At 44.5% G+C, this 115,343-nt stretch carries 103 protein-coding genes, 2 tRNA genes, 3 rRNA genes and 1 pseudogene (1 of these 109 only partly in view); 74 read left to right on the forward strand and 35 right to left on the reverse strand.

All coding sequences use genetic code 11. The features are described 5' to 3' along the window. Positions 1-16 precede the first annotated feature (16 nt). A complete protein-coding gene (locus tag CGRAC_RS02115; protein WP_005869564.1) occupies positions 17-517 on the reverse strand; it encodes a hypothetical protein in 501 nt (166 codons plus the stop codon). A gap of 68 nt (positions 518-585) precedes the next feature. Between CGRAC_RS02115 and CGRAC_RS12180 the strand changes: the two genes are divergently transcribed. The 21 genes from CGRAC_RS12180 (at position 586) to CGRAC_RS02220 (ending at position 20,628) form a co-directional block, all read left to right on the forward strand. Next, positions 586-1,773 (forward strand): lipid-A-disaccharide synthase, encoded by a 1,188-nt coding sequence (locus CGRAC_RS12180; RefSeq protein WP_005869562.1) that lies wholly within the window; start codon positions 586-588, stop codon positions 1,771-1,773. Between the two features lie 48 nt (positions 1,774-1,821). Beyond that, positions 1,822-2,313 (forward strand): transcription elongation factor GreA, encoded by a 492-nt coding sequence (greA, locus tag CGRAC_RS02125; RefSeq protein WP_005869560.1) that lies wholly within the window; start codon positions 1,822-1,824, stop codon positions 2,311-2,313. A 1-nt stretch (position 2,314) separates the two neighbouring features. Beyond that, positions 2,315-3,322 (forward strand): N-acetyl-gamma-glutamyl-phosphate reductase, encoded by a 1,008-nt coding sequence (gene argC / locus CGRAC_RS02130; RefSeq protein ID WP_040303430.1) that lies wholly within the window; start codon positions 2,315-2,317, stop codon positions 3,320-3,322. Between the two features lie 42 nt (positions 3,323-3,364). Continuing rightward, complete coding sequence (locus CGRAC_RS02135; RefSeq protein ID WP_005869558.1) at positions 3,365-4,099, forward strand: UDP-2,3-diacylglucosamine diphosphatase; 735 nt, start codon at positions 3,365-3,367, stop codon at positions 4,097-4,099. A 31-nt stretch (positions 4,100-4,130) separates the two neighbouring features. Further along, positions 4,131-4,754, forward strand: a complete 624-nt coding sequence (gene serB, locus CGRAC_RS02140) for a phosphoserine phosphatase SerB (RefSeq protein WP_005869556.1) — start codon at positions 4,131-4,133, stop codon at positions 4,752-4,754. Beyond that, positions 4,747-5,754 (forward strand): transaldolase, encoded by a 1,008-nt coding sequence (locus CGRAC_RS02145; RefSeq protein ID WP_005869554.1) that lies wholly within the window; start codon positions 4,747-4,749, stop codon positions 5,752-5,754. The genes serB and CGRAC_RS02145 overlap by 8 nt, the downstream gene beginning before the upstream one ends. Continuing rightward, positions 5,754-6,971, forward strand: a complete 1,218-nt coding sequence (locus tag CGRAC_RS02150; RefSeq protein WP_005869553.1) for a type IV pilus twitching motility protein PilT — start codon at positions 5,754-5,756, stop codon at positions 6,969-6,971. Before CGRAC_RS02145 ends, CGRAC_RS02150 begins: the two co-directional genes overlap by 1 nt. Before the next feature lie 255 nt (positions 6,972-7,226). Further along, positions 7,227-7,763, forward strand: a complete 537-nt coding sequence (locus CGRAC_RS02155; RefSeq protein ID WP_005869552.1) for a 50S ribosomal protein L25/general stress protein Ctc — start codon at positions 7,227-7,229, stop codon at positions 7,761-7,763. A gap of 8 nt (positions 7,764-7,771) precedes the next feature. Further along, positions 7,772-8,329, forward strand: coding sequence for an aminoacyl-tRNA hydrolase (gene pth, locus CGRAC_RS02160; RefSeq protein WP_005869551.1), 558 nt, complete (start codon positions 7,772-7,774; stop codon positions 8,327-8,329). Continuing rightward, positions 8,326-9,372 carry an LptF/LptG family permease gene (locus CGRAC_RS02165; protein ID WP_005869550.1) on the forward strand — a complete coding sequence of 349 codons (1,047 nt, stop codon included), beginning with the start codon at positions 8,326-8,328 and terminating at the stop codon, positions 9,370-9,372. Before pth ends, CGRAC_RS02165 begins: the two co-directional genes overlap by 4 nt. 45 nt (positions 9,373-9,417) lie before the next feature. Further along, positions 9,418-10,731: a diaminopimelate decarboxylase gene (gene lysA, locus CGRAC_RS02170; protein ID WP_005869549.1), complete on the forward strand. Its 1,314-nt coding sequence runs from the start codon at positions 9,418-9,420 to the stop codon at positions 10,729-10,731. Further along, complete coding sequence (locus CGRAC_RS02175) at positions 10,728-11,057, forward strand: hypothetical protein (RefSeq protein WP_005869548.1); 330 nt, start codon at positions 10,728-10,730, stop codon at positions 11,055-11,057. The genes lysA and CGRAC_RS02175 overlap by 4 nt, the downstream gene beginning before the upstream one ends. Beyond that, positions 11,041-12,117: a prephenate dehydratase gene (gene pheA / locus CGRAC_RS02180; RefSeq protein WP_005869547.1), complete on the forward strand. Its 1,077-nt coding sequence runs from the start codon at positions 11,041-11,043 to the stop codon at positions 12,115-12,117. Before CGRAC_RS02175 ends, pheA begins: the two co-directional genes overlap by 17 nt. After that, positions 12,117-13,226, forward strand: a complete 1,110-nt coding sequence (hisC, locus tag CGRAC_RS02185; protein ID WP_005869544.1) for a histidinol-phosphate transaminase — start codon at positions 12,117-12,119, stop codon at positions 13,224-13,226. The genes pheA and hisC overlap by 1 nt, the downstream gene beginning before the upstream one ends. Next, complete coding sequence (gene dxs / locus CGRAC_RS02190; protein WP_005869542.1) at positions 13,216-15,048, forward strand: 1-deoxy-D-xylulose-5-phosphate synthase; 1,833 nt, start codon at positions 13,216-13,218, stop codon at positions 15,046-15,048. The genes hisC and dxs overlap by 11 nt, the downstream gene beginning before the upstream one ends. 65 nt (positions 15,049-15,113) lie before the next feature. Next, positions 15,114-15,524 (forward strand): Fur family transcriptional regulator, encoded by a 411-nt coding sequence (locus CGRAC_RS02195; protein WP_005869540.1) that lies wholly within the window; start codon positions 15,114-15,116, stop codon positions 15,522-15,524. A 48-nt stretch (positions 15,525-15,572) separates the two neighbouring features. Then, positions 15,573-16,991 carry a CYTH and CHAD domain-containing protein gene (locus tag CGRAC_RS02200; RefSeq protein ID WP_005869538.1) on the forward strand — a complete coding sequence of 473 codons (1,419 nt, stop codon included), beginning with the start codon at positions 15,573-15,575 and terminating at the stop codon, positions 16,989-16,991. 9 nt (positions 16,992-17,000) lie between these two features. Then, positions 17,001-17,729 carry a bifunctional demethylmenaquinone methyltransferase/2-methoxy-6-polyprenyl-1,4-benzoquinol methylase UbiE gene (gene ubiE / locus CGRAC_RS02205; protein ID WP_005869537.1) on the forward strand — a complete coding sequence of 243 codons (729 nt, stop codon included), beginning with the start codon at positions 17,001-17,003 and terminating at the stop codon, positions 17,727-17,729. Beyond that, on the forward strand, positions 17,722-18,888 hold the full coding sequence (gene xseA, locus CGRAC_RS02210) for an exodeoxyribonuclease VII large subunit (RefSeq protein ID WP_005869535.1): 1,167 nt from the start codon (positions 17,722-17,724) through the stop codon (positions 18,886-18,888). The genes ubiE and xseA overlap by 8 nt, the downstream gene beginning before the upstream one ends. Before the next feature lie 10 nt (positions 18,889-18,898). Next, positions 18,899-19,975 (forward strand): 3-phosphoserine/phosphohydroxythreonine transaminase, encoded by a 1,077-nt coding sequence (gene serC / locus CGRAC_RS02215; protein ID WP_005869533.1) that lies wholly within the window; start codon positions 18,899-18,901, stop codon positions 19,973-19,975. Positions 19,976-20,388: 413 nt separating this feature from the next. Beyond that, complete coding sequence (locus CGRAC_RS02220) at positions 20,389-20,628, forward strand: DUF333 domain-containing protein (protein ID WP_005869529.1); 240 nt, start codon at positions 20,389-20,391, stop codon at positions 20,626-20,628. A 446-nt stretch (positions 20,629-21,074) separates the two neighbouring features. On the opposite strand, the gene CGRAC_RS02225 is transcribed toward CGRAC_RS02220, so the two are convergent. From CGRAC_RS02225 to CGRAC_RS11720, 3 genes are all read right to left on the reverse strand, one after another. Then, positions 21,075-21,287: a hypothetical protein gene (locus CGRAC_RS02225; protein ID WP_005869525.1), complete on the reverse strand. Its 213-nt coding sequence runs from the start codon at positions 21,285-21,287 to the stop codon at positions 21,075-21,077. A gap of 42 nt (positions 21,288-21,329) precedes the next feature. Next, positions 21,330-21,761 (reverse strand): hypothetical protein, encoded by a 432-nt coding sequence (locus CGRAC_RS02230; RefSeq protein WP_005869524.1) that lies wholly within the window; start codon positions 21,759-21,761, stop codon positions 21,330-21,332. A 326-nt stretch (positions 21,762-22,087) separates the two neighbouring features. After that, on the reverse strand, positions 22,088-22,225 hold the full coding sequence (locus tag CGRAC_RS11720; RefSeq protein WP_005869522.1) for a hypothetical protein: 138 nt from the start codon (positions 22,223-22,225) through the stop codon (positions 22,088-22,090). Between the two features lie 129 nt (positions 22,226-22,354). On the opposite strand from CGRAC_RS11720, the gene CGRAC_RS02235 reads away from it, so the two are divergent. Continuing rightward, positions 22,355-22,924, forward strand: a complete 570-nt coding sequence (locus CGRAC_RS02235) for a hypothetical protein (RefSeq protein WP_005869520.1) — start codon at positions 22,355-22,357, stop codon at positions 22,922-22,924. A gap of 753 nt (positions 22,925-23,677) precedes the next feature. On the opposite strand, the gene CGRAC_RS02245 is transcribed toward CGRAC_RS02235, so the two are convergent. Genes CGRAC_RS02245 through CGRAC_RS02270 form a run of 6 tightly spaced genes read right to left on the reverse strand, consistent with a single transcriptional unit; the run spans position 23,678 to position 28,098 of the window. After that, positions 23,678-24,181 (reverse strand): flavodoxin family protein, encoded by a 504-nt coding sequence (locus CGRAC_RS02245; protein ID WP_005869519.1) that lies wholly within the window; start codon positions 24,179-24,181, stop codon positions 23,678-23,680. After that, the gene (locus CGRAC_RS02250; RefSeq protein ID WP_005869517.1) at positions 24,178-25,395 is read right to left on the reverse strand and encodes a radical SAM protein; all 1,218 of its coding nucleotides are present in this window, start codon (positions 25,393-25,395) and stop codon (positions 24,178-24,180) included. The genes CGRAC_RS02245 and CGRAC_RS02250 overlap by 4 nt, the downstream gene beginning before the upstream one ends. Then, positions 25,396-26,178, reverse strand: coding sequence for an ABC transporter substrate-binding protein (locus CGRAC_RS02255; protein WP_050346291.1), 783 nt, complete (start codon positions 26,176-26,178; stop codon positions 25,396-25,398). Continuing rightward, complete coding sequence (locus CGRAC_RS02260) at positions 26,175-26,948, reverse strand: ABC transporter ATP-binding protein (RefSeq protein WP_005869514.1); 774 nt, start codon at positions 26,946-26,948, stop codon at positions 26,175-26,177. Before CGRAC_RS02260 ends, CGRAC_RS02255 begins: the two co-directional genes overlap by 4 nt. Further along, entirely contained in the window at positions 26,945-27,913 is a 969-nt protein-coding gene (locus tag CGRAC_RS02265; protein ID WP_005869513.1) for a FecCD family ABC transporter permease, read from the reverse strand. The genes CGRAC_RS02260 and CGRAC_RS02265 overlap by 4 nt, the downstream gene beginning before the upstream one ends. After that, positions 27,910-28,098, reverse strand: a complete 189-nt coding sequence (locus CGRAC_RS02270; RefSeq protein WP_005869510.1) for a hypothetical protein — start codon at positions 28,096-28,098, stop codon at positions 27,910-27,912. Before CGRAC_RS02270 ends, CGRAC_RS02265 begins: the two co-directional genes overlap by 4 nt. Positions 28,099-28,469: 371 nt before the next feature. Here CGRAC_RS02270 and CGRAC_RS02275 point away from each other — a divergent pair, with 371 nt between their 5' ends. Then, positions 28,470-30,551, forward strand: coding sequence for a carbon starvation CstA family protein (locus tag CGRAC_RS02275; RefSeq protein ID WP_005869507.1), 2,082 nt, complete (start codon positions 28,470-28,472; stop codon positions 30,549-30,551). Continuing rightward, positions 30,538-30,753 (forward strand): KCU-star family selenoprotein, encoded by a 216-nt coding sequence (gene kcuS / locus CGRAC_RS02280; RefSeq protein ID WP_005869506.1) that lies wholly within the window; start codon positions 30,538-30,540, stop codon positions 30,751-30,753. The genes CGRAC_RS02275 and kcuS overlap by 14 nt, the downstream gene beginning before the upstream one ends. A gap of 375 nt (positions 30,754-31,128) precedes the next feature. On the opposite strand, the gene CGRAC_RS02285 is transcribed toward kcuS, so the two are convergent. The 6 genes from CGRAC_RS02285 to CGRAC_RS02310 all read right to left on the reverse strand — a co-directional run bounded on the left by CGRAC_RS02285 (position 31,129) and on the right by CGRAC_RS02310 (position 37,760). Beyond that, positions 31,129-32,367 (reverse strand): WD40 repeat domain-containing protein, encoded by a 1,239-nt coding sequence (locus CGRAC_RS02285; RefSeq protein ID WP_005869502.1) that lies wholly within the window; start codon positions 32,365-32,367, stop codon positions 31,129-31,131. 353 nt (positions 32,368-32,720) lie between these two features. After that, positions 32,721-32,855, reverse strand: coding sequence for a hypothetical protein (locus CGRAC_RS12680; RefSeq protein WP_256640061.1), 135 nt, complete (start codon positions 32,853-32,855; stop codon positions 32,721-32,723). A 104-nt stretch (positions 32,856-32,959) separates the two neighbouring features. Next, positions 32,960-35,029, reverse strand: coding sequence for a DEAD/DEAH box helicase (locus tag CGRAC_RS02295; RefSeq protein WP_005869500.1), 2,070 nt, complete (start codon positions 35,027-35,029; stop codon positions 32,960-32,962). Then, positions 35,029-35,952 carry a HamA C-terminal domain-containing protein gene (locus tag CGRAC_RS02300; protein WP_005869499.1) on the reverse strand — a complete coding sequence of 308 codons (924 nt, stop codon included), beginning with the start codon at positions 35,950-35,952 and terminating at the stop codon, positions 35,029-35,031. Before CGRAC_RS02300 ends, CGRAC_RS02295 begins: the two co-directional genes overlap by 1 nt. 20 nt (positions 35,953-35,972) lie before the next feature. Continuing rightward, positions 35,973-37,508 (reverse strand): glutamine-hydrolyzing GMP synthase, encoded by a 1,536-nt coding sequence (gene guaA / locus CGRAC_RS02305; protein WP_005869498.1) that lies wholly within the window; start codon positions 37,506-37,508, stop codon positions 35,973-35,975. 54 nt (positions 37,509-37,562) lie between these two features. After that, positions 37,563-37,760: an LptM family lipoprotein gene (locus CGRAC_RS02310; RefSeq protein ID WP_005869497.1), complete on the reverse strand. Its 198-nt coding sequence runs from the start codon at positions 37,758-37,760 to the stop codon at positions 37,563-37,565. Between the two features lie 27 nt (positions 37,761-37,787). Between CGRAC_RS02310 and CGRAC_RS02315 the strand changes: the two genes are divergently transcribed. From CGRAC_RS02315 to CGRAC_RS02430, 27 genes are all read left to right on the forward strand, one after another. Continuing rightward, positions 37,788-38,198, forward strand: a complete 411-nt coding sequence (locus CGRAC_RS02315; protein WP_050346292.1) for a hypothetical protein — start codon at positions 37,788-37,790, stop codon at positions 38,196-38,198. Then, on the forward strand, positions 38,179-39,981 hold the full coding sequence (gene uvrC, locus CGRAC_RS02320; RefSeq protein ID WP_005869493.1) for an excinuclease ABC subunit UvrC: 1,803 nt from the start codon (positions 38,179-38,181) through the stop codon (positions 39,979-39,981). The genes CGRAC_RS02315 and uvrC overlap by 20 nt, the downstream gene beginning before the upstream one ends. Before the next feature lie 165 nt (positions 39,982-40,146). Continuing rightward, complete coding sequence (locus CGRAC_RS02325; RefSeq protein WP_005869490.1) at positions 40,147-44,700, forward strand: ATP-binding protein; 4,554 nt, start codon at positions 40,147-40,149, stop codon at positions 44,698-44,700. Positions 44,701-44,714: 14 nt separating this feature from the next. Continuing rightward, entirely contained in the window at positions 44,715-45,095 is a 381-nt protein-coding gene (locus tag CGRAC_RS02330; protein WP_005869488.1) for a response regulator, read from the forward strand. 12 nt (positions 45,096-45,107) lie between these two features. Then, positions 45,108-45,184: transfer RNA gene (locus tag CGRAC_RS02335), tRNA-Arg, on the forward strand. Positions 45,185-45,558: 374 nt separating this feature from the next. After that, positions 45,559-47,574, forward strand: a complete 2,016-nt coding sequence (locus CGRAC_RS02340) for a ShlB/FhaC/HecB family hemolysin secretion/activation protein (RefSeq protein ID WP_005869484.1) — start codon at positions 45,559-45,561, stop codon at positions 47,572-47,574. A gap of 255 nt (positions 47,575-47,829) precedes the next feature. Next, the gene (locus CGRAC_RS02345) at positions 47,830-55,728 is read left to right on the forward strand and encodes a two-partner secretion domain-containing protein (RefSeq protein WP_050346294.1); all 7,899 of its coding nucleotides are present in this window, start codon (positions 47,830-47,832) and stop codon (positions 55,726-55,728) included. Beyond that, positions 55,725-56,021: a hypothetical protein gene (locus tag CGRAC_RS02350; protein WP_005871002.1), complete on the forward strand. Its 297-nt coding sequence runs from the start codon at positions 55,725-55,727 to the stop codon at positions 56,019-56,021. The genes CGRAC_RS02345 and CGRAC_RS02350 overlap by 4 nt, the downstream gene beginning before the upstream one ends. Before the next feature lie 23 nt (positions 56,022-56,044). Then, positions 56,045-56,341 carry a hypothetical protein gene (locus CGRAC_RS02355; RefSeq protein WP_005871001.1) on the forward strand — a complete coding sequence of 99 codons (297 nt, stop codon included), beginning with the start codon at positions 56,045-56,047 and terminating at the stop codon, positions 56,339-56,341. Positions 56,342-56,682: 341 nt separating this feature from the next. Next, positions 56,683-57,069 (forward strand): hypothetical protein, encoded by a 387-nt coding sequence (locus tag CGRAC_RS02360; protein WP_156187199.1) that lies wholly within the window; start codon positions 56,683-56,685, stop codon positions 57,067-57,069. 62 nt (positions 57,070-57,131) lie between these two features. Further along, positions 57,132-59,702, forward strand: coding sequence for a hemagglutinin repeat-containing protein (locus CGRAC_RS02365; RefSeq protein WP_050346295.1), 2,571 nt, complete (start codon positions 57,132-57,134; stop codon positions 59,700-59,702). Then, the gene (locus tag CGRAC_RS02370) at positions 59,699-60,160 is read left to right on the forward strand and encodes a hypothetical protein (protein WP_005869945.1); all 462 of its coding nucleotides are present in this window, start codon (positions 59,699-59,701) and stop codon (positions 60,158-60,160) included. Before CGRAC_RS02365 ends, CGRAC_RS02370 begins: the two co-directional genes overlap by 4 nt. Positions 60,161-60,168: 8 nt before the next feature. Next, positions 60,169-60,315, forward strand: a complete 147-nt coding sequence (locus tag CGRAC_RS11730) for a hypothetical protein (RefSeq protein ID WP_005869946.1) — start codon at positions 60,169-60,171, stop codon at positions 60,313-60,315. A 50-nt stretch (positions 60,316-60,365) separates the two neighbouring features. Continuing rightward, positions 60,366-60,500, forward strand: coding sequence for a hypothetical protein (locus CGRAC_RS12685; protein WP_256640052.1), 135 nt, complete (start codon positions 60,366-60,368; stop codon positions 60,498-60,500). A gap of 132 nt (positions 60,501-60,632) precedes the next feature. Next, the gene (locus CGRAC_RS02375) at positions 60,633-60,884 is read left to right on the forward strand and encodes a colicin E3/pyocin S6 family cytotoxin (protein ID WP_227940502.1); all 252 of its coding nucleotides are present in this window, start codon (positions 60,633-60,635) and stop codon (positions 60,882-60,884) included. Further along, on the forward strand, positions 60,881-61,609 hold the full coding sequence (locus CGRAC_RS02380; RefSeq protein ID WP_005869459.1) for a hypothetical protein: 729 nt from the start codon (positions 60,881-60,883) through the stop codon (positions 61,607-61,609). The genes CGRAC_RS02375 and CGRAC_RS02380 overlap by 4 nt, the downstream gene beginning before the upstream one ends. A gap of 77 nt (positions 61,610-61,686) precedes the next feature. Continuing rightward, positions 61,687-62,100, forward strand: a complete 414-nt coding sequence (locus tag CGRAC_RS02385; protein WP_005869458.1) for a hypothetical protein — start codon at positions 61,687-61,689, stop codon at positions 62,098-62,100. Positions 62,101-62,376: 276 nt separating this feature from the next. Beyond that, entirely contained in the window at positions 62,377-62,691 is a 315-nt protein-coding gene (locus tag CGRAC_RS02390) for a hypothetical protein (protein WP_040303309.1), read from the forward strand. A 46-nt stretch (positions 62,692-62,737) separates the two neighbouring features. After that, positions 62,738-63,106: a polymorphic toxin type 30 domain-containing protein gene (locus tag CGRAC_RS02395; protein WP_040303307.1), complete on the forward strand. Its 369-nt coding sequence runs from the start codon at positions 62,738-62,740 to the stop codon at positions 63,104-63,106. Continuing rightward, positions 63,096-63,482 (forward strand): hypothetical protein, encoded by a 387-nt coding sequence (locus tag CGRAC_RS02400; protein ID WP_040303305.1) that lies wholly within the window; start codon positions 63,096-63,098, stop codon positions 63,480-63,482. The genes CGRAC_RS02395 and CGRAC_RS02400 overlap by 11 nt, the downstream gene beginning before the upstream one ends. A gap of 35 nt (positions 63,483-63,517) precedes the next feature. Further along, positions 63,518-63,907, forward strand: coding sequence for a hypothetical protein (locus CGRAC_RS02405; protein ID WP_040303303.1), 390 nt, complete (start codon positions 63,518-63,520; stop codon positions 63,905-63,907). A gap of 37 nt (positions 63,908-63,944) precedes the next feature. Next, positions 63,945-64,331, forward strand: a complete 387-nt coding sequence (locus CGRAC_RS02410; RefSeq protein WP_005869449.1) for a hypothetical protein — start codon at positions 63,945-63,947, stop codon at positions 64,329-64,331. A gap of 21 nt (positions 64,332-64,352) precedes the next feature. Then, positions 64,353-64,538, forward strand: coding sequence for a hypothetical protein (locus CGRAC_RS11735; RefSeq protein WP_005869447.1), 186 nt, complete (start codon positions 64,353-64,355; stop codon positions 64,536-64,538). Between the two features lies 1 nt (position 64,539). Continuing rightward, on the forward strand, positions 64,540-64,941 hold the full coding sequence (locus CGRAC_RS02415; RefSeq protein ID WP_005869445.1) for a hypothetical protein: 402 nt from the start codon (positions 64,540-64,542) through the stop codon (positions 64,939-64,941). Between the two features lie 219 nt (positions 64,942-65,160). Beyond that, positions 65,161-66,342, forward strand: a complete 1,182-nt coding sequence (gene trpB, locus CGRAC_RS02420; RefSeq protein ID WP_005869443.1) for a tryptophan synthase subunit beta — start codon at positions 65,161-65,163, stop codon at positions 66,340-66,342. Beyond that, the gene (gene trpA, locus CGRAC_RS02425; RefSeq protein WP_005869441.1) at positions 66,335-67,081 is read left to right on the forward strand and encodes a tryptophan synthase subunit alpha; all 747 of its coding nucleotides are present in this window, start codon (positions 66,335-66,337) and stop codon (positions 67,079-67,081) included. The genes trpB and trpA overlap by 8 nt, the downstream gene beginning before the upstream one ends. A 10-nt stretch (positions 67,082-67,091) precedes the next feature. After that, positions 67,092-68,228, forward strand: coding sequence for a hypothetical protein (locus tag CGRAC_RS02430; protein WP_005869439.1), 1,137 nt, complete (start codon positions 67,092-67,094; stop codon positions 68,226-68,228). Between the two features lie 239 nt (positions 68,229-68,467). On the opposite strand, the gene CGRAC_RS12660 is transcribed toward CGRAC_RS02430, so the two are convergent. Continuing rightward, a complete protein-coding gene (locus tag CGRAC_RS12660) occupies positions 68,468-68,740 on the reverse strand; it encodes a TonB-dependent receptor (protein WP_005869435.1) in 273 nt (90 codons plus the stop codon). Positions 68,741-68,790: 50 nt separating this feature from the next. Then, on the reverse strand, positions 68,791-70,563 hold the full coding sequence (locus tag CGRAC_RS02440) for a TonB-dependent receptor domain-containing protein (RefSeq protein ID WP_050346297.1): 1,773 nt from the start codon (positions 70,561-70,563) through the stop codon (positions 68,791-68,793). A 478-nt stretch (positions 70,564-71,041) separates the two neighbouring features. Here CGRAC_RS02440 and yedE point away from each other — a divergent pair, with 478 nt between their 5' ends. Next, on the forward strand, positions 71,042-72,103 hold the full coding sequence (yedE, locus tag CGRAC_RS02450) for a YedE family putative selenium transporter (RefSeq protein WP_005869427.1): 1,062 nt from the start codon (positions 71,042-71,044) through the stop codon (positions 72,101-72,103). A 299-nt stretch (positions 72,104-72,402) separates the two neighbouring features. On the opposite strand, the gene CGRAC_RS02455 is transcribed toward yedE, so the two are convergent. The 6 genes from CGRAC_RS02455 to CGRAC_RS02490 all read right to left on the reverse strand — a co-directional run bounded on the left by CGRAC_RS02455 (position 72,403) and on the right by CGRAC_RS02490 (position 80,758). Continuing rightward, positions 72,403-73,311 carry a hypothetical protein gene (locus CGRAC_RS02455; protein ID WP_005869424.1) on the reverse strand — a complete coding sequence of 303 codons (909 nt, stop codon included), beginning with the start codon at positions 73,309-73,311 and terminating at the stop codon, positions 72,403-72,405. Between the two features lie 693 nt (positions 73,312-74,004). Beyond that, positions 74,005-74,193: a hypothetical protein gene (locus CGRAC_RS02470; protein WP_005869417.1), complete on the reverse strand. Its 189-nt coding sequence runs from the start codon at positions 74,191-74,193 to the stop codon at positions 74,005-74,007. Positions 74,194-74,255: 62 nt separating this feature from the next. After that, entirely contained in the window at positions 74,256-76,037 is a 1,782-nt protein-coding gene (gene trpF, locus CGRAC_RS12405) for a phosphoribosylanthranilate isomerase (RefSeq protein ID WP_005869415.1), read from the reverse strand. Continuing rightward, positions 76,021-77,142: a DNA adenine methylase gene (locus CGRAC_RS02480; protein ID WP_005869413.1), complete on the reverse strand. Its 1,122-nt coding sequence runs from the start codon at positions 77,140-77,142 to the stop codon at positions 76,021-76,023. Before CGRAC_RS02480 ends, trpF begins: the two co-directional genes overlap by 17 nt. Next, entirely contained in the window at positions 77,143-78,756 is a 1,614-nt protein-coding gene (gene trpD, locus CGRAC_RS02485; protein WP_040303328.1) for an anthranilate phosphoribosyltransferase, read from the reverse strand. It abuts the gene before it with no gap. Between the two features lie 289 nt (positions 78,757-79,045). Next, positions 79,046-80,758, reverse strand: a complete 1,713-nt coding sequence (locus tag CGRAC_RS02490; RefSeq protein ID WP_050346298.1) for an anthranilate synthase component I family protein — start codon at positions 80,756-80,758, stop codon at positions 79,046-79,048. 126 nt (positions 80,759-80,884) lie between these two features. Between CGRAC_RS02490 and CGRAC_RS02495 the strand changes: the two genes are divergently transcribed. Further along, the gene (locus CGRAC_RS02495) at positions 80,885-81,616 is read left to right on the forward strand and encodes a YaaA family protein (protein WP_005869410.1); all 732 of its coding nucleotides are present in this window, start codon (positions 80,885-80,887) and stop codon (positions 81,614-81,616) included. 122 nt (positions 81,617-81,738) lie between these two features. Here CGRAC_RS02495 and CGRAC_RS11740 read toward each other — a convergent pair whose 3' ends face one another. Together CGRAC_RS11740 and CGRAC_RS11745 are read right to left on the reverse strand one after the other, a co-directional pair. Then, entirely contained in the window at positions 81,739-81,948 is a 210-nt protein-coding gene (locus CGRAC_RS11740) for a hypothetical protein (protein ID WP_005869407.1), read from the reverse strand. A 273-nt stretch (positions 81,949-82,221) separates the two neighbouring features. Next, positions 82,222-82,386 (reverse strand): hypothetical protein, encoded by a 165-nt coding sequence (locus CGRAC_RS11745; protein WP_005869405.1) that lies wholly within the window; start codon positions 82,384-82,386, stop codon positions 82,222-82,224. 115 nt (positions 82,387-82,501) lie between these two features. Between CGRAC_RS11745 and CGRAC_RS02505 the strand changes: the two genes are divergently transcribed. Both CGRAC_RS02505 and CGRAC_RS02510 read left to right on the forward strand, forming a co-directional pair. After that, a complete protein-coding gene (locus tag CGRAC_RS02505; protein ID WP_005869404.1) occupies positions 82,502-83,233 on the forward strand; it encodes a sulfite exporter TauE/SafE family protein in 732 nt (243 codons plus the stop codon). A 353-nt stretch (positions 83,234-83,586) separates the two neighbouring features. Further along, positions 83,587-83,967, forward strand: a complete 381-nt coding sequence (locus tag CGRAC_RS02510) for a fluoride efflux transporter FluC (protein WP_005869401.1) — start codon at positions 83,587-83,589, stop codon at positions 83,965-83,967. A gap of 574 nt (positions 83,968-84,541) precedes the next feature. Here CGRAC_RS02510 and CGRAC_RS02515 read toward each other — a convergent pair. From CGRAC_RS02515 to CGRAC_RS02540, 6 genes are all read right to left on the reverse strand, one after another. Next, positions 84,542-85,507, reverse strand: a complete 966-nt coding sequence (locus CGRAC_RS02515; protein ID WP_005869398.1) for a hypothetical protein — start codon at positions 85,505-85,507, stop codon at positions 84,542-84,544. After that, a complete protein-coding gene (locus tag CGRAC_RS02520) occupies positions 85,477-85,698 on the reverse strand; it encodes a hypothetical protein (RefSeq protein ID WP_005869395.1) in 222 nt (73 codons plus the stop codon). Before CGRAC_RS02520 ends, CGRAC_RS02515 begins: the two co-directional genes overlap by 31 nt. Before the next feature lie 68 nt (positions 85,699-85,766). Next, on the reverse strand, positions 85,767-86,756 hold the full coding sequence (locus tag CGRAC_RS02525) for a hypothetical protein (protein WP_143297825.1): 990 nt from the start codon (positions 86,754-86,756) through the stop codon (positions 85,767-85,769). Between the two features lie 76 nt (positions 86,757-86,832). After that, on the reverse strand, positions 86,833-87,426 hold the full coding sequence (locus CGRAC_RS02530; RefSeq protein WP_005869393.1) for a hypothetical protein: 594 nt from the start codon (positions 87,424-87,426) through the stop codon (positions 86,833-86,835). Between the two features lie 257 nt (positions 87,427-87,683). After that, a complete protein-coding gene (rpsU, locus tag CGRAC_RS02535; protein ID WP_005869392.1) occupies positions 87,684-87,896 on the reverse strand; it encodes a 30S ribosomal protein S21 in 213 nt (70 codons plus the stop codon). 50 nt (positions 87,897-87,946) lie between these two features. Continuing rightward, positions 87,947-88,579, reverse strand: coding sequence for a hypothetical protein (locus tag CGRAC_RS02540; protein WP_005869391.1), 633 nt, complete (start codon positions 88,577-88,579; stop codon positions 87,947-87,949). Positions 88,580-88,750: 171 nt separating this feature from the next. On the opposite strand from CGRAC_RS02540, the pseudogene CGRAC_RS02545 reads away from it, so the two are divergent. The 9 genes and pseudogenes from CGRAC_RS02545 to CGRAC_RS02595 form a co-directional block, all read left to right on the forward strand. Further along, a pseudogene (locus CGRAC_RS02545) lies at positions 88,751-91,039 on the forward strand (ribonucleoside triphosphate reductase); the annotation flags it as partial. Between the two features lie 41 nt (positions 91,040-91,080). Continuing rightward, positions 91,081-91,803 carry an anaerobic ribonucleoside-triphosphate reductase activating protein gene (locus CGRAC_RS02555; protein ID WP_005869388.1) on the forward strand — a complete coding sequence of 241 codons (723 nt, stop codon included), beginning with the start codon at positions 91,081-91,083 and terminating at the stop codon, positions 91,801-91,803. 297 nt (positions 91,804-92,100) lie between these two features. Next, complete coding sequence (locus CGRAC_RS02560; RefSeq protein ID WP_005869385.1) at positions 92,101-93,123, forward strand: ribonucleotide-diphosphate reductase subunit beta; 1,023 nt, start codon at positions 92,101-92,103, stop codon at positions 93,121-93,123. 627 nt (positions 93,124-93,750) lie between these two features. After that, complete coding sequence (locus tag CGRAC_RS02570; RefSeq protein WP_005869383.1) at positions 93,751-94,386, forward strand: protein-L-isoaspartate(D-aspartate) O-methyltransferase; 636 nt, start codon at positions 93,751-93,753, stop codon at positions 94,384-94,386. 154 nt (positions 94,387-94,540) lie between these two features. Beyond that, positions 94,541-96,343 carry a 5-methylcytosine-specific restriction endonuclease subunit McrB gene (locus CGRAC_RS02575; protein ID WP_005869382.1) on the forward strand — a complete coding sequence of 601 codons (1,803 nt, stop codon included), beginning with the start codon at positions 94,541-94,543 and terminating at the stop codon, positions 96,341-96,343. Between the two features lie 129 nt (positions 96,344-96,472). Next, positions 96,473-97,426 carry a glycosyltransferase family protein gene (locus CGRAC_RS02580; protein ID WP_005869381.1) on the forward strand — a complete coding sequence of 318 codons (954 nt, stop codon included), beginning with the start codon at positions 96,473-96,475 and terminating at the stop codon, positions 97,424-97,426. Between the two features lie 19 nt (positions 97,427-97,445). Next, the gene (locus CGRAC_RS02585; RefSeq protein ID WP_005869380.1) at positions 97,446-98,591 is read left to right on the forward strand and encodes an FAD-dependent oxidoreductase; all 1,146 of its coding nucleotides are present in this window, start codon (positions 97,446-97,448) and stop codon (positions 98,589-98,591) included. A gap of 8 nt (positions 98,592-98,599) precedes the next feature. Further along, positions 98,600-99,334 (forward strand): glycosyltransferase, encoded by a 735-nt coding sequence (locus CGRAC_RS02590; RefSeq protein WP_005869378.1) that lies wholly within the window; start codon positions 98,600-98,602, stop codon positions 99,332-99,334. Next, positions 99,324-100,244, forward strand: a complete 921-nt coding sequence (locus CGRAC_RS02595) for an aldo/keto reductase (protein ID WP_005869376.1) — start codon at positions 99,324-99,326, stop codon at positions 100,242-100,244. Before CGRAC_RS02590 ends, CGRAC_RS02595 begins: the two co-directional genes overlap by 11 nt. 21 nt (positions 100,245-100,265) lie before the next feature. Here CGRAC_RS02595 and CGRAC_RS02600 read toward each other — a convergent pair whose 3' ends face one another. From CGRAC_RS02600 to CGRAC_RS02610, 3 genes are all read right to left on the reverse strand, one after another. Further along, positions 100,266-101,549, reverse strand: a complete 1,284-nt coding sequence (locus CGRAC_RS02600; RefSeq protein ID WP_040303295.1) for a hypothetical protein — start codon at positions 101,547-101,549, stop codon at positions 100,266-100,268. 81 nt (positions 101,550-101,630) lie between these two features. Continuing rightward, positions 101,631-102,140, reverse strand: coding sequence for a molybdopterin synthase catalytic subunit (locus tag CGRAC_RS02605; protein ID WP_005869372.1), 510 nt, complete (start codon positions 102,138-102,140; stop codon positions 101,631-101,633). A gap of 15 nt (positions 102,141-102,155) precedes the next feature. After that, entirely contained in the window at positions 102,156-102,377 is a 222-nt protein-coding gene (locus CGRAC_RS02610) for a MoaD/ThiS family protein (protein ID WP_005869370.1), read from the reverse strand. Positions 102,378-102,465: 88 nt separating this feature from the next. Here CGRAC_RS02610 and nspC point away from each other — a divergent pair, with 88 nt between their 5' ends. The 10 genes from nspC to CGRAC_RS12815 all read left to right on the forward strand — a co-directional run. After that, the gene (gene nspC, locus CGRAC_RS02615; protein WP_005869368.1) at positions 102,466-103,620 is read left to right on the forward strand and encodes a carboxynorspermidine decarboxylase; all 1,155 of its coding nucleotides are present in this window, start codon (positions 102,466-102,468) and stop codon (positions 103,618-103,620) included. A 98-nt stretch (positions 103,621-103,718) separates the two neighbouring features. After that, a complete protein-coding gene (locus tag CGRAC_RS02620; protein WP_005869366.1) occupies positions 103,719-104,678 on the forward strand; it encodes a formate dehydrogenase subunit gamma in 960 nt (319 codons plus the stop codon). An 84-nt stretch (positions 104,679-104,762) separates the two neighbouring features. After that, the gene (yedF, locus tag CGRAC_RS02625; protein ID WP_005869365.1) at positions 104,763-105,359 is read left to right on the forward strand and encodes a sulfurtransferase-like selenium metabolism protein YedF; all 597 of its coding nucleotides are present in this window, start codon (positions 104,763-104,765) and stop codon (positions 105,357-105,359) included. Then, positions 105,356-106,378 carry a selenide, water dikinase SelD gene (gene selD / locus CGRAC_RS02630; protein ID WP_081451696.1) on the forward strand — a complete coding sequence of 341 codons (1,023 nt, stop codon included), beginning with the start codon at positions 105,356-105,358 and terminating at the stop codon, positions 106,376-106,378. Before yedF ends, selD begins: the two co-directional genes overlap by 4 nt. 494 nt (positions 106,379-106,872) lie before the next feature. Further along, positions 106,873-108,385 (forward strand): 16S ribosomal RNA (locus CGRAC_RS02635). Between the two features lie 129 nt (positions 108,386-108,514). Beyond that, positions 108,515-108,591: transfer RNA gene (locus tag CGRAC_RS02640), tRNA-Ile, on the forward strand. A 571-nt stretch (positions 108,592-109,162) separates the two neighbouring features. Beyond that, positions 109,163-112,596, forward strand: a 23S ribosomal RNA gene (locus tag CGRAC_RS02645). A gap of 412 nt (positions 112,597-113,008) precedes the next feature. Then, positions 113,009-113,125: ribosomal RNA gene (gene rrf, locus CGRAC_RS02650) — 5S ribosomal RNA — on the forward strand. The 16S, 23S and 5S rRNA genes sit together here with 1 tRNA gene alongside, the layout of an rRNA operon. Before the next feature lie 1,199 nt (positions 113,126-114,324). Beyond that, entirely contained in the window at positions 114,325-114,828 is a 504-nt protein-coding gene (locus CGRAC_RS12880; protein WP_069435688.1) for a ComEA family DNA-binding protein, read from the forward strand. 435 nt (positions 114,829-115,263) lie between these two features. After that, positions 115,264-115,343, forward strand: partial view of a hypothetical protein gene (locus tag CGRAC_RS12815; protein ID WP_050346299.1) — the 5' portion only. The gene runs 205 nt beyond the window's last position; only the first 80 of its 285 coding nucleotides appear in the window; the start codon lies at positions 115,264-115,266; the stop codon falls past the right edge of the window.

Raw genomic sequence — 115,343 nt, forward strand, 5'->3', positions numbered from 1 at the left:
AATTATGCGAGACTATCTATAACCCTGCTTTGCGGCATATCTCCTCGCTTACCTGCGAATCAAGTAGATGCGAGCTTGGATAATCGTAGAAAAACCGGTGCACTTCACGCACTCCGCTTCGCAATAAAGCTCGCGTACTAGGTGCGTTGCAGTCATTTTCGGTAATATCCTTGGTTAGCAATTTGAGATATGTTTGCCGATCGGAGCTTTTCAGGCTCGCCCAACCGGGGCTTAGTGAGTAGGCATAGATCAGGTCGCTTCCTTGCGCGCTAATTTCTTCGAGGAAGGCAAACTGCGCGACCTTAACGTGGGGCTTGGCGCCGCCTACATCTGCTGCGATCTCGCTAGCTGCGGCTTTAGCGACGAGTGCGGGCGAGCCTAGCTTACTAAGCGCCTCAAAACGCGCCGTTACTGCGGGATCCTCGGTGACTTGACGCTTTTGGTATTTAGCCGCGCCGCAACCGCCTAGCAACATCACGAACGCGCCGCATAGCGCTAAAATTTTAAAATTTCTCATCTTAAATCCTTTGTCGGCTTAATTTTAGCACATTTTGCTATAATTAACAAAAATTTAAAAGGCTAAATTTGAAATATTTAATCTCTTGCCTAGAACCCTCTGCGAACCTGCATTTCAAAGAGGTTTTTGAGCATCTTAAAAAGCTCGATTCCGCTTGCGAGATTTGCGGAATTTTCGATGAAAAGCTGGGCTCGCCGATATACAAAAGCAGCGAGTTTTCGGCGATGGGCTTTATAGAAATTCTGCCGCTGATTTTAAAAGCCAAGCGCGCGATAGCGCAGATGGTGCGGCTTGCGGCGGAGTGCGATCGCGTGCTTTTGATCGACTCGCCCGCGTTTAATCTGCCGCTTGCTCGCGCGATCAAAGAAAGCGGCGCGCGCGCGGAAATTTCATATTATATCCTGCCGCAGGTTTGGGCGTGGAAGCCGCACAGAGCGGAGAAGCTGAAGGCATTTTGCGACAATTTGCTCTCCATCTGGCCTTTTGAGGCAAAATTCTTCGGTGCGGATTGCGAGGGAGATAAAGGCGCTGTGCCGCAAGAAGCAGAGAGCAAAGACGCTGCACCACAAGAAACAAAAGATAAAGACGCGGCGCCGAAAGAGAATGCCGCGCACCCAAGCGAGCAAAGCGCTAAAACCGCAAAGTACTCTTTCGTGGGGCATCCGCTGCTTGATGAGATAAAATTTCAAAAAATAAGCTACGAAAAGCAGGGTAAGATCGCCTTTATGCCAGGCTCGCGCAGAGCTGAAATTTCAAGACTGATGCCGATTTTTAGAGCCCTTGTACCTAAATTTGAAAGTAGCGAGCGAGTCTTAATAATCCCGCCGCATCTGATGGATCAAAGAGATGAAATTTACGGGCCTTTAGAGGGCTTTAGCATCGCAAACGATACTCCTTCCACGCTTAAGGATTGCGATTTTGCCTTCATCTGCTCGGGTACGGCGACGCTTGAGGCAGCGTTCATCGGCACTCCGTTCGTGCTGTGCTACAAGGCTCGCGCGTTTGACGTTTGGCTCGCGCGAAAGCTCGTAAAGCTAAAGCACGTGGGGCTTGCGAATATTATTTTTGATTTTTTGGGCGAGGAGCCTCTGCACGAGGAGCTTTTGCAAGGCGAAGTAAGCGCGCAAAACCTACTTTCTGCATACGAGCGCTGCGACGCCGCGAAATTTAAACTTGCGAGCGAAAAGCTGCGAGATTATCTGAAATTCGGTTCCAGCGAAAACGTGGCAAAAATTTTAACGCAGCCTGTGAGCTAAAATTTTAAGGCTAAAGCTTATATAATTTGATAAAAAGAAAGGAAGATTATGACGACCGAACCAATGACGCTTTACGGATATGAAAAGATCACCTCCGAGCTCAAAGAGCTTCAGAGCGTAAAGCTGCCTCACATCGTGCAGCAGATCGACATCGCGCGCGGACACGGCGATCTAAAAGAAAACGCCGAGTACCACGCGGCGCGCGAGGAACAGGCGTTTCTGCTCTCGCGTATCGCCGAACTTAGCGACATCATCTCTCGCTCAAAGATCATCGATCCCTCGACCTACGAACACGACCGCGTAAAATTCGGCTCCACCGTTACCTTCATGGACGTAGAGACCGAGCGGGAGGAGACCTACGTCATCGTAGGACTTAGCGAAGCGGATATCTCGCGCAAACTCATCAACATCAATACGCCGCTCGCGCGCCAGCTTTTGGGCAAAGCAGAGGGCGATGAGGTGGTGCTTCAGCTGCCATCAGGCACACGCGACGTGGAAATTTTAAGCGTCGAATACAAGCCGATCAAATTTGAGAATTAGCGTGAAAAAAGTAGGCATCATCGGCGTTAGCGGCTATACGGGGCTTGAGCTGATTAAGGCTCTACTTCCCCACCCGAGCTTTGAAATTTCGTATTTGGGAGCTTCGACAGACGGTGAGATAAGTGAAATTTTCCCGCAGCTTCGCGGCGTGTTTGAGATGCACGTAGAAGCCGCGGATGCTCGCGTTGCGGCGCAAAGATGCGATCTTATTTTTTTGGCGCTGCCGCATGAAAAAGCGATGGAATTTGCCCGCGAAATTTTAAAATTTAAAAGCGTCAAGGTAGTCGATCTATCGGCTGATTACCGCCTAAGCCGCGAGCTTTACGAGAAAAATTACACCACGCATTTAGACCCTCGTAATTTAGCCCACGCCGTTTACGGACTGCCCGAGCTAAATCGCGAAAAGATCCGCGCGGCGCGGCTTACGGCCAATCCAGGCTGCTACCCTACCTGCTCTATTTTGGCGCTTGCGCCGTTCGTACGACTACTAGATCCGGGTATCGGCGTATTTATCGACGCAAAAAGCGGAGTAAGCGGCGCAGGCAAGGCCCTCAAAACAAGCAGCCATTTCGTAAGCGTGAACGAAAACGCAAATGCTTACTCGCCGATCTCGCATCGCCACGCAGACGAGATCAAAGAGCAGCTGCAAATTTTAAAAGGCGGCGAATTTAGCACGCTTTTCGTGCCGAATTTGCTGCCGATTACGCGCGGAATGCTAGTTAGCGCGTTCGGAGTGCTGCAAAAGAGCGTGGACGCAGAGGCGGTGCTGCGGGAATTTTACGAAAACGAGCCTTTCGTGCGCGTAAGAAATGAGCCTGTGAGTATAAAAAACGTCGTAGGGACGCACTTTTGCGATATTTTTGTAAAAACTGCGGGCGATAAAATTTGGATCAACTCGGCGATCGATAATCTTTTGCGCGGAGCTTCGTCACAGGCGGTCGCAAACGCAAATTTAATGTGCGGATTCGCCGAAGCTACGGCGCTGCCGCGCATTGCGCACGGAATTTAAGCGATGAACTTTTTGCAAAAGCCGTCACGCGCGGGGGCCTAGATGCAAAATGATCAAATTCAGACGATAAAACCGGGCGCGATCTTTATCGGCGATGCGCACGCAGGCGCAAGCAGGCCGCAATTTTTGAAATTCTTGCGCGCGCTGCGTTCTGCACAAAGCCTGCCGCCTCAAATTTTTATGATGGGCGATATGTTTGATTTTTTGGCAAACACGACCTACGTGCAGCGCTTCTACGAAGAGGAGATCGCGCTAATAAACGAGCTGTCGCGAAAATGCGAAATTTTTTACTTCGAGGGCAACCACGATTTTAATCTGCGCGAAATTTTCCCCCGCGCAAAAGTTTATCCAAACGCCGCGCAGCCCGCTAAATTTATCTGCGAGAGCGGCGAGGCGGTGCAGATCGCGCACGGCGATCTGTTTTTGCCGCGTCTGACGCAGTTTGCGCTGCTTTCGCTGCGAAACAGGGCTTTTCTAAAATTTATGGATCTGCTCGATCGCGCTTTAAAATTTAAAATTTCAAAAGTAATCTTAAAATCGCAAGAGGGGAAAAATCTATACAAAAAAATGCCAAATTTTAAGGATATAATCGCGCCGAAGATCGATTTTTACGCGGCAAATTTAATCATCGAAGGGCACTATCATCAAGATGAAATTTTATATTTCGGCGAGAAAAAATATATAAATTTGTGCTCTTTCGGGGCCGGGAGCAAAATTTACGAGGTCGCAAAAAGCGAAAAATTTACGCTAATTCCAAAAAACTTAAACTTAAATTAGCTATAATTCCTAAATTTTTGTGAGGATATTTATGATAAAGCTTTGTGTTTTCGACTTTGATTCTACGCTGATGGACGGCGAGACGATAGGTTTTTTCGCCGCTAAAATGGGCACACAGCGACAAGTTAGCGAAATTACAAAGCGCGCGATGGCGGGAGAGCTTGATTTTTTCGAGAGCCTTAGCGAGCGCGTGGCGCTGATAAAGGGAATGAAGCTTAGCGATGCTAAAGCTATCGCGGAAAGTCTGCCTTTCGTTTGCGGCGCTAGCGAGATCATCGCGTATCTGAAAAATAAAGGCATAAAGGTGATCGTCTTTAGCGGCGGATTTCATCTCGCTACCGACGCCGCGCAGAAAAAACTAGGCTTTGACGCGAGCTTTGCGAACTATCTGCATGAAAAAAACGGAATTTTAACCGGGCTTTTCGGCGGCGAGATGATGTTTGGATACTCAAAAGGCGTCCTGCTTGCACAGCTTAAATCGCTGATGGGTTTAAGAACAAGCGAAGTAATGTGTGTGGGAGACGGCGCGAACGATGTTTCGATGTTCCGCGAGGCGGGACTTAAAATCGCCTTTTGCGCAAATGAAATTTTAAAAGAGCACGCGAGCGTCTGCATTGAAAAAAAGGATTTGAAGGAGATTATGAAATATGTATGATAAAGCCCTAAATTTCAGCCTTTGGTGCGACTTTTTGGAGCGCGATTTTATCGATAAAGATTTCGACGAGCTGATCAAAAAAGGCATAATTAACGGCGCTACCTCCAATCCTGCGATCTTTAAAAACGCAATTCTAAGCTCCTCCGCATACGATGCAGCTAAAGAGGAATTTAGAAAAAAAGAGCCTAAAAAGCTGTATGAAATTTTAGCCACCGCGGACATAAGAAGCGCGGCGGAGAGCCTGCTTAAAAATTTTATTAACGGTGATGACGGCTTCGTAAGCATCGAGGTTGACCCATGTTTTGCAGACGATGCCGAGGCGATGTATCGTGAAGGCAAGCACCTATATAGCACGATCGGCATGCCAAACGTTATGATCAAAATCCCTGCGACCAAGGCGGGCTACGAAGCGATGCGCGATCTGCTAAAAAAGGGGATCAGCGTAAATGCGACCTTGGTTTTTTCGCCGGAGCAGACCGCAAAATGTATCGAGGCGATAAAAGAGGGCATCGCGGGCTTTCGTCGCTACTTTCCGAAAGCAAATTTACCAAAAACCGTAATTAGCATCTTCGTTAGCCGCTTCGATAGGTTACTGGATGAAAAAATGGCCGCGGCGGGCCTTCCTACCGGCAAAATCGGCACGATGAACGCTTCAAAATGCTACAATATCATCGCTAAAGAAAATTTAAACTACGTAAAGCCGCTGTTTGCGAGCACGGGCGTAAAAGGAGATGATCTGCCGAAGGATTATTACGTAAGCGAGCTGATGTATCCGGGCTGCGTAAACACCGCACCACTTGAGACGATAGGGGCCTTTATAAGCGGCGATCAAAAGCCCAAAATGCCGCCTAGCGATGCGCAGATAGAGGAATTTTTCGCTCGCGTAGCAGAGGCAAAGATCGATATGAAAAAGGCGTATAAAAAGCTGCTAGATGACGGACTGGCGGCTTTTGAAGAAGCATTTAAAGAGATAATAAAAACACTTAAAAAGGAGAAATGATGGCGGGTTCTATAGATTATTCGCAGTATCAAGTTGACGCTTCTACGCTGGATTTTAAGCAGCGAGATAGGCTAAATAAATATCTGGAATTTCTAATCCAAAACGGCGGTAGCGACCTTCACATAAAATCGGGCGCGGTTATCAGAGGGCGCATCCATGGCGAGCTAGTAAAATTTAGCAAGACGCCATTTTTGAAAGAAGACGCGATGACGCTAGCTAAGGAGCTTCTCATCACGCGCTTTCCTGAGCTTATCGAGAAAAAGAGCGTGGATTTTACCTACAAGCTAAACGAAGATTATCGCTTCCGCGTTAATATTTTCTTTCAGATCGACGGTATCAGCGCGGTTTTCCGAACGATTCCGGTTAAAATTCCAGAGATCGACGATCTAGGTCTACCGCCTTCGATTAAAGATATTTGCGACACTGCTATGCGCGGCGTCGTGCTACTTACGGGACCTACGGGAAGCGGAAAGACGACAACGATCGCAAGCATGATCAATCGCATAAATAGGCAAAGAACCAGCCACGTCGTTACGATCGAAGACCCCGTGGAATTTGTATTTAAAGACGATAAATGCATCATCAATCAGCGCGCTATCGGCGAGGACTGCAATAACTTCGCCGATTCGCTTCGCGCTGCGCTGCGAGAGGACCCCGACGTAATATTCGTGGGCGAGATGCGCGATTTAGAGACGATCGAGACCGCACTTCATGCCGCAGAAACGGGCCACTTAGTGTTTTCGACGGTGCACACCATCGATGCGAAAGAGACGGTAAACCGAATCATTGCGATGTTTGAGCAGGCCGAGCAGGAGCGTATCCGAATGACGCTAGCATCCGTCCTAGAGGCGGTCATCTCTCAGCGCCTTGCTCGTACTATCGAGGGCAAGCGCGTAGCCGTCGTTGAAATTCTACGCAAAAACACCCGTATTAAGGATATGATACTTGATGCGCGCGACGATGAAATTCCTGACGCGATCGCCGACGGTCGCAACACCTATGGCATGCAGACCTTCGATCAGCACCTGCTCGATCTTTACAGAGACGGCGTCATCACCCGTGAGGAGGCGCTGGATAAGGCCTCTAAGCGAAACGACCTAGATCTACAGATCAAAAACGTCGATCTTGCCAAAAAAAGGGATTTGGCGGCAGAATCCGGAGAGAGCGCCGAGGAGATGCTCGCCGGCGAAGTCGTACAGCTAAAAGAGATCCGCTAAGTCGTAAATTTTAAAATTTTAAAATTTTAAATTTTGCAATTTAAAATTTTAAAGAATTCTGCCTGCCGCCGCGCAGGCGGAATTTAATTCGTCTGTCCTATTGCGTACAAATATGCCGTGCTTTGTGGGATTTAGCGTAAATTTAATCGGCTAAATTCCGTGCGATTTTACTTCTAAATTTCATCGCGGCGCTTAAATAGATTTAAAGCAATATTTAGCTATCATCACGCTTCATTTTTTCACAAAGGAAACCTAATGTTAGAAGGTATCGTTAGAGATAGTATCGGTAAAAGGGCTTCAAAGTCCCTAAAACGAGATGGTTATCTAATCGCTAATATTTATGCGAAAGGATTTGACAATATCAACGCGGCGTTTAAAGTAAATGACTTTATCAAAGCCATGCGCGCGAAAGAGGATCTTCCTTTCGAGGTTAGCGTAGGCGGTAAGACATATCGCGTCATCGTGCAAGAATACCAAAAGCACCCCGTCACAAACACCCTAACTCACGTAGATTTGCGCGTAGTTCAGGATGATGTCGTAAGCAAATATTTAGTACCGGTTAAGGTAACTGGCGTCGCTAAAGGGCTAAAAAACAAAGGTATTTTGGTGCAATCCAAGCGCCGTATCGCCGTAAAATGCGCCGGCAAAGATCTACCGAACGATTTTACGCTCGATGTGAGTGATCTTGACGTAGGCGATTCGCTTTTGATCCGAGACATTCCGGTAAAAGAGGGCGTCAGCATCATTCTAGACGGCTCGGTAGCGGTAGTCGGAGTTACTTCGGCTAAATAGGGGCGCCTATGATACTGATCGCAGGACTTGGGAATCCTGCTCAGAAATACGCAGATACCAGACACAACGTCGGATTTATGCTAATCGACGAAATTTTAAAGACGGGCGGCTTTAGCGAGCTCGGCTCGTCTAAATTCCAAGGCGAGCTTTTTAAAAAGGGCTCGCTGCTTCTTTTAAAACCCCAAACTTTTATGAACTTAAGCGGCAACTCCGTAAAGGCGGTGAATGATTTTTATAAACCCGAGCGCATCATCATAGTGCACGACGATATAGATTTGGATCTAGGCGCCGTTAAATTTAAAAAAGGCGGCAGTAGCGGCGGGCACAACGGCATCAAATCGATTGATGCGCTAATCGGTGCAGATTACGAGCGCGTGCGTATCGGCGTGGGCAAAAAACAGCAGGATCAGGATGCGGCAAATTTCGTGCTCGGAAATTTTAGCGAAAGTGAGCGCGAAAAGCTAGGCGAAATTTTACCCTATGTCGCGCGCGCGGTAAAGGAGCTCATTTGCTCGGATATAGAGCAGGTCGCGCAAAAATTTACGATTAAAAAGGCTAGGGTGTGAAGTTATACGTAAAATACGCAGCTCTTTCCTATCTGAAGTATTTTTTTATCCTGCTAATAGCCCTTGAGTGCTTTTACGTAGGTATCGATGTGCTTACTAATCTCAAAGATTTTCCCTCAAGCGCGAATACTGCTCTTTTGTATATTGCTCTAACCGCAGCGGTCGCGCTTAGCTACACGCTGCCGCTAAGTCTTATTTTTGCGCTTATTTTGATGGGCTTTAATATGATCCGTAGCAACGAGCTGGTGAGCTTTTATGCGCTTGGAGTTAGCAAAAACGCTCTGATAATTCCTCCATTTTTGATTGCACTTGCAATTACTGCGAGCTTTATAGCTTTAAATTCCACCCCGTTTGCATACGCGTTAAAATTTCAAAAGAATTTAACTGATTTATCGCCTACGGGAGGAGATATGTTTTTGAAATTTGAGGGTAAATATATCTATATCAAAGCTCTAAACGGCAAAAACGCAAATGATATAACGATCTTTAATATAGGGGATAACTCCGTTGCTTCGCGCTCGCATGCAAGCTCTGGCGAATACGCAGGCAAAATTTGGCATCTACGCGACGTAAATACCACTACTTTACCAACGCAGCTTAAGCTTGGAGGAAGTGGATTAAAAAGTAAGCTTAGCGCGCAGAGCGAGGCGCTTAAGGGCTTTGATCCAAGCTCAATTGCAAGCGTTTATGATACGAGTAATGTATATTCAATCAGGGATGCTCTGCGTTCGATCCGCACCTTTTCGCATCAAGGTGTTAATATCTCCACTATAAAAGCAAGTCTTTATAATATGATATTTTTCCCGTTGTTTGCACCTTTGGCGGTATTGGTTCTGTATTATTACCTGCCCGTTACGGGACGATTTTTTAATCTTGCGCTACTAAGCTTTGGATTTTTTATCGCTACGCTATGCGCTTGGGGCGTTCTTTTCGTGTTGATTAGGTTTTCTCTCAACGGCGTCATCATCCCAGAATTTGGCATTATCGTGCCCATAATAGCGCTATTAGGCTTTGCGGCATTTTTGGTTTTTAAGCATCGTTAAGCCTTGATTTGTTAGAATGGCGCAAAATTTATCGGTGGAAATTCTATGGATTATTCAAGTTTAGCCCGCAAATACGGCACCCCTTTATACGTTTACGATTTTAACGAGATACAAAAGAATTTTATAGCGCTCAAAGAGGTCTTCGCAGCGCGCAAATCGCTCGTCTGCTTCGCTATTAAAGCCAATTCTAATCTTAGCGTTTTGAAGTTTTTGTCGGATCTGGGCAGCGGCTTTGACTGCGTCAGCATCGGCGAGCTGCGCCGCGCTCTGTATGTCGGCGCAAAGAGCTATAAGATCATATTCTCTGGCGTCGGCAAGCAAGATGGCGAGCTCGAATTTGCGCTAAAGTCAGACATCTTGCTAATAAATTTAGAAAGCGAAGCCGAGATGCTGCGTCTGGAGCGGATCGCGCAAAAGCTAAATAAGCCCGCTCGCATCAGCATCCGCGTAAATCCAAACGTCGATGCTAAGACCCACCCCTACATCTCCACGGGGCTAAATGAGAACAAATTCGGCGTCAACATCGAGACCGCGCGCAAGATGTATATCTACGCCAAAAAGAGCAAATTTTTAAATCCCGTCGGTATCCACTTTCACATCGGCAGCCAGCTTACGGACATCTCTCCGATCTGCGACGCCGCAAAGATCGTAAGCGACCTGCTGCGCGAACTGCGAGCCCTTGAGATCGATATAAAATTTTTCGACGTGGGCGGCGGCATCGGCATCCGCTACGAGGATGAAAAACAGATCGTGCTCTACGACTACGCGCAAGGAATTTTAAAGAGCCTAAGCGGTCTAGACGTCACGATCGTGTGCGAGCCCGGGCGCTTCATAGCAGGAGCAGCGGGAGTCTTCCTTACCCGCGTGCTTTACGAAAAACAAAACTGCGGCAAGCGCTTCGTCATCGTTGACGGCGCGATGAACGATCTCATACGCCCGAGCCTCTACGGCGCGCACCACGCCATCGAGATCATTGGCGCTTCGGAGGGTATAAATTTAAACGAACCGGACGCAAGCGAAGTAAATTTAGGCAGCAGAGGCGAGGATCAAACAAGCGGCTCTGACGCGGATCAAAAAAATTTGGGCGGCGTAAATTTAGCCGAAACTAGCCTCTGCGACGTCGTCGGTCCGATCTGCGAAAGCGGCGACTTTTTAGCCAAAGGGGTGAGCTTGCCTAGCCTGCAAAGCGGCGATCTGCTCGCGATAAAAAGCGCCGGCGCCTACGGCTTTTCTATGTCTAGCAACTACAACACCCGCTGTCGCGCTGCCGAGGTCGCGGTTTACGACGGACAGGACCGCCTGATTAGAAAGCGCGAGAGCTTTGATGAACTAATCGCGCTAGAAAAGGATCTCGTATGATCCGCGCGGTGAGCCGTCTAAAACGCAGCGCAATCTTAAATTTCAAATCCGAGCGCGCAGCGGCTTTAAATTTTAACGCAGCAGCAAGCGCGGCCCTAAATTTTAAATGCACCGCCGCTTTAAATTTCAGATCCCGCTGCGACGAATTTTATCGCGCCTTTTTAGCGCGCGGAAGTTGCGGCGCAGCTATCCTAAGCGATGAAATTTTAAGTTCGCGAGGTCAAAATTTCAAAGCGTGCGGCAAAAGAGGCGGCGTGAAATTTTTAAAATCCGCGCCGAAATTCGCGGGCGAGCAAAAGGAAGGTTGTGATGCAAAACATCGATGATCTACGCGTTTGTATCGACAGGCTGGATGATGAAATTTTGCGCCTTATCGACGAGCGCATGGGGTTTGTCAAAAAGATCGGCGAGCTGAAGCAGACCGCGGGCAGCGCGATCTACCGCCCGGAGCGCGAGCGCTCGATCATCAGCAGGCTGGACGGCGGAAAGGCGCGAAATTTAAGCAAAGAGGCGATCGAGGCGATATTTTTTGAAATTTTTTCGGTTTCGCGAAATTTAGAAAAGCCGCAGATCGTCGCGTTTTTAGGGCCTTTCGGCACCTATTCGCACCAAGCCGCCAAGAGCCGCTTCGGCGCGGTAAGCTCCTATCTGCCGCTCTCAAACATCGAGGCGGTCTTTAAGGAGCTTGATAGCGGCGAGGCCAAATACGGCGTCGTGCCGATCGAAAATAATACCGAAGGCGCGGTAGGCGCGACGCTTGATTGCTTGCGAAAATACGAAGGCGTCAAGATCGTCGCCGAAATTTATATGGATATCCACCACTGCTTTGCGAGCCATTGCGACGACGTAAGCACGGTGGATCAGATATTCTCGCATCCGCAGGGATACAATCAGTGCCTTAAATTTTTAGACGATCACGGCCTTAGCGGCGTTAAATTTACCGCGACCAAATCGACCGCGCTTGCGGCGCAGATGGCGGCTGCTACGCCGCACTCCGCCGCGATCTGCTCCAAGATCGCCGCCGATCTTTACGGCGTGCCGATGATGTTTCAAAAGATCGAGGACAACTCCGCCAATCGCACGCGCTTTTTCGTGCTGAGCGACTTTAAAAACCAAAAGAGCGACCGCAACAAAACGAGCATCCTAGCCAAAACTGACGACCGCCCGGGCGGGCTCGTGGACTTTTTGCAGATGTTTCGCAACGAGGGGATAAATTTAACCAAATTAGAAAGCCGCCCTGTCAAGCTTAGGGATTTTAAATGCGTATTTTATGTTGATTTTGAAGGGCACATCGACGACGAACGCGTGGCGCGCGTACTGCAAAACGCACAGAAAAACGGCCACGAAATCACCTGGCTGGGAAGCTATATAAACGGAGGGGAGTGATGAAATTTAACGAATTTGTAGAAAATCTGAGCAATTACGAAGCAGGCAAGCCGATCGAGCTTGTGGTGCGGGAGTTTGGTATCCGCAAGCAAGACGTGCTAAAGCTTGCCAGCAACGAAAACCCCTTCGGCACTAGCGAGGCAGTGCGGGATGCGATCGTGCAAAATGCCGCCTGTGCGCATCTTTACCCCGATGATTCGATGTATGAGCTAAAGGGCGCGCTCGCCTCGAAATTCGGCGTAGAGCCGCAAAATATCATCATCGGCGCGGGCAGCGATCAGATCATCGAGTTTGCGCTACACGCCAAGCTCAATTCGCGCCGCGCGATACTGCAGGCGGGCGTTACCTTTGCGATGTACGGCATCTACGCAAGCCACTGCGAGGCTAAAGTTTACAAAACGAGCGCGCAGGAGCACGACCTAGCCGAACTTTTAAAAATTTATAACGCGCACAGGGATGAAATTTCGGTCATCTTTTTGTGCGTGCCGAACAACCCGCTTGGCGAGTGCTTGGATGCGGAGGCGGTGTATGAGTTCGCTGGCAGCGTGGATGAAGACACACTTTTAGTGATTGATGCCGCATACAACGAATTTGCAGCATTTAAAGATGAACGCAAGAGGCTTGATCCTAAGCTTTTAATTCAAAATTTTAAAAACGTACTCTATCTAGGCACCTTCTCGAAAGTCTATGGCCTAGGCGGTATGCGCGTAGGCTACGGCATCGCGCCGCGGCAAATCATAAACGCGCTTTATAAGCTACGACCGCCCTTTAACATCACGACGCTAAGCCTCGCAGCGGCAATTGCGGCGCTAAAAGACGAGGCTTTCGTGCAAAAAAGCCTGCAAAACAACGCCGCGCAGATGAGCCGCTTCGAGGATTTTGCGCGCGAGCAAAGCTTAGAATTTATCCCTAGCTACGCAAATTTCATCACGTTTAAACTTAGCCCGCCGCTAGATAGTAGCGAGCTTTGCGAGCAGCTTCTGCGCCGCGGCATCATCATTCGAAATTTAAAAAGCTACGGGCTAAACGCCGTGCGTATCACGATCGGCACACAGGGGCAAAACGATCGCGTCTTTGGCACGCTGGGAGAGATTTTGAGTGGATATTAAAAATAAAAGCCTGGAGGAGCTGCGGGAGCTCTGTGCGCAGATCAGAGCGCGCATCATCGAAGTCGTGAGCAAAAACGGCGGCCATCTAAGCTCAAACATGGGCGCAGTCGAGCTCATCGTAGCGATGCACTACGTATTCGACGTCACGAGCGATCCGTTTATCTTCGACGTAAGCCACCAAAGCTACGCGCACAAGCTTCTGACGGACCGCTGGGAGGAGTTCGGCTCGCTTAGGCAGTTCGGCGGCATTAGCGGCTACACGAAGCCTAGCGAGAGTAAATTTGACTACTTCGTGGCGGGGCACGCCTCGACGTCGATCTCTTTAGCCGTGGGTGCGGCAAAGGCTATCAAGCTCAAAGGCGAGGATAGAATCCCCGTGGTCTTAATTGGTGACGGATCGATGAGCGGCGGCATGACTTATGAGGCGATGAACGAATTAGGCGATCTGCGCCTGCCCTGCATCATCATTCTAAACGATAATAAAATGAGCATCAGCAAGCCTATCGGCGCCTTTAGCAAATACTTAAGCCAAGCGATGGCGGGCGAGACATATCAAAAATTTAAATCCCACGTAAGAGAGCTGCTCTCTCACGCTCCGCAAAGCGCGACGTATATGGCAAAGCGCTTTGAAAATTCCTTAAAGCTCATCATCCCTGGGATGTATTTTGAGGAGCTAGGGCTTGATTACATCGGTCCCGTGGACGGGCATAATCTAGAGGATCTAATATCAGCGCTAAAGACGGCAAAAAGCGCGCGTAAGCCCGTCGTCGTGCACGCTCAAACGATCAAAGGCAAAGGCTATGACAAGGCGGAGGGCTATTTGGAGAGTTGGCACGGAGTAGGACCTTTCGATATTCAAAGCGGAGAATTTAAGAAAAAATCCGCCGCCAAAAGCGCCACGCAAATTTACGCTGAAGCTCTTTTAAATTTAGCCGCCAAGCATGAAAACGTCGTGGGCGTGACCGCTGCGATGCCAAGCGGCACCGGCATGGATAAGCTGATCGAGAAATTTCCCCACCGCTTCTGGGACGTCGCGATCGCCGAGCCGCATGCGCTAAGCTCGATGGCTGCGATGGCGCGCGAGGGTTTTAAGCCGTACGTTACGATATATTCGACCTTCATGCAGCGCGCGTTCGATCAGATCGTCCATGACGCGGCGATTATGAATCTAAGCTTAGTCCTTGCGATGGATCGCGCCGGCATCGTGGGCGAGGACGGCGAGACGCATGAGGGGGTCTTTGACGTGAGCTTTTTAAACGCGATCCCAAACGTCAGTATGTGCGCGCCGCGAGACGAGACGAGCTTTAAACGGATCATCGAGTACTCCTACGCGCACGAGGGGGTTTTGGCGATCCGCTATCCGCGCGGAAGCTTTATCTTGAACTGCGACGAGACCGGTGCATCTGCAGTAGAGCTTGCAAAATCGGTGTTTCTAAAGCGCAGCGATAGCGCGCGAGTGGCGCTCATCGGCTACGGAAACGGCGCTGGCAGAGCGTATAAAACGGCCGAGGCGCTGGAGGGGCAGATAGAGACGGACGTCGTAGATCTGGTCTTTGCAAAGCCTTTAGACGCCGAGTTTTTACGAAGTTTGGCTAGCAAAGATAAAATTTGGTACGTCTTTAGCGACAATGCCAAAAAGGGCGGCGTCGGTGAAATTTTAAGCGCATTTTTGCAAGAAAATGAAATTTCGGACGTAAAGATCGTGAGCTTCGAGTTTGCTGATATCTTTTTACCGCACGGCAAGACCGCCGACGTGGAGCGTAGCTTGGGCTTGGATATCCAAACTCTGGCCGAGCAAATATTAAGTGATAAAAAGTATTAGTTAATATCAACTTTGTTTAAAGTAAAATTTGATAATATCACTTTAAAATTTTTTGAAGGACAAAAATGAGCCACGTAGAACTACTCAAAACTTGCGGTTTGAAAGCAACTCCTCAAAGATTGTGCATCCTAAAGGTGCTCGATCGCCACGAACATCCAAGCATAGATGACCTATACGAGGGGATCAAAGAGGACTATCCATCCATTTCGCTGGCGACGGTTTATAAAAATTTAAACACCCTACTTGACGAAGGGGTCGTAGTCGAGGTCAATGCGCCGAATAAAAAGAGTCGCTACGACATTTATCAGATGCCGCACATCCACGTCGTATGCGAAAAATGCGGCAACGTCACGGATCTTTTCATGGATGATGCTTTTAATAAGGACGTTTTGAAAAACATCGAGCGCAAAGCGGGCAATTTCATCCGCAAGCTAAATATCACGGCTACGGTCGAAGACTGCGAAAAGTGTAGATAGTTTAAAGAATTTTCTGCTATCATTACCCACTTTATTTTTGGAGCGGGTATGCAAACTAAGCGTAAATTTTTATTGAGCGACGATTCGATTCTGCGGACGCTAGAGCGTGCGGGGCTGAAATGTCGCAAGGTAAAGATCGCTTGGTTTTATACTTCGTTCTACCCCGAAATTTACTACATCCGCCAAAACGACGAATGCTCTTTGCACCACAAAAAAGAGGATCTCGACAGACAAACTCTAAATTTTAAAATTTCAAAAGATGATTTCAAAGAGGCTTTAAAAAGCAGGATCGCCCGCGTCGTGCAAAAGAGCCGCTACGGCTTTGCTAACGACGAGGCGGAGTTTTGGCTAGAGCTTTACGGCGGCGAGCTAAATATGCTAGCGGTGCTGCGGGCTAAATTTAAAGACGAGCTCTCTAGCGCAAATTTTGATTTTGCAAAAACCTTCGGCAGCACCGATTTTTGCGAGATCACCGACGATTACCGCTACAAAAGCCGCTATCTGGCGCGCTACGGCATCCCGCCGCGATCTCTTGATTTCGCGCATGCACGCAACGTTTTTGAAAAATTTAGCCGAGTTAAATTTTTCGCGCCGCCCTATGCAGATAGTGTTAAGCTTGCGCGTTTGGCGCTTGAGCTAGCGTGGACGAGAGCGTGCGGCGCAAAAAGCGAGTATCAAAAAAGCCTAGCCCCCGAAGCGCTTCACGAGCTGCGCGTGCAGATCCGCAAATTTAGAGCCGTTTTGAAGCTGTCCGCGCCGCTTTTCGAAGCTGAAAAAAAGGATGAAATTTTAAAACTCCTCGCAGAATTTATGAGCCGCAGCAATCAGCTGCGAGACCTTCACGTTTTTGCGGAGTTTTTAAAGGCCGACGACGCGCCTGCGAGCTTTTTGCAGCAGCTAAATCTTATCACAAAGCGCTCGGAGGATAAAATTTTAGAATTTCTTTCTAGCGCAGAATTTACAAATTTAAGCGGCGCTATCAGCGGCTTTTTAAACGGCGCGGACGGCATCTACGCACGCAGCGAATATGAAAAAATTTCAAAAAAGTTCGCATCCGCCCGCCTTTGCAAGCTGATTAAGAGCTTGCGTGCAGAGCTAAAAAATTTAAAGCAAGGCTCGCTGCTGCAGGCATTTCACGACGTACGTATAGGACTAAAGAGGCTACGATACGCGCTTGAAATTTTTGCAAGAAGCTTTGATGAAGGCTGCGTCAGAGAGCTGTTTAAGCGCACCAAAGCTGCCTGCGAGGATTTCGGCGCGCTGCAAGATATCAGCGTGTGGCGAAATTTTATCGCGATCTATCAAAAAGCAAGCGATAAAAGCGGCGTCGCGTTTGCGTATCTGCTGGCTCTGGACGCCCGTTTAAACGACCGCCGCGCCGAGCTGGAGGAAAAAATTTTAAATGAAAAAGAGCCTCTTTTGCGCGCGCTGAAAAGATCGCTGCGTAAAATCAAAGCATACGAATAAGGAAAGCCCGTGCAAAAACAGGAAAAAATCATAAAGATGTTCGATGAGATCGCACCTACCTACGATCTGGCAAACCGCGCCATCAGCTTCGGTGTGGACGTTTCGTGGCGCAAAAAAGCGGTCGAGCTGACGCTTGAAAAGCTTAAAGGAAAGCTCGTGAGTATCGCCGACGTCGCGTGCGGCACGGGCGATATGATAAGTTCGTGGCGCGACGGCGCGGCACAGCACGGCGTGCAGATCGAGCGGATCGTAGGGATCGATCCCAGCGAAGGAATGCTCGAGGTAGCGAGGCAAAAATTCCCTAGCTGCGAGTTTATCAAAGCAACCGCGGGCGCCACGACGTTAGATGATGCAAGCGTGGATATTTTAAGCATCAGCTACGGCATAAGAAACGTCGTGGAGCTGGACGCGGCGCTTGCGGAGTTTAACCGCGTCATTAAACCCGGCGGCTCGCTCGTAGTTTTGGAATTTACCAAAGCCGCAAGCGGCGGGCTCGCGTTTAAAATCAGAGATTTTTACGTAAGCAAAATTTTACCCAAAATCGGCGCCTTTATCTCGAAAAACAAAGAAGCCTACGAGTATCTGCCAAGCTCCATCGGCAGCTTCCTAGACGCCGCGAGCTTTAGCGAAAAGCTCAAAAACGCGGACTTTGAGCTGCGCGTGCAAAAGGGCTTTAGCTTCGACGTCAGCACGCTTTTCATCGCCGAAAAAATCGCGCAAAAGAGCGATGATGCTTAGCGTAAGTGAGCTAAACGCCCAAGCCAAGGCGCTTTTGGAGACGAGCTTTAGCTTGGTCGAAGTCGAGGGCGAGATATCTAAGTTTAGAATTCAAAGCACGAGCGGACACTGGTATTTCACAATCAAAGACGCAAGTGCAGCGATCGATTGCGCTATGTTTAAGTTTAACGCCGCGCGGATAAATTTTATCCCAGCCGTCGGCGATAAGCTCATCGTAAGCGGCAAGGTTTCGCTATACGCCCCCACGGGCGCATATCAGATCCAGGTATCAAACATCCGCAAAAGCGGCGAGGGCGAGCTGGAGGCCGCGTTTGCCGCGCTAAAAGAAAGGCTTAGCAAAGAGGGGCTCTTCGATGCCTCGCATAAAAAACAGCTTCCGAAATTTGCCCAAAGTATCGCGATCATCACGAGCGCGGGTTCCGCGGCGCAGGCGGATATGCTTCGCACGGCGCAGGACCGCTTCGCGCTTTGTAAGATCGATCTGTATAACGCGCTAGTGCAAGGCGAGGGCGCGCCTGCTTCGATCATAAGCGTGCTGCGTGCAGCTGACGCGAAGGGCTACGATGCGATCGTCATCGCTCGCGGCGGCGGCTCGCGCGAGGATCTGTGGTGCTTCAACGACGAGGCCTTGGCGCGCGCGATCTACGCGACCAAAACGCCCGTCATCTCGGCGGTAGGGCACGAGATCGATTTTAGTATCAGCGATTTCGTAGCCGATCACCGAAGCCTCACGCCCACCGCCGCGATGATCGATCTGCTGCCCGATATTTGCGCGATCTTTCAGAGCTTAGACGGTGTAAGCGACGCACTTGATAGGCTGATAAAAGATAAAATTTCATCCGCACAAAACGTGCTGAGCCTCGCAGCTTTAGAGCTTAAATCGAAATCTATAGAGCCAAAAATTTCAGGCTCGCTTGCAAAGCTTTTAAATTTCGAGCTTAAATTTAAAAGCTTCATCGACTCCAAGCTAAGCGCCGCAGAGCATACGCTAAGCACTAAGGATGAGCTTTTGGCGCAAAAGGCGAAATTTTTTGAGATCACAAAGGACCTCGTTCAAATCCAAAAGGGCGGCAAAACGGTAGCCCTAGGCGAGCTTGCCGCGGGCGACGAGTTTGCCCTTTGCTCGCAGCAGCTCAGCAAAAACGCAAAAATCATCTAAAGGAGACAAAATGGATAGAGTAATAAATTTTAGCGCGGGCCCAAGCACCATCCCGCTAGGCGTGCTAAAGCAGGCGCAAGAGGAGCTGCTAAACTACGCGGGGCGCGGATTTTCGATAATGGAGATCTCGCACCGCACTAAAATTTTCGAGGAAGTTTTGCATAGCGCGATGGACCGCGTACGCGATCTCTACGGCTTTTCGGATGATTTTACGATTTTGTTTTTACAAGGCGGCGCGAGCCTTCAGTTCGCACAGGTGCCGATGAACCTATACGCAGGCGGCGTCGCAGAATACGCCAACACGGGCAACTGGACAAGCAAAGCGATCAAGGAAGCGGGCGTACTCGGCATAAACTACCGCGTGATCGCAAGCAGCGAGGATAGCAAATTCGACCGCATCCCAGAGGTTAAATTCTCTGACGACGCCGATTACGGCTACATCTGCTCGAACAACACGATCTACGGCACGCAGTATCCGCAGCTGCCGCAGTGCGGCTGTCCGCTCGTAGTCGATAGCTCGAGCGATCTGTTTTCGCGCCCCGTGGATCTTAGCAGCGTGGGGATGTTTTACGGCGGCATTCAGAAAAACGGCGGCCCCGCGGGCGTTACGATGGTGGCGATCCGTAAGGATCTGCTGGATCGCGCAAACCCCAAAACGCCGATGATCCTGCGCTATAAGACGCAGGCGGACGCGGACTCGATGAGCAACACCCCAAATACTTTCGGAATTTACATGCTAAATTTAATGCTCGGTTGGATCAAGGATGAAATCGGCGGGCTCGCGGCGATGCACGAGCGCAACAAGCGCAAGGCGGCGCTACTTTACGGCGCGATCGATGCTAGCGGCGGCTTCTACCGCGGCCACGCGCAAAAGGAGAGCCGCAGCCTGATGAACGTGAGCTTTAATATCGCAGATGCCGCGCTTGAGCCGGTTTTCGTCGCGCAGGCGGAGGCGGAGGGGATGATCGGGCTTAAAGGACACCGCGTTTTAGGCGGCATCCGCGCCTCGATCTACAACGCGATAAACTACGAGGACGTTGAAAAACTAATCGCTTTTATGAGCGAGTTTGCGCGCAAAAACGGCTAGCGACGGTTAAATTTAGAGGGTTTGGGCGCAGCTCGCGCTTATAGACGAGATTGTTTAGGATCCGCGCTTGCCTTTGCTGCTGAGCTAGTGTTTTGCCATAGCCCTCGCTTTTATAGCCGGTATTTTACGGCAGAAATAGCTTTGATGCGGCTTGGATTTCGCCGCTAGAATTTTATTGAAGGTAAAATTTTATGATGTTAAATTTTGCATTGGATGAAGTCTGATGGCTTTGATTTTGCAGCGGCGAGCGGGCTTGGTGCTGCTGGGATTTATTAGGTAGGATTTAGCATTTAAAACGCTATTATCGGTGTTCGAGGAGGGCGGTTTATTTATTTAGATGCAGATTTAGCGTATCTAGCGCCTAAAATGTAAGCTTGACCTTGAAAATGGGTAAAATAAACGAAAGGATTTAAATGAGTTTTAAGAGATTTTTTGCAGTAGCGCTTGTGGCGGGCGCTTTCGCTTCGGTGAGCGCAGAGGCTAGCGCTGCTGGGGATTTTTGTGTCAAAAACGGCGGCGAGCTGATCGTCCGCAAAGACGGCAACGGCGTGGATTACACCGTTTGTAAGCTGCCTGACGGCACTATGATCGACGCTGAAGAATTTTATAAAACGGGCGGCGATTTGAGCAAATTTAAGAGCGTAAATCGATAGAATTTTATCGATTGTGAGATTTGCGGCAGTGAAATTCCATAAAATTCTGTGGCGAAATTCTGCTTTAAAATTTAGATGAATTTCAACTAGTAAGCGTTGGCGAGAGTGAATTCTTGGGCGCCACAAACGAAGTGATGGCAGCAGAGTAATGGAAAAAATTCAATTATCCAAACATTAACGATGTGTGGAGATTTTGCTCCAGTAAGGCGCTGAAAGCGGCGGCTACGCAAAGCAGAAATTATTTTAAGTGATTTGACGCGACGCGCAGGAAACCTACTAGATTGCTTGATTAGGACGCAGATTTTTTGGATATGCGATAAGCGTTTGCGCTCATACTTGCTGAACTTAAATTTTAGCCGTTCGTGGATGTCGCTCGCTTCCTTTTTTTGAAAGGCTCAAATTTTAGCCGCTCATGAGCGCCCATTCGCTTCCTTGCCTGCGTAAATTTAGTGCGTGAAAACCACGATCTCGCCGCGCTCAAACGCGATCTGCCGCCCCGCTAGATACAGCTCGAAGTAGGGCTTCAAAAAGTCCTCCTGCGGTCTTTGCGCATAGTTTGGATACTGCAAGTACGCCGAGAGTAGGTAGTCGCAGTTGATCGAATAGTACGCCTCGCCGAGCACCCATAGCTTCGCATCAAGCTTAGGCGAATCTATCATCCACTCCGTGATCGCCTCATAGACGGCGCACGCAAGCCCCTCTTAGTGATGCGCAAAATCAAAACCTTCCTGCATGCGAGCAGATTTTATTTCGCCAAGCATCTTTAAAAGCTCGCTCTTGCCTAGAAATTCTGCGAAAATTTTTAAATTTCGAACGTACGCTAAAGCTAGGCTCTTAAGCGCTTTGTCGTCAAATTTCGGATCCTGCGGCGGGCAAAAATACCCGGGAGCCACGCCTTGATCGAACGCCTCTCGCGTCTGCTGCGCCGTGGCTACGTAGATCGGCATTATACGCGCTTGCAGCTCAGCGCCGTTTTGCAGCGGCGCAAACACCGAATCCACGCCGGCGCCGTCAGGCATAAAGCACTGAAAAAGCCCGTAAAGCTTATCCTGCAGATCGATCTCTTCGCAATCTAAATCAAGATCTAGCCCCGCAGCCTCGTTAATGCGACTAGCGTACTCGAAATTCGTCATTTTCGCCCCTTTAAATTTGACCGTCAAAGCGTTTGCGTGGAATTTTACCTAAATTTTGCGCATTTGCCGAATTAAAATTTATGTGCGATGAGACTTTTGTAGAATTTAAAATTTAGCGGTTCGGTTTGGATTCGGTATTGCGACAAAGCGGCGCGGCGATTGGCGGCGACGGGTTGTCGTGCAGGTGGTTAGCGGTGTATGGGTTGTCGCGCGGCGGGAGAGTGGCACCCGACAGCGACACCTGCGGCACGTGACGACAGGGGTAGCCGATGATCGCGACCGCAGCGCTCGCAGCCTACTTGTTCGCAAAAGCGAGTTTTTCGCGCTCAGGCCGTCGTAAAATGGCGGGCAGTGTATTGGATGACGGCAGCGCTTGTAGCGCCCGTGAGGAATGCCATGTTTTTCATAATTCCTCCTTCGGTAGGAATTTTATTAAATTTAGCTTGCCCTTTTACCGCTTGCATTAGTAGTGTCCTTCCATCTACTAGCTGTATCGCCGAAGAGGCACAAACGCAGCATGCAATGTAAAATTTTACAGATCTTTTTATTTTGGCTAATTTTAGCTAAAATAAGCGAAATTTTAAAGGAAAGATATGCTGATTTCTTACTCGCTGCAAGATAACCGGAAATTCGCTAAAATGAGAACTAGAATTTCGCGCAGAATTTATAAAGGGAGCAAGTTCATCCGCGCCGTCTGCGCGACAGATTTGCTTTTCGCTTTTGCGTTTTCGGCTTGCCTTTTTATTTTTGAGGACGATTGGATAGGGTTTGTACGTGAGTACTATGGCGATAAGTCCTGGATAAAGAGCTTAGGAGCGATCTTGCCTACTGCTTGCGCAGTTTTTTATATTTACGCTATTTGCGTTAGATCGTGGCTACTAAATTCCGCGATATATGATAAGAATAAAAATGTCACTTTCGGCGATTTTAGCATTGAAATTTCAGACGATTTAAAGGGGCAATTTATATTCGTAAGCGAGCGAGATACGCTCATTTATGATGCGGAATTTTGTGAAGTGGTAATGGAGCGCGATTTTTTGGTAATTTTGCTGGAAGGAAGTCTTTTTATCGCCGTACCCAACGAAGCGTTTAAAGAAATAAGCAAGGAGGAATTTGCTGCGAAATTAAACAAAACAATAAGCGAGGCAAAAAGCGAAATTTAAAAACCTATGGGCAGATAGAACGGATATGATTCGATCACAATGGAATCTTAGCCATAATGAAATTTTATCCGTTGCTTGCAAATCTTTTGCTATTTTTGTCTTAAAAATTTTTGCTAAAGAATTTTATTTATGCTTACGAGCGCATAGTAAAAGTACCGCACTAAAATTTATTAAGCTCGGTGATGTCCTCTTGAGAGTACGCCTAAAATATTTTTATGCTCACGCTCCGCATCGCTGCGGCGGGGCGATGAGCGGCGACGGGTTGTCGTGCGGGCGGTTAGTAGCGACGGATGGGTATCGCGCGGCGGGCGGGCGGCGCCCGATAGCGACACATGCGGCACGTGACGACAGGGGTAGCCGACGATCGCGACCGCAGCGCTCGCAGCCTACTTTGTTCGCAGAAGCGAGTTTTTCGTGCTCAGGCTGTTGTAAGGTGACGAGCGGCGTATTGGATGACGGCATCACTCGCAGGCCACTTGCTCGCAAAAGCTGGCTTTTTCGCCCCTCAGAGCGCGCATTAGCGGCGCAAAGTCGGAGGCATTATTTGATATGTTGTGCGTGAGATAAAATTTATCATCTAAATTCCAAAGAAAGACCGGTGTCCGTGGCGGCGGATTTGCTTGTAGGAATAAAATTCGTCGTTCAAATTTAGCAAAGATAAAATTTTAAATCGCGTAAATCGCAGGAGAGAGGGCGGGTAATGATTTGATTTTGTTCGCGTCGCGCAGCGGTTTGCGCGGCTTGTTTTAAAATTTATTCTATCCCCGCGAATGCTGCCTTTGCATCCGCCAGATCCTTCTCGTCGGGGTGTTTCGCAGCCTCCGCCCAGCGCGCAAGTCGCTCGGGAGTGATAAGATGGGGCGAGTTGCCGCTAGAGGCCATTTTGCGCATCGTTTCAAGCAGATTCGGATCGATCGCGCCCTGGCAGGCAAACTCCCTTATAATCTCGTTGCCGTTTGCTTTAAGCCCCTCTTCAAAGGTATCCAGGCACTTGCGCGAATGCTCGCCGTCCGGCTCCGCGCCCAGCGTCATGAAAACGCCAAGCTTCTTGCCGTGAATCTTGCGTATAAAGCGCGTAAATTTCGCCTCAGCCTCGCCCTTATCGACGTAAAAGCCCAAGGCTATAAAGTCGTAGTCATCGACCTCGCCTTCAAAGTCGCGGAAATTTAGGCTCTTGCAACCTAGTTGCTCGGCGATCGCGTCGCCTACCTTTTTCGTGTTGCCCGTTTGCGAGGTGTAAAGCACGATTTTTTTCATACAAAATCCTTTTTCATAATGTTTGCTATCTCTTCGTTGATGTTGTTACCCCAAAAAATTCCATCCAAGTTTAAGACCGATTTTTCATCCTTAAGCTCCAAAAGCCCCCAGCTCTCAAATTCTTTTAGTTTCTGCAGCGCTTCGTCATAAATGCTCGCGCTTAGGGCCTCTTTTAGCTCGTTTAAGCTTACGATCGGGTATTGAAACAGATTGCTTAGCACGCCATATTTTGCTTCGCGCTCATCGATTCGCGAGATCATCTTGTGTCCCGAAACGCCGTAAATTCCGAAGCCCGCTACGTGTCCGCCCGCGCCGTTGCCGATAGGCAGGATATCCGTGCCCTTGTGGCTTAGCTTGATGTAGCCGTAGTTGTCGCGCCCTTTGCGAGCAAGCTTGGTAAGCTCCAAAACCTCGAAATTATCGCTTCCGATAAGTAGTGCGCCCGCGAAAGCGTGGTGCAGCTTCTTATCAATCTCTAGATCGTAGTAGGATTTGTCGATCTTTTTGTATAGCTCCGAGCCCTCGAAAAACATCAGCGAGTAAAAGCTGGCGCTATCAAGTCCTAGCTCATCTACGTAGCGCGCGTCCTCTAGTGCTTCCTCCACGCTTTCGTTCGGGAAGTTGTAGATGATGTCGCAGCAGAGCATGCCGTCAAATTTTTCTCTAAGATCCTTTAGCCGCTCGATTGCGCGAGCGGGCTTATGCACGCGGTTTAGAAGCGCGCGCCCCTGTCTGCTGAAGGTCTGCACGCCGATGCTAAAGCGGTTTACGCCGAAGCTCTGCAGGGAGAGCGCTTTTTGCAGGTCTAAATTATGCAGCGTGGTCTCTACGCTGATCTCGCAGTCATCCGCAATCTTAAAATTTTTATGCAGCGCGCCCAGAACCTTTTCGAAGTGCGTCTCGCTAAAGACGCTCGGCGTGCCGCCGCCGAAGTAGATGCTTTTGATCTTTTTGGTGTCGAAGTAGGGCATCTCGCCGTAGTCTTTGATCTGGCGGATCAAAAATTTAGCGTATTCGTCCAGCTCGTCGCCGAGTTTGGAGCGCATCATCGAACAAAACGAGCAGATATTATCGCAAAACGGCACATGCAGATAGATCACGCAGTCGCTGTCTTTTGCGGGCTGCTCCAGCGCGTCAAACAGCTCGTTTTCGCTCGCGGAGACGCTCTCGAAGAGTTTGGAGCGGTGGTGGGATTTAATGCGTTCTTTAAACATCTATTTCGTTGCCTCCGCGTAAATTTCATCCACCGTCTCGCCGATCTGCGGGCTTCCGCGCAAGATAAGCGTCGGGGCCTTTAAAATTTTGCCCGATTTTACCGCTTTGGTATTTCTAAGGATCGGATTTGCTTTTAAAAAATCCTCCGTCTCACCGCCCACGACGACGATTATATCGGGGTTTTGCTCCAAGATATATTCGGCAGATACCGAAGGCGTGCTGCCTTTTAGGCCGTCTGCGATATTTTTGGCGCCGAAGCGAGCGAAAATGTCGCCGATGAGGGTTTTGTCATTGAAAGCCATCGTAGCGTTTGAGCCGAAAAATAGCGCTACTTTTTTGCCGCGAAGAGCGGGTTTGTCTGCAAAAATTCCATCCATCTGAGCGCAAATTTTATCCGCCTCGCCCTCCTTTTTTACGATAGCTGCGACCTTCTTTACGTTTTGGCAGATATCTGCGGTGGAGTTTGCATCCATCGCAAGGCTCTTAAGTCCTAGCTTTTTTAGATTCTCGCTAACGCCTGCGGAGTGAAAGCTCGTAATAACCAGATCGGGCTTGAGCTCGACGATTTTTTCTAGATTGGGCTTTACGTAGGTGCCTACGCTCGGTAGTTTCGCGGTTTCCGCCTCTGGACGGATCTTGCTCATCGAGGTAGTCGAGATCGCAGCGATCTGATCCTGCGCGCCCAAAGCGTAGATGATCTCGACTGCGGCGGGATCAAGTACGACTAGACCTTTAGCGAATACAAAGCTCGCCGAGAGCAAAGCTATAAGAATCTTTTTCATAATTTCTCCTTTTGCGGTAAGATAAATTTAGTTCCTAAATTTTCGACTATCAGGGCGTCAAAGCCGTAAATTTCTTTTATGATCTGCGGCGTAAAAAGCTCGCTCGCACTGCCGCGATATCTCACCGCGCCGTCTTTTAGCATAAAAATTTCATCGCAAAATAGCGAGGCTAAATTTAGATCGTGCAGCACGATGACGCTCGTTAAATTTAAAGAGCGCGTCAGGTTTTCGCAGATGCTCATCGCCTCGATGGCGTAGTTCATATCTAGCGCGCCCGTGGGCTCATCGAGCAGTAAAATTTCAGGCTCGCTGACGAGCGCTCTAGCAAGCAACACGCGCCCAAATTCGCCGCCGCTTAGCTCAAATGCACTACGCTCTAGGAATTTTTTCACGTCCAAAAGCTCTGCCATTTGCTCCACTTTAGCGTGATCGCTCGCATCATAGCCGCTAAAGGCGCTTTTTAATCGGCAAAATCTACCCGCAAGCAAAATTTCTTTCACGCTAAGCGGCGCGGCGAGGGCCGTTTTTTGCGGTACGAAGCCGATGAGCGCCGCAAGCTCTTTTAGGCCGTATTCGCTCGCCCTTTTGCCGTTTATTTCGATGATCCCGCTTGCAGGCTTTAAAATTTGCAATATATTTTTTAGCAAAGTGCTCTTGCCGCAGCCATTAGGGCCCAAAATCCCGTAAAATTTACCCCGTTCTAAATTCAGACATACGTCTTGCAGGATCGCCCGCTTGCCGTAGCTGAAGTTTAGCTCGCTTACTTTCATGCGTGCTTCCTAAAAGCGAGGTATAGGAAAAATGGCGCGCCGAAAAAGGAGGTCACCACGCCGATCGGAATTTCTACCGGCGATAGGATGTTTTTAGCTATGACGTCGCAAAACAAAAGAAAAAGCCCGCCCGTAAGCGCGCTAGCCGGGATCAACACGGCGTTGCTAGACGTGCGAAGCGCCATGCGAAGCGTGTGCGGAATGATAAGCCCCACGAAGCCTATCATCCCCGTAAATGCGACCGAAAAGCCGATGATGAGCGAGGAGACGATGAGCAGGCTTTTTTTGGACTTCTCGACGTTGAGCCCCAATGACTTCGCCTCCTCATCGCCGTTTAAAATGATATTTAGCTCGTGACGCTTCGCGTAAAAATACGCCATGCAAAACAGCAGCGGCGGTAGCAAAAGCGCGATCTTATACCAATTCGCCCCGCCTAGATAGCCCATCATCCACGCCGTAATCCTAAAGCTATCCTCTCCGATTAGATAGACCGCAAAGGAGGTAAATGCGCCTAAAAACGACGATACGGCGATACCTACGATCAGTAGCGTCGAGATCGAGCGGGTGTGGGCGGCGAGCTTAAAGATCACGATCGACAGCGCGCTTGCGCTTAAAAACGCGAAAATTCCGTAAAAAACGTCGCTAAGCCCCAGCAGATAGGCTATGACTGCGCCAAAAGTCGCTGCCGAGGCGATGCCGATGATGTATGGGTCTGCAAGCGGGTTTAAAAACACGCTTTGCACTACCACCCCCGAAGTTGCCAGCAGCGCGCCCACTAAGATGCCCATTACTAGGCGCGGCAGGCGCATTTGCAGCAAGATGAGCTGCTTGGTCTCGTCTATCTCGCCGAAGGTGAAAAATTTTGCGATGTCACCCAGCGAAATGCTCGCCCCACCGCTGCTAACGGCTACTAAAGCAAGCAATATGAAAGCTGCAATTAGAAAGAGATAAAATTTAAAGCTCATAGCCCACCAAGCGAACTATACGCGCAGATTTCGTCGCGGCGGATATTTTTAAAATTTAAGCGGTGCCAGGAATTTATGCGCGCGGAATTTATGAAATTTTCACGGCCGGCGCCATCATTTTTGCAGCTTGCATAGCTTTTGATATCAGCACGAAAAAGTACGTAGCCGCACACCTGATCCGGCATAAATTTCCTCCTAAAAGTATTCGCGATTTTTATTAAGAAATTAAAATCGTTATCATGGGATTTTATCGCTTGATTTCTTAAACCGCGATAAATTCCGTAATGACTAGGAGCGTGGAGTTAAATTTAGGGCGATTAAATGTTAAAATTTCACGCGTCGCCAAGCCGTCTATTTAAATTTGAAATTCAAAATTTTGGCGCTAAATTTCAATGCCGAAAGAGCTCTTTTTAATTTCGCGATTCAGCTTTAAATTATAAAAACGCCGATAAAATACGCACTAAATTTTATTTAACGAGCCCCGCTTTAAAGGCGCAAGCCGTTTGTTAAACGACGAATTGCGCCAAAGCCGCTCGTTAAGCTTTAAGGAGTGAGCATGAAATTTTGGCAAAAGATCCTTTGGGCGGCGGTCGCCGTCATAGGGGCGTGGTGTTTCGGCGTACTTGCGCTAAATAAGGGCGAGAGTATCAGCGCCGTCTGGCTCGTAATAGCCAGCGCGTGCATCTATCTGATCGGATACACCTTCTACGGGCGCTTTATCGCGTATCGCGTCTTTGAACTCGATGATCGTCGCGCAACTCCTGCGGTGATCCGAAACGACGGACGCGATTACGTCCCTACGAACAAATACGTCCTTTTTGGCCACCATTTCGCCGCTATCGCAGGCGCCGGACCGCTCGTAGGTCCCGTAGTGGCCGCACAGATGGGCTATCTGCCCGGCACTATTTGGCTTTTGGTAGGCGTCGTGCTTGCAGGCGCGGTGCATGATTTCATCGTGCTCGTGCTATCCACGCGACGCGGCGGCAAGAGCCTAGGCGAGATGATAAAAGAGGAGATGGGTAAGCTCACGGGCGGCATCGCGATGATCGGAATTTTTTTCATCATGCTGATCATCGTGGCGATTTTGGCGATGGTCGTCGTAAAGGCGCTCGCAAACTCGCCGTGGGGGCTTTTTACGATCGCGATGACTATACCGATCGCCATATTTATGGGAATTTACATGAGGTTTTTGCGCCCGGGCAAGGTCAGCGAGGCATCGATCATCGGCTTTGTTTTGTTGATGCTTGCGCTTTGGGGCGGGCATTACGTCTCGATCGATCCGTACTGGCACGACGTTTTTTCGCTAAAGGGCGAGACGCTCGCGCTTCTTACGATCGGCTACGGCTTTATCGCGGCGATTTTGCCCGTGTGGCTGCTGCTTGCGCCGCGCGATTATCTAAGTACCTTCCTTAAGCTCGGCGTCATCATCGGCATGGCGGTCGCGATAATCTTTGTCGCGCCCGAGCTTAAAATGCCCGCTACGACAAAATTTATCGACGGTACGGGTCCCGTTTTTGCAGGTCCGATATTTCCGTTTTTATTTATCACGATCGCATGCGGCGCGATTTCGGGCTTTCACGCGCTGATCTCCAGCGGCACGACGCCGAAGATGCTCGAGCGCGAAACCCACGCTCTTTTCATCGGCTACGGCTCGATGCTTATGGAGAGCCTCGTGGGCGTAATGGCGCTCGTAGCGGCGTGCATCCTAAGCCCGGGCGAATACTTCGCTATCAACTCACCCGCCGCGGTACTGGGCAAAGACGCGGTAAGCGCTGCGGCGTATATAAACTCTATCGGATTTAGCATTACGCCTGAGCAGATCGGAGCCTTGGCTTCAAACGTCGGCGAAACCACGATGATGAGCCGCACGGGCGGCGCTCCTACCTTTGCGATGGGGCTAACGATGCTTCTGCATCAGATCATCGGCGGCAAGGAGCTGATGGCGTTTTGGTACCATTTCGCGATTTTGTTTGAGGCGCTGTTTATTCTGACCGCAGTCGATGCGGGCACGCGCACCGGGCGCTTTATGGTGCAAGAAATTTTAGGCAACGTTTATAAGCCATTCTCCGATACTAAAAATTCCCTCTACGGCATCATCGCGACGGTGATCTGCGTGGCGGGCTGGGGCTATCTGCTTTACAGCGGCGTTACCGATCCTATGGGCGGAATTTACACGCTGTGGCCGCTTTTCGGTGCGTCCAATCAGATGCTCGCGGGCATCGCGCTGCTGCTTGCGACGGTGGTGCTTTTTAAAATGGGCAAGCAAAAATACGCCTTCGTCACGATCGCTCCTGCGATTTGGGTGCTTATAACCACGCTTTATGCGACGATCTTAAAGCTGATGCCGGCTAACGGCGAGCGCGTGCACGACGCGGTAAGCCACGTGGCTATCGCGCAAAATACCGCCGCCAAGCTCGCTAGCCTGAGCGATCCCGCGGCGATCGAAAAGGCACAGGCTATCATCAGAAATAACGTCATCGACGCCGTGCTATGCGCTCTTTTCGTCGTCGTTACGATCATAGTCATCGCCCAAACGATCCGAATGTGCCTTAAAATTTCAAAAGGCGGCGCGAACGAGGGGTATTTCAAACTGGCAGAAAGCGAGCACATAGATAGGGGCGTTTATGAAAAAGTTTAAATTTAATCCGCTCGCAGCCCCAAGGGCCGTGGCGAGGTTTTTGGCGCGCGCGGATGCCGCGCTTGCGCCACTCATCGGGCTCGGCGATTACGAGGGCTACCTGCGCCATTTCAGAAGCGCTCATCCTGACGAAGTCCCGCTAAGCAGGGCGGAATTTTTCCGCGCGATGCAAGATAGCAAGGCAAAAAACGTCAAGTGCTGATAGCGGCGAAAGGGCGCGGTCGCGCCATACAAATCGTTGTTGATCTGAAATTTTAAATTTGATATGGTGCGGGCGTGCGAGTCATGAAATTTATCCGGTTGCTCGGGATAAAATTTCGCGCATGCCTCTTAAGAGCGCTTTAAATTTGCTTGCACTTAGGGCGTTAAGATTTATACTTGCCGTTGCGCTGTACTCATCGCTAGCCGCGACGCTTTGCAACGACCTCGCCTGCATTTCGTAGAATTTTTAAACGGGTATTTCCGCGCCTTGGTAGAATTCTATATAAAATTTTTTTAGCAAACCTGCCTTAATTAAAGGCGTGAAATCATAGCTGCAAATTTTAAATCAGGAATATGGGTGTGCTTGGACCATGGCTTAGATCTCATAGCAGGTTAAAATTTGCTCCGCGTCCTCGTCGTAAGCGTTATCGACTAGTACGAGATCGCGGGTGCATTCGGGCGTATGTTGCCGCCATTCATTTTTCTCCGGCATGCGGTGCGCATACATTTCGTCTTTGCCTGGCGCGCGACGAGCAGATCTCTTATTTTCGTCGCGGCGGCCGCCCTCGGACGTAAAATTTTGCTCGGCAAATGCGCCCTTCTGCTTCGCTTCGTATTTTGTGCTCGCAGCCCGGCAAGAAGCAGCCGCAACGACGCCTAAAATTCTCGCGCCTTTTTGTTTAAATTTATGCGTCAAAATAGGCTTTGTCGCGAGATATCGGGCGGGATCATTTTGTTCAAATTTATCCATCGCTTCGCACCTGGATTTACTCGCCTCGCCCTGAGTAAATTCGCCCGAGCCGCCGTTCTCGAAGCCGCCCGCTTCGCTACGCATGAGATTAAGAATCCTCAGCTCATTCAGCTCGTTTATAAAGTGCCCGCGCCAGCCGTCTGATTCATCCGCCGCAAGCTCGAATTTATCGAAATCAAAGTCCAGCTTCACGCGGAATTTAACGTTAAAATTCGCGTCCGTAAAAACAAGCTCGTTAGCACCCTCTATTTCGCCGTTTTCGCCCGCTTCGCCCACGCGAATGCAGTATCCGCCGCCCGCGCGCTGCACCTGCGTCATAGGGCAAGCTTTAGCGATGATTTTAAGCTCGCAACTGCTCAAATTTAGGCGGTAAATTTGACCCGAGCGCGTAAAAATCAAGAAATTTAGCTCATCCTGCTTAAAAATCTCCGCGCAGCCCTTTAATCGCTTTCGCGTGCCCGCCTGCGTCTTAAAATCGTAAATAAAAAGCGTGTCATCGGTCGCCGTAATAGCCTTTTTATCGCCGTCCTTGCTACTTAGCGCGATAAAGTTGCCGTATTTTAGCACGCCCTTTTTGTGCTTTGAGATGAGCGCGAGATCCGCGGCGTTAAATTTATAAATCGTGTCAATAAAGCCCAAAACTACGAGCGTGCGGCCGTCATCGTCAAAGGTCGCGGCACGGGTAAAATCGCGGAAAGGCGCGCTAGCTAGCTGCTCGCCGCTTGCAAGCGAAAATTTTCTAAGCTTCATCTGCTTTTGCTCGTCGTTATCGCCTGCGTAAAATGCGCGATCGCCCTTTATCAGGATGTTTTCGCCGATATCGCGAAGTCTGTTTTGAAGCCTACTTTGCCATAAAATTTTCATCGGTCGCTCCTTTTGTTTGTGCGCAAAGAACACAGCGCGATTTATCGCTTTTAATTTGCGCTAGCGGTTTTATCGGCGCGCATGCTAATACTTGAATTATTGCTTTTAAATTTACACTATTTGCGCGGCGCTCGCTACCGATTTAATCGACATTTGAGCCGTGCTTTGCGGGCAAATTTATCCGCATAAATTTCGATCGTTTACGTAGTTTATTCTCTTTAATTAATTCACGGCCATGCACCGATAGGTGGTTGAATTTCTATGTCGCACAGATTTTGTGGGCAGCATATTTTAAATTTAAAGCAATTGCGCTATATTTATCTGACATCTCTTACCGATACTTTTGTTCCGCGCTAATCAGATCTTGCACTTGGCATCGTTAAAGGCAAACACCTCAACGTGAGTGTTTCCGCAATCAAAAATCTCTTGCTAACGACGCTTTTTGCGATCACTTTCATATCGGCGTTTAGATTGTAAATTTTACTCATTTTCTTCCTTTTGTAAATTTGCGCGTCATTGTAGCTAAAGTTTTCAAGCGATTTGTTGATAGGGGTTATCTTTTTTTTAAAAACCAATGATAAAAAATGACAAATCATAATTTCTTTAATATGTCAACCTCATATGTACTTAAATCAATTTTTTCAAAATTCTTTTTCACATATTCAATAATATTGTTATTGGGCATATCTTTAAACTTTTTTAACGCGGAGGCGGGAACTCCAAAATCTAAAAGTATACTTAACTTATTATCCACTCCTTCATGTTCCAGAATAGAAATAAATGCAGAATAATTAGCAGCTTGTTTGCCATTGAGATAATTTACAATGCTTTCTAATACACTAAGCCTTTTAGGTATTTCGAATTTGGCTTGATTTCTGATAAAACCAAATACTTTTGAAACAGATAAGTTAATGATACTCTCTTCATTCTTACCTCGATTGGCATCTAGCGTATGCTGATACTTAATCTCATTACTTATAATAGAGTGCAAATTTCCACCCCGGATTATTTGATGGCATTTTTGAGCTAAGAATTTATAACTATCTCCTTTATTGCCTTCCAATAAATGATCTACTATACATAATGTACGAGATAATGTTTTATAAGTAGGAATTGGTGCATCCCAGCTCAATTGATTCAATATCTTTTTTCTACCCTTTAAGCAATTATAAAGGTGCTTTTGCTTTTCAATACTATAATAGTTCGATTTAAAAATTTGCAATAAATCTGCAGGTAAATCTTTAATTAATTCTTCATATATTCTTCTCTTTTGGTCTTTTATATCTTCATTATTTAGATTAATTAAAATTTCACTCTGCAGACTATCATCTTGAGTAACTATGGGAACATCTATATTTTCCATCTCTTGCCTTGGAGGATCATCAAAACAATATACTTTTCCAGTATAGTATTTCATCATTCTTCCAGCACGCCCCTTGATATTATTAAAATCAAAATAAGTCAGCTTGCTTGTGCCTTTGCGCATATCATATATGATAATATTTTTTGCGACAGTGTTTACACCCTCTATTAATGAGGTAGTTGCAAATAATATATTTATTTTATTGTTATTAAAATAGTCGAGTTGAGCATTAACAATATGCCTAGGATATTGACCGTTATGTAAACCTATACCTTTTTGTAAGTATTTTTTTAAATTCCATTTTACGGAAACGTTTTCATCAATCCATTCAAAAATTGGGAAAGTATTTTCTGTGCCTTTTTTATTATCTCTAATAAATTCATTTGACAATTCTTCTGCTTGAGCAGGGGATTTAACATAAACTATAGTAGGCTCACTTAAACTATTTAATAGCCCAAACAGCTTCATTTTCCTTTCTTCCTTGGAACTACAGCTTATTTTTTCCAATTCTTGTCTTACTAATGAATACTCCGTTTTAAAGAAATTTAGACTATATTTTTTAATAAAATCATTATCAACGCTATCTACCGATGGAGTCAATAATATTAATTGCGGATTTCTAAACATTACTTTGTAAAATGCAATGTTTAATTGGCTGACTCTATCGTCGTGTTTATGGTTTGATATTTTATAAAATTCATCAACTATAAATAAATCTATATTGTTAATTTTGGGTAAAATATCTAAAACTCGCTCACTGGTTAAAATAAACAAGTTGTTTGTTTCATTTATATCCTGGCTTGTATTAACCACGATATTATAAAAATCTTGATAATTTTGGAGCTTTTTTCTAGTTTCATCAATTAGTGCCAATGTCGGCTGAATAATTAATATATTGCTATATTTTTTTCTTGCTACAAATTCTTGTATTAGTAAGCTTTTACCAAAACTAGTAGGTGCGGAGATAAGTAAATTTTGTCTATTTGAGATTTTTTCCTCTAATACCTTCTGCCAGTAGTGAAACGCTACTCTATTATTTTCAAAATCGTTTATAAATTTAGATTTGTGGTACTCGCACCTAACTAATGCAGCAGTATTAAGCAATTCATTTTTATCTTTTAAATATGGATAAAAACCAAAACTTTCAATTAAATCAATAAAAACAGGTCTTATATTTTCATTAACGTACTTCCAGTTTTCTAAGACCAAGATCAGGCTATCCATATCTTCATTGGCCGAAATTTCTTTGGCTATTTTAAAACTCTTATTTAAATCTGACAAATCTAAAATTTCAAACATTAATTTTGCTCTTTTTTTAATTTTTCGTGTAGCTGCTTTACTAGCTTAAATTTACTTTCTACCGGAAACAAAAATAAATTTATTTTAAGTCTATATTTATTGCCAAAATCTTTAATTTTTTGATCAAATTTTTTTCTAGTATCTTTTGCAAATTTCTCCAATATATCTTTAAAATCGTTATGCGTATTTCCTGAATCGTTAAATTTAAAATTGTCTAAAATTTTACTATCAAATAGTGCAAAAAAGCAAGCATTTATATTTGATAGTCTTTGTATAAAAGTACTAGATTTAATTAATTTCCTTATTTCATCACTCACTTCTTTATCGTCATAATAATCGCTTAATCTATTATTGATGATTGCAAATTCAGAATCAAAAAAATTAACATTAAAATGCCCAAATAAATCATTAGCCAGATCCTGTAATGCATTTGATAGGCTTTTATAAAATTTACTCTCACCTATCCAGAGTTCATTCTTCTCTTTGTCATAATGAACCGCATCAAAACCATGAACCATTCCGCTTGGACTATCTTTAAAATATATTTTGGATATAAGTTGTGGTTTATTAAATTGTCTTTCCAGTAAATAATATAGTATAAGCTCTCCAAATTCGCCACGCTTTAAATATTTATCTTCTGCATCCTCATCTGCCGATATGAAATATTCGTTAGCTTCTTTAATCTCTTTAACTTTATAAAGCAACTCCATGCCGTCCCTAGTAGCTTTTCTAGGACTAGATTCCGATGAAATCTTTAAAGCTCTTTTTTTACCGAGTGCAAAGAATGGAATTTCATTAAAAATTTCCTCATTCCACTCATCTATTTTTTGATATACCCGTCCTTCATCGTTTATATCAAAAACGATATGAAAGCAATACGTTTTAATGCTTTCATACTCATACTTACTTGTTAGATATTTCAAAATTTAAGCCTGACCAAATTTTACTCCCATTCTATCGTCGCAGGCGGTTTGCTCGAGATGTCGTAAACTACGCGGTTGATGCCGGGCACTTCGTTTATGATGCGGCGAGAGACGTTTTCTAGCAGGTCGTACGGCAGGCGCGAGAAGCTAGCCGTCATGCCATCGCTGGCGTCCACTACGCGTATGCACACGGCGTTTTCGTAGGTGCGGTTATCGCCCATGACGCCCACGGAGTGCACGTTTAGCAGTACGCAAAACGCCTGCCACGTTTTGTTGTACCAGCCGCTTGATTTTAGCTCGTCGCGCAGGATTACGTCGGCTTTTCGCAGTAGCTCGAGGCTCGGCGTATTTACTTCGCCCATTATGCGGATCGCAAGGCCCGGGCCGGGGAATGGATGGCGGAAAACGACTTCGCGCGAAAGGCCTAGCTCAAGCCCCAGCTGGCGCACCTCGTCTTTAAAAATTTCGCGCAGAGGCTCGATCAGTTCAAATTTCATATCCTTAGGCAGGCCGCCTACGTTGTGATGGCTTTTAATTGTCTTGCTTGAGCCTGCGACCGAGCTTTCGATGATGTCAGTGTAGAGCGTGCCTTGGGCTAGAAATTTTACGTTTTTGTGTTTTGCTGCTTCTTTGCTGAAAACTTCAATGAAGGTCGCGCCGATGATTTTGCGTTTTTGCTCCGGATCGACCGCCCCTTTTAGTCTGCTTAAAAATAGCTCGCTAGCATCGATCACGTCTAAGCTCACGCCGAGTTTGAGCCTAAACATCTCCTCTACTGCCTTGCGCTCGCCCGTGCGGAGTAGTCCGTTATCGACGAAAACCGCTATTAGGCTCTGCGGCACCGCATGCGCCAAAAGTGCCGCTACGACCGAGCTATCCACGCCGCCGCTTACCGCGCAAAGCACTTTGGCGCTGCCTACGCGCTCTTTTATTTTGATCATCTGCTCTTTGGCGAAGCTGCCCATGTTCCAAGTGCTGGTTATTCCGCAGATCTCTTTGGCAAAATTTTTTAAAATTCTATCGCCAAACTCGCTGTGACAAACCTCGGGGTGAAACTGTAGCGCATAAATTTTACGAATCTCGTCGCCGAATACGCACCACTCACTCTCGTCCGAGCTTGCCATCACCTCAAAGCCCGCCGGCAGGCTTTCGACCTTGTCTGAGTGACTCATCCAGACAGTAGAGTTATCCTCTACGCCGCCAAATAGCTTGCTAGCGCGAAGCAGTTTCAAAGAGGCTTTGCCATACTCTTTTTTACCCGCAGGCACGACGCTAGCGCCAAATTTATGCGCGATGAGCTGCATGCCGTAGCAGATACCTAAAATTGGAATTCCAAGCTCAAAAATTCTATCGTCGCAAAAATACGCATCCTTGGCGTAAACGCTAGCGGGTCCGCCGCTTAAAATAAGACCTTTGGGGTTTTTCGCTTTTATCTTATCGATCGGCGCGTCGTATGCGATCAGCTCGGTGTAAACGCCTTGCTCGCGCAAGCGCCTAGCGATCAGCTGGGTGTATTGAGAGCCGAAGTCCAGCACTAAAATGTCTGCTGTTTGCATGAAATTCCTTTGTAAAAATTTTTAAAAGTATAACAAAGCAAAGCTAAAAGTAGGCTATTTATCGCGTAAAATTCTAACGCTGCCTTTATCGCTGCTTGTGCTATTAGCGTCCGCATTTTGGGCGGTAGCGCTAGAGCTCCCATCGTCGTCGGAATAAAACGGCGGTGCTTTGTATCCGCAGCCGCTAAGCAAAACTAAGATAAAAAATGCTAAAATCCGTCTATGGAAAATGCAAGAGAAATAATCGCTCATATCAGAAAAAATCCTTTATATGCCAAGATGCGAGAAAGAGGCGAGTTTTTAGCGATTTTGCCGCTTAGTTGGCAAAGGCTGATCGCTTTCATCTACGTCAAAGATGGCATTTTGATGATAGCCGCGAAGCATCCGGCGGGGCTTTGCGAACTAAAACGCGATAGTAATATAAATTTAATAAAAGACGTATTAAAGCGCTTCGTAGCCGCTAGAGAGACGGCGGAGCTTTGCGGCGTGCGTGAGATAAAATTTTTTGTCGCAGATAGAGTAATGAGCAGAAGAAGGGCGCAAATTTATAAAGCTCATTTGCGCCTGGATGGCGAAGCTTTATCTTTGGAGCGCGCAAAGGGGGAGTTTAAAAACAAAATCCAAGATCCGCAAATTTATAAAATTTTTGAAGAGATAAGAGGGCTGATCCTTGCTAATAGAGGAGATTAAGAGCTTGCCTGCCGCACCCGGCGTGTATCAGTACTTCGACGCCGCGGGCAAGCTGCTATACGTTGGCAAGGCTAAAATTTTAAAAAATCGCGTCAAAAGCTACTTCTCTTTCACGCCTGCTCTCGCGCCGAGCCCGCGCTTAAGCGCGCGCATCGCCAAGATGATAAGCGAGGCGGCGCATTTAGAATACATCGTAACGCCCAGCGAGAGCGACGCGCTGATACTAGAAAATTCCTTCATCAAGCAGCTTAAGCCCAAGTACAACATCCTACTGCGCGACGATAAGACCTACCCGTATATCTACGTAAATTTAGACGACGACTTTCCGCGCTTTGAGATCACGCGAAAGATCGTAAAGGGCAAAAACATCAGATACTTCGGCCCCTATTTTCACGGCGCGAAGGAAATTTTACAGACCCTTTACATGCAGTTTCCGCTCGTGCAGAAGAAAAATTGCGTCAAGGGCAAGAAGGCCTGTTTGTTCCACCAGATCGGGCGCTGCGCCGCTCCGTGCGAGGATAAAATTTCAAAGCAGGATTACGCTCGTATCGTACAGAGCGCGCTTGCGGCTCTGAAAAATCCGCAAAAGATGGTGCCGCAGCTTCAGGATCGGATGGCGCGGCTAGCGCAGAGCGAAAATTTCGAGGAAGCCGCGCAGATCCGCGATAAAATTGAAATTTTAAAGCAGATGAACGTAAAGGTGGAAGTCGATCTGGCAAAGCTCGATGATTTCGAGGTCTTTGCGATTGCCGCACGCGACGGGCTCGTCTGCGCCGTGCATTTTAGCATACGCGAGGGTAAAATTTCGGCTTCAAGCTCGCATATAATTAACTGCAAAGCCCCAAGCGCCGATGATATCGCAAACGCCTACAAGCAGATGATCTTAAGCGCCTTCCCGGCCGCGGCTCCCGTGGCGTGCGCTAAAATTTACGTCTACGACGAGTTTGACGATTCGGATCTGGTATGCGAAATTTTATCCAAGCGGCATGAAAGAGCCTTTAAAATTTACGCGCCGAAAATCGGCGAGAAGCGTAAAATTTGCGAGATTGCATATCAAAACTGCGAGATCAATATCAAAAAGCATCTAAAAACGCACGATTACGCATTTTTGCAGGAGCTGAAGGATTATTTTAATCTTACGAATTTGCCCGTAAATATCGAAGTTTTCGACAATTCGCATATGTTCGGCGCCGCGGCCGTGGGGGCTATGATAAGCTTTCAAGACGGCGAGTTTAACAAGCAAAACTACCGCCACAAGCACCTTAGCTCAAACAACGACTACGATCAGATGCGCGAGTATCTAACTAGCCGCGCGCTTAAATTTGACGAGCTTGCAGCGCCAGATCTGTGGCTCATCGACGGCGGAACGGCTCTGCTAAACTTGGCAGAGGAAATAATTTGCAGCGTCGGAGCAAACGTCGATATAATCGCTATCTCTAAGGAAAAGATCGACGCCAAAGCTCACCGCGCAAAGGGGGCTGCGAAAGATAAAATTTGCACAAAGAGCGGAATTTTTTCGCTGCCTACGGACGATAAAAAACTTCAATTTTTTCAGCGCCTGCGCGATGAAGCGCACCGCTTTGCGATCTCATTTCACCAAAAGAGCAAACGCAAACTCGATTTGCAAAGCTCAAAACTGCTAAGCTTGGGCGTTAGCAAGGGAAGCCTGAAGAAGCTTTTGGACTTTTACGGCGATTTTGAGAGCATTTATACGGCTAGCTTCGATGAGATCAGATCACTTACGAATATCCAAACCGCTGAAAAAATTTTAAACAATCATTAACGAAAACCTAACGCAAAAAGCTATATTTAAAGATTTGTTTAGTAAAATCACCCATTAACTTTGCAGGACGGCTAAATCGTCTCCGCCTAGCGTGACGGAAGCGACTTCGTTTCTCCGGTTGAATAAAATTTAACGTCGCGTAAGCTGCGCTTTGAAGGATTTTGTATGAATTTAAATACTACAAGTGCTTTGAGACTTGTTAGCGGTATCCCGTTACTTTTGATTTTCGCGTTTGCATCATATTTCTTGTTTATCTCTTTGCAGGATTACGCCAGAGTGGGAATTTTGCAGCAGCAGATTGCTAAAAATAGCAATCTCGCAGCGTTAGTAGAGCAGGTAGATAAAGAGCGCGGTATCACTTCGGCGTTTTTGGGTAGCGAGGGAAACCCCGGTATGGGAACTCTTCTATCGGGTCAACGTAAAAAAACCGACGATGCGCTTGCAAAGTATAAAGAAAGCAAAAATATCAGTGAAAATGTCGTAAAAAAGACTATTTTTGATATTTTCGCTTACGGCACCGGTAATGACGAGCTTTTGGCTGCCGAGGCCGATATAGACGGTTTATTAGACAAACTTCCGCAGGTAAGAAGGGATGTCGATGCTCAAAGTAAAAGCTTTGGTGAGCTTTTCAGCTCATATTTTCAAAAATTCGACGATGATGTAAAAACAATCCAACGAGTGCTAAGAGAGGGTCTCGTAAGCTCAAATATCACCGTTTGGACGGTTTCATTGCTCAATACCTACGAGGCGATGGACGCCACCGCATCGGAGCGCGACTATATTATCGAATATATCATCGGCAGCAAGGCGATGAATCAGGCGCAGTTAAGGACTTGGGCTAGCTTCAACCTATCTAGTTCGCTTCCTAATTACTACTTCTTGCCGGAATCTGATGCTAGAGCTGCAATTTTAAAAATTCTAGACGGAGAGGAATTTCAAAATGCATTAAGAGAAACTGCTAAAATTTCAGCCACATTGCAGCAAGAAGCGGACGAAGGACACTATAGCGTGCCCTTTCAAGAGTGGTTTGCCTCTACTACACTTAAATATAAAAAGCTAAGCGAAATTTCTGAAAAGATCAATGCTGAGCTTGCGGCGCATGCTGATACTTATCTAGCGCAAAGACTAAGAAACCTATTTATTGCTCTTGGTATATGGGTTTTAGCGGCTATTTTGGTTGTTTTTGCCTTGGGTATTACAAGACGTTTAAGACAGAACGTTACCGACCTCGGCAACGTGCTTAGCCGAATCGGCGATTTGACGAATCAGCACGAGCATATCGACGTTAGGACTAGTGAGGGTGTTAACAAGGCATATTCGCTTATCGAGGACGCGCTCGATCTGATTGCGTATCAAAAGGGCGCTGCGGAGGATGCTAATAAGGCAAAATCGATCTTTTTGGCCAATATGTCGCATGAGATCAGGACGCCGCTTAACGGCATCATCGGCTTTACGGAGCTTCTTAAAAATACCGATTTGGATGAGGAGAAGCGCGATTATGTTGATACCATCGAAAAATCGTCCGAAAACCTTCTAACGATCATTAATAACATTTTGGATGTATCCAAGATAGAAAGCAATAAGGTCGAGCTTGAGGATATCTTATTTAATCCTATCCAAGATTTCGAAAGCGCGGTTGAAATTTACGTAGCCAAGGCTGCCGAAAAGAATATCGACATCCTGCTCTACATCGATCCTACACTCGTGCACCACCTATACGGAGACATCACGAAGATCAAAGAGGTTCTTATCAACCTCATGTCAAATGCTGTCAAATTTACGCCTGAGCACGGCACTATCGTAGTTGAAATTTTAAGGGAGCCTAGTAAAGCTCCAGGAGAGGCGATCGTAACGTTTAGCGTAGAAGATACCGGCATTGGAATTTCTGAAGATAAGCTCGCAAATGTATTTAACGCCTTCTCTCAAGCTGACTCTACAATCACGCGCAAATACGGCGGAACAGGTCTTGGACTTACGATTTCGTCTAAATACGTAGCGATGATGGGCGGTAAGCTTCAGGTCAAATCTACCGTAGGAAAGGGTACTAGATTTTACTTCACCCTTGCTTTTAAAGAGACACAAAAGACCGATGCAGACGCAGTATTTGAAAGTATCAAAGGGCTAAATTTTGCGCTTTTAGCCGATAGCGCCGATACGATGTATAATGATATCGTTAAAAACTATATCAGCAAGCTAGGCGGTAAAATTTCGATATTTAATACAAACGCGCAGTTCCGCTCAGCGCAAAATAATAACAAATATGATGCTCTTATCACTAGATTTAAGAATTACGGCGAGGTTAGCGATATATTGAGTATGCCTACGATCTTAACTCTTAAGCCAAAAGAGCTTCAAAGTATTAGTATTTCAAATTCTAAAATTTTTACCCTCACAGAGCCTTTTAACTTAACTAAATTCGTTAAGACGCTAGATAAAATTTCAAAATCCGGAATTGCTCTAAGCAGATCGGATTTTGCTCCACAGACGCATGAGATTAAGCTGGATACCGAGGTAGAAAAGCCTATCGTCGCTGATGAAATGATTATGGAAGAGCCGGTAGTAAAAGAAAGACCTATCATCAACAAGCTCGATGAATTACGACATGCTACTACTTCGTCGGTAGACGAGCTACGTGCTATCTTGCAAAGCAGAAGACGTACGCATGATGCCGAGGCTCATTCTGCGCATAAAGAGGAGGCTGTTAGCAAGCCTAGTATTGCTCAAGAGCTCAAAAAAGAAGCTCCTAAAGCAGAAGAGCCGGTCATTAAGCCTATAGATATCGAGCCTATGAGTGATATTAAGATTGAAAAGACAGGGCCTGAATCACCAAAGATCAATATCGATATTCCTGAAATAGTAATCCCGCACGCAGAAAAGCCAAAGGTAGAGCCTTCAAGCACAAAGGATGCCCAGACCGATATCGATGAGCCTATATCTTTGGAAATTCCTGATGATTTTGTGGGGCTCAAAACACATGCGACGCAGACCCAGGCTCCTAAAGCCGAAACTCCTAGCATTGATCTTTCCGATATCGAAATAGAGCTACCTAAGATCAAAAAAGAGGAAGAAGAAGTAAAGGCTGAGCCTGCGAAAGTAGAAATTCCAAAGGCTAAGGTTGAGATGCCTAATGCTAAGATTGAAATTCCTGATATAGATATCGATCTTTCGGATATCAAACCGAGCGCCAAGGTGCAAGAGCCTGCTAAAAAGGTTGAAATTCCAAGCGTAGAAGAAGAAATTCCGGTAGCCATTAAAACCGAGCCTGAAATTCCTATCGCTAAAGCTTCGAAGCCTGATACTTCAAGTGTTTCTGCTCATGAAGATGAAATTTCAAGTGTTAAACTTTCAGAACCTGAAAGTACAGCTGAAAAGATAATTGAGCCAGAACCTATCGCTGTTGAGCCAGAGCCGATAACAATTGAGCCTGAACTAAAACCTATAGAGCCAAAACTTGAAGAGGTTAAACAGGAACCTTCAAATATCGAGTCTGAACCGGTAACGCCAGTAGTAGAACCAGCAGCTCAAAATATTCCTGCCGAAGAGCCAAGTATTGAGCCGGAGCCTGTAGATATTCCGAAGGTGGAGCCTGCTACTCAAAACATTCATGTCGAAGAGCCCGAGATTAAGCCTGTTAGCGTAAAAGTCGAACCGGTAGTGATCCCGCAGCCTGAGGAAGAGGAGATGGTCGAGGTACCCGTCACTGTATACGAAGACGAGCAGCAGGAAGAAACCATTATGGTCGAAGAGGATGTCGAAGTCGAAGAAGAGGTTGAAGTGCCGGTAGAGCGAAATCCTGCCGATGAAAATGTACCTTTGGTCAATAGAAAATATAACGCCAAAATCCTTATTGCGGAGGATAATGAGATCAATCAAAAGCTTATGAAGCACACACTAAATAGCTTTAATATGAATTTGACGATAGTCGAAAACGGACTTTTGGCGCTGGAAGCCAGAAAAGCCAATAACGACTATGATCTCATATTTATGGATATTTCGATGCCTGTTATGGACGGTATCGAATCTACAAAGCAGATCAAGCAATACGAACACGAGAATAATCTTCGCCACATCCCGATCGTGGCTGTTACTGCCAATGCGCTAAAGGGCGATAGAGAGAAATTTATGGCAGCGGGGCTTGACGAATACTGCACCAAGCCGATCAAAAAAGATATCTTAGCTCAAATGCTAGATAATTTTATCGGTGATAAACGATCCGATGCAGCGCCCGCCGGTGGAACTACAAAGAAGCTGGTTAAAAAGCTTGTCAAACGCCAGGTGCCTAAGACGGTCATTAAAACCGTCAAAGTGCCTAAGACGATAATGAAGCTAGTTCCTAAAAAAAGCATAGTTTCCGATGATGTAGTGAAAGCTAAAGGTGCGCGCGTGCCGACAAAAGATATACTTATATGCAAGGCAAATATTATGGAAAGTAAAATTTTTGCCAGCATATTAAAACACCAGTATAAAGACGTAGAAATTGCGGGTAATTTCGACCAGCTTATTTCTATGGCGGCTACGGGCAGCTATAAGCTTGTTTTGATTGATAAAAAGCTAGCAGGGCTAGACTTAGCGGCGTTAGAGAGCTTACGCCGAAAAGCGCCTGCGACCAAGCTAGTGCTATTTTCTAACGATAACGATGAAAATCCACTATTTAGCGAAGTCGCTAGTTACAATATCACCAAGTCGGGTCTTGAGAAACTCGCACAAAAATATATATAAGGATGAGGTCTTAAATGAGAGATTTGAAAGTTTTAACGGTTGATGACGACGCTATAAATTTGAAGCTACTTGAAGTTATGCTAAAAAAATATGGCAAATTCCAAACCATACTCCAAGCCAAAAACGGCTTGGACGCCCTTGCCGTACTCGAAGTTCAGCCCGTTGATTTGATTTTATTAGATATTGTAATGCCTGTGATGAATGGGCTGGAATTTTTAGATAATCTTCACGCTAGAGAAAGTATAGCTCATATCCCCGTCATCGTCCTTACGACGGACGAGACCGCTAAACGAGAGGCTTTAAATAAGGGTGCTTATGACTTTATGACAAAGCCCATCAATGACAAAGATCTTCACAAAAAACTAGACGACGTTATGAATATTATCGGCGATTAAATTGCCGATTTTGTCCTCGTAGCTCAGTAGGATAGAGCGCAAAATTCCTAATTTTGAGGCCACAGGTTCGAATCCTGTCGGGGACACCATCTATCAAATTTCATCCCTATTTTTAATTTTTTGATTTTTTTGAAAGCCATACTTTACGGCTTTTGTAAATTTTTTCAAAAAAATTTCAAATGCTAAAAACGCTAGATTATACAGGTAGTTTAAGAGAAACTACTATATTAAAAATCGAGATTCTGAGTATGATAAAATATAAAATCTCAATTAGCACTAAAATCCAAGAGATTTTACCCGAAAATTTAAAAAATTAATGTATTATCACCAATTTTAATTGATAGCCCTAGCGGAAGATAAGGTCTATAAAAGCGAATATATGCTAATAGATGCTTTTGTCATGCTCAAGCTATAAGGTTTTCTTTTGCGGCGATATTCCAATCGTAAAAAATAGGTGCAATCAATGTTTTATCAAAAACCATTATTCTATTATGACGATAGTAAATTTAAAGGAGCCTCTTTGCAACCCCGCGGCGTTAAAAGCGTCAAGCTTATTTTGGCCTCTATCTTTATAGGCTTAAGCCTAGCTCCTAAAGCGTTAATTGCTATTCCTGCCGATATTTCTGGCGCCATAAACTCCGAAGAGCAAAGAATAAGATCAATTAGACAAGGCACCGAGGATCCCTTCATAACGATACGCAGCGAAGAGTCTCGCGCTTCAAGCGCAACCGCGGAGCCCAAGAAAGCAGGAATTTGCTTTAAAATTTATGAGATCAAATTGATTAACGCAGAAGCGCAAAACGAGCAGAAAAGTAGCGCGGGTTCTAAATTTAACGAAGCGGATTACGAATCTAAAAACAAAGACGATCTGAAAACTCCAGCCGTCAATTCCAAAGACGATGCCAGCTCGGGCGTCATTATCTCTAAACCAAATGATGAAAACTTGGGGCGAGCGAAAGTAAAAACTCTCGCTAAGTCCATCGGTTCTACCTCGAATTCCGATCATTCCGTTCCGCCCGGGTTTGAAAGAATTCTAAGCTCCGCCCTAAAAGAGCTTAAATTTAAAAGCGGCGACTGCTTGGGAAGCGATAAAATTTTAGCTCTGGCAAGAGCGTATAACAACAAAATCATATCTGCAGGCTTTATCACTACATCCGTTTCCATCCCCCAGCAAAACATCTCCTCCGGCACCCTTCTTTTGGCTCTGCATCCCGGACGCATAGGCGAGATTTCGCTTGAGCCGGGCTCTAGAGCTAAGAATCAAAGGAGCATCTTTACCGCATTTGGCGGCGATAAAAGGAGAGAGCTTTTAAGCTTAAGAGATATGGAACAGGCTATGGAAAATTTCAATGCCGCTTCAAGAAGCGAGGCGGAGATAAGCTTAAGCCCCTCCGCAAAGCAGGGCTACTCCGATATCAATATCTCTAAGCAGCAAAGCTCTCCTTTATTGCTTAGATTAAGCGCGGATAATCTGGGCTCCAAATCTAGCGGCAAATACCAAGGCGCAGCTATACTTTACGGCCTAAATTTGCTTGGATTAAACGAGAGCGTATTTGCTTCTTACGGTAGAAATTTTTTAAGAGGAGATAAAAAATCTTTAGGAGATGATAGCAAAAGTGGCAGATCAGCTAACTATTATGCGGGCTTTAGTATACCTTTTGGATACTTTTCTCTGTCCTTTTGGCAAAACAGATACACTTATGATCAAATAGTGCCCGGAACGTATGAGCTTTATACCTATAGCGGAAGCAGCGTTAGAAGAAATTTGGATCTTAACTACGTATATTTTAGAAATCAAAACTCCAAAAATTCTCTGTTTTTTAGAATTTGGCAAAAAAAGTATAAAAACTATATACAAGATTATGAGCTTAGCAACCAAAGAAAGCGCGAAGGCGGCTATGAGGCTGGGCTAAAATCCAAGGTATTCTTTGATAACTCTTCAGTAGAGATGATGCTTTCGTACCTAAAATCTAGCGGAGCGTTTAACGCTCTAAGAGCGCTCGAGGAGGAATTTGGCGGCGGAAGCTCTAGGTATCATTTGATAAACGCCGCGTTAAATTTTAAAACCAGATCCTCCGCTATCCCTTTAAGCTACGAACTGGAGCTTTACGCAAGAAGAGCCAGCACTCATCTTAGCCCCATAGATAGGCTAAATATCGGCGGATACTATAGCGTTAGAGGGTTTGACGGGCAGATGAGCCTGCTTGGAGATAGCGGTTTTTATATAAGAAATACCTTGGAATATAAGTATTTTAAAAACAACGGCGTCTACCTGGCCTTTGATGTCGGCAAGCTTAGCTCTAAGGGAAAAAATTATCCCGCAGAGGGTGAAATGCTTAGTGGAGGAGGCGTGGGCCTTAGAGGAAATATTTCAGGCTCTTTTAGCTATGATCTTTTGGCGGCTTTTCCTATTAGCAAACCGGAAAATTTTAAAACGGATAGTCCCGCTTTAAATTTCTCTTTAAGCTACGACTTTTAAATTTAGCGAAATTTTATCGGCGCTTATCGCGACGTTTAATATAAACTAAGACTATATAACGCTTAGTAAATTTTACTAACTGTTTTAGCGCAGATATGCCATACTAAGATCCGATAAATAGCAATCCTGCGCCCGCGCCGAACCTTAAAATAAATTCAAATAAATTTTAAATAAAATATCCTAAATTTACTATTTTTTTAAGAAAGTCTTTAAGAAATTTAAGATATAAACCCATCGCAATTGGAGGTTATTAGTATGCAAATTTTATGTTTAAGCTCTATTTTTAATGGTGCAGGACGTCTTAGTGCCCCTACTGATATAAAAGAATATTTCGGCGTCTTTACCCAAGCAAAGAAACGCCTTGTCGCTCTTTTGCTTATTGGTTTGCTGGCTCCTTGTTTTTCATATTGCGAGATAATACCCGATAACTCCGCTCCCGTAAATCATAGAGCTTCTGTGTCTCAAACTCCGAATGCTCCCGCCACTCAAATAGATATCGCCTCCCCTAACGATAAGGGGATTTCTATCAACGAATACTCCAAGCTTAACACTCCTAAAGAGGGCACGGTATTTAATAACTCTCAAGCAGGATCCATAAGTAAAACGGCGGGCTACATACCGCCCAATCCCAGATTAAATCGCGGCGAGGCTAAGCTGATAATCAATCAGGTAAACTCGCCTCTTCCTTCAAATTTACAGGGTAATATAGAGATAGCGGGCAGAAAAGCCGATCTTATCATCGCTAATCCTAGTGGCATCAATGTAAACGGCGCTACCATAATAAATTCCTCCTCTACTACGTTAAGCACCGCCACGCCCACCTATGAAAACGAACATCTTAAATCCCTAAACATAAGCAAAGATGGCTCTATAAATATAAGAGCGAACGGCCTAAACGATAACGGGGATTATTTAAACGTAATATCTAATAGTCTAAAGCTGGAGGGTAAAATTTACGCAAACGAGATCAACGTAGTAGCGACTGATGGTAAGGTATCTTTAAAAAATACAAACTCTGGATTGAGGCAGGATAATCTAAAAATCGAGCAAGAAGGAGGATCGCATCCTAAGGGTGTATCCATAGACTCCTCGGCTCTAGGGGGAATGTATGCGGGCAGGATAAATATAATATCTACTAAAGATGGAGCGGGCATCAACAATAAGGGGGCTATCTTAGCGGACGGCTCTTTAAAGATAGATGCTAACGGAGATCTGATAAATGAAGGAAAGCTAGGCTCCAACGGACAGACTCAAATCAGCTCCAAGACCGTCTCCAACCAAAAGGGCTCTAAAATTTCAGCCTCCAATCTGGGTATAAAAGCCTCCTCGGTAGAAAACAGAGGAAATATACAGGCTAATACTCTAAAGATAAAAGTGGATAGGTTAGATAATATAAAAGGCTCCATAAGCTCAAGCTCCGCCTTAAAGATAGAGGCTAGAAGCCTAAGCAACAAAGATAGAGCCGTAATAGGAGCGGCTAAGAGTGAAAGACTAAATGAACTAGGCTTGAATGAGAGCAAAGGCTCTTTTAAAACAGGAGTTATTCCTCCCTCAAAAAACAAGCTTAGCATAATAAGCGCGGATCATATATCAAATATAGGCGGAGCGATACTTTCAAACAAAAGCTATTTGGATATAAAAGAGAGTCTCTTAAACGATAATAGCCTAATGGTATTAAGGGCATTGGATTCCGAAATTCCAAATTTTTACAATCTCTCCGATTCTACCTTTATAGTACAAGAGGGCTTAAGCTTGCGCGGCAACAATCTACGCAACGAAAGCTCAAAGATCATCTCCCTGGGAGGCGCTCTTTTGGGCTACGACAGCATAGATAACTCCAAAGGCTCTATCCTAAGCGGAGGAAATTTAATCATAAACAAAGGCACTCTTAACAACGAAGAGGGGCTGATAAGCTCCAAAGGGGATCTCGCTTTAAACCTAGATAGTCTTAGCGCTTTAGGTAAGTTAAACTCGGACGGCAGTTTATATCTGGGGCTAAAGGACGATTTGAGCTATAACGGAGGGATCTACGCAAGCGGTGATATATACTTAAACCTACAAGGAAATTTTATCGCTTCACAAAGGCTGATCTCCAATAAAGATCTGATCATAAATGCAAAGGGTATCAAAAACGAAAGCATCATAGCCGCACTTGGAAATTTGGCTTTAAAAGCAAAGGAGCAAATTTTAAATTTAGGCTCTTTAATCGCGCGCGGCGAGCTGATAACAAACTCTGAAAGCCTAATAAACAAAAAAGCCCTCGTTTATGCGCAAGACGGCGTAAGTTTAAACGCTAAAAATATCCTCAATCAAGACGCGTCCAATATACTTAGCGGAGGGGATATAGTTATAAATACGAGCTTTCTTAGCAACGAAGCGCTATCCAACATCATCTCTCAAAGAAATTTGAATATTTTTAATGAAAGAGGCGGGGAGGGCAAGGTAGACGAGATAATTAACGCCTCCTCTTTGATATATGCAAAAAACACTCTTAATATCGGCGCTAAAAAGCTAAACAACCGCTCGGTTAACGAGCCAGTAAAGAGAGTTCAAAGCACCGGCTATAATATAGATTTTACTTGCAATGGCGATGGCTGGGGTTGTAGCGGCGTAGCCATCCCTTTAAAGGTCAATGCGGCAGAAATAAAAGAGCGTATCCTTAAGCAAAATCCCAATATTAGCCCGGACGAGCTAAACGCTAAGATCATGGAGGAGCTTAGCGAGCAAGATATGAATCTATACGTATTAAGCTTATATAAAAATACTAGGCTTCCGGGGGAGGATACTAGGCTATATGACGCTATAACGTTAAGCTTAAAAGATAATCTCTTCGGCATAAGAAGAAGCAAGCCTCACAAGAAGGAGAGATTAAGGCAGATAAGCTACAGCATCAATAAAGAGTATATAACGGAAGATAGCCTAAGTAAATTTATGGGCTCAAACATAATCTCCGCAGGGGATAGTAACCTTAACATAGATGAGCTAAATAACGATAAGAGCGTAATTTATGCCTATAACGATCTGCTCTTAAATGTAAAGAGTCTAAACAACCGCTCTTTAAGTCTAAATCATAGCATGATAAGTCAGGCGGAGTATAGATGGAAACATAAAAGCCACGGCGGTAAAGGCGGCTATAGCGACCAAAAGAATATCTACTACTCTCAGCCGGCTATTGTCTCCATAATAGGAGCTAAAAAAGATATAAAAGGCTACGCGGGTGATATTTCAAATTTAAACTCGGACGGGCAGATAAACTCTGGTAACGCTCCTACTCTTATAAAGGAAGCTTTTTCTAAAATAGATTACTCTCTAATAGGCAAGGGGCTCGGTAATCCTAACGCTTTAAATCTAAATAAAAACGATCTTGCGCCTAGCCTTAATAACGAAGCGGATATGCAAGATATTATTAGACCTAGCTATATAAACAATCTCTTTTCGCCTATAAGCAGTAAATTTTATAATACCTTTTACGTTTATAGCGAGCTGATACCGGATTTTTCATATATGCACAATAAGCTAAGCTTGCTTTATGATAAAAAAAGGACCTCCTTGAACTCTTCGGAGGAAGATGACGGCACTCTACTTAGCTCCGCACCTTCTTTGATATACGCAGGAGGCAGCATAGATCTAAGCGTAAACGGCGATCTTAGAAACGAAGGGATAATTTACGCGGGCTCTAATATGAGCCTCAAAGCGGGCAGCGTATCAAATTTAAACTCCGCCTCCATCATCGCCGCGAACGCCCTAAGCATATCGGCCAAGAAGGATATAATAAACGCATCCTCTTTGATACAAGGACGCAGCGTAAACTTAAACGCGGGCAGAGATATAGTACATAAAACTCTAAGTAAAGAGATAAACCTAAATAGAGCCTACGGCGATCAAAGCAGCACCTATATAGGCACTATCTCAAATATAAAATCTACCGAGGGCAGCGTAGCATTAAATGCAGCTCGCGATATAACCGTAAGCGGAGCGAGCATAGACTCGGCTGCAAATTTAATCCTAAACGCCGCAAAGGACGTAAATATAAATAGCGCGGAGGAGAAGCTAAGCTATAACTTTAAAAGCAAAGGCGGATACTATAAAGAGGATATCGTTAAGAATACAAGCTCCAGGCTTAACGCCAAAGATAATATCCTAATTAAAGCAGGCGGTATAGCCATAAGCGGAGCGGATATTAATGCGCGCGGCGGAGATGCTTTGCTGCAAGCTAAGAACTCCATAAATCTAAGTGGAGATATCGATAGCAATTACTATGAGAGCGAATTTAAAGAAAAGGGCTTTGCGTCTAAAAAAAGCACTACTACTAAAGCTTTAAGTCAAAGCGTAGTACCTACTAGCATAAGGGCTAAAAATATAATGCTTAGCTCGCAAGAAGCCGATATCAATATAGCAGGCTCTGCGTTAAAAGCTAAAGAAGCTATAGATATGCAGGCGGGAAACAATATCAATATATCGCCTCTAAGCTATAACTCCTTAAACTATAAAAATAGCTCCAAATCCTCTTTAGGCGGATTGAAAGCCAGCATGGATATGCACTCGCTTTATAAGCAAAATTTACAAAGCTCCTCCCTATTTAGCGAAACAGCAGATATAAACTTAAGAGCAAAGAACGATCTAAACTTAATATCTGCGGATATTTCAAGCGGACGTAATCTAGGCTTAGGCGCGGGAAATTCCATAAATATCCTAGCAGCCAAGGAGTATAAGCAGGAGCTAAGCGCCCATAAAAGAACAAGATTCAACCCTATATCGGTTCTACACTATCCAGTGGCAATAGCAGCTTCCGTGGGGGCAATGGATAATATCGCATTAGAGGCAGGGATAGAAAAGATAGGCGGGGGAAGCTTTACTGAGGTATATAGATCGGATTATAATAGCAAGCAGGTAAAAGAAGGCATATCGAAACTATCTGATATCAAAGCTGCGGGCGATATAGGCTTAAACTCTCCTACAGCTTTTATAACTTCAAATATGAAAGCGGGCGGAGATATAAATATAGACGCTAAAAACCTAACTATATCCGCTGCCGCTAACGAATACAGCGAACAAAGCTTGCAAAAAAGCACCTCTGTATCTGTTGCTAAAGTAAAAGATATTCTAAGTCAGATGAAGCCTAAGTCCATAGATGAATTTAAGAAGGACACTAGTATCAAAGTAAAGTTAGCCGATGCCTCATACGATAAATCCAATACGGACTTATACGGTACCAAGGCCGTCTCTTCTAATATGGAAGCTAAAAATATAACTCTTAGAGGGGATAATAGCCTAAGCGTTATAGGTTCAAATTTAAAGGCCAAGGAGGATCTTAACTTAATATCCAAAGATGGGAATATAAATATAATAAATTCTACCGATACCGCAAGCTCCTCATCTAATTCTAAACATCTGGAAAGCTCCATATCTCTTACCGTTCAAAACGAATATGCCCAGATAGCTCCTGCGGCTATCGCCTTGCAAGAAGCGATAAAACAGCTAAATCAGACCAAAAAGCAATATAAGGAGTATAAGGATCAGAAAAATGCTCTACAGGATAAACTTATCGAGTTAAAAAACCGCTATAAGGCCAAAGAGGTAGGCATAGACTACTCCGATATCGAAGACCTGCAAAACATAATAGAGGACGTAAAGGACGAGGAGAAATACTATCTATCAAATATCGCTCTAGCCACTGCCAACGTAGCCTCTAAAACCGCCGCCCTCATCTCCCAAGGAGCCGCCGCATCCTCTAGCTGGGTTACCTGGGGCTTTAGCGTAGGCGCCTCCGCAGAGCTTAGCGGAACCACTTCCAAAGATAGCTCTAAATCAAGTAGCTCCGTAGCCTCTAATCTTAGCGGCAATAATATTAAAATTTTAACTGATAGCAATAAAGATACCGCTATAAATATCAAAGGCTCAAATTTATATGCTAGTAATGATATATATCTAAACACCCATAATCTATTTATGGAAGCTTCGCAAGATAGCTATGAGGCTAAACAAAGCTCTAAAACCATAAGCGGAAGAGTATCTGCTACTATGTATGGAGGCGGAGGAGGAAGCGCAGGACTTGATTACTCTAAAAGCAATATGAAAGAGGAAAGCCTTAGCCACAATAACGCTAAAGTTTATGCAGGACATAATATATACGCCTTAGCTAGTAACGACGCTTTAATAAAAGGAGCAAACCTTAGAGCGGATAACGCTTTAGCTTTAAAGGTAGGACATGATCTAAGCCTAGCAAGCCTGCGAGATAGCTATAATTACGATAGTAAATCAAGCTCCATAGGGGCAGGTATAGGCATAAGCGGCAGTAAAACAACCTCCGATCCGGACAATCCCTCTGACATAAGCAACAACATAGTAAGGTATTCAAATTCTAAGCTTTCAAGCATAAACGCTAACTACTCTAGATCCAAATCAAGCACTATGGTAAAACAGACCGTGCTATCTAGTATAACCGCCAAAGAGCTAAACATAGAAGTAGGAGCTAATACCGATCTGAAAGGCTCATTAATAGCCGCAGGCTACTATGATGAGAGCGGAAATTTCATAGATAACGGCAAGCTTAGATTAAAAACGAATACCCTAACATTCTCGAATTTAAGCAATACTAGATACGACAAATCAAATTCTTTAAGCATAGGGGCAAATTATGCTTTTAAGGATCCTCAACAAGGAGGAGAAGGCGGAAGTAAAGATGGAGGTAGCCAAGCTAAAGAGAGCACTGCAGGATCAAACGCCTTTAGCTCAAATCACATGAGCGGTATGCAAACAAGTGGCATCATAGGACAAAGCGGCACGAGCTTGCAAGATAAAAAGAACGATACCGACCCTAAGTCTAAAATTTCATCGATTAACTACGCTAATAATAGAAACCTATCCTACTCTATGAGTAAGAGCTTAGCTACTATAGGAAAAGGAGAGCTTATAGTAGGAGATAAAGATATAAGTTCTTTAAGTAAAGATGAGCTTGCTTCTTTACAATCCGATCCCAACAATAAGGCTCTATATAACTCAGACGATCTTACTAGATTAAACAGAGATAGCTCTAAGCTAAATAAAGAGCTATACTCTACTAAGCTAAACTCTGACGTTGATGCAAGCGTAGATATGAGGCTCTTTAGCGAAGGGGGAAGGAACGAGATAAAGGATGAGCTTAATAGGGGTAGTGCGATATACGAAGCTATAAATTTAATAGCCACTACCGAGAATGCAAAAGTCTCTAAAATATTTGATTATATTGGAGGCTTTACTAGCGGATACGATAAAGACAGTATGTCGCTTGCGGCAAATCTTGACGTGCTAAACGATCCTAGTGCCGATATATTTAAAAAGCAACGAGCCGCACAGGATATAGCAAATCAAATGGGGGTAAAGGTTAAATTTGCCAATCTAAATAGAGGAAGCGGAGGAAAATTTAACTCAGACGATCCGAATGCCGTATATATCAATACGAAGCACATTAGCAATGCGAAAGAATTTATGACATCTTTGCGACACGAGCTTGTTCATCGCAGCGATAATAAACGAGGCTCTTTCATACCTAAAGATCCCGCGCAAAATCAATTCGCTACCAACTATGCCCTAGGCATGCTAAGTATGTCGGAAAAGGCTTTAAGATTAAACGGTAGAAGCCTTAACGACTATTCGCCCAAAGTAAATCCTAACGATAAAACCGTCATAGCCGATACCAGATACTTTTACTCGCTGGATCAGAGGAAGAGTGATGATTTAGACTTGGTGTATTTCAATAAAACACATGAAAAATTTACTTATGATGCTGCCGTGGAATATAAGGGTGACAAGAAAAGTCCGCATTGGGTAGGAGTCGGCGCTCACGGTTCCGAAGGACATTTTGTTGATCTCCGAGATGATAATAAATTCAAGGGTATAGGAGTTACCCCTGTTTCTCAGTTGGCGGCCGATATTAAGAAATTTGATCCACAAGTGGATAGCGTAACTTTATATATGTGTTTTTCTGGAAAAGATGGAAAAAATACTATATCAGTAGCTCAAGACTTAGCTAATCAACTTGGGGTTCCCGTTTATGGATATCCAAATAAATTTTACTTTAATGGGCTATTTCCAAGTCTTAGCTCGCCAGCTTATTTTGGCTTTGGTGGGAACGGAGAAATAAAATTTTTGCCAGAAAATGAAGGACATAAATGAATAAGTTCAAAATTATTTTATGCTTTGTTGCTTGCTTGCTTATAGTATTGATTGCTTGCGGTTTTTATATAACAAAATTAGAAAATGATAAATTTGAGAGAGAAATTTTGCCAAGGATGTTTTTATTAAAAGCATATAGAGAAAAGGATATTAAATATATATCAGAGCTCGAAGATGCATATAGTTGGTATTTATGTAATTATGAAAATAATGATTGTATAATAGTTTCTGGCAAAGAATTACAAAAAATTATAGAGACACACAATGCTATATTATTTGCTTTTAAAAAATAATGTAGTGCTATAAGGATCAGTAAATGAAAATAGTAAAACTTTTAATATTTTTAATATTTTATACTTTGATACTATTATATTTCACATTACCAAGGTTGGGTGCACGTCCAGATTTAATATTTATAAATTTGAATTCACTTTCCAAAGATGACTTAAATAAAGATGAATTTCACCGTGAACTTAATAGTAGTGATTGGTTTTTGCGGAAAGATGGAAATATAAGCGCAGTTGAACCCGAAGAGGTCAGAAGCATATTAAAAGACGAAAATTCTACGGTATTGTTTGGAATATACAGCGAGGCGTATACCTTTTATCATTAGTTAATAAACAACAAAGATAAAACCAGAGCTAACGATCGGCGGCGGTATTCAGGGTAGAGAAACGGGGTTTGGCGAGAATATACGTTATGCGGACAATGCAAAAGATGCCAAAAGAGTTGGTAGTAACGCAGCGGCAAATGAGTTAGCAAAAACACGAGAGTACGAAGATGCGCATGCTCTAAAAAAGGCAAATTTAGATGGTCAATCTGATAAAAAAATTTCACATTATGATATATATTATCATAAGGAAAGTAGAACTATATTTTTGAAGCATAAAACTACCGGGCGAATGATAGAAGCCCAGTAAATTTGTAAATTTATGAGGAGCATAAATGACTACTATGTATGTTGGTTTTTGGTTGTCTTCGGATAAATATAACTTTGATTTTTCGGACTTGATCCTATGCGGGGAGATTGAGAAAAATAAAATTGGTGACATAAATAAAAGACGTGGCGAAGTCATAAATAGATGTAACTGGTCGTGTTGTACTGCCAAGAAAGAGTGTGTATTTACAAGCGATGCCTTAAAAGATTTGTATGAAATTTTAAAAACGAACTTCGGCGATATCAAAAAGAGGATATCAGAATTAAATTTAACCGTTAATATTTATGTAGCGGTAGATACGACGGAAAAGGACGATGTTTATGCTATAGATTTTAGCAAAGAAATGATAAAAATGTGCGCCGAACTAAATGCCGATGTCTGCGTAGACGGGATATATTATTAATTTGTGTGGGGAGAGAGACGGCGTAGAAAATAAATTTCTAATAGGCCATTAAAAAGATAAAAATGAATAAATTTATAAAAAAGCTTTCTTTCTTTACCCTTGCTCTCTTATCGGCTGCCGCCCTCATCTCCCAAGGAGCCGCCGCATCCTCTAGCTGGGTTACCTGGGGCTTTAGCGTAGGCGCCTCCGCAGAGCTTAGCGGAACCACTTCCAAAGATAGCTCTAAATCAAGTAGCTCCGTAGCCTCTAATCTTAGCGGCAATAATATTAAAATTTTAACTGATAGCAATAAAGATACCGCTATAAATATCAAAGGCTCAAATTTATATGCTAGTAATGATATATATCTAAACACCCATAATCTATTTATGGAAGCTTCGCAAGATAGCTATGAGGCTAAACAAAGCTCTAAAACCATAAGCGGAAGAGTATCTGCTACTATGTATGGAGGCGGAGGAGGAAGCGCAGGACTTGATTACTCTAAAAGCAATATGAAAGAGGAAAGCCTTAGCCACAATAACGCTAAAGTTTATGCAGGACATAATATATACGCCTTAGCTAGTAACGACGCTTTAATAAAAGGAGCAAACCTTAGAGCGGATAACGCTTTAGCTTTAAAGGTAGGACATGATCTAAGCCTAGCAAGCCTGCGAGATAGCTATAATTACGATAGTAAATCAAGCTCCATAGGGGCAGGTATAGGCATAAGCGGCAGTAAAACAACCTCCGATCCGGACAATCCCTCTGACATAAGCAACAACATAGTAAGGTATTCAAATTCTAAGCTTTCAAGCATAAACGCTAACTACTCTAGATCCAAATCAAGCACTATGGTAAAACAGACCGTGCTATCTAGTATAACCGCCAAAGAGCTAAACATAGAAGTAGGAGCTAATACCGATCTGAAAGGCTCATTAATAGCCGCAGGCTACTATGATGAGAGCGGAAATTTCATAGATAACGGCAAGCTTAGATTAAAAACGAATACCCTAACATTCTCGAATTTAAGCAATACTAGATACGACAAATCAAATTCTTTAAGCATAGGGGCAAATTATGCTTTTAAGGATCCTCAACAAGGAGGAGAAGGCGGAAGTAAAGATGGAGGTAGCCAAGCTAAAGAGAGCACTGCAGGATCAAACGCCTTTAGCTCAAATCACATGAGCGGTATGCAAACAAGTGGCATCATAGGACAAAGCGGCACGAGCTTGCAAGATAAAAAGAACGATACCGACCCTAAGTCTAAAATTTCATCGATTAACTACGCTAATAATAGAAACCTATCCTACTCTATGAGTAAGAGCTTAGCTACTATAGGAAAAGGAGAGCTTATAGTAGGAGATAAAGATATAAGTTCTTTAAGTAAAGATGAGCTTGCTTCTTTACAATCCGATCCCAACAATAAGGCTCTATATAACTCAGACGATCTTACTAGATTAAACAGAGATAGCTCTAAGCTAAATAAAGAGCTATACTCTACTAAGCTAAACTCTGACGTTGATGCAAGCGTAGATATGAGGCTCTTTAGCGAAGGGGGAAGGAACGAGATAAAGGATGAGCTTAATAGGGGTAGTGCGATAACCAAGTCCTTAGAGATGCTTATAAAAACTGGGGATTTTTCTTTTAATGAAAACGTAGCGGAATATGCAAACGCTTATGAGTTAAGCAAGGCTTATGGTAAAGATTTAAGCTCGGTACTAATGGATGAAAAAGTAGGCATCGGCACTAAAGAGCAGGTAATAAAATCTCTAGTAGATGCTTATGCAAAAGCCAATGGTTTAAATTTAGAAGGTATTAAAGTAAAACTAATATCCGATGCCAATGCAAAGGGCAAAAATGATGAGCCTTTCAAAGGGAATTTCGACTCTTTAAGCAAAACTATCACTTTAAATTTAGCCAATACGTCGGATATAAAAACATTTGCTCAAACCCTAGGACATGAGCTAAGCCATGCTATAGACTACAAAAAAGGACGCTTCGCTCCAGGCGATAAGGCTATGAATAAATATGCCGATATAAAGGGCGATCACTTTGCGGACTATCTCGAAAGAGGCCTAGATATAACGGGCTCGAAAATAAATTTAGGGGACAAGCTGCCGAGCTACGATAAATACAATAAGATCAACCAAGCCCTCTTGGAACATAATCTTAAGAATTTTAATAGCACGGATAAGAGATGGAGCGATAATGCGGATTTGAATTTGTTTAATTTTGGATTACACTTGGATGCCCCTCGTTATATGAGCGCATTATCATTAAGTGTTATTCTAAGAGATGAGGAAATTTATCGAGTATATGGGCACGGTGATTCTCAAGGATTTATTCATGATGAAAGAGAGGCATATCATTCTGGGATAAAACTAGCACCAGAAGATTTAGTCAAATTGATACAAAGAGATCCGGAATATCGAAAAACTAAAATAATTGATTTAAGAGCATGCTATTCCGGTTTTAAGTCATATTCGGGAGAAGCATATGCACAAAGAGTTGCGGATTTAACCGGGAAGCCTACGATCGGATATACGGACGAGTATATGTATAGACTATTTGAAGGCATTCCAAATCAAGACCTTGGTTCCGTGATGGTTCCTTTCATTCCTAAAAAGCCAAAAATAAGTAAGGATATAAAATGAAATTTTTTCTCATCATAATTAGTATATTTCTTTATATTTATATTGTTCTTTCGGTGCTAAGTTTTTCACCTTGTGATATTAACGATATGTTGAGGCGAAACTACAATCGTATGGAGCAAAAATGCAGATTAAAATTGATACGACGGGCTAATAATGGCAACAGCGGGGCGCATAGGCGACTTTTCTATTTTTATGAATCTTATTTTTTAGATAGATATTGTGTAGATAAAAAGGCGCAGCAAGAATTAGACAAAGAGGAACTAAATTTTATTAAAAAATTTCATTCTGGAAATTTAGATCTATGCACAAATAACGGTTTTATAGTTGGTTTATTAAAAAAGTGCGTTTTGAAAGAGGGAAATTTTACATTGTGTACCAAGCGGATCGGAAAGGAAAAAGAGATTAACATGGATGAAGTCATACATCTATATTACACGGATAAAAAACCAAAAGAATAAGAGCTTTCATGAAAAATAAAATTTACTTTATTGCCGCTGCTATAATATTATTTGCGTGGATATTTTATCTATATAAAGAGCAAAGCGCCTCTTGCGATATAAAAGATCTTTTTATGGGCGATACTGAAATAACAAAAGAGTGCGAATTGCTATAATAAGGCAATTTGACAAGAATGGTAACCCTCGCGCATATAAAAGGTTGAGTTTGGTTTATGGAAAAATTTTAAGCGAAAGACCGACAGAGGAGGTTTTAGATGAGCTAGATCAAGAAGAGATAGAATTTTTAAAAAAATTGTATCCTGATTCAGAAATTCTATCTAAATTACCACGTAAAAAATAGGTGCGGCCATAAAAAGAGCGCGGAGGACGCCCTTACACTCACGTACCTCAATCGCCTATAAAACCGGAGCTAACGATCGGCGGCGGAGTTCAGGGTAGAGAAACGGGGTTTAGAGAAAATATTATTGGATATATACGTGAGCCAGAAACTAGTGAATTGAAGGGCTTCCCTGGATTAACCGAAGCAAAGCGAAAAACTCCGATACAGGGGGGCGGTGGATTAAGGAAGCGATGGAAAGACAAAAAGGGTAATATTTATGAGTGGGATTATCGGCATGGGGAACTAGAAAAATATGATAAGCAGGGGCGGCATTTGGGTCAATTTAACCATATAACTGGCAAACAAACTAAACCCGCGGATAAAACAAGAAAGGTTGAAAAATGAAAAGTATAAAAGGTATTTTTCGCTATCTTTTTCCGGTAAGAGATGGACGAGAACTGTATTGGATTAAAATTCCAAAAGGGCAAAGCGATCGTTTCGGAAAAGAATTTATATTCGAGCCCGAATCGATTGCGAAATCGGACGCGCAAAAACTCGGTCTAAAAATAGATCCAAAGCTTTTAAGCGATAAGCGAATTAAATTTCATATACGCGATATGTATTATAAGACATATTATGATATAACATCTTTCGGTATCGATGAGAGCTACGCCGATTCGCGGCAAATAGATCTTGATTTGGAAGACATAAAACAAATTGTAAAATCGGATGCAGACGATCCTTATTATGTATATGGCTATAGCTTAAACATAGAGCAGATGAGATCTTTTGGATGCCTTGATATGGTTAAGCCCGGTTTTTCATACTTCTTTGGTTCCTCTGCCGGTCATGAAAGAATAATCAAAGCTCCAAATAGCAGCGATAAAAATATAAAAGGCTGCTATATAAATGTCTTTGATAGCGATACGGAAGCCTTTTACGTGGCATTATTGGACGTTAAGCTGCCTTTTAGCGAAGTTGCGAAAATAGTCCGCCCGCTGAGCGTAGAGGCAAATATCCACTATTCTTATAGCCTCTCCGAAGAGCAGATTATAAAATTGGGATTTCCTGAAATTTTAAAAGAAAATGGCGGCAAAATCGACGCTCAAATATCGGTAGAGATAGTATAATCTGATAATTTAAAATTTAGTCGTTAAATAGATGAATTATGTGAGCTCTGCGGGTTGTAAATTTATGAGGAGTATAGATGGCTACTATGTATGTTGGTTTTTGGTTATCTTCGGATAAATATAACTTTGATTTTTCGGACTTGATCCTAGACGAGAAGACCAATGAATATAAAATTAGTTATATAAAAAAATATAAAATTGGTGACATAAATAAAAGACGTGGCGAAGTCATAAATAGATGTAACTGGTCGTGTTGTACTGCCAAGAAAGAGTGTGTATTTACAAGCGATGCTTTAAAAGATTTGTATGAAATTTTAAAAACGAACTTCGGCGATATCAAAAAGAGGATATCGGAATTAAATTTAACCGTTAATATTTATGTAGCGGTAGATACGACGGAAAAGGACGATATATATTCCATCGACTTTAGTAAAGAAATGATAAAAATGTGTGCCGAACTAAATGCCGATGTATGCGTAGATGGGATATAACAAGTAGCAATGGCATCTATAATATATCGGAAAATAATTCCCATAGAGAAAGATGAAATGGCAAGCGAATTTCTAATACCCCGCTCAAAAGGTAAAAATGAATAAATTTATAAAGCGGCTTTCTTTCTTTGCCCTTTTTAATCTATACAAAAACAGGAAGATCTGTCGTTTTATATGGAACAAAGGGGGAATATGGCTACAGTCCTATATTTTTTCTACCAAACATTGCCGACGAAGGTATGGAGGAATTTAAACCAAATATACAAGGAGTAAAAAATGAAAAATAGTTTTCAACAGGTATTTTTAACACTAGTGACTTTGATCGCCGGGGCTTTGATGTATTGGGCATTGGATTATCGGTTTTCTCAAGATGCCGAAAGGAAAGATCCTTGTTACTATGCATATTTTAAGGTTTATGATAATAATAAAAGCAGATTCGCTTATTGCATAAATAAAGAACTAAGGAGGGCGGCTTCTCAGATAAAATATTACTTAAAATTTCTGCCCGAGGATATTAATTTTACATCAGAAGAAGAACACGTAATAGAAAAAGGCAGAATGTTTTCAAATTCGCTTAATGAATTGAGATAATATAGTAAAAGTAGATTTTATAGTAGACGGAAATGGCTTACACTAAATGTCAAGAAATTTAAAATGGCTGGCTAGACAGGAAACATCGACTAATGTAGGAGATTTTGCCGGCCTAACAGGCGCATCATTTGAAGAGATATTCTCAAGAGCGCCAAAAGACTGGAAAGTAATGCTACAAAATGACGGTAATGGAATAAAATTTGTAGAAATCGTAGATGGAAAAAAGATAGACAGAGTTAGAATACATGCGCCGGAAAATAATCCGGATTTACCAAGCACCGCAAACACTAATAATGGATGGGTTTTAAGAATTCATGCTAGTAGAAATAAGTATTTTGATGATTCCGGTAAAATATTAGGACGTAATACTAACGAAACCCATATCCCAATAAAAGGAAACCCAAATGCAAATTAACGGAAAAGAGATATTTGAGAAAGGCGGTCTTATGTTTTATTTAAGCCTAATGGCTTCTTTGGAATACCAGGATAAATATATCGTTCACCCTACAGCTAAATATTATGAAAGCCCATCTGAAATGGCAGATATTTTATATACCGAATGCGAAAATGCTTTATTGGAGCGGTTTGAATTTTGTTTCTTACCATACGAGAGGGATGCGCTAAGAGAACTTTTGGAGCTTATAGATAGATACTTTAAAGATCAAAGCTTGTTAGAAGGTATAGGTGAGTATTTGGTATATCACAATAAATCCTGGATAGAGGTTAGAGAGCTAGCTTTAAAGACCTTGCATATTTTCGGATATGATTTAGGTGACTTTGACTATGACTAAGTCCGAGAAACCATATACAATAAAAGGAAATTTAAATGCAAATTAACGGAAAAGAGATATTTGAGAAAGGCGGTCTTATGTTTAATTTAAGCCGAATGGCTTCTTTGGAATATCAGGATAAGTATCTAGTACATGCCACGGCTAAATATTATGAAGATCCATCGGAAATGGCGGAACTACTATGCGATGAATGCTGGCGTGCCCTTGACGAAAAATTTAGATTCTGTTTTTTGCCCTATGAAAGAGAGATCTTAAAAGAGCTTGCAGAACTTATTTATAAATACTTTAAAGATCAAAGCTTGTTAGAGGGAGATACTTATGACTATCTAGTCTATCAGAACAAATCCTGGGTAGAGGTCAGAGAATTAGCTTTAAAAACTTTACATATTTTCGGATATGATTTGGAAGACTTTGATCTGTATTAAGCTCACGGAGCAGCACTTAAATAAAAAGGAAACCCAAATGCAAATTAACGGAAAAGAGATATTTAAGAAAGGTACTCTTATGTGCCGCCTAAGCAGAATGGCGTCTTCGGAATATCAGGACAAGTATATCGTCCATCCCACAATCAATAAATATGAAGATCCATCGGAAATGGTAGAATTTTTATATACCGAATGCAAAAATGCCTTATTGGAGCAATTTGAATTTTGTTTCTTACCATACGAGAGAGATGCGCTAAGAGAGCTTATGGAGCTTATAGATAGATACTTTAAAGATCAAAGCCTGCTAGAAGGCGTATGTGAATATTTGATCTATCATAATAAATCATGGGTAGAAGTCAGAGAGTTAGCCTTAAAGACTTTGTATACCTTCGGATATGATTTGGAAGACTTCGACTATGATTAAACCCGGATTAGACCAGGCAGAATGAAATTTATCCTATATATCTTTAATCTGCTGCTATGCCTAAGCGCCTGGGCTTATATAGATATTAATGGTATAAGTGATAGCAAATCAAGCTCCATAGGGGCAGGTATAGGCATAAGCGGCAGTAAAACACAAAAACCAAGGGTTTTTATCCGTAAAATTCAAAAATTCCTAACAAGGCAATAAGATGAAATTTTTAAAACGATACAAAAATATTATTCTACTGCCGTTTATGCTAATTATTTCGTTTTTTGTTTTTCGTATGATTTATACGGAAATAATTAGCGAGTGCGCCCCAATAAGGCTTTTTTCAAAAAATTCTCTAAGCAACAGCGGTTATGTTGAGTTAAAAGCAAAATGTATAAGAAAAGCTTTGGAAAATAACGATAATTACCTTATTATGCAGTATTTTAAAAGAGAAACGAGCGAGTGTCTTAAAATTATTGATGAACCGTCAAAAATCCCACATAATTTGATTAGAGTTAATAGTTTTGAAGAGTGGAAAAAATTAAGACTTACAGATACCGACAATATAATTTGTCCTATCGGTAATGATAAAAAGAGCGATATTGGCAATGAAAGCAAATAAATTTACAAATTATTCAAATTCATGAAGTTGGGCTGCTCATCAAGCAAGACATTAGCCGCAATTTGAAGTGTAAATTTCAAAATTTACTATTTTGTGCCGCGCGTTTTTTGCGGCTGCATATCCGATAAATTTAGAAGAGCGTCGCAAAAGGCGCCGTCAAAAAAGCGAAATTTAACGCGAAATTTTATATAATCTCACGATTTAATGCGAGGAGATAGGATGAATAAAAAGGCGTATTTCGGGAGTTTCGGCGGGCAGTTCGTGCCCGAAACGGCGATGTTCGCGCTTGAGGAGTTGGAGGATGCGTACAACACCATAGCGCAGACTAGGGAATTTAAAGATGAGCTGGGTTGCTTGCTGCGCGAATACGCTGGGCGTCCGACGCCGTTATATCACGCCGCGCGCCTTAGCGAGTACTACGGGCATGAAATTTATCTAAAGCGCGAGGATCTTAATCACACGGGCGCTCATAAGATCAATAACGCCCTAGCGCAGGCGCTACTAGCAAAAAAAATGGGCAAAAAAAAGGTCATCGCCGAAACCGGCGCAGGCCAGCACGGCGTGGCGACGGCGACGGCAGCGGCGCTATTCGGGCTTGAGTGCGACGTGTATATGGGCGAGACCGACGCCGCGCGCCAACAGCTCAACGCCTTTAGGATGCAGCTTTTGGGTGCAAATTTAATCAAAATCGGCACCGGTTTAAAAACGCTCAAAGAGGCGACTACTGCGGCGATTCAGGCGTGGGTGAACGAGATTGAGAGCGTATTTTACGTCATCGGCTCGGCGGTCGGGCCGCATCCGTATCCTAAGATGGTTAGGGATTTTCAAAGCGTCATCGGCGCCGAGACCAGATCGCAGCTCGCAAGCAAGGGGATCAAAGCCGACTACGTCTTAGCTTGCGTGGGCGGCGGAAGCAATGCGATAGGAATTTTTAGCGCGTTCGTGGACGATCCCGCCGTACAACTCATCGGCGTCGAAGCAGGCGGCTTGGGCGCACAAACCCCTTATCACGCAGCGACCATCACTAACGGGCGCGCGGGCATCATCCACGGCATGAAAACGATCGTGCTGCAGGATAAATTCGGCATGATCGAGCCTGTTCACAGTATTTCAGCGGGGCTTGATTATCCTGGAGTAGGTCCGGAGCACGCGCATCTGCACGAGATAAGTCGCGCAAAATACGAAGCGGTAACCGACGATGAGTGCATCACGGCGCTTAAACTGCTCTGCAGGCTCGAAGGCATCATCCCCGCGATCGAAAGCGCGCACGCGTTAGCGTATTTGCAAAAGCTCTGCCCGCAGCTAAAGGGCAGAAAAACGATCGTCGTAAACGTAAGCGGTAGAGGCGATAAGGATATGGATACCGTGATGAATTACAAAAAAGGAACGATTTATGGATAAGATCAAGGCTGCCTTTGCCGGCAAAAAGGCAAACATCGGCTACATCGTGGCTGGCTACCCGAACCCCGCGCACACGAAGGAGTTTTTGTCAAATTTAGACGAAAGCGCGATCGATCTGCTTGAGATCGGCATCCCGTATTCCGACCCGCTCGCGGACGGCCCCGAAATTTTTAAAGCGAGCTTTTCCGCGGTGCAAAACGGCGTAAACGCGGAGAAGGTATTTGAAATTTTAAAAGGAGTGCAAACGCGCAAGCCGCTCGTGTTTTTGGTCTATTACAACGTGATCTTTGCCTACGGCGCGCGCGAGTTTGTATCCAAGGCGGCGCGCTACGGCATCAGCGGGCTAATAATCCCCGATCTGCCGTATGAGGAGAATGAAGAAATTTTCGCGCTTTGCGAAGAGCTTGGTATCGCGCTCATCCCGCTTATCAGTGTTACGAGCGAGCACCGCGCCGCACGAGTTTTGAGCCGCGCGCGAGGCTTCATCTACGGCGTGGGCGCTATCGGCGTGACAGGAAGTAAGCAAACTCCAATCTCGCGCCTAAAAAATATGGTCGCAGATCTTAAAAAGATGAGCGATCTGCCCATGGCGATCGGCTTTGGTATCCGCACTGCCGGCGACGTTCGCGCTACGAAAGAATACGCAGACGGCGCTATCATCGGCACTGCGATCGTAAATTTATGCGCGAACTACGGCGGGCGCGAGCTACAAAACAAGATCGCCGAACTTTTTAACTAACGGAATAAGCATGAAAAAGATATTTTTGATTTTAATCACAAATTTTTGCCTCGGCGCCAATCTGATGCAATACGATCTTTTCAACCACGACGACAGCGTCGACATCGCCTTAGCGTTTGACTCCGCATACAAACCTGACATCGTGCGCCGCGTCGACGGGCAGTCGATGAGTCTTATTTTAAAAGGGCTTGGCGGCGATGAGAAATTTAACGAAATGCGCACCAACCAAAAGGTCTTAAAAAGCTTTACGATAGCGCCTAAGGGCAAGGATATCGAGATAAATTTCCCCACCGGAGCCGATCTATCGGTCGATGCTCTTACTCAAGACGGCAATCTCAAGCTCATTTTGCGCGTAAAAAACCCCGCTTTCGATCAGAGCAAGATGAGCGTCAAAAGTGAGGCTAATGAGACGACGCAAAGCGGTAGCAGCGGGGTTTCCGTGATGCCGATAATCGTAGCGTTACTGCTTGCGGCTGCAGCTTTCGTCGGCGTGCGAAAATTTTTATCACACAAGCCGCAAAAAAGTATCGACGAGACATGGCGGGTTTTTGAAGACGACGCTAGCATGGAGGATGCCGATGTGGACGAAGCGAGCATAGATGAAATTTTAAACGACTCCTCCTTTAAAAATCAGAGCGGATCAAAAAACGCAAATTTTACCAATTATTCTGACGCGCAAGAGTTTGCGAAGAAAGATGAAGTCTCTGCTTTAAATTCCAAAAATTCTAACGACTCAAAAAACGTAGATAGCGCAGATTTTTTAAGAGGCGAGAGTGCGGACGATAAATTTTACGATGAAGTTGCGCGTGCCGAGCGTTTGGAAACTATGGAGGCGGACGAAAACTCTGAGAGCGCTGAGAATATAAGAGCAGCGGATAAAATTTCGCCGCTTAAAGTAAGCCCTGTCGAGAGTGGCACGATGGAATTTCGCGAGGGGGTAAAAGAAAGATCGGATACAAAAGAGCCCAAGATTTCGGCATTTAAAAGTATTTTAGAAAATGAGCTGCTTAGCTCGGATACTGCAAGACCTAGCGACGTGCGAGTAGAGCTTGTGCGCGAGATCGACGAAAATAATGCTGCCCTAGTGCTAAGCTTCGCGGGCAAAAAACATCTAGTGGTGTTAAAAAGCTCCAACGCTATCGATTGATGAGGCGTGGAATTTCGTAACTTGCGGGCTTTGCGACCCATAAAATTTTTGCAGTTTGTTAAATTTTCAAAATTATGGAATTTTATAGCGCTAGAAATTTATGCCACATTTAAGCCTCATCGCCAAAAGGTCGCGATGAGGTTAAAATTTAAGATGAGGTTTAAATTTGAAAAGAAAGAATGGCGAAAGCTCGGATAAGTTTTAAAATTTAACCCGCGCCTCGCCCGTATAAGCTTAATCTAAAATCTTACTTCCAAATCGACGTAGAAATTTCGTCCAGCACCCACCACCACAGTCTCGCGCGTGCGGTTTGCGTTGATGTAGTGGCGATCAAAAATATTATTTACGCCAAAGCTTATGTCCGCGCCGTCAAGGACCGGAATAACGCCGTTTTTGATCTTGTAGCTTCCTCTAAAATTAGCGATCGTAAAGGACTTATCTACATAAAAATACTCCCTCCCGCGTGCAAAATATGAAGCGGGTTTGGAGTGAGGTTTGAAATAATGGCTCACCTGAAATCCTAGACTCAAATCTTGCAGCGGCGAATAATCTATGTTCGCGCTTAACTTTTTGGCGTGGTTATTGATGTTTTCGTGCGTCTTTTATTGTAAATTCTAAGTCGCTCGAAGCTAGCGCCGAAATCAAAGTCCTCGGTTTGGTAGTTTGAGCTTATCTCAAAACCATGCCTTTTGGCCTGATCGATGTTTTGATGCTGTCCGTATTGCTGCGAGAAGCCGCCCGGCGGTACGCCTAGATGCGGTAGCGGCTTAACGTCGATCATATCTTCGATCTTGCCGTTGAAGTAGATAAATTTCATATCGAAGTGATCGTCGGTAAAAATTTGCTCTTTTTTAAAGCTAAATCCAAGCTCGTACTCTTTGACGGTTTCAGGCTTTAGATCGGGATTTGGGATGTAATAATAATGTATGTTCATCGGCCCTGATTGCGATGTTTCGTGCGGCGTAGGCGCGCGTAAACTCTCGCTGTATCCCGCTAAAAGCGTAAATTTATCGAAGAGCGTATAGGCAATCGCCGCGCGCGGAGAAAATCTCGAATCTTTAAATTTAGCCGATCTGCCTTTGATGTCGCGATCGAATCTATCGTATCTGCCGCCCAAGGTAAGCTCTAAATCATCGTGCAAGCGGATCAGATCCTGCGCGAAAAGCCCGTAACTATTGTATTCATTTGGGAAGGAGGCAAAATCCGATAGCACGCCGTTTAGGATATAGGTCGCATCCTCTTGCCGCTTTTCGTAATCGCCACCGAAAGCAAAGCTGTGATTTAAAAAGCCCGTATCAAATTCCGAGATATTTTTGATCTCCAGCCCCTTGCGATCATCTTTATTGGCGTAATCTAGCGTGCCCGTAGGTTGTTGATCTTTATAGCCGCGTTTGTACTCGGCTCTGCTTTTATAGGCCTTAAAAGACATATCCACTAGCGGGCTTTGCGGCGTGAAATTCCAATCAAAAACATAATCTCTCTGGCTTAAATTTCCGCTTACGAAGAGATCTGCATCATTTTGCCATAGTGTCTGCCACATCGTGTGTAAATTTTCGTCGTAATCAAAGGCGCTGAAGCTTATGCGGTGATCGTCCAAATTCGCGCCGATCTTAAAAAATCCAGTATCGATATGCTCGTTATTAAAGCTCTTGTCGTAGTCCGGGGCATAATGCGTGCCGCCGTCTGCGAACTTAACGTTGCCGTAGCTTGCGCGCTTGCCGTAGAGTAAAACGTCGATCGGAATCTCCTCACCCTTGCCGTAGACCGCGCCGCGCGTGCTATGCATATTGTTTGATTCGAGCCTCTGCCCTAGCATCAAACCTACGCTTTTGCCCTCGCTTAGATAATCGCTCGCGCTTTTAGTTTGCATATTTACGATACCGCCGATCGCGCCCGAGCCGTGAAGCACGGACGAGGCGCCCTTTATGACCTCGACGCGCTTTAAAATGTCGCTATCGGTGCGAAAGGATGAGATCATATTTGAGTACATTCCCGCGCTTCTGCGCACGCCGTCTTGCTTGATGATGACGCGCTCGTCGCTTTGATATCCGAATCCGCGGATCTGAAACTGCCTGCCGATCTGACGCCCCATATCCATGCTGCCGTCAACTCCCGGTATCTGCATAATCGAATCGATCACGTTGGTTTTGGCTTTCATATCCTTGGGGGTTAAAATTCCGGCCGAGCCTGCGTATTTTAGGTTATCGACCGCGCTTACCGTCGCTTGCACGACGATTTGGCCCAGATCTTGCGACTTCGTAGCGTTGTTTTCGGCTGCATTCACTCCGCCTATTGCGCCTATCGCAAGCGGCACCAATAAAATTTGCTTTTTCATGCCTCGACCTTTAAAATAAAATTGAAATACATTGTTATATATCTACATACTTAAATAAGGTTGAAATTTAATTTCAAAAATATTTGAAATTTGTTTTTATTGGCGGCAAGTATGCGCTCCGTCTGAGCTACTTCTGCGTTTTGGCTACGTCATGCCTGCACTCTATTTGCGCCGTTTCTGCCCCCTCCGCTCCGCTTGTATCCACCTACATCACGTCCGTGCTGCCTCTACGCTTTATCTTTTTGTTTCGATCTGTCTGCGCCGAAATCGAGCGGCTAAATTCGGCGTTTTTTATTGCAACAAAGAGTCTAAATTTAAACGTCCGCGATTTACTTGCGTCTAAATTTAGGGGCTGCTCTAGTGATTTAAATCTTTCGCTTTTCATAAATTTAGATCGGAATTTATTTGCTTTTTATTTTACAAAGGATAAAATCGCGCCTAAGAGATCGGTCGATCTAGATTATTTCAGGACTTTTTCATGAATAACGTTAAATGGTACATCATCGCAGGCGCCGTGCTAGGCGTGCCGGGTGCGACGCTGGTGCATTTCGGAAACCCGGGCAATATGGGCGTTTGCGTCGCTTGTTTTTTGCGCGATACCACGGGCGCGCTGGGCTTTCACCGAGCAGCCGCAGTGCAATACATCCGCCCGGAGATCATAGGGCTCGTGTTCGGCGGTTTTTTAGCAAGCGTGCTTTGGACGCGCGAGTTTGCGCCGGTTACCGGCAGTTCGCCGTTTGCGAAATTTTTCCTAGGGATTTTTGCGATGATCGGCTGCCTTGTATTTTTGGGATGCCCGTGGCGCGCGTTTTTGCGCCTAGGCGGCGGCGATTTGACCGCGCTAGCCGGGTTAGCGGGTCTGATCTGCGGCGTACTCATTGGGTTTTTGCTTAAAAAGCGCGGCTATGAGGCGAGTAAAGAGGCAAGGCTTAGCGGCGCGATCGGAATTTTGCCCGTGCTACTGGGCGCTGCGCTGCTTGCGGCCTTGGTTTTCGGACTCAAAACGGGCGAGGGCGGCGCGCTTTTTATCTCCGCTAAAGGCCCCGGCGCGCAACACGCCGCGATAGGCATCTCGCTGGCTGCGGGCATTATCGTGGGTGCCCTGATGCATAGAAGCAAATTTTGCAGCGTCGGCGCGTTCGGTAGAATTTTCCGCGGCGATTTTTCGATGTTTTGGGGCGTACTAAGCGTCATCGCGTTTGCAAGCATCGCAAATATCGCGTTTGGGCAATACAAACTCGGCTTTGAAGGCCAGCCTATCGCACATAACGATTTCGTTTGGAATTTCTTAGGCATGGTGCTCGCAGGACTTTGCTTCAGCCTCAGCGAGGGCTGCCCGGGCAAGCACCTGGTGCAGGCCGGCACGGGAAATTTAAGCTCGGGCGTCTTCGTCATCGGCATGGCGGCGGGCGCTGCGATCGCGCACAATTTCTTGCTCGCAAGTTCGGCCAAAGGTATCACCGAGTTCGCTCCTTACGCGGTCGCGATCGGTTTTGTTTTCGCGCTTTACGTAGGGATTTTTCAAAGACGCAGCGCTTAAGGATGATATTTAATTTCAGAGATCAATCGAATACAAAGGCGGCGTATCTAGCCAAGCTCCAGCAGCGTACTTATAAAGAAATACGCTGCTGGAGCAGAGTGCTCGCTGCAAGACTGGCGCAAGCAGCTGGAAGTGGAATTTAAGAATTTGTAGCCGTATTCATAACGCGATAAAGCAAATGATAAAAATATATTCCGCGCAAGAAAGATTACGATCAATTTTTAAGAGTCGCTCCTTTAAATTTTAAAATTTAAAGGCTTCGCCATTTGAGGCTTCTTTAATTTAAAAATCTTTAATTACTAATTAAAACCCAGCCACACGTGGTGCTGGACTTTATTTAAATCAATACCTTTTCTCTTTATAAAAAATTCTTTTATCCTGGCGTAGTCGTCCATAGCTTCTATCGTAAAGGCGATATCTTTATCCTTGCCTCGGATTATTATATTATCGTAGAATATAAATCTAAGTTGAAATTTAAAAACCAAAAAATATATAAATTTTGAGATGAATAAAAACAAAAACGTCAATATCAATATAAAAATTACTTTGGAACTACCTGTTTCTATATATTTTCTTACGCCGATAGCTAATACTAATATGCAGATCAATAAAAAAGCGATTATCGTAGCATACGGATCAAATTTTAAGAAAAATCTATAAAAAGCGCCTTGCCTCCTAAGCCACTCATTATCTCTTGCAAAATAGGCTCTTTTTACATCCTTAAGGTCATCTAAGAATATAGTTTTTTCGGGCATTTTGTTTGTACAATAAGTAACTCGATCATTATAAAATTTTACAAATTTCTTATTAAAAAAATTTGTAAAATATTCCATTATTATAGGCAATCCGAAAAATGGAAATACTATAAAAAGCTGATTATATCTAGTTTGATTGGGTTCGTATGAATACATAAAAATCATAATCGCAAGCGTGCATACCGTAGCAAGAACTATATAAAAATTCGTCCTATCTTTGAGCGCTAAAGGCTCTTTATTATAATCACGAGCGCAACTCGGATTTTGTCTGAACTTAGTAAGACTTATGCTTTCGTTTGAATTTGTAGCGAAGCCATTCGTGAGTTTTTCAAATTTAAAATTTTTACTATCAGAATTTTCGGCATCAAAATTCCGCCCTGAACCCTGCTCTAAATTTTGACGCCGTTCATTTAAAATTTTATTTAGCTCTTCGAGCCTCTGTTTTTTATTCATCTTTATTCTTTATAGCCTACACAAAAATTTGTGGCGGGATTTTATCTAAATTTTTCCCTGTTTTGAGTAGAAAATAGGCTTTTAACTCCCTGTATTCTTTACTTGTTAATATGCTTGCTTCGATATAATTACCGTTGCTCATAAAAATAAGGCTGTCGTTTCCTATGTCAAATCCCAAATTTTTCTTAAATCTAAATATGATTAAGGGTGCAAACGCCAAAAATAAGGAGATCGGCACAATTAAAATTCCATAAGAAATTTTATTTTTAAAAGTTACTACCAAAGATAAAAGGATTATCCACGCGAACGCGACAAAAAATGTTGAAATTTTACCTTTTTTCGTCATTTTTAAAGTAGACGGTCCAAAAGTGCGTTTTATTGCAATTATTTCGGATAAATTTATAGAGTCGCCCTCTTTTTCTCTGAATAATATTCGATAACTGAATTTTTAAATTTTATATAGCAGGTGCCAAATTTACCAGGAAGTTCTAGCCAGCGTTTAACGGATCTTGGCGAGTCTTGCCTTGTTCCAAAATCTATGAAATTAAGAAAATACAGAAATGGCGAATAAAATTTAATCATCTCTATTGAGTTATCTTTTATGATTATCGGCTCTTTATTGTAATCCCTTGCTTGAGTTTTAAAATTTTGCGAGGGTGTATCAGCGGCGCAAGAGAGATCGCTTTGCAATTTTTATTCAACGGCATTCGTAAAATTTCGTTCGCTGGCATTTATAGAATTTCGCCCGCCATCGCTCGTAAATTTTAGCCCGCTGCCCACTAAATTTTGCTTATCGCAATTTTTATTTTGTAAGAAATCCTTTATATTTTTATCATACCGCGTTTTGCTTATGCCAAACCTAGCAATTTCGTCGTTATGCATTTGGCTCCTCCTTATATACGCTTGATTTATATATAACTATCGCGCGAGTTTGCACGCAGAGATCAGCCTTGCGCATTTTTTAAAATTCGCAAAATTTCGCTTATCTTTTGTGGATCTTTAATGCCTCGCGCGTCCTCCACGCGGCTGTTTAGATCGATAGCGTATGGGCGCAGTGCGAGTGCCTCACGGATATTTTGCGCGCCGATGCCGCCTGCAAGAATAAAAGAGATCGCACCACCTTTGAAAGCGGTGTTACGCTTATCCGCGCTATCATCTTTTGTGGCACCCGGCTTGCTCGCTTCGCCGCCGTCATTTGAAATATTTGGCGCGCTCGCCTCATAGTCTCTTGCGCCTCGATCATTGACGCCTTCACTTGTGGGTCTTACACCACTCAGCCGCGCGGTAGCACACGCACTAAATTTGCACTCATCGTCATTCTTTGCGACGCGACGATCGGCGCTCGTTTCTTGTTTCGTATTGCCCGATCTAACAATATCATGTGCGCGCTCGCTCGCTTCATTGCTATTAGAGGCACAGCACACGTTGCTTACCATCTGGAGCTTCAAATTTCCGTTTTCGCTATGCTCCGCGCAGGAATTGTTGCAGTCGCCGTTTTTATCGCGCTTTAAATTCCCCTCGCTATATCCGCTACAGATCGCGCTATGTTTAAGATAGCTCCTTGCGCGGTCTGAGCCTTGAGCCGTGCCTGCTGCATAGCATTTTTCGTCGCTTGCTGCATCATTTTGCGTATCGCAGCGCCCGCTAGCCGAGTCACATTTTGTGTCGCCTATGCTTTGAATCGTGCTGCCCGCGCAGTATTTTTCATCACGCGTCGCGTCGTATTGTCCTTCGTAGCCAAGCCCAACGCGTCGCAGCAGATCCCAATTAAAACTCACGCCGTTACCGCCCAGGCTTGCTCCTTTGGCGTCGAATAAGATCCGATCGAAGCTCAAACCCTCAAGCGTAGGCATTTCGGCACCGATGCTTAGCACCTGCCACGCCTCTATGCCTGCCGCGTTAAGCCGCACTTTGAAATCCGCGCTTATGCATCCATAAATCTGAGCGCAGTCCAGCTCGCAAAGGCTGCAAATTTTTAAAATTTGCTCCTCGTCTAAAGCTTCCGTATCTAAAATTTCAGAATTTAGATCTTTTACCGAGGCGGACACAGCGCAGTTTGCGTTTAAATTTAAGCTCAAATCCTCGCGCTCGTTTTCGTAAAATTTTAAGCCGCCGCTCGTGCCTGCGTAAATTTTATCTTCACAAATTTTTTCGTCGCGAGTTTTGCTGCTAAAATTTTTACATTCGCATGCGGCGGCGCCGTGTTTTTTGGAGCTCAAAGCAAAGACTCCGACGCACTTTGCGCCGTTTTCATGCGCGATACGTGCGATCTCGCGCGCTGTTTCTACGCTGACGCGGCGTTTGGAGCTTGATACGAATATCACGCCTAAAAATTCCACGCGCACGCCCGAGCCGTCGCCTTGGCTTCGCAAATCGCTGCCAAAATTTTTATCGCAATCGGAATTTTGCTCGCACGTAAAATTTGCATAATTTTGTGCGCGGTAGGTAAAATTCTCGTCGTCCTGATTAAAATTTTGCGCGAAATTTTGGCCGTCAGAATTGAAATTTCGCGTAGCATTCTCGGCGCCCGAATTAAAATTCCGCTCAGAATTTTCGCCGCAAAAATTAGGAGTTTTTATCGAGCTCTCGCTACCCGATTGTGGTAAATTTTTAGCGTCGTCCGCGCGCTCTAAATTTGCGCATAAAGCCGAGCTGCACGCCAGCACCGCGTGGGCTTCGGCGGCGCTTTTGATGCCGCAAATTTTGATCTTACTTCTGTACGACATATAAAAATTCCGTCACGTAAAGCTCGCGCGCGCTTAAATTTCTGCTCGCGCGGTAGGTCGGATAGCGGATCTCTATCGTGCGCACGGAGCCGATTTTCGTGAGGTTTTTTAAAAATTCCGCCTTCGAGATAAAGCCCTCGGAATTAAAAGAGATTATTAAAAATTTCGCCGGAAATTTCGTCAGAAGCGCGAAAAATTCCTCAGCAGCACTTGATTTTTTATTATATGCCGAGCGGTTCCAGTCTGCGGGGATTCCAGAGACCTTGCTAAGCTCCGCAGCATTTGGGCACTTGCCATCGTTTATAAAATCCGTGATCAAATTTAGCATAAAATAGTTCGAGCCGTAGGGATGCTGATTGTAGGGCGGATCAAAATACGCGACGTCAAGCTGCGAAAAGCGCTCGCTCGCGCTCTGTGCAAAACGCGCGGCATCCTCTTGAAAGACCGCGCTTTCGCAGGCAAAATTTGAAAGCACGGGCAGGCGCAGGGAAATCTCGCCCATTATGCGAGCTAGCGCGTTTTCGCCGCTGCCGCCGAACTTGCCTACGCCCGCTTTGTCCTTGTAAAAGCCCTTAAAAACGCCGCCCGTGTTTGAGTGGATGCTCGACTCGCTAAGTAGCGGCGCGGTGAAAAAATCGCGAAATTTTTGCGGGATTTTACCGATCTGCTCGCAAAGCCCGCCCAAAATCAGGGCGTTTCGGCGCGTGTAAAAAGCGCGCTCGCCCGCCTTAATATTCTCATCGTCCTTCGGCGCGTACAGCTCGCTAAAAAAGCTCTCCTTCGGCGTAAAATTTCTTAAAATTTCGGCGTGCAGCTCGCTCAAATCTCGCCACAGCCCGTCGCTAAAATTTGAAAGATAGCAGGAGTTTATCGCGCGCGAGTAGCCCTCTAGGTCATTTGCGATAACGAGGTTTGAGTGCGCTTTAGCCAGGCGCGCGACGATGCCGCTGCCGCTGAAGACGTCTGCGAAGCTGATCTTGCCCTGCCCAAGCTCCGCCTTAATCTCGCAGATCGCCCGCTCTATCGGCGCTAGCAGCGAGCGCTTGTTGCCCAGATAGCTGATGAGCTGCTCGCTTAAAAACTCCCTCTTTTCGCCGCTAGTCATCTAAGCTCTCGCTCCTACGTAGTTTTCGTAAAATTCCCACGTTTTGCCAGATTTGATCGCCTCTAAAATTAGCGGCTTAGCCTCCGCGGGGCTTGACACGACATCGGCGCAGTATAGCGCAAACATCGCGTTTAGCACGACGATGTCAAATTTCGGCCCGCTAAGCTCGCCTTTTAAAATTTGCTTTAAAGTTTCGGCGTTAGCCTCGCCGTCGCCGCCCTCTATATCGCCGTGAAATGCCCGAGCTAAGCCGAACTGCTCGGGATTTACGCGGTATTCTAAAATTTTGCCGTCCTTGACCTCGTGGATTAGCGTTTCGTCACATAGGCTGATCTCGTCCATGCCGTCCATGCCGTGCACCACCAGAGCGTGCTTGCGCCCCAAAATCATCAACGTTTCGGCGATGAGCCCGTTTACTTCCTCCAGATAATTGCCTACGATCTGATTGCTTAGACTCAAATTTGGATTTAAAAGCGGCCCCATTATATTAAAGACGGTGCCGATTTTTAGGCGGTTTCGCACCTCTTTGACCTCGGCGGTGATCTTGTGAAAAAACGGCGCATGAAAAAACGCTAGCCCCGTGCGATCTAGCAGCACTCTAATCTGCGCCAGATCGCTAAGTAGCGGCACGCCCAGAGCATCGAGCGCATCGGAGCTGCCCGATCTGCTGGTGATCGCACGGTTGCCGTGCTTGGCGACACGCACGCCGAAGCTTGCCGCGATAAAGGCCACAGTCGTGGAGATATTGATCGTCTTTAGCCTATCGCCGCCGGTGCCCACGATGTCAAACATCGGGCTCGGATCGTCGTAGGTGATCGAGTATTTTAAGATACTGCGCACGAGCGCCGTGAGGCTGCTTGGGTAGAGCGATTTTTCGCTGATCAGCACGAGCAGCCCCGCAAGCTGCACGATGTCGTAATCCTGCTCGTAAAGCGCCTTACAAATGACGGCGTAATCGTCGCTATCTAGCGGGAAGCCCTTTTGTAGCTTCAACATAAACGGGGCGAAATTTACCACGAGTTTCTCCTTTAAAATTATCTTTTTGCCGTAATTGATGAAATTTTCGATGATCTTTTTGCCGTATTGAGTAAAAAAGCTCTCGGGATGAAATTGTATGCCAAAAACAGGCTTGCTTCGGTGCTTCATCGCCATTATAATGCCGTCGTTTTCGCTCTTTGCTAAAATTTCAAACTCGCTCGGCAGCGTAGCTTCATCCACATAAAGCGAGTGGTAGCGCATCACTTCAAATTTACGCGGCAGTCCGCTAAAAAGCACGCCGTCATTGAAAATTTCGATCGACGAGCTCTTGCCGTGCAGCGGCACCTCCAGCTGCTTTATCTGCGCGCCCGCCGCATATCCGATCGCCTGATGCCCCAAACACACGCCCAAAATCGGCACGTCCAAATCCGCGCGCAAAATCTCTAAGCAAACGCCACTATCTTTTGGGTGATTTGGCCCAGGGCTTAGGATTATGTGCGACGGGGCAAGCTCGCGCACCCGCTGCAGCGTTATCTCGTCGTTGCGGAAGTAGCGCACCTCCTCACCCGTGAGCTCCAAAATGTATTGATAAATATTAAAAACGAAGCTGTCGTAATTATCTATCATTAAAATCAAAATTTTATCCTTTTTTAGGGCGTTTGCGCCTCTTTCAAATTCTAAATAGTTTAAATTTAGCCGCTTTGCGGCGAGCAAATCCGATGCCACTTTAACGCCGCTAGCGGGCTAAATTTAAAATTCCGCTCGCGGCTACGACATTACCGCATCGCGACGTTGCGCGTTTTGCGTTGCCGAATGAAGCTTATCGTTAAATTTCAATGTCTATACGCTGAAAACTGCTTTTAAATTTAGCCGAATCAAACTCGCACCGAAAAGCGGCGCGCCCGGCTGGTTAAATTTAAAGCGTCTATACTTCCTCGCATAGCTCCTCGATCGCTTTAAGCGGGCTTTTGCGCTTTTTGCAGATCTCAGCGTATTCGCTCTTTGGCGAGCTGTCGTAAACGATGCCTGCGCCCGCGCCGATAAATACGAGATTGCTTAGCCCTTCGCAGCCGAAATTCTCCGCGTTAAATTTAGCAGCCTCAAACCGCATCGCGCGGCTAAAGCTCCCGTTTTCTAAATTTAGCGCCCCGCCGCCCGCGCAAGCTTTTAAATTTAATCTCGCGTCGCGCTCGCTTGCGCGAGCTAAATTTTGCGCCTCGCCGCTGCCCTTTTGCGCCGCAGCACCGCAAAACTCCGTTGTTTCGGGATTTTCGCCGTCGCAAAACTCTGTCGCTTCGGAATTTTCCTCGCTGCAAACAGCGTCTAAATTTAAACCGGAATTCCGCTTAGAGTTCTCGTCCGAGCAGGAATCTTGCGCGTCGCGATTTACAAAGATCGCCGAGCGAATCAAGATCGCCTGCATCACATCGCCGCTAAAGCGCCAAAATCCGATTCCGCCGCCGTAGATGCCGCGCTCGTAGCGCTCCAGCTCATTTATGATCTGCATCGCGCGAATCTTCGGGCTGCCGCTTAGCGTGCCCGCAGGAAAGATCGTGCTAAGCACCTCAAACGCGCTTACCCCGCGCGGCTTACTGCCATAGACCTCGCTTACGATGTGCATCACGCTTTCGTAGCGCACGACGCGCATCGCGTTTTGCACCCGCACCGAGGCGGGCGCGGCGAATTTGCCGATGTCGTTGCGAGCTAGATCGATCAGCATCCGATGCTCCGCAAGCTCCTTTTCGTCGCTTAAAAGCTCGCGCTCGAGCGCCGCGTCTGCTTCGGCATTCGCGCCTCTACTACGGGTGCCCGCGATGGGAGCTACGAAAATTTCGTCCTTTTTGATCTCCATGATCAGCTCGGGACTGGAGCCCGCAACGCAGCCGTACGGCGTCGGGAAGTGAAACATATAGGGGCTCGGATTGTTCTTTTTGAGTCGCTCGTAAAACTCCAGGCTGCCGAGATTCGTGCCGATTTTTAAAATTTCGCCCAGCACGACCTGAAAAACGTCGCCGCTTTTTATCTTTTCTTTTGCAGCTTCGACCATCGCGCTAAAATGAGACTCCTCGGCGCCCAGATCGGTTAAAATTTTAAATTTAAGCTCTTTTTTCTTAGGCTCGGACTTCGCCACGGCTTGCGATTTCGATCCGCCTTTTATAGCGGCGTCCGTTCTTGTGGCGCTCTGCGGCGCGCTTGTCGCTTTGGCGGAGCTTTGCTGCGAGGCTTGCGAACTAAGCCCGCGCAGGTTTTCGTAAATTTGGGCGTCTTTGCCGTAAAAATCGTAAATTTTGCTGATTTTATCGTAGTGCAGGTAGTTTGCGGCATCGGCGTAAAAAAACGGCGGGAAGTCATATAGTGCCTGTTTCGGCGAGCCGATATTTTCGAACGCGCGCACGATGTCGTAGCCCAAAACGCCGAAAAGCCCGGCAAAGCTCGCGTTTTTAAACTCGCTTGCGCCCGCTTTTGCGCTTTTTACCTCATCAAATTTAAGCTTTAGCGCCTCAAAGCTCATCTTAAATCCATCGAAATAATCGCAATCGATGCCGATGATGACCTGAGTGTCGTCCTCTGCGAGGTAGCTTTGCGGATGCGTCTTTAAAATTTCGCGGTAGTAAAAAAGCGGCTCTTCTAAAAGCATTTTCGTCCTTGGAATTTTTAGCGCCATTATACGCTGCTTAGCTTAAATTTGAGCGGGCGGCGCGAGCCTGGGCGGGCTTAATGCAAGCAAAATTTTAGTAAAATGAGCAAATTTTAAGGAGAGCGTATGAAAATTTTATTTTCCCCAAGCGAGATGAAAAGCGAGCTGGGCGGCGGCTCGCGCATTTGCGAGCGAAATTTTATCTTTGCAGAGCTTTACGAAAAGCGCCTGCAGATGCTGCGCGCCTACGCGGAGTTTACGGAGGGAGCGAGCGAAGCGGAGCTTTGCAAGCTTTTCGGGCTGAAAAAATGGGATGCGGCCCTGCGCGAAAATATCTTTGAAAAAGGCTGCGCGAAGGCGCTTTTGCGCTACACCGGCACCGCGTATCGCGCTCTAGGCTACGCGTCGCTAAGCCCCAGCGCGCAGGAGTTTGCGGAGCGAAATACGATAATTTTTTCAAACCTTTTCGGCCCCGTGCTGGGCGGCGACGCGCTGCCGAACTACAAGCTCAAGCAGGGCGAAAAATTTGGCGGCATAGACGTGGCGAAATTTTATCGCGACAGCTTCTCCGCCGCGCTGGATCGGTATCTGGCGGATGAGTGCGTCGTGGATCTGCGCGCGGGATTTTACGAGAAATTTTATGAGATGAAGCACGAATATTTGAGTTTTAGTTTCATCAAAGGCAGCAAGGTGCTGAGCCACTACGCCAAAGCCTGGCGCGGCAAGGTGTTGCGCGAAATCGCACAGGCCCGCGCTTGCAGCGAGGCGGAGGTGCTTGCGCTGCGTTTGGGTGGCGCTTCCGTGCTTGAGATCAAACAGATCGGGCTAAAAAAGGAGATCGTGCTGGAAATTTCATAAGGCGCGAAAACCGCTCGGAGAAATTTACGATAAATTTTGCAGGTTTAATGCGGATTTTTGCGTAAAATTTAGCCTTGGAAATTTGCCGCGAGTTCAAATCCAGCCCCATTCAAAGCAAAATTTTACTGAGAGAAATTTGCGGGCGAAATTTCATCGCGAGGATTTTGCGGCGGCGACTTTTTAGTCTTTTGGCACTCTTTTGGCGGGTCTTGGACGGCCTTAAACGAGCTTTTAGCGGTGAAATTTCGTCGTAAATTTTGCAAAAAATTCGCGCTCTTTGCGTTTGCCTGCTTCGTATAAAATTTTAAGGCGATCTTGTCGTGACTTTGCACCGATTTTGCGGCGATTTTTAGAATACGGAGCGCGGAAATTTTGCCGTAGAATTTTGACTGAAATTTTACCGTGCGGAATTTTGCCGCGATAGAATTCCATCGAAATTTAATCGCGGCAAAGATACGGCGCCGCGATCTAAACGTAAAATTTTATCTCAAATTTACGCTGAGCCGCAGTCTGGGCGCAGAATTTTAAAATCCGCTGCCAAGCCGCAATACGAACAAACGCAGGCGGGCTAATTTGCATAAAATTTCAAGCCGAAATTTCACTCCTTAAAATCCCGTAAATTTTAAAATTTTGCAAATCTCGCGCTTGAAATTTTGAGGCAAAATTTCGCGTATAAATTTCGCTTGTAAACTTTCAAGCCAAGCCAACTCCAGATAAAATTTCAAATCAAAATTTGGGGCATAAATTTCAAGCTGAAATTCTACAATCAAAATCCCTCGCCTCAAAATCCCGCAAATCCCCCGCTTCCAAATCAAAAATTTCGCAAATTTAGCAAGCTTTAAATTTTAAAGCTATAAACTTCACTTCAAATTTTAAGGATCAAAAATGCTAGAACTCCCCTTTGTCGGCGTCGTCGTGGGCTTCATATCGGGCTTTTTCGGTATCGGCGGCGGCACGGTCGTAATGCCCGTGATGATGGCTCTGGGATACGACGTCAAGACCGCCGCGGGCATCTCGGTGATGCAGATGTTCATCGTCTCGCTTTTTGGCTCATATCTGAACTACCGTGCGGGCAAGCTTCGCCTAGATAGCGGCATCGCGGTGGGGCTCGGAGGGCTGTGCGGCGCGAGCATATCGGGCTTCATCGTAAAATACTCGCCAGAAATCGTGCTTGAGATCGGTCTTTTGCTGACGCTTGCGATCTCATTTCTCAAGCTCTTTAGCACGAACGTAACAAGCGGCGGCAACGCCGATCCCCACGGCGCGGCGCTATTTTTCATCGGCTTTGTTATCGGCGCGATCGCGCTTAGCATGGGCGTGGGTGGCGCGGTATTTCTGACGCCCGTATTGGTCGGATTTTTGGGCGTCGATATCAAAAGAGCGGTCTGCATGGGGCTATTTTTCATCGTTTTCGGCTCATTTAGCGCGCTTTTGAGCCTTTCGTACAACGGCCATGTGGATTACGAACGCGGCGCGCTGCTAGCCGTGGGCGGGCTTTTGGGCGTATATTTCGGCACCTCTCAGGCTCGCCGTGCAAAGCGCGAAACTCAGAAAAAATGGCTGCTCGTCCTATACGTCGTGCTATTTGCGCTAGCGTTAAAAAAGGTGCTGCAGTAGCGCCTGCTGTAGTAGCGCTGCAGCGATTGCCGCGCTATTGTTTTGCTTTGCGATCGTTCCGCTACAAGCGCAGTTTAGGCGCCTGCTACGGGCACGTCAGAGCGATTTTAAGCGTTCGCGCTGTTTTACTACGCGCCCTTTTGCGTCTCGTAGTTTTTGCCTTGCCGTCCTCTTACACTGCGCGCGTTTGATCGCCGTCTTGCGGCGGCGCGTCAAACGTCGCGTTTCGTCGCGCGAGCAAAATTTAAAAGCGGAATTTTAACTAGCCGCGTTAAAATAGCAAAGTCGCACATCTTTCGTCCTATGAAGGCGAGATGGCGAAATAAAATTTACGAATTTTAAAAGGACTTGGATTGACGAACTTGATTTTAGCTGGGCTAGGCGGCTGTGTAGGCGCGATGGCACGAGTAGGCCTAAACGGAGCGATCGCGCGCGCAATGGACCGCGCCGGATTTTGGAGCGCATTTCCGATCGCTACTTTTTGCGTAAATGCGCTGGGAAGCCTGCTGATAGGGTTTTTACTCGCACTAAATTTAACGCAGAGCCTGCGGATATTTTTTGTCGCAGGCGCGCTGGGCGGCTTTACGACATTTTCTACGTTCAGCTACGATACGCTGCAATTGTTGCTGGCGCGAGAATTTGCTATCGGTGTGCTAAACGCGGTCTTAAGCGTATGCGCCTGTATGCTTTTTTGCTATGCTGGGCTGCTCGCGGGCAGAGCGCTTGCGGGCTAGCCGTGGAGCACGTGAGCTTTAAATTTAAACGCTTCTGTCTCTGCGCTTTTAAATCAAAATTTATTTAAAATACCTGCGCTACGGAATTTTATCGCGCGCATGTGCTGCAAAACCTGCGAGCGATGGGCACAATCCCACATGCCGCGCAGCTTTGCGAAAGGGCGCGCAGTAGCTTCGGCAAAGTGCAACATCAAGCAGGGTGAGTAAATCGTAAGACGAACGAAAAGTAAAGCGAGCAAGAGGGGTTGTAGTTAAATAATTGTGCTAGGCGTCGGGCAGGCGGGCAAAATCTAGATAAATTTGAAATTTGCGTGCATTCTCTGCGCATCTTGTTCGCCGCAGCTTTGTGAAATTTCACTATCTTGCACCTAGTTATCGCGACGCCCTAAAAATTTCGCTGTCTTGGCGTGGATAAAATAAACCTAAGCCGAGCGATAAATTTTAAAAGCTCCGCGGGCAAATTTTAAAGCTTGAAGCTTAGAATTTTAAAATTCTTGCGTAAATTTTAGAAGCTAAATTAAAGCGCGCCGAAATCACGACCTTATATATCAAATCCTGCGGCGCTATCTTAGATTTATCGCAAGCGACTGCGAGCCCTCTTAATTTCGTTTCTGCAGATTTCGTTGATCTGCTCACCCTCGCTATTTCGCAAGATAACCTCGTAGTCCGTGATTTCGCGATCTTTGTTATACCCCTTGATATATCTGAATCTCGATAAAACTATTTTAAAGGAATCCACGTCGTCTAAAGTGTATTTATCGCCGAGCTTAACGTAGTTAAAATTACTACTAGTAAGAGTATGAAAATTATTAAATTTTTGCTTTAAATTTAGCATATAAATTGCCGTATGAGGCGTATCGTTATCGCAACGATTAAATTCGCTTTCATCAAAGGCAAGCGCGAGGCAAATTTCATCTCCGCAGATTACCTTTATATCTTTGGCGCTGCTGTTTATACGTATGGTTTGTCGCCACCCGTCGCCAGGGACCTCAAAGATATTGCGAGTGAGCTTTTTGGCTATTTCATCTCCGACATAACCTTCAGCTTCGGACTGATCAGCCCAACCGAGCGCGGAGTAGTTCTGCTTTTGCGGAAAATCCGCAAGCGGAGTTTGAAGCTCGCTTATAGCGTTTAAATTTTCCTCGGTGCCTTGCGGAGCTGCAAAAGAGGTGCCCTCTATAGAATGTAGATTAAAGAAGCCGATAAATTTCCTCACGACCTTATACGCCGTTTGAGAAAATATCTTGGCTTCGTTTTCAAAAAGCGAAATATCGTAGATGCCGTAGCTATAATATCCAAGCTCTCTTTTTACCCAATCTAAATCCGGCGAACGATCAATCTCGTCGTATCCATAGTAGCGCTCTGGCATATCTTTTTGTAGCAAAAAGTCGTCGCTATCGCTGTCTTTATACCTAAGCCAGACCCCAAAATCGTCCTTAATGTATAGACAATAAAACTTCGCGCCTCCTGCGAATTTTTTCTCGCCTAGCCAAAATACGGGTCTTTTTTCTAAGTTCGGCAAAGCGGCGACTGGGGGCAAATTTGTATCTCTTTTTCAAATTTTTCATCGATATAATCGCAAGCGCTAGTGGGCATACTAGGATCGCAACCTTCGGGCGTATCGGATGAAAAAAGCAAATTTAAAATCACAAATATATACAGCACAAAAAGCACGCACGCAACGCTCACGACCAAGGCCGTAATTTTTAAAATTTTTATAAAAGTTTTCATATCTAAATTTTACCTCGTTGCACTTAAAAATCGTAAAATTTCGCTTTAAATTTGAAATCCTCCGCGCATTATCTGTACGCTTCGCCTATTGCTTCGCTAAGGCTTTTTAGTAGCTCGTCCGTGGCCTCCGTCTTATCGCGTGCGCTGCGATTTTTGCCGTTTGAAGCGTCGGATCCCGCCCCGCTGGCGCAGTCTTGCACGAAATACCACCAAAAACACCCGCCCATGTAGTTTTGCACGTATCGCGGCATCGTATAATATCGCCTCATCATCGCCTTTTTGCTCGCCTGCGTGGCGTCCGCCGCCGTGTTTCCGCACTCGCCGATGCCGAGCTTTGAAGCAGGGAAAGTGCTTTGCAGATCGGTAAAAATTTCGCTCCAATCAGGCGCAAAGCCCTCGTTATCGTCCTCGTAGTAGCTTACGAAAAGATAATCCAGCCCATCTTTCATATCCTGCGGCACGAATTTTTGCAGCCACTCGTGCATCTGCGTTTTCTGCGCTCCGCTCGGCGTATAATACGCCGTAAGCGCCGTCTTGGCGCCCTTTTTGTGGATGAGCTCGAAGGCTGCGATCATCTTGGCAGCGATGAAATTCGCATCGTCCCCCAGCCAGCCCTCGCCGTTTATTTCGTTGCCGACCTCCCAGATCTGCACGTAGGGCGCGAGCGCGGCGAAGGCGTCCGCGAACCTCTTTTCGTAGCTTTTCACGCTTTTGTACGAGCTCATCTCGTAGGAGTCCACGGGGCAGGCCATCACGTACGAGACCTCGCTAAGCCGCCTAAAAAGAGGCTCGTATTCGCGCGGGCTAATTTCTTTTGACATCACGACGCGCACGGTTGGCTTTACGGGTAGGGCTTGCAGGGCGCGCACGATGCTTTGCAGCTTCGCGCTTGAAGCGTCTTGCGCGTCCTCGTACCAGCCGTCGTCGATCGTAACGCCCCAAATGAAGTCGGATTTAAAATTTTGCTTTGAAATTTTATTTGGATTTTCACCGTAAAGTACGCCGCAAAACAGCGCTCCGCAAAATAGCGCGAGAAATATGTGTTTGAAATAGACCACGGCTTGTTCCTTGATTTTAAATTTTAAAAATTTAGCTCTTTGCTGGTCTTTCCACAACCGATCAAGCAATCAAAATTTATCTCTTGCCTCTAAGATCATAAGAATAATACGAACGAGAAAAACCCTCTACGCTGAACATAGCAAAAGCATTAAGTGCAAGTGCCGCTAAGCTGAGCAGCACCGTAGCGGGCAGCGAAAAACGCGCCAAAAATGCATTTGCAATAGCAGCAAATACAAGCGCGATAAAGCAATATGAAAATATAGCGACTCCGCTAGTATCGGCAAGCTCCTGATAAAATCTATAAAAAAACAGAAACGATGCGATGAATCCCAATGCAAGTAGTATTTGAGCGATGATGCCGCCCGCTAAAAATATAAATAACAATACGCCTATAAATATCGCCGAAAAGGCAATGGCTACGTTGCGCAAAAGGCTGCGGCTTACGGTAAGTTTAGAGATATTATAAATGCTAAAGATAAAAAGCACGAATGCCGCTGCGCTTAGTAGTACTCCTAATCCGCCGTAAATTCCTAATAGCAATAGCACCAGTTCGGCTATAGCTTTTAAGGCGCAGGCCGCGATGAAGGTGTATTTGATGAGTGCTACTTCTTTTTCTTGCGGGTTTGAGGGTTGCTGGTCTTGAGTGTGCAGGTAGTCGTTTAAATCCATATTCGCTCCTTGAAATTTATGCAAAAGTATATCTAAAAAACGAATAGGTAAAGATAAATTTCAAAATTTAGCGGCTCGCTGGCGGATATGTTGTATAAAGCAGGCGCCGCAAAAAGGCGGGTAAATTTTAAAATTTAGATCGGAATTTCGGCGCTGGCGCGGCGGGTAAATTTCAAGCAGGCTGTAAATTTAAAAAGATGTGAGATAAAATTTCGCGCAGATCTGCAAATTTAAAATCCGCAAATCCGCGCAGACTGCTACAAGCGTGACTCGTAGCGACGTAGCGTGTAAAGACGTTTAAGCATCTTTTTGCGAGCTGAAATTTTTTGCTTTTTGCGGACTTCCGTCATCGGCTCAAAAAATCGTCTCGCGCGAACCTCGGTAACGACTAGGTTACGATCAGTCTGCTTCTTAAAGCGTCTGTAAGCTTCGTCAAATGATTCGTTCGGATATACCTTTACTCCAGGCACTTTCCTCACCGCCTTTCAAAAAATGAATTGTGAGTTTAGCGAAAAATTCCTTAAATTTGCTTTTGAAGCGCTTTTTTATACTTCCACACGCTTTTGTTGTTGCGAGTATCTATCATCGAAAGTTCTAAAAGTAGGCCTTCGCTTGCTTGCGCGGTAGAATTTTTAGCTGCAGAATTTAAGCTTTTTGCTTTTTTAGATCCTGCCTTACCATCGTTTGCCGCAGCGGGACTTTGCGGTAAAATTTTACCTACCAAGATGTAATCCGGCGCGTAGATCGAGCCGCTTTCTACGGCGTGATAGCCACGGCTTACGCCATCGTTGCTAAATACGAGTTCGTCTTTGCTTGGAGCGTCTGTGACGACTGCTTTGCCTGAATGCAGCAGCGAAATTCTAATTTTTTTGCTCAAAAATTCCGCATCCACGCCGTGCGCGTTCGTCCCGTCCAGTGGTTCGATGCCGACGACGCTGAATCTACCGCCTCTCTTGCCGACGATACGCTTTGAGAGTAGATCAGCGATGCTTTCGCCTGCGATGCGCTCCAGATACGCGTTTGAATACCCAGCGTGGTCGATGCCTCCTGCAAGTGCCGAATTATCCGTGCTTTTAGAGCCTTTAAGCGCAGCGCAGCCCGCTAACAAGGCACATAGCAAGATCGCGAAAAAACTTATTTTAAAATTTTTCATAGCATTTCCAAATTTTATAAAATAAACTCCGCGATTATAGCGAGATTTGGTTAAATTTCGTTTTTTATAAGCAAAATTTGTAACGGATATTCCGCTCGTTCCTTTAATTTTGAGTTAAAGATTCCTTGATATACTTTCTGCCAATTTATTCAGAAAATTCTCGGGGTGCTTATGAAAAAAATCATTAAAAGAGACGGAAGTTTTCAAGAATTTCAATCCTACAAAATAAAAGATGCTATCAAAAAAGCCTACAAAAGCGTGGGTAGCGAGTTTGACGAAAAAGTCTTTGATAATGTAATGAGCGCGATCGTTTTTAAAGATAAATTAAGCGTCGAAGATATTCAGGATCTCATCGAGAAAAAGCTCTTTGAAGCGGGCGATTTCGCCGTTTTGAAAAGCTTCATGATCTACCGCCACACGCACAAGATGCAGCGCGAGCACATTTTGGGGCTTGAGGAGGATACGACCTACATCAACTGCACCCAGACGGTCAATGAATATATCAGCAAGCAGGATTGGCGAATTTTAGCAAATTCCAATACCAGCTACTCAAACGCGGGCCTGATCAATAACACCGCCGGCAAGGTCATCGCAAACTACTGGCTAGATAAAATTTACTCTCGCGAGGAGGGCGCGGCACACCGAAACGGCGACTATCATATCCACGATCTGGACTGCCTTACGGCGTATTGTGCGGGCTGGAGCTTGCGCGTGCTTCTAAACGAGGGCTTTAACGGCGTGCGCGGTCGCGTCGAGAGCAAGGCACCGAAGCATTTCCGCGAAGCGCTGTATCAGATGGCGAATTTTCTTGGAATTTTACAAAGCGAATGGGCGGGCGCACAGGCGTTTAGCAGCTTTGACACCTATCTGGCGCCATACGTTTTCCGCGATAAATTAAGCGACGATGAGGTCAAAAAGGCGATCACGAGCTTCGTGTTTAACCTAAATGTCCCGGCGCGCTGGGGGCAGAGCCCGTTTACCAACGTCACCATCGATATGACCTGCCCGGATGATCTAAAGACGCAGATTCCTACGCATAATAACGAGCATCTATTTAAAAATTTACACGACGAGGAGCTTTTGGCCGAGGCTAAAAGGCGCGGCAAGGACTCACTCGAGGCTTTGACTTACGGCGATTTCGAGCCCGAGATGAATCGCATCGTGATCGCGTTTTACGAGGTTTTAACCACGGGCGATAAGTGCGGCCAGCCCTTTACTTTCCCGATTCCTACAGTGAATTTAACGGAGGAGTTTGATTGGGATACTCCTGCGGCCGACGCGGTATTTGAAAACACCGCCAAAGTAGGCTCTAGCTATTTTCAAAATTTTATCGGTTCGCAATATATCACGAACGAAAAGGGCGAGCGCGTACCCAATCCAAAGGCGTATAAGCCTGGCGCTGTGCGCTCGATGTGCTGCCGTTTGCAGCTTGATCTGCGCGAGCTTCTTAAGCGCGGCGGCGGACTTTTCGGAAGCGCAGAGATGACGGGAAGCATCGGCGTCGTAACGATAAATTTAGCCCGCCTAGGCTATCTGTATAAAAATAACGAAGAGGCGCTGTATGCGAGGCTGGATGAGCTTTTGGAGCTTGCTAAATCGACGCTTGAAAAGAAGCGAAAATTTGTAACCGAGATGTTTGAGCGCGGTTTGTATCCATACACGAAGCGCTATCTGCCGGGCTTTAATAACCATTTTAGTACTATTGGCATTAACGGCGCAAACGAGATGATCCGAAATTTCAGCGGCAACAAAGAAGATATTACGACGGAATTCGGGCGTAAATTTGCCCTTAAAATGGTTGAATATCTGCGTGAGAAGATCCGCTCGTTTCAAGAGCAGACGGGCAACCTATACAATCTCGAAGCCACGCCTGCCGAGGGAACTACGTATCGCTTCGCTAAAGAGGATAAGAAGCGCTACGCAGATATCATCCAAGCGGGATTTGATAAAAACATATACTACACCAATTCGACGCAGCTTCCGGCAAATTTCGGAAGCGATCCGTTTGAGGCGCTGGCGATGCAGGACGAGCTGCAAAGCTCCTATACAGGCGGCACGGTGCTGCATCTGTATATGAAGGAGCGCATAAGCTCGGCTCAGGCGTGCAAACAGCTCGTAAAAAGCGTAGTGCAAAACTACAAGCTTCCTTATATCACGATCACGCCGATTTTCAGCGTATGTCATAAGCACGGCTACATCAGCGGCGAGCATGAATACTGCCCGAAATGCGACGAGGAGCTGCTGGCGGAATACAAAGCCAAGCAGAGCAAGGGCGCCTAAATAGCGATTTAAATTTTAATCTTAATGAAAGGATGGAGAATGGAATTTCCAAAAGAGTTAGAAGCAAAACGCACAAAATGCGTCGTTTACACAAGAGTGATGGGCTATTTGCGCCCAGTAGAGAGCTTTAATATCGGAAAGAAGGGCGAGCACAAAGAGCGCGTCTTTTTTGAAGAGAAAAAAGACAAAAAGCAGATCGCCTAGTCGCCGCTACCGGCCAAATGCAACAAACGCATACGAAGCCGCCGCAAGCCTTAAACCTGCGTAATGCGCAGATTTATGAAATCACGCCGTTTACGATGCTTGATTTTGCCGATCACATCGCCGCGATTGCGTGGTTTTGCGGCTGCAATATGCGCTGCAATTACTGCTACAACCCACAAATCGTTACTTCACGGGGTAAAATTTCAAACGAAGAGTTTCTGCGCTTTTTAGATGCGCGCGCGGGCAAGCTTCAGGGCATCGTATTTAGCGGCGGCGAATGCACCTGTGCGAGCGATTTTATCCCGCTGGCGCACGAAGTTAAGCAGCGCGGCTTTTTGCTCAAGGTTGACACCAACGGATCAAATCCGCAAAAGATCGAAGAGGCGCTAAACTTAGGGCTGATCGATTATATCGCGCTTGATTTTAAGGCGCCGCGGCAGGATTTTGAGCTCATCACGAAATCAAGCTTATACGATAAATTTCTACAAACTCTTAGGCTTTTGCTGCGGCGAAATTTTAAATTTGAGGTGCGCACGACCGTGCATGCGGATTTTTTAAATGAAGCGAAGATCGAGCAGATGGCGCAAATTCTATACAGCGAGGGTTATCGCGGCGTTTATTATCTGCAAAACTTTCTGCCCACCGGCGATAATTTCGGCAATTTAGACGCACCGCTTGCGAGCTTTGATCCGAGCAAAATCCACACCGATCTAAAGATCGAACTTCGAAATTTTGATTAAATTTGCGCTGCCACGAGCATCTTACCGCGATGAACGCGATGAAATTTTATTTAGCGCGCCGCGCATTGTCCGGCATATATTGAGCTGCGATAAAATTTCGTTCCGTCGAAAGCTTTAAAATTTGCCTTGCCGCCGCTTGCTATGTTTAAATTCGGCTCCGTCTGCGGCGTAAAATTTTATACCGTGCAGATTTAGCTTCACGTCAAATTTCACGCCGTGCAGGCAGCCGCTTCAAAACAAAAGGTAAATTTAGCTTGCTTTGGCTAAAATACGCCGAAATTTTTAAAAAGGCAAAAAATGGATAGGAAAAAAATCTACAACCCCTTCTCCGACGAGACGCTTACCGATCGCAAGGTCTTCGGCGGCAATCCGCAGGGTATTTTAAATTTTACCAAGGCGAAATATCAATGGGCGCTGAAGCTTTGGGATCTGATGGAGGCCAACACCTGGTTTCCTAAAGAGGTCGATACCACGGACGACGTGCGCGATTATAACTTCAATCTTACAAGCGCCGAGAAGCGGATGTATGATCTCGTGTGGAGCCAGCTGATATCGATGGATAGCTTTCAGACCAACAATCTCGCCGATAATATCAACCCCTACATCACGGCTCCGGAGATCAACGCCGTGCTCGCTCGCCAAGCCTACGAGGAGGCCAACCACAGCAAATCCTACGCCGTCATGGTCGAGGCGATCTGTGAAAACACCGATCTGATTTACGAGATGGAGAAGCACGACGATATGCTTCGTAGGAAAAATGACTACATCTCAAGCGTCTATGAGGAGCTCGCGGGCGAGGTTAGCGACGATAAGCTGCTACTAGCGATGGTGGCGAATCAAATTTTAGAGGGGATCTACTTCTACAGCGGCTTTACGTCGATCTATGCGCTTGCTCGCGCGGGCAAGATGCTAGGCAGCGCGCAGATGATCCGCTTCATACAGCGCGACGAGATCACGCATCTTCTACTCTTTCAAAACATGATAAATTCCGTCCGCAAGGAGCGCGCCGATCTGTTTAACAAACGCAACGTGGATAAAATTTACGAGATGTTCGAGACGGCGGGAAACTTAGAGATAGATTGGGGCAAATACATCACGGATAACCAAATCATGGGCTTTACGGACGACATCATCGAAGAATATATCCACTACCTGGTCGATCAGCGCCTGCTTGCCATCGGGCTTGAGAAGCGATACGACGCGAAACATCCGATAAAATGGGTCGATGATTTTTCTAAATTTAACGATCAAAAGAGCAACTTTTTCGAGAGCAAAGTCACGAACTACAGCAAAGGAAGTTTGAGTTTCGATGATTTTTAGCGGATTTTGCGGTTTGAAATTTTGCTCTGTTTTGGCGACGCGCGCCTATATGGCGAGTATTTTTAAAAGCGCATGCGCTCGTGCGGCGCGGCTTTGGTATGCGGTAGAGGCTTTAGCGGTGAAGCCTACGCGCGCTAGGAATGCTTTTTCGGCGCCGTCTCGGGGCGCGGCGGGCGCTTGTGCAGCAGAAGTTTTGCTTGTGCGGCTTGCGGATTCATCGCACGCTCTTTTACCCGAGCTCAAACGCACGCAACAAATTTTATTAGGACGCGCTTTTGCGGCAGGGTTCGGATACTCGGCGCAAATTTCATCGTTGCAGCGCGGAAGCAAAGCTCAAATTTTATCGGCCGAGTTCGGCAGCGCGGGAGAAATTTTTTCTGCGCGGCACGAAAGTGCGGCAGGCGCTTTATTGTCGCGGCACGGGCATGCGATGAGCGCTGCAAGTGCTCCATCGTCGGCAAAATTTTTAAAATTTAGCCGCGCTATGTACCGAAATGCGGCGTATGCTTTTTCGGTGCAGCGCGAACGCTTTGGCGGTATTTTTAAAAATTTTATCGACCCCGAATTTAAGCGAAGCGAAAATTTCCGCGGCTTTAAATTTAACGCCCGGCCGGGCGGGAGCGCGTTATGGTCTCGCTAGAGCGGCTTCGCTGCGAAAAGATGGCGAACGACATTGCCGAGCAGGTAAGTTTAAATCCGGCGCTTTTTGAGGCGTTTTGTAGCGTCGCTAGAAGCGAGTTCGCTCCGCTCGGCGCGCACGCTTTCAGCCTTAACGCGCAGCCCATTTTGGCCAGCCAGTGGATCAGCTCGCCGCTGACGGTCGCGCGCATGACGATGGCGCTAAACGTGGATCCGAAGGTCGAGAAAATTTTAGAGATCGGCTGCGGCAGCGGCTATCAAGCGGCGATTTTAAGCAGGATGGTTCACCGCGTCTTTGCCGTCGAGCGCGTCGAGCGGCTGGTGGGCGAGGCGAAAAGGCACTTTGCGAATCTCGGGATTTCAAATATCAGCCTGCGTCATGACGACGGCAACGCGGGATGGAAAAATTTTGCCCCTTTTGATAGGATCTTGCTCTCTGCGTGCGCCGAGCGGATCGACGAGCGGCTGTTTGCGCAGCTTGCGGACGGCGGAATTTTGGTCGCTCCGATGAATAGAGGCGGCTCGCAAAAGATCGTTAGATTTAGTAAAATTTCGCCAAGCGAGATCAAAGAAGAGGAACTTGGCGCCTGCGAATTCGTCCCGTTGGTGCAGGGTCGCGGATAGATCTAGCGCGCAGTAAATTTTAAAATTTCCTATCGCCCCGGGCGCGTAAATTTAATAAAATTTGCTTTCGCGCTCTGTCGCGAGATCAGAGTTTTATTAATTATTTATTTAAATTCAAGTACAATACACAATTTTAATCTTTCAAGGATGAGTCATGCAAGATTTTAGCAAGGAAAAGATAGAGTCGCTGGTCGTCAGCTGGAAAAATCACAACAAAAACCAATTCTGGCTTAAAAAACAAACCGCGATTTCAAAGTATTTAGGCGAGATCAAACGCTGTCTGGCGAGCTTTGATGAGGCCGAGAACGAGTTTTTGCAAACTCTGTATATAAATCTCAGTGACGGCAATCTTAGAAGCTGCAAAATTTTATCTTTGGGCGAGAAGTTCGCGCACGCCGAGTATTTCTTTATGGATCAGTTTTTTGATTCCAATATCAGCGCGTTTTATTACGATTTCGCTTTCAAAGACCGCATCGTCGGCAAAAAGGAGCTGTTTCCTAAAAATGCCGTAAAAAGCGTAGATAGCGTGCTTAGTGGCGAGGATAAAAATATCGTCTCGCTTTATGTTTTCATCGAAAATATCGTCAAAAATTTCAATAGCTATTCGCAGGAGCGCACTGCGCGCGATATTTTTAAACAAAAGCTAGTCAATTTCTACGATGAGCTTTACAGGCTTCTTACGGCGGTGGACAGCGCTTTGGCGATCGATTTTTTCGACGTCGCGCTGCATAATCAGCCTTTCGTGCTGATGGAATTTTTAAAATCCGCGATAAATGCCGATAATTTCTATCTGATCGACAGCTACTTAAGCGATGATGGGATGCTAAATTTAGGACTTGCCGAGGACGGCGATTTCGCGCAAATTTCGCGCGAGAAGCTCTATCTGCTAGCTAGCATATTTGCGCAGTGCAACGATGAGTTTCCGACTCTCATTTATCGCGATGAAACCGCGCAAATTTTATCCTTGCTCTACGACGAAAAGGTTGAAATTTTCGAAGAATTTTACGAAGTAAGTTCGCGATTTATCGCGGAATTTACCCCGTATCCGCAGGACGTCGTGGGAGCGGCTAGGATCGTGTATTCGTCGCTATTTTTCGAATACGTCAAAAACTACAAAAGCGAAGAGGTCGCGAAAAATACGATATTTTACGGCGCGATCGGCACCGGCAAGACCCGCAGGCTGCGATCTTTGATCACCGAAAAGAAACTTGCGACGAAAAATTTTCGCTACGTTTGCCTACATGAAGGCTTCGAATACTGCGATTTTATAGACGGATTTTACGGCGAAAGTTTCATCAATGGCGAGTTTAAAGCGCTTTGCAAAGAGGCGCTAAAAGATCCGAAGGGCGAGTATTATTTTCTGATTGACAATGCAGGTGCCGCGAGTTTGGATAAAATTTTAGGCGAGGCGGCGGTGCTTTTGGATCGTCGCTACGACGAGAATGATGAGCTCTCGCTGATCCGTACTAAAAACTCTCACATAATCGACAGCTTTGAAGAGGGCGAGAAAGCGCGCGCTAGCGTCGTTTTAAAGGACGGTCGCTCATATTTTGCGGTGCCTAAAAATTTATACGTCCTATGCACTCTTAATGAGTACAAATGCGTTTCGCCGTCGATTGCAAAGGCGTTTAGATGGATCAGATGCGAGTGCGATTACGGCGCGCTTGAGGATTATTTAAGGGATCGCGAGATCGTAAATGCAAGCGCGGTCGTTGCGGTTTGCAAGGCACTGAATAAATTTATCGCCGATGAGGCAAAGGGCTTGGGTGCGATCGGACACGGCGTATTTATGGGGCTTGCGCGCTATCAAAGTGGCGCGCAGATCATGCAGGAGGGGCTAAACGGCTTTTTCGCCGAGGTGCTTGAGCCGATCTTTAGGTGTGATTACGCAAATAAATCTATTGATTTTGCAATATCTAAAGAGCTCGTAGAGATTAAAGATATTTTTAAATTTTAAAATTTACAGGAGATTGGATTTCATAGAAAGAATCAATATATGAGTAATTTGATTTTTATGAATATTTATATTTCGTGTATGTATTAAATAATCGGCGCGTATAGCGTATTTGGATAAAGGGAATTTCATATGAAAAAAGATAATTTTATATCAATAGGTATCATTTTTTATGATGATTCCGACGTAAGAAAGATAATAGAGCTTCATTCTTTAATGGAGAGTGTTTATAATTATTTTGAAATTTTAATATTAGATTTTACTAGTGATGCAGAATGTAAAAAACGATGCGACGAGCTAATAAAAAGTATAACTAATACGCGAATTATTAAACTGTCAAATACCGTAGATATTGAAATAGCCCATACGATTTTGATAGAAAATTGCATAGGAGATTTTTGCTGTATTGCCGATTTGGAGCACGAGGATATAAAAGATGTAATCGGTATCCTTGATAAGGCAGAAGCTTTTGATATAGCCATGGGCAAGCGAGAGCAAAAAGTGCGAACTATTTTTGAATCAATGATGTCAAAACTATTTTATAAGATAGTATCTATATTTACCGGCGCAAAATTGAATAGTATGCATAGTGATTTTTTTGTTATAAATAAAAAGGTTATGAATCATATAACGAAAAATGAGGATAAAGTAAAATTTCTGAGGTTGATTCAATTAAATAACGGCTTTTCAAAATGTGATTACTCGTATATGCCTATCGGTAAAGAAAACTATAAAAGAACATTTTTACAAAATGTAAATTTTACTATAGATATTATAGTAAATTATTCAAATAGATTAATTAGGACAGCAACCATATTATCGCTATTCGCATCCACTTTAAATTTATTTTATATTTTGTATGTATTGATAAGCTATATCTTAAATAAAAATGTAGCAAGCGGATGGACTTCTTCAAATTTGTACACCTCTTTTACTTTCTTTATACTTTTTTTGGTATTGGCTATTTTGGGAGAACATATCAGAATAATAATTCAAAATCAAAAAAATACTCCATTATATGAAATTTCAGATGAAAAAAGTAGTTTGACGTTATTCTCGTCTAAAAAAAATGTAGATAAAGAGTAAAATAGGGATTTTGAAGCATATGAAAAAATATGATTGTATCGTCATAGGGGGGGGCTTCTTCGGTTCAACGCTAGGGATGTTTCTGAAAGAATATTTTGATGACGTCGTCGTAATAGAACAAGAAGACGATATATTAAAAAGAGCTAGCTATGTAAATCAAGCAAGAGTTCATATGGGTTACCATTATCCAAGGAGTTTGGTAACGGCTTTAAGATCAATGGCGAATTTTCCTAAATTTATAAGAGACTTTGCAAAGGCTATAAAAGACGACTTTGACAAATATTATGCCATTGCAAGAATCGGCTCCAAAGTAAGCTCTAAACAGTTTTATGAAATGTATAAAAAACTAGGGGCCCCAATCAAGGTAGCCCCTAGTAGTATTAAGGCGATGTTTGACGATAGGCTTATAGAGGATGTCTTTAGAGTAAAAGAATTTGCATTTGATGCAAAAATTTTAAAAGAAATTATACAAGAAAAATATATTGAAACAAAATGCGAGCTAAGACTAAATACTACCGTTTATAATATTGAAAATGGAAACGATGGATATATAAGCGTGAATTTAAAAGAAGATGAAAGCATCTGCGCAAAATTTGTATTTAATTGCACCTATTCCGGATTGAATACTATTTTGCAACGCTCTAACCTGCCATTATTAAATTTAAAACATGAAATTACGGAGATGTCTCTAATAGAGATGCCAGACGAATTAAAGAATTTTTCTATTACCGTTATGGACGGTCCATTTTTTTCAATTATGCCGTTTCCTTCAAAGGGTCTAAATACGTTTAGCCACGTAAGATATACTCCACACGGTAGTTGGATTGATCGCGAAGAATATCATAACGGATACGACGTTCTTAACTCGTATCATAAAAAATCAAATTTTAAATATATGATTAATGATGCGAAAAGATATATTCCGATGCTTGAAGATGTAATTTATAAAGATAGTATATTTGAGGTAAAGACGGTATTGGTTAAAAATGAGATGAATGACGGAAGGCCTATTTTATTTACTAAGGATTACGGGATAAAAAATTTTTCAAATATAATGGGCGGAAAGATAGATAATATTTATGATATACTTGATACTATAAAAGAAGCCAAAGATTTTTTGGGTGTTAAAAAAAGAGATTTTTGGAATATTTTTTCAAATATTTAAGATAGACCATGTTTGTACCCGATATAGAAATAACGATACCCGTTTTAAACGAAGAAAAGACTTTAAAAAATCAAATTCTGAAAATAATAGAATTTTTAGATAAGAATTGCGGTCGCTATGGACAAATAGGGCTTGTTATATCGGATAACGGCTCAAACGATAAAACAAGCCATATAGCGCGGGAATTTCAAGAAAATGACCCTAGGATAAGATATTTAAGGCTTGAAGAAAAGGGTGTCGGTAGGGCATTAAAAGCGTCGTGGTTAAGTAGCAAAGCCGGTATAATAGGCTACATGGATCTTGATCTGTCTACGGACATTAAGCATTTGCATCAAGTGTTTGATGCACTTTTAAGCGATAAATACGATATGGTCGCAGGAACGAGACTTGCAAAAGAATCTGTCGTCATAGGAAGGTCGATTATTAGAAATTTTACGAGTAGAATTTTTAATAAAATTGTAAATTTGAACTTTCGCGGCAATTTTACGGATGGAATGTGCGGGTTTAAATTTTTAAAAAGAGATATATTGGAAGCTTTGATAGAAAATGGAGCGAATAACGATGGCTGGTTCTTCTCTACAGAGCTTTTGGTCGTCGCCGATTATAAGAAATTTAAAATTTTAGATCTACCCATAAGATGGACGGACGATCCAAACTCTAAAGTAAAAATTATTAAACTAACCATAGAATATCTTAAAGCAATTTTTAATTTAAAAAAAAGACTCAAACAAAATGAAGACTAAAAAGCTTATTTTGGGGACTGCTTTGTGGGGTTGGGCGATCTCTAGGGCTGAGGCATTTTATATTTTAGATAGATTTGTAGAAGCAGGGAATTCCTATGTAGATTGTGCTACAAATTATCCTATCAATAAGAGCAAGAAAGATTATGGTCTAGCCTTACGATGGCTATCGCAATGGTGCAGTATGCATAGAAATTCCATTTTAGTATTAGTAAAGATCGGATCTGTCGATAATTTAGGCTCTTCTTCAATAAATTTGAGTAAAAAATATATTTTTAGTGAATACGATGATTTGCTACTGAATTTTGGTAACTCACTAGCTTGTATATCCGTGCATTGGGATAATAGAAAAAATTCTGATTTGATCAAAGAGACGGTATTTGCTTTAAATGAACTAAGGAGCCGAGATATCGATATCGGACTATCAGGGATAGAAAATCCGAAAGATTATTATGAATCGATGCCCGAGCTTGCCGATTGTTGGATTATTCAATGCAAAGAGAATTTATTAACAAATAATGCTAGATTAAAATATCAAAAATTCTTCCCAAAGGCACGCTACTGTGCTTATGGAATAAATATAGGCGGATTAAAAGTCGCGCGAGATGATAGCGTATCGGCTAAAATCCGAGGTATAGAGCATCCAAATAGATTGAGAAAGGTCTTCTACGACGCCTTAAACAATAATAATATTTTATCAGATATCGGTTTTAATACAATAAATGATATTAATATGTCTTTTATCTATACAAATCCTGCTTATGATGGAATAATCATAGGCCCAAGGAATTTAGAACAGTTAAATTCTACTCTTAAAACTTTTCATCTCTTAAATTCTTTAAGCTTAGATGATCGAGTTGACCTAATTGATTTTTTAAGAGGATTGCAAGAACAGATAAAACGCCTTGACTGAGCTATATCGTTTTTAAAAAAGTTAGACCGCTCCGGCTTCATATTTATCCAAAAGAATAGATTTATAAAGTATAAAGACAATTGCTCCAAGCAGAAAAATGGGATTTATCAGAACCTCCAATGAAGTATATGATTTAAAAATATAATTTTTCGGTATTAGTAAAAAGGCGCTTGCGATAACTATAGGCAAAGTAAATTTTGATCTTATATCAAATTTAAATAAAAGGAGCAAAAAAGTATAAAATATAGCCATATAGTATGTCGCAAAAACAGACGATGCAAGCGTATAAAGCGAACAGATTAAGAAAATAAAATCAAAGCTACTAATTTTATGCTTTGCGAATAGGTATAGAGATAAAAGTGCAATAAGGCCTAAAGAAACGGAAATTATCTTATTAATAATCTCTATGTTTTCAAATTTTAAAAATTTGAATGCTCCGAGCAAAGAATTATTAAAGCTATCTCCCCCATCTCCCAAAACTGAGAGTTTATAATATATTTCAACCCCTCTTTTGAAATTTTTAAAATTATAATCCGGATATAAATAGCTAGCTATATTTAAATACACTACAAATAGCGCGATACCAATCAGAGCGGAAAATATGATCCCCGCAAGACCTTTCTTAAAACCATAGTTAAAAAATAATAAACTTAAGAAAAATGAATTAGGACGCATATTAAACATTATGGCCATAAGCACGATCGGCACAATAATATTATTTTTCTTAAAAACACTATAAAAGAAAAATATTGTCATAAAATTTGTGATTATCGCATATATATGACCTCGAGTAAGAGTAAAAAGCATAGGGTAACTAAATAAAAGCATTATAAACAAAAACAGTCGCCTTTTGTCATTTCCGCCGAAAAATAAAGCTAAAATAAATATAGAACAAAATGCTATTGCATAAAATAAAATGAGGAGAAAATTTGGATCCGTGCATTGTAAAATCTTTGCGTTTATAAGTGCTATGATGGTAGTAAGAGGAGGGAGATGAAAGTTAGTAAGCTCCCCTGTTTGCAACTTGTCTAAATTGCCATATTCATTGTTTATATAGTAATTTTGAAACAGTTGCGGCCATTCATGATAGTCTATCTGCTTGTTTCGAAGATAGCTTAAAGCGACTTTGATTAAATCGGCATGCAAATCTCCTGGCGGGAACAAAAAAGTGTTATATGGATAGCTCTCCCCATAGGAAACTGCCAAAAAATTGAAAAAAGCATTCAAGAATATAAAAAATATTATTACGCAAAACCATGAGCTCGCTTTATTAAAATTTAGATCAATAACAAATTTATTCGTCACTATTTATATACCCCTTGCAAGATTTATCTGCACGCAACCGTTCTATAAAGCTCATCATAGTCTCCGGTCGCGCTTTCAAATTTAGCCCAAAAGCCCTGCGCCTTTTATCCTCTGCGAGCGATCCGCCGCGTAGATCCTCTTCCCGCCTACTACTTTGCCGCCCTCGATTTTGCCGCCCTTTACGTCGTATTTCCAGATCGGCGCGGCCGCCTTAAAATCCTCCACAAACTCGTTTATTAGCGCCAGAGCGACCTTACGCTGCGGACTTACGACACCTGCAACGTAGGAGCTTTCGTGGATAGGCACGCCCCCGTTTGCATGTGCAAAAAGCACAAATGCGCCCCGTGCCGCGGCCTTTTGCTGCCACGCTTCGAACCAAGTCCGCAAAATCGGCTCATAGATATCGAAGCTCAGCGCGCAGATGCCGCCCTCATCGCGCACGATGCCCACAAAAGTGATGAACGCGCCGCAATTTGCGTCTTTAAATTTAGCGTACCAGCGCGATAAAATCGCGTTCACGTCCAAGCTGCCCTCATAAATTTCAGGCTCGATCTTGCTTAAAATTTCCGGATTAAATTTAGCCTCGCTCATCGCCGCTTCCTAAGCTTAGCCGCCGCAAACGGGAGGCAGAAGGCTCACGCGATCGCCGGATTTAAGCGCGAAATTCGCATCATAAATCATCTTATCGTTTACCGCTACGGCGCAGTTTGCGAGCCACTCTCGCAGGCTTTCGTCCTTTTGCAGCTCCGCTTTTACCTCCTGCAAGGAGTTTGCGTTTAGGCACAGGGGCTCGCGCCCGATCGGCCCTAAAAATTCTACCTCTACCATTTTTGTCCTTTTTTTAAAGATTGGGCGATTTTAACCAAAAATTTATAAAATTTTATATAATTGCGTAAAAATTTAATGAGGAAAAACGATGAAAATCGATGAAATTTCGACCCCCGCTTACGTGTGCGAGGAGCAAAAACTGGTAAAAAATTTAGAAATTTTACGCGGCGTAGGCGAGCGAAGCGGAGCAAAAATTTTGTGCGCGCTAAAAGGCTTTGCGTTTAGCTTCGCGATGCCCTACGTAGACAGATACCTCTGGGGTGCCACTTGCAGCGGTCTGCACGAGGCAAAATTTGCCGCGGAATTTATCAAAAACGGCGAAATCCACACATACTCGCCCGCATTCAAAGAGGATGATTTGGATGAAATTTTAAAAATTTCAAACCACGTCGTATTCAATAGCGCCGCGCAGTGGCAAAAATACCGCGCAAAGGCGCTCGCTGCGGGAGCATCGTGCGGCTTGCGGCTAAATCCGCAGACCTCCTTCGCGCCCAAAGACGCTTATAATCCGTGCGGCAGCTTTAGTAGGCTTGGGATGAGCCTTGAAGCGCTGCAGCGGGCGATCTTGCAAGACGGCGAGTTTTTGCGCGGCATCTCGGGGCTGCATTTTCACGCGCTGTGCGAAGAAAGCGCTCAGAGCCTAGAGCGGGTGCTTGAGGTTTTCGAGGCGAAATTCGGCAAGTATTTTAGAGCCCTAAAGTGGCTAAATTTCGGCGGCGGGCATCATATCACGCGCGCAGGCTACGATGTGGAGCTGCTGATAGATCTGATTAAAAAATTTCGCGAAAAATACGAGGTCGAAATTTATCTTGAGCCCGGCGAGGCGGTAGGCTGGGAGTGCGGGTATTTGGTCGCTAGCGTGCTTGATATCGTAGAAAATGGCGCTAAAATCGCTATCTTGGACGCCTCTTCCGAAGCGCACATGCCAGATACCGTGCTAATGCCGTATCGTCCTACGGTGCGCGGCGAGAGCGAGAGCGGTAAATTTAGCTACCGCTTCGGCGGAAATACCTGCCTCGCAGGCGACGTCGCGGGGCTTGAGAGCGGACAGCCCGAGTATAAATTTGACGCGCCGCTAAACATCGGCGATCGGGTGATTTTCGAGGATCAGATCCACTACACTATCGTGAAAAATACGACCTTTAACGGCATCAAACTGCCCGATCTCGTCTTAGCGGACGAGCGTGGAGAGGTTTTAATGATCAAAAAATTCGGCTACGACGAGTATGCGCGGCGAAACTAGATGCGAGCTCTTAATACAAAAATGTAATTTTGCTTTCTAAGAAAATTTTTTGCAAAAAATGATATAATCGGCTTGAAATTTTATACTTAAGGAAATCCATGAAAAGATTGTTTCTTGCGCTTTTCGCCTGTATTTATGCGCAGGCCGAAGAGAAAAAATACGCCGATATCGTGCAGGGAAATAGCGATGTTTGGGGCAATGCAAGGCTTGAAAACATCGATAGCTACGGCAACGGCTTCGGTCCGATTTTTCTGCAATTTCAAGGACATCTGCAAAGCTCGGGCTTTTTTGCTTGGTTGGCACTGGGCGCGGTTTTGGGCGTAATCATAGCTTTTATTGGGCACTACGCGATCATAGGACCGAAGCACTTCGATCATCATGCAGGAAAGCCGATCTATGCGTTTAATAAATTTGAGCGACTATACCATCTTGTAGCGGCCGTCGCATGGGCGATTTTGGTTCCGACAGGCTTGATTATGATGTTTGGCGAGGAATTCGGCGGCGGCGCTTTCGTGAGGTTTTGTAAAAACGCTCACGGGCTAGCTACGATAGCGTTTGCGATTGCCGTTATACCTATGCTAGTGACATGGTTTTGGCGTATGTTACCGAGAACTTACGATATCAGATGGATGATGATCGTGGGCGGCTATCTAAACAAAAAGAAGCGCACGATTCCTGCGGGTAAATTTAACGCCGGGCAGAAAGCGTGGTTTTGGGTCGCGACTTTAGGCGGCATAGTAATGATAGCTACGGGCGCGTCGATGTTTTTCCTAGACTACGATATTCCCGCAATGAGAAGTGCGCTAGGTATGAGCCAGATCGAAATTTTAAGAGCAAGCGCGATTATTCATAATTTTTTGGGTGCGGTCTGCGCGGTGTTTTTGCTCGTGCATATCTACATGGCGGTCTTTGCGATCAGCGGCGCCATCCACTCGATGATCGACGGACACAAGCCGGAGGAGGAAGTTTACGTCCTTCACCACTACTGGTATCGCGAGCTGTTGGATAAGGGGCAGATCGCCAAATCGCAATTTGAAGCGAAGTACCCGCGCTTATAACTTGGGTAAATTTTATGCGGGCCTGCTTGCACGCGGCTCGCATTAGCTTTGAGGTTCAAAGAATTTTATTTTTAAGGATTACATATGCAACTAGATTGTCGCAATTTAAATTGCCCGGAACCGCTTTTGCGCACCAAAAAAGCCCTCGGTGAGCTAAAAATTGCAGAGAGTTTAGAAATTTTAGTAAACGACATAGCGCCCCGCGAAAACATAAAACGTTTTTTGGCTAAAAATGGCTTTGAGGCGCAAATTTCACAAGCGGGCGCCGACACTCTCATAAAAACCGTAAAAACTGACGAGCTGAAAGATGAAAGTATCGACGATATTTATTGTGACGTTGCGGCGCCAAAAAGAGGCAAGGTTATATTCCTAAACGAGGAACAGTGCGGAAGCGGCCCGATCGGAAAGAGCTTGCTTGCAAAATTTTTAGGCGCGGCGTTAAGCTTAGACGAAAAACCCGTAAAGCTCATCTGTGTAAACAACGCCGTGCTTATAACCACGAACCGCGGTCACGAATGCTTTGAGGCGATTAAAAAGCTAAACGAAGCGGGAGCTGAAATTTTAAGCTGCGGAAGCTGCCTAGAGGGCTACAAGCTAGTCGATAAGCTCGCAATCGGCGAGATTTCAAACGCATACGAAATCATGGACGTCCTATCAAAATACGAAGTAATCAAGCTATGATCTACAGAGATTTTAACCTCACGAAATTTATTGCAGCCGCCGGTTGAGCCGCCAAGCTTGACCCGGCGGGTCTAACCGAAAATCTTGGAAATTTAATCGAGCCCAATGCAAACCTGCTTTCGTCCACCTGCAGCAACGAAGATGCGAGCGTATTTCGCATAAGCGACGATCTTGCACTCGTGCAGACGCTCGATTTTATCACCCCTTTAGTGGACGATCCGTTTGTCTTCGGACAGATCGCGGCGGCAAACTCCCTAAGCGACGTATTTGCGATGGGCGGCGAAGTGATAAACGCCCTAAACATCGTGGGTTTTGATGATTGTCATTTCTCAAACGAAATTCTACGCGAAATTCTGCGCGGCGGCAAAGACAAGATCAAAGAGTGCGGAGGGGCCTTGGTAGGCGGTCACACCATCTCTACTCCCGAAATTTATTACGGACTTAGCGTCACGGGACGAGTGAATCCGCGTAAATTTTGGAGCAATAATACAGCGCGCGAAGGCGACCTGCTGATCCTAACAAAACCCCTCGGCACGGGCATTATCGCTACGGCTATAAAGGCGAAATTTCTTAAATTTGAAGAATTTCGTGACGCGATAGAGAGCATGATTTTGTTAAATTTTTATGCCGTGCGCGCGCTAGCAGGCTTAAAAATACATGCCGCGACCGACGTAACGGGCTTCGGGCTGCTTGGACACGCCCTTGAGATGATAAACGATAGCGTGAGCTTTAAAATTTATCCTAGCAAAATTCCGCTTCTAAAAAGCGCTCTCAAATGCCTTGATGAAGGACTGATCCCTGCCGGAAGCTATAAAAATTTAAAATTTATCGCGCCTGGTGTCGATTCCGAGCCAGACATAATGCTTTGCGATGCGCAAACCAGCGGCGGACTTCTGCTTGCCGTAGCGGAAAAGGACGCGGCGCGAGCGCTTGCGAATTTAAAAAACGCAGGCTACACTAGTAGCGCTATCATCGGCGAAGTGGTAGCGCGTGCCGAACATAAAATTTATTTAGTTTAAAATCTTTCCCATTCAGCCCCCTTTAAGCATCACTCTTGTATAATCACAATTCTGTTTCGCACCGAGCCGAACCTGCTTTCTTAACTCTTAAGTCCTAGTAGTTTTAGCCTTTTAGCGAACGCGTTTTTTAAAATTTTAACTGTTAAAAACAAATATCTTTAAGTCAATCTTTGAAATCTAAACAAGTGATCGATTGAGCCTATGGATTAGATCCATTAAAGGATTTAAGTTCATAAAAACAATGTTACAAACATAATGTTTTTAGATTAAAAACTTCATAATCGTATCTACCTGTATAAGTATAAAGAGTTTAAATCATAGATTAAATTTAAGACGCAGAATAAAACCTGAGCCAAACTCTGGTTTTTGATGCTATTCTTAGAAATTTATGATTTGTGAAAAACTTGTTTTTTGCAAATCTTTGTAGCTTTAGGTGGGTACAGGGAGCGAAAGCTCCCGCTCGCAGTAACGGCTTTGCCGTTGCGAGAAGTATAAATATGGAGAGTTTGATCCTGGCTCAGAGTGAACGCTGGCGGCGTGCCTAATACATGCAAGTCGAACGGAATTTAAGAGAGCTTGCTCTTTTAAATTTAGTGGCGCACGGGTGAGTAATATATAGCTAATCTGCCCCTTGCTGGAGGACAACAGTTAGAAATGACTGCTAATACTCCATACTCCTTTTTACCATAAGATAAATCGGGAAAGAATTTCGGCAAGGGATGAGACTATATCGTATCAGCTAGTCGGTGGGGTAACGGCCTACCGAGGCTATGACGCGTAACTGGTCTGAGAGGATGATCAGTCACATTGGAACTGAGACACGGTCCAAACTCCTACGGGAGGCAGCAGTAGGGAATATTGCGCAATGGGGGAAACCCTGACGCAGCAACGCCGCGTGGAGGATGACACTTTTCGGAGCGTAAACTCCTTTTGTTAGGGAAGAATAATGACGGTACCTAACGAATAAGCACCGGCTAACTCCGTGCCAGCAGCCGCGGTAATACGGAGGGTGCAAGCGTTACTCGGAATCACTGGGCGTAAAGGACGCGTAGGCGGATTATCAAGTCTCTTGTGAAATCTAACGGCTTAACCGTTAAACTGCTTGGGAAACTGATAATCTAGAGTAAGGGAGAGGCAGATGGAATTCTTGGTGTAGGGGTAAAATCCGTAGATATCAAGAAGAATACCTATTGCGAAGGCGATCTGCTGGAACTTAACTGACGCTAATGCGTGAAAGCGTGGGGAGCAAACAGGATTAGATACCCTGGTAGTCCACGCCCTAAACGATGTATACCGGTTGTTGCTGTGCTAGTCACGGCAGTAATCCACCTAACGGATTAAGTATACCGCCTGGGGAGTACGGTCGCAAGATTAAAACTCAAAGGAATAGACGGGGACCCGCACAAGCGGTGGAGCATGTGGTTTAATTCGAAGATACGCGAAGAACCTTACCCGGACTTGATATCTAACAAATCATCCAGAGATGGAAGAGTGTCTGCTTGCAGAAATGTTAAGACAGGTGCTGCACGGCTGTCGTCAGCTCGTGTCGTGAGATGTTGGGTTAAGTCCCGCAACGAGCGCAACCCACGTCATTAGTTGCTAACGGTTCGGCCGAGCACTCTAATGAGACTGCCTTCGTAAGGAGGAGGAAGGTGTGGACGACGTCAAGTCATCATGGCCCTTATGTCCGGGGCGACACACGTGCTACAATGGCATATACAATAAGACGCAATATCGTAAGATGGAGCAAATCTAAAAAATATGTCCCAGTTCGGATTGGAGTCTGCAACTCGACTCCATGAAGCCGGAATCGCTAGTAATCGTAGATCAGCCATGCTACGGTGAATACGTTCCCGGGTCTTGTACTCACCGCCCGTCACACCATGGGAGTTGATTTCACTCGAAGCGGGAATGCGAAATTCGCTACCCTCCACAGTGGAATCAGCGACTGGGGTGAAGTCGTAACAAGGTAACCGTAGGAGAACCTGCGGTTGGATCACCTCCTTTCTAGAGTACAAATAGATATCCTCTCACAAGGTATCTATCATAAAGTCTTAGCGCTAGCTTATGCTTAGCTCTAAGCATGCTCAATCGAGCTTGTTTAGGTTTGAGAGATTGACGGAATTTGTAAATTACGGGCCTATAGCTCAGCTGGTTAGAGTGCACCCCTGATAAGGGTGAGGTCACAAGTTCAAGTCTTGTTAGGCCCACCATTTAGATTTAATCAAAATTTCGAAATTTAGGCGGAATTTTGATTAGGTCTAAATTTCGATCTAAACGTTCTTTAAAGTACCATTGTTAAAGTCACAATCAAGTTTTAATAAAACAATTTTACAGGACTTGTTAAAGCTTTGATTATTCGAAGTGATGCCAAGCCTTTAGCTTTTTATGTTATCCAAAGCTAAAAGCTAAGATCAATACACGCTTATAGAGCTTAACTTACTTTATGAGTTTGATCTCTTTCCGTCTTAATTCGAGTTAATCAAATACTATAGAATAAATTTAACGCTTCGGCTTTAAAGATAGGGCATATTTAAAAGCTCTTATCCGTAAACTAAATGCCTAGTTAGATCGGTTTTATCTTTAGCAAGGAAGTAATGCGAATTAGAATATATAAATAAAAATAGTCTAAGTATTTTTTACGAATCTAATCCTAAATGATTTCTTTTATAGAAATTTTACGGCAACGCCGAAAGCGTTGCTGTGCTTTAGGTGGGTCGAGGGAGCGAAGCTCCCCGTCGCAAAGAGCGGCTTTGCCGGTCTGCGAAGTAAAAAATATATAAAAGGTAAGCTACTAAGAGCGAACGGTGGATGCCTTGGCTAGTAGAGGCGATGAAAGACGTGCCAGACTGCGATAAGTCTCGGGGAGCCGTCAAGGGGCTTTGATCCGGGAATTTCTGAATGGGGCAACCCAATACATAGCGATATGTGTTACCATTAATGGAGCCAACGCGGGGAACTGAAACATCTAAGTACCCGCAGGAAGAGAAATCAATAGAGATTACGCTAGTAGCGGCGAGCGAACGCGTAAGAGGGCAAACCACTAGTTTACTAGTGGGGTTGTAGGACCGCAACATAGACTAGGATCTGATAATAGAACAATCTGGAAAGGTTGGGCATAGAGGGTGATACTCCCGTATATGAAATCACATCCTTACTTAGCGGTATCCTGAGTAGGACGGGACACGTGAAATCCTGTCTGAAGCCGGGTCGACCACGATCCAACCCTAAATACTACTACTAGACCGATAGCGTACAAGTACCGTGAGGGAAAGGTGAAAAGAACGGCGGTGAGCCGAGTGAAATAGAACCTGAAACCGTTTGCTTACAATCATTCAGAGCACTATGCTATACTCTTTAAAATTAATCCAGCTTGGCTTTTTAGCCCTTTTTTATGAGACTGCGACTGCGGCAGCCAGATCCGGCTAGCCTTGTCTTGTTTCATAAAAAATCATCTAAAAATCCTGCGCATTTGAAATTTTAAATTTTGATCTGATAAAATTTCATCATAAATGACACAAACAGAGCTTTATGGTCTAAATTTAGAAGTAACGATTAACGATTAGTTTTAATGAGTATAGCAGTGTGATGGACTGCCTTTTGCATAATGAGCCTGCGAGTTGTGGTGTCTGGCGAGGTTAAGGAAACCCGGAGCCGTAGCGAAAGCGAGTCTTAATAGGGCGATTAGTCAGATGCTGCAGACCCGAAACGATGTGATCTATCCATGAGCAGGTTGAAGCCGGTGTAAGAGCCGGTGGAGGACCCAACCGACGGCCGTTGAAAAGGCTCCGGATGACTTGTGGATAGGGGTGAAAGGCCAATCAAACATCGTGATAGCTGGTTCTCTCCGAAATATATTGAGGTATAGCGTCGTGTAGTAGTTATAAGGGGTAGAGCACTGAATGGGCTAGGGCATACACCAATGTACCAAACCCTATCAAACTCCGAATACTTATAGCGTAACCACGGCAGTCAGGCGGCGAGTGATAAAATCCGTCGTCAAGAGGGAAACAACCCGGACTAACAGCTAAGGTCCCCAAATCTCATTTAAGTGGAAAACGATGTGAAGTTACTGAAACAACCAGGAGGTTGGCTTAGAAGCAGCCATCCTTTAAAGATAGCGTAATAGCTCACTGGTCTAGTGATTTTGCGCGGAAAATATAACGGGGCTAAAATGAGTACCGAAGCTTTAGATAGTGTCTATGATTATTTATACCAAGCTTGTCTCTTTGGCATCTTTAAATGAGCTTCATTTTTTCTCCTGCGGCAACCTACACGGTTAGCCTTAGTCGAAAAAATATCAGCAACATTTAAATCTGCTCAAAACAAGTGAAACGCTTTTTGCGAAAGCAAAAATGTTTCTTTGAAAGATACTTCGCTTCTTGCATTCAAATTTAAATGCAACGTCTTGATCTAAATTTTATAAATTTCAAAATTTCTTAGAATTTTAAAATTTAGCAACAAAAGCAAAAAGACAAGCCCAAGTAAAGTATAAATACTCATAGACACTGTGGTAGGAGAGCGTTCCAATCAGCGTCGAAGCCGTACCGGTAAGGAGCGGTGGAGCGGTTGGAAGTGAGCATGCAGGCATGAGTAGCGATAAAATACGTGAGAATCGTATTCGCCGTAAACCCAAGGTTTCCTACGCGATGCTCGTCATCGTAGGGTTAGTCGGGTCCTAAGCAAAGTCCGAAAGGGGTATGCGATGGAAAATCGGTTAATATTCCGATACCGATATCAGTGTGCGACGGAAGGACGCTTAAAGTTAGTGGAGCTAGCGGATGGAAGTGCTAGTCTAAGGAAGTAGGTTGAGTTATAGGCAAATCCGTAACTCTTTATCCGAGATCTGAAAGGCTTCTGACGCTCTTCGGAGTAGATGAAGAATCCATGATACTATCGAGCCGAGAAAAGTTTCTAAGTTTAGCTGATATCGCCCGTACCGTAAACCGACACAGGTGGGTGGGATGAGTATTCTAAGGCGCGTGGAAGAACTCTCTTTAAGGAACTCTGCAAAATAGCACCGTATCTTCGGTATAAGGTGTGCCTAGCTTCGTTAAGAATTTACTTCGTAAGCGAAGAAGGTTACAACAAAGAGTCCCTCCCGACTGTTTACCATAAACACAGCACTCTGCTAACTCGTAAGAGGATGTATAGGGTGTGACGCCTGCCCGGTGCTCGAAGGTTAATTGATGATGTTAGCTTACGCAAAGCATCTGATCGAAGCCCGAGTAAACGGCGGCCGTAACTATAACGGTCCTAAGGTAGCGAAATTCCTTGTCGGTTAAATACCGACCTGCATGAATGGCGTAACGAGATGGGAGCTGTCTCAAAGAGGGATCCAGTGAAATTGTAGTGGAGGTGAAAATTCCTCCTACCCGCGGCAAGACGGAAAGACCCCGTGGACCTTTACTATAGCTTGACACTGCTACTTGGATAAAGATGCGCAGGATAGGTGGGAGGCTTTGAGTCGTAGATCTCGGTTTACGATGAGCCATTGTTGAGATACCACTCTTCTTTATTCGGGTAGCTAACTAGCCTAAGTTATCCTTAGGTAGGACAATGTCTGGTGGGTAGTTTGACTGGGGCGGTCGCCTCCCAAAATGTAACGGAGGCTTACAAAGGTTGGCTCAAAGCGGTTGGAAATCGCTTGCAGAGTATAAAGGCAAAAGCCAGCTTAACTGCGAGACATACACGTCGAGCAGAGACGAAAGTCGGTCTTAGTGATCCGGTGGTTCTGTGTGGAAGGGCCATCGCTCAAAGGATAAAAGGTACCCCGGGGATAACAGGCTGATCTCCCCCAAGAGCTCACATCGACGGGGAGGTTTGGCACCTCGATGTCGGCTCATCGCATCCTGGGGCTGGAGCAGGTCCCAAGGGTATGGCTGTTCGCCATTTAAAGCGGTACGCGAGCTGGGTTCAGAACGTCGTGAGACAGTTCGGTCCCTATCTGCCGTGGGCGTAAGAAGATTGAGGAGAGTTGACCCTAGTACGAGAGGACCGGGTTGAACCGACCACTGGTGTACCGGTTGTTCTGCCAAGAGCACCGCCGGGTAGCTAAGTCGGGATGCGATAAGAGCTGAAAGCATCTAAGCTCGAAGCCGACTCCAAGATGAATCTTCTTTTAAGAGCTCTAGTAGACTACTAGTTTGATAGGCCGGATGTGTAATGGATGAAAGTCCTTTAGCTGACCGGTACTAATAGCTCGTTTGCTTATCTTTTAAGCATTACTTCCTTGTTAAGGATAAAATTGATTCCTAATTTTTCACTATGCTTCGTTAAACTTCGCTGCAGACTTCGGTCACATACCATACGTATGCTCCCTCGTCTTTGCTCGTTTGCCTCGCCTAGCAAAAAATTAGTTCTCAATTCGAAATAGTAAATTTTTACTATGCCTTATCAACCTTTGTTTTTATAAAACAAGATCTGACTTTAACGATGAACGCAGTGTTAAATAAGAGATTATAAAAGATATCCGTAATCTACGATTAATCCAAGTTAGATTACGAAGTATTTTTGATATGAGGCGAACAGGCAGGAGCGAGTAAGGCTCGTATACAACAGGGCTAAAGCTCGTAACGTATTCGCAAGATATTTACTATCAAACAATAAGACAATCCCTTATTTAACACTGCCTGTGGCTATACAGACGAGGAAACGCCTTGCTCCATCTCGAACCAAGAAGCTAAGCTCGTCCTGGCTGATGATACTATCCGTTACTCGGACGGGGAAAGTAGGTCGCTGCAGGCTTTGTTAAAATTCCATAACTTTCCATACAATTTTCAATTTAAATTCTATTCCGGCATCTTTAGTTTATCGCTTCTTTTAGCCAATAAATATTGCTTGATAAATTTAAAATTCTATAATATCTTTAGGATTTTAGAACCTTCTGTAAATACAAATTTTAAATCTAGCCCTCCATCAATACAAAATCTCAAAACTCTGCATTAAATTTGACTTATATTGAGTGAAAAATGATACGGATTGAAATTTTTCTATAATACTTGCTTGTTCGTATCGTTTTTTAATACTATCTGTTGCGTTTGCTTTTTAACTTCTATGGTGCGATCTTTATTCTAACCTCTCTTAGCCTCATTTATGATTTATACGTTCGTTCGTTTTTAATACATTGCTGCACTTTTATATCTAAATTATGAAGCCGCCGGCACTTATAAAGCTTTGTGTATGATTTAAACTAGATGCCAAATAAAGCTTTGGCAAGCATTGTTAATTAATATAATGAAACGTCCCATAAGCAGATAAAACCCTATTAAAAATCAAGCCCGTAAAAAGCATGCCACACAAAAGAAGCTTATGAATGCGGCTAAATTTTATGAAGATTGTTCGTCTAGCTTTGCACGTAAAGCATTCGTGCCTCTCATAACACCAGCATCCCTTCGCCGTATGCGTCTAACATCGCTCGTAAAGCCTCCGTGTGCGGTAAGGTAGGACTAAATTTCATAAATACCGCCGCTTAGCTTTTTACATGATTTAAATCCAAATCTCGTTTCAATGTTTGCAGTATAAATTTAATATATCTAGCTTTATCCAAGCTATAAAAAGCATGCTTCAAACCGATAGAGTCGTATAAATTTAATATATCTAGCTTTATCCGTTAGCGGTGGAGCGACTGCCAAAAAGCAACCCAGTATTAAATTTAATCTATCTAGCTTTATCGCCTATCCGCTTTTTAAGATCAAGCTAAAATTTAACGTATTTATTTAATAAAACGATCGGAGCAGATAAAATTTCAATATATCTCTTAAATTTTATCTCCCTTTAAGCCCGCTACAAATATAATCCTTACCGTATTGCAAGATAGCGTAATAGCTATATGGGCGGTATATCCATTCTAAAGCATAGACATGGGATAGGTATGTAAAAGCTCTCAATGCTAATAGAGACGTTTTATTTGGCAATACAAATATCTCAATCTTAAAGGACTTTTAATGAAAAACCTATTTAAATCCGCATTATTTCTATCGCTTCCTGCATTTATGCTAGCAGCCGTAAATTTAAACACCGCAAGCAAAGAGGAGCTTATGGCGCTTCCCGGTATCGGAGAGGCAAAAGCTCAGGCTATTATAGATTACCGCAAGGATAATAAATTTAAAGATATCGAGGATATCAAAAACATTAAAGGCATAGGCGATAAGAGATTTGAGCTTATTAAAGATGATCTTGCCGTAAGCGGCACTACTGATATAAGTGATCTAAAATCCGTAAAGCAAAAAGCAAGTAAAAAAGCTAAAGATACCGCCAAATCTGCTAAAGCTAAAGCAAATACCAAATCGGAAAAGATGCAAGAGAAAATGGATGATAGCATGGATAAAGCTATGAATGAGGATGGTAAAGTAAAAAACTCTACGGCTAAGTTGAAAGACGAAGCTAAAGAAGAGGGATCGTCTAAGGCTTCTGGTAGGAAGGTCAAAAAATCTAAGAAAGAACAATAAGAAAGAATATATAAAATAAAGGGAGGAGCGTAAATCGAGCTTCTCCCTTTGTTTATGAAATTTAATAAACTTTTTATAGTTGTATTCTTTTCTAATCATTTCTATTGCAAATTTTATAAACTTTATAGCCCCTTCTCTCTTATATAAATTCTATAAATTCCGTGTGCTTTGAAATTTTAACTTTTGTACTTTTTTCGGCTTTGATTTTGTTTTATTTTGTGTTTGATTTATTAGGTTTTAATTATAGGGTCTTTATAACAAGTCCTGCCATATCAACAAAAAGAAAGCAAAAGGAGAGGTTAAAAGATATAATCGATTAAGTGGTGGTTAGAGGCAGAATCGAACTGCGCTTAAAACGCGGGCGATTTAGAGGGCACAATAAAAAATATCGAGGCAATACCCACAGAGGGTTTAGACAGCGCGACTAAAGATGGATTGAATAAATTTGTAAAAGAGGTTATTCCTGAAATCAGGCAAATTTTAAAAACCCAAGAGGATGACGCCGTAAGGGCTAA

It is taken from the genome of Campylobacter gracilis (assembly GCF_001190745.1).
In the GTDB taxonomy this organism is placed as follows: Bacteria; Campylobacterota; Campylobacteria; order Campylobacterales; family Campylobacteraceae; genus Campylobacter_B; species Campylobacter_B gracilis.

Bases quoted from the DNA above. Each gene is read 5' to 3' on its own strand.
- CGRAC_RS02115 (WP_005869564.1), bottom strand. From the start codon at position 517: ATGAGAAATTTTAAAATTTTAGCGCTATGCGGCGCGTTCGTGATGTTG.
- greA (WP_005869560.1), top strand. From the start codon at position 1,822: ATGACGACCGAACCAATGACGCTTTACGGATATGAAAAGATCACCTCC.
- CGRAC_RS02135 (WP_005869558.1), top strand. From the start codon at position 3,365: ATGCAAAATGATCAAATTCAGACGATAAAACCGGGCGCGATCTTTATC.
- serB (WP_005869556.1), top strand. From the start codon at position 4,131: ATGATAAAGCTTTGTGTTTTCGACTTTGATTCTACGCTGATGGACGGC.
- CGRAC_RS02145 (WP_005869554.1), top strand. From the start codon at position 4,747: ATGTATGATAAAGCCCTAAATTTCAGCCTTTGGTGCGACTTTTTGGAG.
- CGRAC_RS02150 (WP_005869553.1), top strand. From the start codon at position 5,754: ATGGCGGGTTCTATAGATTATTCGCAGTATCAAGTTGACGCTTCTACG.
- CGRAC_RS02155 (WP_005869552.1), top strand. From the start codon at position 7,227: ATGTTAGAAGGTATCGTTAGAGATAGTATCGGTAAAAGGGCTTCAAAG.
- pth (WP_005869551.1), top strand. From the start codon at position 7,772: ATGATACTGATCGCAGGACTTGGGAATCCTGCTCAGAAATACGCAGAT.
- lysA (WP_005869549.1), top strand. From the start codon at position 9,418: ATGGATTATTCAAGTTTAGCCCGCAAATACGGCACCCCTTTATACGTT.
- CGRAC_RS02175 (WP_005869548.1), top strand. From the start codon at position 10,728: ATGATCCGCGCGGTGAGCCGTCTAAAACGCAGCGCAATCTTAAATTTC.
- pheA (WP_005869547.1), top strand. From the start codon at position 11,041: ATGCAAAACATCGATGATCTACGCGTTTGTATCGACAGGCTGGATGAT.
- hisC (WP_005869544.1), top strand. From the start codon at position 12,117: ATGAAATTTAACGAATTTGTAGAAAATCTGAGCAATTACGAAGCAGGC.
- CGRAC_RS02195 (WP_005869540.1), top strand. From the start codon at position 15,114: ATGAGCCACGTAGAACTACTCAAAACTTGCGGTTTGAAAGCAACTCCT.
- CGRAC_RS02200 (WP_005869538.1), top strand. From the start codon at position 15,573: ATGCAAACTAAGCGTAAATTTTTATTGAGCGACGATTCGATTCTGCGG.
- xseA (WP_005869535.1), top strand. From the start codon at position 17,722: ATGCTTAGCGTAAGTGAGCTAAACGCCCAAGCCAAGGCGCTTTTGGAG.
- serC (WP_005869533.1), top strand. From the start codon at position 18,899: ATGGATAGAGTAATAAATTTTAGCGCGGGCCCAAGCACCATCCCGCTA.
- CGRAC_RS02220 (WP_005869529.1), top strand. From the start codon at position 20,389: ATGAGTTTTAAGAGATTTTTTGCAGTAGCGCTTGTGGCGGGCGCTTTC.
- CGRAC_RS02225 (WP_005869525.1), bottom strand. From the start codon at position 21,287: ATGATAGATTCGCCTAAGCTTGATGCGAAGCTATGGGTGCTCGGCGAG.
- CGRAC_RS02230 (WP_005869524.1), bottom strand. From the start codon at position 21,761: ATGACGAATTTCGAGTACGCTAGTCGCATTAACGAGGCTGCGGGGCTA.
- CGRAC_RS11720 (WP_005869522.1), bottom strand. From the start codon at position 22,225: ATGCAAGCGGTAAAAGGGCAAGCTAAATTTAATAAAATTCCTACCGAA.
- CGRAC_RS02235 (WP_005869520.1), top strand. From the start codon at position 22,355: ATGCTGATTTCTTACTCGCTGCAAGATAACCGGAAATTCGCTAAAATG.
- CGRAC_RS02245 (WP_005869519.1), bottom strand. From the start codon at position 24,181: ATGAAAAAAATCGTGCTTTACACCTCGCAAACGGGCAACACGAAAAAG.
- CGRAC_RS02250 (WP_005869517.1), bottom strand. From the start codon at position 25,395: ATGTTTAAAGAACGCATTAAATCCCACCACCGCTCCAAACTCTTCGAG.
- CGRAC_RS02255 (WP_050346291.1), bottom strand. From the start codon at position 26,178: ATGAAAAAGATTCTTATAGCTTTGCTCTCGGCGAGCTTTGTATTCGCT.
- CGRAC_RS02260 (WP_005869514.1), bottom strand. From the start codon at position 26,948: ATGAAAGTAAGCGAGCTAAACTTCAGCTACGGCAAGCGGGCGATCCTG.
- CGRAC_RS02265 (WP_005869513.1), bottom strand. From the start codon at position 27,913: ATGAGCTTTAAATTTTATCTCTTTCTAATTGCAGCTTTCATATTGCTT.
- CGRAC_RS02270 (WP_005869510.1), bottom strand. From the start codon at position 28,098: ATGCCGGATCAGGTGTGCGGCTACGTACTTTTTCGTGCTGATATCAAA.
- CGRAC_RS02275 (WP_005869507.1), top strand. From the start codon at position 28,470: ATGAAATTTTGGCAAAAGATCCTTTGGGCGGCGGTCGCCGTCATAGGG.
- kcuS (WP_005869506.1), top strand. From the start codon at position 30,538: ATGAAAAAGTTTAAATTTAATCCGCTCGCAGCCCCAAGGGCCGTGGCG.
- CGRAC_RS02285 (WP_005869502.1), bottom strand. From the start codon at position 32,367: ATGAAAATTTTATGGCAAAGTAGGCTTCAAAACAGACTTCGCGATATC.
- CGRAC_RS12680 (WP_256640061.1), bottom strand. From the start codon at position 32,855: ATGAGTAAAATTTACAATCTAAACGCCGATATGAAAGTGATCGCAAAA.
- CGRAC_RS02295 (WP_005869500.1), bottom strand. From the start codon at position 35,029: ATGTTTGAAATTTTAGATTTGTCAGATTTAAATAAGAGTTTTAAAATA.
- guaA (WP_005869498.1), bottom strand. From the start codon at position 37,508: ATGCAAACAGCAGACATTTTAGTGCTGGACTTCGGCTCTCAATACACC.
- CGRAC_RS02310 (WP_005869497.1), bottom strand. From the start codon at position 37,760: ATGAGCGATTATTTCTCTTGCATTTTCCATAGACGGATTTTAGCATTT.
- CGRAC_RS02315 (WP_050346292.1), top strand. From the start codon at position 37,788: ATGCGAGAAAGAGGCGAGTTTTTAGCGATTTTGCCGCTTAGTTGGCAA.
- CGRAC_RS02325 (WP_005869490.1), top strand. From the start codon at position 40,147: ATGAATTTAAATACTACAAGTGCTTTGAGACTTGTTAGCGGTATCCCG.
- CGRAC_RS02330 (WP_005869488.1), top strand. From the start codon at position 44,715: ATGAGAGATTTGAAAGTTTTAACGGTTGATGACGACGCTATAAATTTG.
- CGRAC_RS02340 (WP_005869484.1), top strand. From the start codon at position 45,559: ATGTTTTATCAAAAACCATTATTCTATTATGACGATAGTAAATTTAAA.
- CGRAC_RS02345 (WP_050346294.1), top strand. From the start codon at position 47,830: ATGCAAATTTTATGTTTAAGCTCTATTTTTAATGGTGCAGGACGTCTT.
- CGRAC_RS02350 (WP_005871002.1), top strand. From the start codon at position 55,725: ATGAATAAGTTCAAAATTATTTTATGCTTTGTTGCTTGCTTGCTTATA.
- CGRAC_RS02355 (WP_005871001.1), top strand. From the start codon at position 56,045: ATGAAAATAGTAAAACTTTTAATATTTTTAATATTTTATACTTTGATA.
- CGRAC_RS02360 (WP_156187199.1), top strand. From the start codon at position 56,683: ATGTATGTTGGTTTTTGGTTGTCTTCGGATAAATATAACTTTGATTTT.
- CGRAC_RS02365 (WP_050346295.1), top strand. From the start codon at position 57,132: ATGAATAAATTTATAAAAAAGCTTTCTTTCTTTACCCTTGCTCTCTTA.
- CGRAC_RS02370 (WP_005869945.1), top strand. From the start codon at position 59,699: ATGAAATTTTTTCTCATCATAATTAGTATATTTCTTTATATTTATATT.
- CGRAC_RS11730 (WP_005869946.1), top strand. From the start codon at position 60,169: ATGAAAAATAAAATTTACTTTATTGCCGCTGCTATAATATTATTTGCG.
- CGRAC_RS02380 (WP_005869459.1), top strand. From the start codon at position 60,881: ATGAAAAGTATAAAAGGTATTTTTCGCTATCTTTTTCCGGTAAGAGAT.
- CGRAC_RS02385 (WP_005869458.1), top strand. From the start codon at position 61,687: ATGGCTACTATGTATGTTGGTTTTTGGTTATCTTCGGATAAATATAAC.
- CGRAC_RS02390 (WP_040303309.1), top strand. From the start codon at position 62,377: ATGAAAAATAGTTTTCAACAGGTATTTTTAACACTAGTGACTTTGATC.
- CGRAC_RS02395 (WP_040303307.1), top strand. From the start codon at position 62,738: ATGTCAAGAAATTTAAAATGGCTGGCTAGACAGGAAACATCGACTAAT.
- CGRAC_RS02400 (WP_040303305.1), top strand. From the start codon at position 63,096: ATGCAAATTAACGGAAAAGAGATATTTGAGAAAGGCGGTCTTATGTTT.
- CGRAC_RS02405 (WP_040303303.1), top strand. From the start codon at position 63,518: ATGCAAATTAACGGAAAAGAGATATTTGAGAAAGGCGGTCTTATGTTT.
- CGRAC_RS02410 (WP_005869449.1), top strand. From the start codon at position 63,945: ATGCAAATTAACGGAAAAGAGATATTTAAGAAAGGTACTCTTATGTGC.
- CGRAC_RS11735 (WP_005869447.1), top strand. From the start codon at position 64,353: ATGAAATTTATCCTATATATCTTTAATCTGCTGCTATGCCTAAGCGCC.
- CGRAC_RS02415 (WP_005869445.1), top strand. From the start codon at position 64,540: ATGAAATTTTTAAAACGATACAAAAATATTATTCTACTGCCGTTTATG.
- trpB (WP_005869443.1), top strand. From the start codon at position 65,161: ATGAATAAAAAGGCGTATTTCGGGAGTTTCGGCGGGCAGTTCGTGCCC.
- trpA (WP_005869441.1), top strand. From the start codon at position 66,335: ATGGATAAGATCAAGGCTGCCTTTGCCGGCAAAAAGGCAAACATCGGC.
- CGRAC_RS02430 (WP_005869439.1), top strand. From the start codon at position 67,092: ATGAAAAAGATATTTTTGATTTTAATCACAAATTTTTGCCTCGGCGCC.
- CGRAC_RS02440 (WP_050346297.1), bottom strand. From the start codon at position 70,563: ATGAAAAAGCAAATTTTATTGGTGCCGCTTGCGATAGGCGCAATAGGC.
- yedE (WP_005869427.1), top strand. From the start codon at position 71,042: ATGAATAACGTTAAATGGTACATCATCGCAGGCGCCGTGCTAGGCGTG.
- CGRAC_RS02455 (WP_005869424.1), bottom strand. From the start codon at position 73,311: ATGAATAAAAAACAGAGGCTCGAAGAGCTAAATAAAATTTTAAATGAA.
- CGRAC_RS02470 (WP_005869417.1), bottom strand. From the start codon at position 74,193: ATGCATAACGACGAAATTGCTAGGTTTGGCATAAGCAAAACGCGGTAT.
- trpF (WP_005869415.1), bottom strand. From the start codon at position 76,037: ATGTCGTACAGAAGTAAGATCAAAATTTGCGGCATCAAAAGCGCCGCC.
- CGRAC_RS02480 (WP_005869413.1), bottom strand. From the start codon at position 77,142: ATGACTAGCGGCGAAAAGAGGGAGTTTTTAAGCGAGCAGCTCATCAGC.
- CGRAC_RS02490 (WP_050346298.1), bottom strand. From the start codon at position 80,758: ATGCTTTTAGAAGAGCCGCTTTTTTACTACCGCGAAATTTTAAAGACG.
- CGRAC_RS02495 (WP_005869410.1), top strand. From the start codon at position 80,885: ATGAAAATTTTATTTTCCCCAAGCGAGATGAAAAGCGAGCTGGGCGGC.
- CGRAC_RS02505 (WP_005869404.1), top strand. From the start codon at position 82,502: ATGCTAGAACTCCCCTTTGTCGGCGTCGTCGTGGGCTTCATATCGGGC.
- CGRAC_RS02520 (WP_005869395.1), bottom strand. From the start codon at position 85,698: ATGAAAACTTTTATAAAAATTTTAAAAATTACGGCCTTGGTCGTGAGC.
- CGRAC_RS02530 (WP_005869393.1), bottom strand. From the start codon at position 87,426: ATGGATTTAAACGACTACCTGCACACTCAAGACCAGCAACCCTCAAAC.
- CGRAC_RS02540 (WP_005869391.1), bottom strand. From the start codon at position 88,579: ATGAAAAATTTTAAAATAAGTTTTTTCGCGATCTTGCTATGTGCCTTG.
- CGRAC_RS02555 (WP_005869388.1), top strand. From the start codon at position 91,081: ATGCAACAAACGCATACGAAGCCGCCGCAAGCCTTAAACCTGCGTAAT.
- CGRAC_RS02560 (WP_005869385.1), top strand. From the start codon at position 92,101: ATGGATAGGAAAAAAATCTACAACCCCTTCTCCGACGAGACGCTTACC.
- CGRAC_RS02570 (WP_005869383.1), top strand. From the start codon at position 93,751: ATGGTCTCGCTAGAGCGGCTTCGCTGCGAAAAGATGGCGAACGACATT.
- CGRAC_RS02575 (WP_005869382.1), top strand. From the start codon at position 94,541: ATGCAAGATTTTAGCAAGGAAAAGATAGAGTCGCTGGTCGTCAGCTGG.
- CGRAC_RS02580 (WP_005869381.1), top strand. From the start codon at position 96,473: ATGAAAAAAGATAATTTTATATCAATAGGTATCATTTTTTATGATGAT.
- CGRAC_RS02585 (WP_005869380.1), top strand. From the start codon at position 97,446: ATGAAAAAATATGATTGTATCGTCATAGGGGGGGGCTTCTTCGGTTCA.
- CGRAC_RS02590 (WP_005869378.1), top strand. From the start codon at position 98,600: ATGTTTGTACCCGATATAGAAATAACGATACCCGTTTTAAACGAAGAA.
- CGRAC_RS02595 (WP_005869376.1), top strand. From the start codon at position 99,324: ATGAAGACTAAAAAGCTTATTTTGGGGACTGCTTTGTGGGGTTGGGCG.
- CGRAC_RS02605 (WP_005869372.1), bottom strand. From the start codon at position 102,140: ATGAGCGAGGCTAAATTTAATCCGGAAATTTTAAGCAAGATCGAGCCT.
- CGRAC_RS02610 (WP_005869370.1), bottom strand. From the start codon at position 102,377: ATGGTAGAGGTAGAATTTTTAGGGCCGATCGGGCGCGAGCCCCTGTGC.
- nspC (WP_005869368.1), top strand. From the start codon at position 102,466: ATGAAAATCGATGAAATTTCGACCCCCGCTTACGTGTGCGAGGAGCAA.
- CGRAC_RS02620 (WP_005869366.1), top strand. From the start codon at position 103,719: ATGAAAAGATTGTTTCTTGCGCTTTTCGCCTGTATTTATGCGCAGGCC.
- yedF (WP_005869365.1), top strand. From the start codon at position 104,763: ATGCAACTAGATTGTCGCAATTTAAATTGCCCGGAACCGCTTTTGCGC.
- CGRAC_RS12880 (WP_069435688.1), top strand. From the start codon at position 114,325: ATGAAAAACCTATTTAAATCCGCATTATTTCTATCGCTTCCTGCATTT.